Annotated in this window: 101 protein-coding genes and 4 pseudogenes (2 of these 105 running past the window's edge); 38 read left to right on the forward strand and 67 right to left on the reverse strand. The window is 70.6% G+C overall.

The genetic code is table 11. From position 1 onward, the window contains the following. Positions 1 to 269, forward strand: partial view of a LysR family transcriptional regulator gene (locus ACIBLC_RS30600; protein ID WP_399214566.1) — the 3' end only. 667 nt of this gene lie to the left of the window's left edge; only the last 269 of its 936 coding nucleotides appear in the window; its start codon lies off the left edge, out of view; it ends in the stop codon at positions 267 to 269. On the opposite strand, the gene ACIBLC_RS30605 is transcribed toward ACIBLC_RS30600, so the two are convergent. After that, positions 244 to 675, reverse strand: a complete 432-nt coding sequence (locus ACIBLC_RS30605) for a hydrolase (protein ID WP_399214567.1) — start codon at positions 673 to 675, stop codon at positions 244 to 246. The two genes, ACIBLC_RS30600 and ACIBLC_RS30605, sit on opposite strands and share 26 nt — an antisense overlap. A gap of 130 nt (positions 676 to 805) precedes the next feature. On the opposite strand from ACIBLC_RS30605, the gene ACIBLC_RS30610 reads away from it, so the two are divergent. The 3 genes from ACIBLC_RS30610 (at position 806) to ACIBLC_RS30620 (ending at position 2,940) form a co-directional block, all read left to right on the forward strand. Next, complete coding sequence (locus ACIBLC_RS30610; RefSeq protein ID WP_399214568.1) at positions 806 to 1,246, forward strand: SPW repeat protein; 441 nt, start codon at positions 806 to 808, stop codon at positions 1,244 to 1,246. 103 nt (positions 1,247 to 1,349) lie between these two features. Next, positions 1,350 to 1,889 carry a hypothetical protein gene (locus tag ACIBLC_RS30615; RefSeq protein ID WP_399214569.1) on the forward strand — a complete coding sequence of 180 codons (540 nt, stop codon included), beginning with the start codon at positions 1,350 to 1,352 and terminating at the stop codon, positions 1,887 to 1,889. A 169-nt stretch (positions 1,890 to 2,058) separates the two neighbouring features. Beyond that, a complete protein-coding gene (locus ACIBLC_RS30620; RefSeq protein ID WP_399214570.1) occupies positions 2,059 to 2,940 on the forward strand; it encodes a GNAT family N-acetyltransferase in 882 nt (293 codons plus the stop codon). A gap of 31 nt (positions 2,941 to 2,971) precedes the next feature. Here the strand turns inward: ACIBLC_RS30620 and ACIBLC_RS30625 are convergent, their stop codons facing one another. The 10 genes from ACIBLC_RS30625 to ACIBLC_RS30670 all read right to left on the reverse strand — a co-directional run bounded on the left by ACIBLC_RS30625 (position 2,972) and on the right by ACIBLC_RS30670 (position 12,882). Next, complete coding sequence (locus tag ACIBLC_RS30625) at positions 2,972 to 3,763, reverse strand: GNAT family N-acetyltransferase (RefSeq protein ID WP_399214571.1); 792 nt, start codon at positions 3,761 to 3,763, stop codon at positions 2,972 to 2,974. A 151-nt stretch (positions 3,764 to 3,914) separates the two neighbouring features. Continuing rightward, positions 3,915 to 5,237 (reverse strand): MFS transporter, encoded by a 1,323-nt coding sequence (locus ACIBLC_RS30630; protein ID WP_399214572.1) that lies wholly within the window; start codon positions 5,235 to 5,237, stop codon positions 3,915 to 3,917. A 277-nt stretch (positions 5,238 to 5,514) separates the two neighbouring features. Then, on the reverse strand, positions 5,515 to 6,465 hold the full coding sequence (locus tag ACIBLC_RS30635) for a catechol 2,3-dioxygenase (RefSeq protein WP_399214573.1): 951 nt from the start codon (positions 6,463 to 6,465) through the stop codon (positions 5,515 to 5,517). A 10-nt stretch (positions 6,466 to 6,475) separates the two neighbouring features. After that, positions 6,476 to 7,561, reverse strand: coding sequence for a 4-oxalomesaconate tautomerase (locus ACIBLC_RS30640; protein ID WP_399214574.1), 1,086 nt, complete (start codon positions 7,559 to 7,561; stop codon positions 6,476 to 6,478). Further along, on the reverse strand, positions 7,558 to 8,268 hold the full coding sequence (locus tag ACIBLC_RS30645) for a 4-carboxy-4-hydroxy-2-oxoadipate aldolase/oxaloacetate decarboxylase (RefSeq protein ID WP_399214575.1): 711 nt from the start codon (positions 8,266 to 8,268) through the stop codon (positions 7,558 to 7,560). The genes ACIBLC_RS30640 and ACIBLC_RS30645 overlap by 4 nt, the downstream gene beginning before the upstream one ends. Continuing rightward, on the reverse strand, positions 8,265 to 9,014 hold the full coding sequence (locus tag ACIBLC_RS30650; protein WP_399214576.1) for a PIG-L deacetylase family protein: 750 nt from the start codon (positions 9,012 to 9,014) through the stop codon (positions 8,265 to 8,267). The genes ACIBLC_RS30645 and ACIBLC_RS30650 overlap by 4 nt, the downstream gene beginning before the upstream one ends. 46 nt (positions 9,015 to 9,060) lie before the next feature. Further along, positions 9,061 to 9,711, reverse strand: a complete 651-nt coding sequence (locus ACIBLC_RS30655; protein WP_399214577.1) for a GntR family transcriptional regulator — start codon at positions 9,709 to 9,711, stop codon at positions 9,061 to 9,063. 168 nt (positions 9,712 to 9,879) lie between these two features. After that, the gene (locus tag ACIBLC_RS30660) at positions 9,880 to 10,842 is read right to left on the reverse strand and encodes an ABC transporter ATP-binding protein (protein WP_399214578.1); all 963 of its coding nucleotides are present in this window, start codon (positions 10,840 to 10,842) and stop codon (positions 9,880 to 9,882) included. 7 nt (positions 10,843 to 10,849) lie between these two features. Further along, entirely contained in the window at positions 10,850 to 11,914 is a 1,065-nt protein-coding gene (locus tag ACIBLC_RS30665; protein ID WP_399214579.1) for a FecCD family ABC transporter permease, read from the reverse strand. Then, positions 11,911 to 12,882, reverse strand: coding sequence for a FecCD family ABC transporter permease (locus tag ACIBLC_RS30670; protein ID WP_399214580.1), 972 nt, complete (start codon positions 12,880 to 12,882; stop codon positions 11,911 to 11,913). The genes ACIBLC_RS30665 and ACIBLC_RS30670 overlap by 4 nt, the downstream gene beginning before the upstream one ends. A 304-nt stretch (positions 12,883 to 13,186) precedes the next feature. Here ACIBLC_RS30670 and ACIBLC_RS30675 point away from each other — a divergent pair, with 304 nt between their 5' ends. From ACIBLC_RS30675 to ACIBLC_RS30710, 8 genes are read left to right on the forward strand one after another with little or no spacing between them, the layout of a single operon-like run. After that, positions 13,187 to 14,173, forward strand: a complete 987-nt coding sequence (locus tag ACIBLC_RS30675) for an ABC transporter substrate-binding protein (protein ID WP_399214581.1) — start codon at positions 13,187 to 13,189, stop codon at positions 14,171 to 14,173. Further along, positions 14,170 to 14,961 (forward strand): 2,3-dihydro-2,3-dihydroxybenzoate dehydrogenase, encoded by a 792-nt coding sequence (locus ACIBLC_RS30680; RefSeq protein WP_399214582.1) that lies wholly within the window; start codon positions 14,170 to 14,172, stop codon positions 14,959 to 14,961. Before ACIBLC_RS30675 ends, ACIBLC_RS30680 begins: the two co-directional genes overlap by 4 nt. Positions 14,962 to 15,017: 56 nt before the next feature. Then, positions 15,018 to 16,214 carry an isochorismate synthase gene (locus tag ACIBLC_RS30685; protein WP_399214583.1) on the forward strand — a complete coding sequence of 399 codons (1,197 nt, stop codon included), beginning with the start codon at positions 15,018 to 15,020 and terminating at the stop codon, positions 16,212 to 16,214. Continuing rightward, positions 16,211 to 17,875, forward strand: a complete 1,665-nt coding sequence (locus tag ACIBLC_RS30690) for a (2,3-dihydroxybenzoyl)adenylate synthase (protein ID WP_399214584.1) — start codon at positions 16,211 to 16,213, stop codon at positions 17,873 to 17,875. The genes ACIBLC_RS30685 and ACIBLC_RS30690 overlap by 4 nt, the downstream gene beginning before the upstream one ends. Positions 17,876 to 17,891: 16 nt before the next feature. Further along, positions 17,892 to 18,524: an isochorismatase family protein gene (locus ACIBLC_RS30695; RefSeq protein ID WP_399214585.1), complete on the forward strand. Its 633-nt coding sequence runs from the start codon at positions 17,892 to 17,894 to the stop codon at positions 18,522 to 18,524. A 5-nt stretch (positions 18,525 to 18,529) separates the two neighbouring features. Beyond that, the gene (locus ACIBLC_RS30700) at positions 18,530 to 18,760 is read left to right on the forward strand and encodes a phosphopantetheine-binding protein (RefSeq protein ID WP_399214586.1); all 231 of its coding nucleotides are present in this window, start codon (positions 18,530 to 18,532) and stop codon (positions 18,758 to 18,760) included. After that, a complete protein-coding gene (locus tag ACIBLC_RS30705; RefSeq protein WP_399214587.1) occupies positions 18,757 to 22,731 on the forward strand; it encodes an amino acid adenylation domain-containing protein in 3,975 nt (1,324 codons plus the stop codon). The genes ACIBLC_RS30700 and ACIBLC_RS30705 overlap by 4 nt, the downstream gene beginning before the upstream one ends. Beyond that, positions 22,728 to 22,913: an MbtH family NRPS accessory protein gene (locus ACIBLC_RS30710; protein ID WP_399214588.1), complete on the forward strand. Its 186-nt coding sequence runs from the start codon at positions 22,728 to 22,730 to the stop codon at positions 22,911 to 22,913. Before ACIBLC_RS30705 ends, ACIBLC_RS30710 begins: the two co-directional genes overlap by 4 nt. A 41-nt stretch (positions 22,914 to 22,954) precedes the next feature. Here ACIBLC_RS30710 and fes read toward each other — a convergent pair whose 3' ends face one another. After that, a complete protein-coding gene (gene fes / locus ACIBLC_RS30715; RefSeq protein WP_399214589.1) occupies positions 22,955 to 24,214 on the reverse strand; it encodes an enterochelin esterase in 1,260 nt (419 codons plus the stop codon). Positions 24,215 to 24,462: 248 nt separating this feature from the next. On the opposite strand from fes, the gene ACIBLC_RS30720 reads away from it, so the two are divergent. The 3 genes from ACIBLC_RS30720 to ACIBLC_RS30730 all read left to right on the forward strand — a co-directional run bounded on the left by ACIBLC_RS30720 (position 24,463) and on the right by ACIBLC_RS30730 (position 28,511). Next, positions 24,463 to 26,271 carry a hypothetical protein gene (locus tag ACIBLC_RS30720; protein WP_399214590.1) on the forward strand — a complete coding sequence of 603 codons (1,809 nt, stop codon included), beginning with the start codon at positions 24,463 to 24,465 and terminating at the stop codon, positions 26,269 to 26,271. Positions 26,272 to 26,342: 71 nt separating this feature from the next. Continuing rightward, positions 26,343 to 27,395: a YncE family protein gene (locus ACIBLC_RS30725; protein WP_399214591.1), complete on the forward strand. Its 1,053-nt coding sequence runs from the start codon at positions 26,343 to 26,345 to the stop codon at positions 27,393 to 27,395. 159 nt (positions 27,396 to 27,554) lie between these two features. Further along, positions 27,555 to 28,511, forward strand: coding sequence for an alpha/beta hydrolase fold domain-containing protein (locus ACIBLC_RS30730; protein ID WP_399214592.1), 957 nt, complete (start codon positions 27,555 to 27,557; stop codon positions 28,509 to 28,511). A 179-nt stretch (positions 28,512 to 28,690) separates the two neighbouring features. Here ACIBLC_RS30730 and ACIBLC_RS30735 read toward each other — a convergent pair whose 3' ends face one another. From ACIBLC_RS30735 to ACIBLC_RS30755, 5 genes are all read right to left on the reverse strand, one after another. Continuing rightward, positions 28,691 to 29,773, reverse strand: a complete 1,083-nt coding sequence (locus tag ACIBLC_RS30735; RefSeq protein WP_399214593.1) for an Ldh family oxidoreductase — start codon at positions 29,771 to 29,773, stop codon at positions 28,691 to 28,693. A 20-nt stretch (positions 29,774 to 29,793) separates the two neighbouring features. Beyond that, positions 29,794 to 31,506, reverse strand: coding sequence for a thiamine pyrophosphate-dependent enzyme (locus tag ACIBLC_RS30740; protein ID WP_399214594.1), 1,713 nt, complete (start codon positions 31,504 to 31,506; stop codon positions 29,794 to 29,796). A 13-nt stretch (positions 31,507 to 31,519) separates the two neighbouring features. Beyond that, on the reverse strand, positions 31,520 to 32,380 hold the full coding sequence (locus ACIBLC_RS30745; protein WP_266470371.1) for an amidohydrolase: 861 nt from the start codon (positions 32,378 to 32,380) through the stop codon (positions 31,520 to 31,522). A gap of 132 nt (positions 32,381 to 32,512) precedes the next feature. Further along, complete coding sequence (gene lhgO, locus ACIBLC_RS30750) at positions 32,513 to 33,721, reverse strand: L-2-hydroxyglutarate oxidase (protein ID WP_399214595.1); 1,209 nt, start codon at positions 33,719 to 33,721, stop codon at positions 32,513 to 32,515. Positions 33,722 to 33,723: 2 nt separating this feature from the next. Then, entirely contained in the window at positions 33,724 to 35,172 is a 1,449-nt protein-coding gene (locus tag ACIBLC_RS30755) for an aldehyde dehydrogenase family protein (protein WP_399214596.1), read from the reverse strand. 239 nt (positions 35,173 to 35,411) lie between these two features. Here ACIBLC_RS30755 and ACIBLC_RS30760 point away from each other — a divergent pair, with 239 nt between their 5' ends. Then, positions 35,412 to 35,699 carry a putative quinol monooxygenase gene (locus ACIBLC_RS30760; protein WP_399214597.1) on the forward strand — a complete coding sequence of 96 codons (288 nt, stop codon included), beginning with the start codon at positions 35,412 to 35,414 and terminating at the stop codon, positions 35,697 to 35,699. 48 nt (positions 35,700 to 35,747) lie between these two features. Here ACIBLC_RS30760 and ACIBLC_RS30765 read toward each other — a convergent pair whose 3' ends face one another. From ACIBLC_RS30765 to ACIBLC_RS30820, 12 genes are all read right to left on the reverse strand, one after another. After that, positions 35,748 to 36,788 carry a methionine synthase II (cobalamin-independent)-like protein gene (locus ACIBLC_RS30765; protein WP_399214598.1) on the reverse strand — a complete coding sequence of 347 codons (1,041 nt, stop codon included), beginning with the start codon at positions 36,786 to 36,788 and terminating at the stop codon, positions 35,748 to 35,750. A 2-nt stretch (positions 36,789 to 36,790) separates the two neighbouring features. Further along, the gene (locus tag ACIBLC_RS30770) at positions 36,791 to 37,261 is read right to left on the reverse strand and encodes a heme-binding protein (RefSeq protein ID WP_399214599.1); all 471 of its coding nucleotides are present in this window, start codon (positions 37,259 to 37,261) and stop codon (positions 36,791 to 36,793) included. Continuing rightward, positions 37,258 to 38,043: an alpha/beta fold hydrolase gene (locus ACIBLC_RS30775; protein ID WP_399214600.1), complete on the reverse strand. Its 786-nt coding sequence runs from the start codon at positions 38,041 to 38,043 to the stop codon at positions 37,258 to 37,260. Before ACIBLC_RS30775 ends, ACIBLC_RS30770 begins: the two co-directional genes overlap by 4 nt. Before the next feature lie 26 nt (positions 38,044 to 38,069). Further along, positions 38,070 to 38,441, reverse strand: a complete 372-nt coding sequence (locus ACIBLC_RS30780; protein ID WP_266470358.1) for a VOC family protein — start codon at positions 38,439 to 38,441, stop codon at positions 38,070 to 38,072. Continuing rightward, complete coding sequence (locus ACIBLC_RS30785) at positions 38,438 to 39,208, reverse strand: fumarylacetoacetate hydrolase family protein (protein ID WP_399214601.1); 771 nt, start codon at positions 39,206 to 39,208, stop codon at positions 38,438 to 38,440. Before ACIBLC_RS30785 ends, ACIBLC_RS30780 begins: the two co-directional genes overlap by 4 nt. A gap of 6 nt (positions 39,209 to 39,214) precedes the next feature. Further along, positions 39,215 to 40,663 carry an NAD-dependent succinate-semialdehyde dehydrogenase gene (locus ACIBLC_RS30790; RefSeq protein ID WP_399214602.1) on the reverse strand — a complete coding sequence of 483 codons (1,449 nt, stop codon included), beginning with the start codon at positions 40,661 to 40,663 and terminating at the stop codon, positions 39,215 to 39,217. A 73-nt stretch (positions 40,664 to 40,736) separates the two neighbouring features. Beyond that, the gene (locus tag ACIBLC_RS30795; RefSeq protein WP_399214603.1) at positions 40,737 to 41,657 is read right to left on the reverse strand and encodes a VOC family protein; all 921 of its coding nucleotides are present in this window, start codon (positions 41,655 to 41,657) and stop codon (positions 40,737 to 40,739) included. A 208-nt stretch (positions 41,658 to 41,865) separates the two neighbouring features. Continuing rightward, entirely contained in the window at positions 41,866 to 42,777 is a 912-nt protein-coding gene (locus ACIBLC_RS30800; protein WP_399214604.1) for a LysR family transcriptional regulator, read from the reverse strand. Between the two features lie 205 nt (positions 42,778 to 42,982). Then, positions 42,983 to 43,945 (reverse strand): sugar ABC transporter substrate-binding protein, encoded by a 963-nt coding sequence (locus tag ACIBLC_RS30805; protein ID WP_399214605.1) that lies wholly within the window; start codon positions 43,943 to 43,945, stop codon positions 42,983 to 42,985. Between the two features lie 175 nt (positions 43,946 to 44,120). Continuing rightward, a complete protein-coding gene (locus tag ACIBLC_RS30810; protein ID WP_399214606.1) occupies positions 44,121 to 45,143 on the reverse strand; it encodes an ABC transporter permease in 1,023 nt (340 codons plus the stop codon). Beyond that, a complete protein-coding gene (locus tag ACIBLC_RS30815; protein WP_399214607.1) occupies positions 45,140 to 46,675 on the reverse strand; it encodes a sugar ABC transporter ATP-binding protein in 1,536 nt (511 codons plus the stop codon). The genes ACIBLC_RS30810 and ACIBLC_RS30815 overlap by 4 nt, the downstream gene beginning before the upstream one ends. 38 nt (positions 46,676 to 46,713) lie before the next feature. Then, complete coding sequence (locus ACIBLC_RS30820; protein ID WP_399214676.1) at positions 46,714 to 47,277, reverse strand: carboxymuconolactone decarboxylase family protein; 564 nt, start codon at positions 47,275 to 47,277, stop codon at positions 46,714 to 46,716. 232 nt (positions 47,278 to 47,509) lie between these two features. Here ACIBLC_RS30820 and ACIBLC_RS30825 point away from each other — a divergent pair, with 232 nt between their 5' ends. Continuing rightward, positions 47,510 to 47,914: a cupin domain-containing protein gene (locus ACIBLC_RS30825; RefSeq protein WP_399214608.1), complete on the forward strand. Its 405-nt coding sequence runs from the start codon at positions 47,510 to 47,512 to the stop codon at positions 47,912 to 47,914. An 85-nt stretch (positions 47,915 to 47,999) separates the two neighbouring features. Here ACIBLC_RS30825 and ACIBLC_RS30830 read toward each other — a convergent pair whose 3' ends face one another. Continuing rightward, positions 48,000 to 50,006 carry an RICIN domain-containing protein gene (locus ACIBLC_RS30830; protein WP_399214609.1) on the reverse strand — a complete coding sequence of 669 codons (2,007 nt, stop codon included), beginning with the start codon at positions 50,004 to 50,006 and terminating at the stop codon, positions 48,000 to 48,002. Between the two features lie 236 nt (positions 50,007 to 50,242). On the opposite strand from ACIBLC_RS30830, the gene ACIBLC_RS30835 reads away from it, so the two are divergent. Continuing rightward, the gene (locus ACIBLC_RS30835; RefSeq protein WP_399214610.1) at positions 50,243 to 51,004 is read left to right on the forward strand and encodes an MBL fold metallo-hydrolase; all 762 of its coding nucleotides are present in this window, start codon (positions 50,243 to 50,245) and stop codon (positions 51,002 to 51,004) included. Here ACIBLC_RS30835 and ACIBLC_RS30840 read toward each other — a convergent pair. After that, the gene (locus ACIBLC_RS30840; RefSeq protein WP_399214611.1) at positions 50,997 to 51,407 is read right to left on the reverse strand and encodes a MerR family transcriptional regulator; all 411 of its coding nucleotides are present in this window, start codon (positions 51,405 to 51,407) and stop codon (positions 50,997 to 50,999) included. The genes ACIBLC_RS30835 and ACIBLC_RS30840 overlap by 8 nt on opposite strands. A gap of 59 nt (positions 51,408 to 51,466) precedes the next feature. Between ACIBLC_RS30840 and ACIBLC_RS30845 the strand changes: the two genes are divergently transcribed. Further along, positions 51,467 to 52,711, forward strand: a complete 1,245-nt coding sequence (locus tag ACIBLC_RS30845) for an MFS transporter (protein ID WP_399214612.1) — start codon at positions 51,467 to 51,469, stop codon at positions 52,709 to 52,711. Here ACIBLC_RS30845 and ACIBLC_RS30850 read toward each other — a convergent pair. Next, positions 52,711 to 52,977, reverse strand: a pseudogene (locus ACIBLC_RS30850) (GNAT family N-acetyltransferase); the annotation flags it as partial. The gene ACIBLC_RS30845 and the pseudogene ACIBLC_RS30850 sit on opposite strands and share 1 nt — an antisense overlap. 79 nt (positions 52,978 to 53,056) lie before the next feature. Next, a complete protein-coding gene (locus ACIBLC_RS30855; protein ID WP_399214613.1) occupies positions 53,057 to 53,752 on the reverse strand; it encodes a chaplin in 696 nt (231 codons plus the stop codon). Between the two features lie 296 nt (positions 53,753 to 54,048). Between ACIBLC_RS30855 and ACIBLC_RS30860 the strand changes: the two genes are divergently transcribed. The 4 genes from ACIBLC_RS30860 (at position 54,049) to ACIBLC_RS30875 (ending at position 58,860) form a co-directional block, all read left to right on the forward strand. After that, positions 54,049 to 55,770 (forward strand): alpha/beta fold hydrolase, encoded by a 1,722-nt coding sequence (locus tag ACIBLC_RS30860; protein ID WP_399214614.1) that lies wholly within the window; start codon positions 54,049 to 54,051, stop codon positions 55,768 to 55,770. A gap of 159 nt (positions 55,771 to 55,929) precedes the next feature. After that, complete coding sequence (locus ACIBLC_RS30865; protein WP_399214615.1) at positions 55,930 to 56,454, forward strand: DUF4232 domain-containing protein; 525 nt, start codon at positions 55,930 to 55,932, stop codon at positions 56,452 to 56,454. 224 nt (positions 56,455 to 56,678) lie between these two features. After that, positions 56,679 to 57,782: a chemotaxis protein gene (locus ACIBLC_RS30870; RefSeq protein WP_399214616.1), complete on the forward strand. Its 1,104-nt coding sequence runs from the start codon at positions 56,679 to 56,681 to the stop codon at positions 57,780 to 57,782. Positions 57,783 to 57,834: 52 nt separating this feature from the next. After that, positions 57,835 to 58,860, forward strand: a complete 1,026-nt coding sequence (locus ACIBLC_RS30875; protein ID WP_399214617.1) for a Gfo/Idh/MocA family protein — start codon at positions 57,835 to 57,837, stop codon at positions 58,858 to 58,860. Here the strand turns inward: ACIBLC_RS30875 and ACIBLC_RS30880 are convergent. Together ACIBLC_RS30880 and ACIBLC_RS30885 are read right to left on the reverse strand one after the other, a co-directional pair. Further along, a complete protein-coding gene (locus ACIBLC_RS30880) occupies positions 58,850 to 60,880 on the reverse strand; it encodes a phosphocholine-specific phospholipase C (protein WP_399214618.1) in 2,031 nt (676 codons plus the stop codon). The two genes, ACIBLC_RS30875 and ACIBLC_RS30880, sit on opposite strands and share 11 nt — an antisense overlap. A gap of 128 nt (positions 60,881 to 61,008) precedes the next feature. Beyond that, a complete protein-coding gene (locus ACIBLC_RS30885; RefSeq protein WP_399214619.1) occupies positions 61,009 to 62,079 on the reverse strand; it encodes a medium chain dehydrogenase/reductase family protein in 1,071 nt (356 codons plus the stop codon). 97 nt (positions 62,080 to 62,176) lie between these two features. Here ACIBLC_RS30885 and ACIBLC_RS30890 point away from each other — a divergent pair, with 97 nt between their 5' ends. Further along, the gene (locus tag ACIBLC_RS30890; RefSeq protein ID WP_399214620.1) at positions 62,177 to 62,863 is read left to right on the forward strand and encodes a TetR/AcrR family transcriptional regulator; all 687 of its coding nucleotides are present in this window, start codon (positions 62,177 to 62,179) and stop codon (positions 62,861 to 62,863) included. Positions 62,864 to 63,178: 315 nt separating this feature from the next. Further along, positions 63,179 to 64,603 carry a PP2C family protein-serine/threonine phosphatase gene (locus tag ACIBLC_RS30895; RefSeq protein WP_399214621.1) on the forward strand — a complete coding sequence of 475 codons (1,425 nt, stop codon included), beginning with the start codon at positions 63,179 to 63,181 and terminating at the stop codon, positions 64,601 to 64,603. 40 nt (positions 64,604 to 64,643) lie between these two features. On the opposite strand, the gene ACIBLC_RS30900 is transcribed toward ACIBLC_RS30895, so the two are convergent. Beyond that, positions 64,644 to 66,143, reverse strand: a complete 1,500-nt coding sequence (locus tag ACIBLC_RS30900) for a hypothetical protein (protein WP_399214622.1) — start codon at positions 66,141 to 66,143, stop codon at positions 64,644 to 64,646. 232 nt (positions 66,144 to 66,375) lie between these two features. Between ACIBLC_RS30900 and ACIBLC_RS30905 the strand changes: the two genes are divergently transcribed. Next, positions 66,376 to 67,521 (forward strand): aminoglycoside phosphotransferase family protein, encoded by a 1,146-nt coding sequence (locus ACIBLC_RS30905; RefSeq protein WP_399214623.1) that lies wholly within the window; start codon positions 66,376 to 66,378, stop codon positions 67,519 to 67,521. Between the two features lie 342 nt (positions 67,522 to 67,863). Further along, positions 67,864 to 69,843, forward strand: a complete 1,980-nt coding sequence (locus ACIBLC_RS30910; protein ID WP_399214624.1) for an N-acetylmuramoyl-L-alanine amidase — start codon at positions 67,864 to 67,866, stop codon at positions 69,841 to 69,843. 60 nt (positions 69,844 to 69,903) lie between these two features. Here the strand turns inward: ACIBLC_RS30910 and ACIBLC_RS30915 are convergent, their stop codons facing one another. Next, positions 69,904 to 70,401 carry a hypothetical protein gene (locus ACIBLC_RS30915; protein WP_388679794.1) on the reverse strand — a complete coding sequence of 166 codons (498 nt, stop codon included), beginning with the start codon at positions 70,399 to 70,401 and terminating at the stop codon, positions 69,904 to 69,906. Between the two features lie 82 nt (positions 70,402 to 70,483). Then, positions 70,484 to 73,375, reverse strand: coding sequence for an ATP-binding protein (locus ACIBLC_RS30920; protein ID WP_399214625.1), 2,892 nt, complete (start codon positions 73,373 to 73,375; stop codon positions 70,484 to 70,486). Between the two features lie 244 nt (positions 73,376 to 73,619). Between ACIBLC_RS30920 and ACIBLC_RS30925 the strand changes: the two genes are divergently transcribed. Further along, positions 73,620 to 73,859 carry a helix-turn-helix domain-containing protein gene (locus tag ACIBLC_RS30925; RefSeq protein ID WP_399214626.1) on the forward strand — a complete coding sequence of 80 codons (240 nt, stop codon included), beginning with the start codon at positions 73,620 to 73,622 and terminating at the stop codon, positions 73,857 to 73,859. Then, on the forward strand, positions 73,856 to 74,020 hold the full coding sequence (locus ACIBLC_RS30930; protein WP_399214627.1) for a hypothetical protein: 165 nt from the start codon (positions 73,856 to 73,858) through the stop codon (positions 74,018 to 74,020). The genes ACIBLC_RS30925 and ACIBLC_RS30930 overlap by 4 nt, the downstream gene beginning before the upstream one ends. Positions 74,021 to 74,050: 30 nt before the next feature. On the opposite strand, the gene ACIBLC_RS30935 is transcribed toward ACIBLC_RS30930, so the two are convergent. The 3 genes from ACIBLC_RS30935 to ACIBLC_RS30945 form a co-directional block, all read right to left on the reverse strand. Then, complete coding sequence (locus ACIBLC_RS30935) at positions 74,051 to 75,127, reverse strand: WxL protein peptidoglycan domain-containing protein (protein WP_399214628.1); 1,077 nt, start codon at positions 75,125 to 75,127, stop codon at positions 74,051 to 74,053. Between the two features lie 82 nt (positions 75,128 to 75,209). Beyond that, the gene (locus ACIBLC_RS30940) at positions 75,210 to 77,186 is read right to left on the reverse strand and encodes a fibronectin type III domain-containing protein (RefSeq protein ID WP_399214629.1); all 1,977 of its coding nucleotides are present in this window, start codon (positions 77,184 to 77,186) and stop codon (positions 75,210 to 75,212) included. 130 nt (positions 77,187 to 77,316) lie between these two features. Then, entirely contained in the window at positions 77,317 to 78,531 is a 1,215-nt protein-coding gene (locus tag ACIBLC_RS30945) for a HupE/UreJ family protein (protein WP_399214630.1), read from the reverse strand. A 236-nt stretch (positions 78,532 to 78,767) separates the two neighbouring features. Here ACIBLC_RS30945 and ACIBLC_RS30950 point away from each other — a divergent pair, with 236 nt between their 5' ends. Next, positions 78,768 to 79,439: a hypothetical protein gene (locus ACIBLC_RS30950; protein ID WP_399214631.1), complete on the forward strand. Its 672-nt coding sequence runs from the start codon at positions 78,768 to 78,770 to the stop codon at positions 79,437 to 79,439. 82 nt (positions 79,440 to 79,521) lie between these two features. On the opposite strand, the pseudogene ACIBLC_RS30955 reads toward ACIBLC_RS30950, so the two are convergent. Next, positions 79,522 to 80,093: pseudogene (locus tag ACIBLC_RS30955) on the reverse strand (CGNR zinc finger domain-containing protein). On the opposite strand from ACIBLC_RS30955, the gene ACIBLC_RS30960 reads away from it, so the two are divergent. Beyond that, positions 80,039 to 80,224 (forward strand): pyridoxine 5'-phosphate oxidase C-terminal domain-containing protein, encoded by a 186-nt coding sequence (locus ACIBLC_RS30960; protein WP_399214632.1) that lies wholly within the window; start codon positions 80,039 to 80,041, stop codon positions 80,222 to 80,224. The pseudogene ACIBLC_RS30955 and the gene ACIBLC_RS30960 overlap by 55 nt on opposite strands. A gap of 97 nt (positions 80,225 to 80,321) precedes the next feature. On the opposite strand, the gene ACIBLC_RS30965 is transcribed toward ACIBLC_RS30960, so the two are convergent. From ACIBLC_RS30965 to ACIBLC_RS30985, 5 genes are all read right to left on the reverse strand, one after another. Then, the gene (locus ACIBLC_RS30965; protein WP_399214633.1) at positions 80,322 to 80,564 is read right to left on the reverse strand and encodes a DUF397 domain-containing protein; all 243 of its coding nucleotides are present in this window, start codon (positions 80,562 to 80,564) and stop codon (positions 80,322 to 80,324) included. Positions 80,565 to 80,647: 83 nt separating this feature from the next. Continuing rightward, entirely contained in the window at positions 80,648 to 81,814 is a 1,167-nt protein-coding gene (locus tag ACIBLC_RS30970) for a thiolase domain-containing protein (RefSeq protein WP_399214634.1), read from the reverse strand. Beyond that, positions 81,811 to 82,860, reverse strand: a complete 1,050-nt coding sequence (locus ACIBLC_RS30975; protein ID WP_399214635.1) for a thiolase domain-containing protein — start codon at positions 82,858 to 82,860, stop codon at positions 81,811 to 81,813. Before ACIBLC_RS30975 ends, ACIBLC_RS30970 begins: the two co-directional genes overlap by 4 nt. Then, the gene (locus ACIBLC_RS30980) at positions 82,857 to 83,804 is read right to left on the reverse strand and encodes a Zn-ribbon domain-containing OB-fold protein (RefSeq protein ID WP_399214636.1); all 948 of its coding nucleotides are present in this window, start codon (positions 83,802 to 83,804) and stop codon (positions 82,857 to 82,859) included. The genes ACIBLC_RS30975 and ACIBLC_RS30980 overlap by 4 nt, the downstream gene beginning before the upstream one ends. 92 nt (positions 83,805 to 83,896) lie before the next feature. Further along, on the reverse strand, positions 83,897 to 84,697 hold the full coding sequence (locus ACIBLC_RS30985; protein ID WP_399214637.1) for a crotonase/enoyl-CoA hydratase family protein: 801 nt from the start codon (positions 84,695 to 84,697) through the stop codon (positions 83,897 to 83,899). A gap of 201 nt (positions 84,698 to 84,898) precedes the next feature. Here ACIBLC_RS30985 and ACIBLC_RS30990 point away from each other — a divergent pair, with 201 nt between their 5' ends. From ACIBLC_RS30990 to paaK, 3 genes are all read left to right on the forward strand, one after another. Then, complete coding sequence (locus tag ACIBLC_RS30990) at positions 84,899 to 86,518, forward strand: acyl-CoA synthetase (RefSeq protein ID WP_399214638.1); 1,620 nt, start codon at positions 84,899 to 84,901, stop codon at positions 86,516 to 86,518. A 57-nt stretch (positions 86,519 to 86,575) separates the two neighbouring features. Further along, entirely contained in the window at positions 86,576 to 87,118 is a 543-nt protein-coding gene (locus tag ACIBLC_RS30995; protein WP_399214639.1) for a DUF1707 domain-containing protein, read from the forward strand. A gap of 253 nt (positions 87,119 to 87,371) precedes the next feature. Continuing rightward, positions 87,372 to 88,694: a phenylacetate--CoA ligase PaaK gene (gene paaK, locus ACIBLC_RS31000; protein ID WP_399214640.1), complete on the forward strand. Its 1,323-nt coding sequence runs from the start codon at positions 87,372 to 87,374 to the stop codon at positions 88,692 to 88,694. A 51-nt stretch (positions 88,695 to 88,745) separates the two neighbouring features. On the opposite strand, the gene ACIBLC_RS31005 is transcribed toward paaK, so the two are convergent. From ACIBLC_RS31005 to ACIBLC_RS31015, 3 genes are all read right to left on the reverse strand, one after another. Beyond that, entirely contained in the window at positions 88,746 to 90,239 is a 1,494-nt protein-coding gene (locus ACIBLC_RS31005; protein WP_399214641.1) for an acyl-CoA synthetase, read from the reverse strand. Positions 90,240 to 90,272: 33 nt separating this feature from the next. Beyond that, a complete protein-coding gene (locus tag ACIBLC_RS31010; protein WP_399214642.1) occupies positions 90,273 to 90,701 on the reverse strand; it encodes a hypothetical protein in 429 nt (142 codons plus the stop codon). A 203-nt stretch (positions 90,702 to 90,904) separates the two neighbouring features. Next, positions 90,905 to 91,513 (reverse strand): TetR/AcrR family transcriptional regulator, encoded by a 609-nt coding sequence (locus tag ACIBLC_RS31015; RefSeq protein ID WP_399214643.1) that lies wholly within the window; start codon positions 91,511 to 91,513, stop codon positions 90,905 to 90,907. A gap of 160 nt (positions 91,514 to 91,673) precedes the next feature. On the opposite strand from ACIBLC_RS31015, the gene ACIBLC_RS31020 reads away from it, so the two are divergent. The 3 genes and pseudogenes from ACIBLC_RS31020 to ACIBLC_RS31030 form a co-directional block, all read left to right on the forward strand. After that, entirely contained in the window at positions 91,674 to 92,387 is a 714-nt protein-coding gene (locus ACIBLC_RS31020) for an SDR family NAD(P)-dependent oxidoreductase (protein WP_399214644.1), read from the forward strand. Positions 92,388 to 92,852: 465 nt separating this feature from the next. Next, positions 92,853 to 93,179: a hypothetical protein gene (locus tag ACIBLC_RS31025; protein ID WP_399214645.1), complete on the forward strand. Its 327-nt coding sequence runs from the start codon at positions 92,853 to 92,855 to the stop codon at positions 93,177 to 93,179. Continuing rightward, a pseudogene (locus tag ACIBLC_RS31030) lies at positions 93,170 to 93,442 on the forward strand (IS630 family transposase); the annotation flags it as partial. The gene ACIBLC_RS31025 and the pseudogene ACIBLC_RS31030, both read left to right, overlap by 10 nt. A 502-nt stretch (positions 93,443 to 93,944) precedes the next feature. Here the strand turns inward: ACIBLC_RS31030 and ACIBLC_RS31035 are convergent. The 15 genes from ACIBLC_RS31035 to ACIBLC_RS31105 form a co-directional block, all read right to left on the reverse strand. Beyond that, positions 93,945 to 96,365: a glycosyl hydrolase family 28-related protein gene (locus ACIBLC_RS31035; protein ID WP_399214646.1), complete on the reverse strand. Its 2,421-nt coding sequence runs from the start codon at positions 96,363 to 96,365 to the stop codon at positions 93,945 to 93,947. Then, positions 96,362 to 97,174: an ABC transporter permease gene (locus ACIBLC_RS31040; protein ID WP_399214647.1), complete on the reverse strand. Its 813-nt coding sequence runs from the start codon at positions 97,172 to 97,174 to the stop codon at positions 96,362 to 96,364. Before ACIBLC_RS31040 ends, ACIBLC_RS31035 begins: the two co-directional genes overlap by 4 nt. A gap of 8 nt (positions 97,175 to 97,182) precedes the next feature. Next, positions 97,183 to 97,956 (reverse strand): ABC transporter permease, encoded by a 774-nt coding sequence (locus tag ACIBLC_RS31045; RefSeq protein WP_399214648.1) that lies wholly within the window; start codon positions 97,954 to 97,956, stop codon positions 97,183 to 97,185. A gap of 2 nt (positions 97,957 to 97,958) precedes the next feature. Then, positions 97,959 to 98,885 carry an ABC transporter ATP-binding protein gene (locus tag ACIBLC_RS31050; RefSeq protein WP_399214649.1) on the reverse strand — a complete coding sequence of 309 codons (927 nt, stop codon included), beginning with the start codon at positions 98,883 to 98,885 and terminating at the stop codon, positions 97,959 to 97,961. 195 nt (positions 98,886 to 99,080) lie between these two features. Further along, positions 99,081 to 100,391 (reverse strand): hypothetical protein, encoded by a 1,311-nt coding sequence (locus tag ACIBLC_RS31055; RefSeq protein ID WP_399214650.1) that lies wholly within the window; start codon positions 100,389 to 100,391, stop codon positions 99,081 to 99,083. Continuing rightward, positions 100,384 to 101,301: an aminoacyl--tRNA ligase-related protein gene (locus ACIBLC_RS31060; RefSeq protein WP_399214651.1), complete on the reverse strand. Its 918-nt coding sequence runs from the start codon at positions 101,299 to 101,301 to the stop codon at positions 100,384 to 100,386. Before ACIBLC_RS31060 ends, ACIBLC_RS31055 begins: the two co-directional genes overlap by 8 nt. Further along, a complete protein-coding gene (locus tag ACIBLC_RS31065) occupies positions 101,298 to 101,864 on the reverse strand; it encodes a D-glycero-alpha-D-manno-heptose-1,7-bisphosphate 7-phosphatase (RefSeq protein WP_399214652.1) in 567 nt (188 codons plus the stop codon). Before ACIBLC_RS31065 ends, ACIBLC_RS31060 begins: the two co-directional genes overlap by 4 nt. A gap of 29 nt (positions 101,865 to 101,893) precedes the next feature. Then, entirely contained in the window at positions 101,894 to 103,198 is a 1,305-nt protein-coding gene (locus tag ACIBLC_RS31070) for a UDP binding domain-containing protein (protein WP_399214653.1), read from the reverse strand. Beyond that, positions 103,191 to 104,150, reverse strand: a complete 960-nt coding sequence (locus ACIBLC_RS31075; protein ID WP_399214654.1) for an NAD-dependent epimerase/dehydratase family protein — start codon at positions 104,148 to 104,150, stop codon at positions 103,191 to 103,193. Before ACIBLC_RS31075 ends, ACIBLC_RS31070 begins: the two co-directional genes overlap by 8 nt. Next, a complete protein-coding gene (locus ACIBLC_RS31080; RefSeq protein WP_399214655.1) occupies positions 104,147 to 104,755 on the reverse strand; it encodes an SIS domain-containing protein in 609 nt (202 codons plus the stop codon). Before ACIBLC_RS31080 ends, ACIBLC_RS31075 begins: the two co-directional genes overlap by 4 nt. After that, entirely contained in the window at positions 104,752 to 105,756 is a 1,005-nt protein-coding gene (locus tag ACIBLC_RS31085) for a Gfo/Idh/MocA family protein (protein WP_399214656.1), read from the reverse strand. Before ACIBLC_RS31085 ends, ACIBLC_RS31080 begins: the two co-directional genes overlap by 4 nt. Beyond that, positions 105,741 to 106,769, reverse strand: coding sequence for a hypothetical protein (locus ACIBLC_RS31090; protein WP_399214657.1), 1,029 nt, complete (start codon positions 106,767 to 106,769; stop codon positions 105,741 to 105,743). Before ACIBLC_RS31090 ends, ACIBLC_RS31085 begins: the two co-directional genes overlap by 16 nt. Continuing rightward, the gene (locus ACIBLC_RS31095; RefSeq protein WP_399214658.1) at positions 106,766 to 107,542 is read right to left on the reverse strand and encodes an NTP transferase domain-containing protein; all 777 of its coding nucleotides are present in this window, start codon (positions 107,540 to 107,542) and stop codon (positions 106,766 to 106,768) included. Before ACIBLC_RS31095 ends, ACIBLC_RS31090 begins: the two co-directional genes overlap by 4 nt. Then, positions 107,539 to 108,705 carry a DegT/DnrJ/EryC1/StrS family aminotransferase gene (locus tag ACIBLC_RS31100; protein WP_399214659.1) on the reverse strand — a complete coding sequence of 389 codons (1,167 nt, stop codon included), beginning with the start codon at positions 108,703 to 108,705 and terminating at the stop codon, positions 107,539 to 107,541. The genes ACIBLC_RS31095 and ACIBLC_RS31100 overlap by 4 nt, the downstream gene beginning before the upstream one ends. After that, on the reverse strand, positions 108,702 to 109,349 hold the full coding sequence (locus ACIBLC_RS31105; protein WP_399214660.1) for a transaldolase family protein: 648 nt from the start codon (positions 109,347 to 109,349) through the stop codon (positions 108,702 to 108,704). Before ACIBLC_RS31105 ends, ACIBLC_RS31100 begins: the two co-directional genes overlap by 4 nt. Before the next feature lie 217 nt (positions 109,350 to 109,566). On the opposite strand from ACIBLC_RS31105, the gene ACIBLC_RS31110 reads away from it, so the two are divergent. Beyond that, positions 109,567 to 110,052, forward strand: coding sequence for a nucleotidyltransferase domain-containing protein (locus tag ACIBLC_RS31110; protein ID WP_399214661.1), 486 nt, complete (start codon positions 109,567 to 109,569; stop codon positions 110,050 to 110,052). A gap of 939 nt (positions 110,053 to 110,991) precedes the next feature. On the opposite strand, the pseudogene ACIBLC_RS31115 reads toward ACIBLC_RS31110, so the two are convergent. Together ACIBLC_RS31115 and ACIBLC_RS31120 are read right to left on the reverse strand one after the other, a co-directional pair. Next, positions 110,992 to 111,284: pseudogene (locus ACIBLC_RS31115) on the reverse strand (transposase); the annotation flags it as partial. A gap of 87 nt (positions 111,285 to 111,371) precedes the next feature. Continuing rightward, positions 111,372 to 112,020: the 3' portion of an ROK family protein gene (locus ACIBLC_RS31120; protein WP_399214662.1), read on the reverse strand. It continues 281 nt past the right edge of the window; the window shows 649 of its 930 coding nt (coding positions 282-930); its start codon lies beyond the right edge, outside the window; it ends in the stop codon at positions 111,372 to 111,374.

The raw sequence follows: 112,020 nt of genomic DNA on the forward strand, positions 1-112,020 counted from the left end.
CCGACGGCGCCGAGATGGGCAAGCAGATGGTCGCCGAAGGGCTGGGCGCGACGGTCCTGCCCGACTTCAGTGTGCTGGGCGATCCGCTGGAGCGACGCGGCGCGATCACCTGCCGGCCGATCGACGAGGACTCGACGGAGGTGGTGCTGATGCTTCAGCGGCGCCGGGCGGACTCGGTACCTCGCGCGGCCGACGACCTGCACGAGGCGTTCGTACGAAGGTCCCGGGAGCTGGGTGGCCGGCTCACCCCCGGCGCGGGACCCGCTTGAAACCGAGGAGCGTGCGATAGCGGTCCCGGGCGGCGAAGTCCGCCAGGCCCCACACCGCCGGACGCCCCGCCTCGGCACTGAGGTGCAGGACCCGGCCCTCCCCCACGACCACGCCGACGTGCGCGCCCCAGGACTCGTCGGTGGCGTTGAAGAGGACCAGGTCCAGCGGCCGGGCGTTCGCCACCCGTTCGGTGAGTGCGGTGTCGGCCCACAGGTCGCTCGACCGCCACGCGGGGACCTCCATGGCGAAGTGGCGGAGCACCTCGTAGGCGAAGAGCTGGCAGTTGGCGCCCTCCGCGAGGCCCGGCCGCTCAGTGACGGCCCGGGAGCCGGGAAAGCGCCCCCCGACGTACGGCGTCGACCAGACCCGCTCGGGCAACCGCGCCAGCAGCTCACTCTCACCCATTTGCCTCCCCCACCGCCCGCTACACATAAAGAAGAAATAAGAGCACAATAGAACGAATCAGGCACTTACCGCATACCGCCACCGGAGCGGTGGGGCCGCACAGATCGAAAGAGCTCGAAGGAGACGAGTCATGGCCAACGTCTCGCACCCCAGAGGTGACATCGGCAGCCACCCCGACGTAGACGAAATGCGGGACCGGTATGCCCGCATGCTCGGCGGTCGCGATGTGGCACTCGTGGACGGGCCGGTGTTCCTGCTCGGCCTGTACTGCGCGATGTCCCCATGGATACTCCACTACACGACCAGCCAGCCCGCCCTGGTGACGCACAACCTCATCATGGGCATCGCGATAGGCCTGCTGGCCCTCGGATTCACCCTCGCACCGGAGAGGATGAACGGACTGAGCTGGGCACTCTGCGCGATGGGCGCGTGGATGATCATCTCGCCGTGGATCGTCGGCAGCAGCCCGGACACCGGGGCCGTACTCAACAGCATCATCATCGGCGCGCTGGCCGTGGCGCTGGGGGCGATCTGCGCGGTCACGGCAAGGGGCAGCACGCCTCGGGCGTAGCCGGAGGAAGGCGACAGCCGGTCACCGACCCGCGGGTCAGGGCGGGAACGCGCTCGGGGGTACACCGAGAGCCGGGCGCGCCCCGCTCTGGCACGCTTCTCGTATGGATCACACGGAGGTGCTGCTCATCGGCGGGCGCGCGGGCGTCGGCAAATCCACGGTGAGCTGGGAGGTCTCGGCACGGCTGAAGGCCGCGGAGGTCGGCCACGCGGTGATCGAGGGCGACTTCATGGGGTACGTGCATCCAGCGCCCGACGGCGACCCGCACCGTGCCGGGATCACCGAACGCAATCTCCGTGCGGTGTGGGGGAACTTCGCCGACCTCGGCCACCGGCGTCTCGTCTACACCAACACCCTGAGCGTGCTGACCGAGTCGGCGAGCCTGTTCGAGCGGGCCATCGGGACGGACGTACGGATCGTCCGCGTGCTGCTGACCGCCACCGACGACACCACCGCCCGGCGGCTCAAGGGCCGGGAGATCGGTTCCGAGCTGGAGCGGGAGCTGGCCAACAGTGCCCACAAGGCCCGGCTCCTCGACGAGCGGGTGCCCGCGGACACCGTCCGGGTGGCGACCGACGACCGCACGGTGGTGGACATCGCGCGTGAGGTCGTGGCCGCCACCGGGTGGATCCACCCTGAGTGACCCCCGGCGGGAGAGGTCGAACGTGCGCTGGGTGCACCCCGTCCCGGCGTTTCGAGTAGGTGGCAAGGACCGTGCCACCGCTGGAGCACTATTTCCCTTGCGGCTCACACACCGTGGCGGCTAGGTTCTGCGGGTTTCGCCGCACCCGTCCAGCCGCCACGGAGAACCGTTGCCACCGCACGTCACACCACTGACCGATCCCGGGACCACACCGTCGAGCCGACGCCTGGTGTGGCTGGCCTCCGACGCCGACGGAGTCCCGCTGGGCTCCGCCTTCCTGCGGCTGTTCACGAAGGACGGACAGGAGCATCTCGCGGAGCTCGAGATCGCCGTACATCCGGGTGAGCGACGGCAGGGAGTGGGCGGTCTCCTCCTGGACGCGGCCGTCGCCGCGGCGCGGAGCGAGGGACGCAGGTCACTCGTCGCGCAGGCCGAAGACGGCTCCCCCGGCGACCTCTTCCTGGCGGCGCGCGGCTTTCGCCGGGTGCTGGCGCTGACGTACGCGAGGCTGACCCTCCCCGACGTGGATCTCGCCCGGATCACCCAGATCGCACAACACCCGCACCCCGGCTACGAGTTGACCCACTGGGACGGCGCCGTGCCGCCCGGGCAGGCACGTTCCTTCGCCGACTCCCGGCGGGCCATGGACGACATGCCGATGGAGGGGACCGACTACGGGAGCGTCGTGTGGGACGTGGAGCGGGTCCTGTCGGCGGCCGAAGCCATCGCCAGGCGCGGGGAGTCGCTCCATACGGTCGCCGCGGTGGACCGCTCGGACGGCTCGATCGTGGGGTTCTCCGAACTGGTCGTGCCGGGCGACGGACGCGGTGACGGTCAGCACTACGGCACCGGTGTCCTGCCCGAGCACCGCGGGCACGGCCTCGGGCTCCGGATGAAGGCGGAGTCGATCCGGCAGGCCCGCCTGCGGCACCCCGAACTCGCGGGCCTGCTCACCGACACGGCTGACAGCAACGCGCCCATGCTCCACATCAACGACGCGCTCGGCTATCTGCCCACGCACAAGGCGGCGGAGTACCAGCTCACACTCTGAGAGCCGTACTCCGGACGCGCGGCCGGCGGTCCTACGCGGACCCGGCGCCCCGCGTGTACACGTACGGCGTCGTCGTGGTCAGCGGCTGGAAGCCCAGGCGGGCGAGGACCGGGCGGCTCTGGCTGGAGGCGTCGACCTGGACGTAGCGGTAGCCGCGGTCGGCGGCGACGCGGGCGCGGTGGGCCACCAGCGCGCGGTAGATGCCGCGCCCGCGCCAGGCCTCGACGGTGCCGCCGCCCCACAGGCCGGCGAACCGCGCCCCCGGCAGGAGCTCCATACGGGCCGCGCTGACCGGAACGTCACCGGCGAGGGCCACCACCGCGACGACCGTGTCCTCGTCGCCCGTCAACTGGGCGAGCAGTTGGCGGCGCAGCCGCGTGCCGTCCGTGCCGAATGCCTGCTCGTGCACGTCGGCCACGAGGTCCACACCCGCGCGGTCGGTGACGGGAAGCAGCCGAACGCCCTCGGGCGGCTCGGCGTCGAGCACGAGATCGCCCAGTTCGGCGATCATGAGTGTCTCCTCGGGCGCCGCGGTGAACCCGGCGTCCCGCAGCCGCTGTCCCAGGTCCTCCGGCTGGTCGTGTCCGTAGAGCTTCCACTCGAACTCGATCCCGAGGCCGGAGAAGTACCGGATCTGCTCGGCGATCTCCGCGTCCGCGGTCGTCTCGTCCAGATCCGACCAGGTCACACCGCTCCATCCCTGCTCGGTGCCCACCTGGCGCACCACCTTGCCGACGTGCTCGATCCGGGCCCCGGGGGCGTCAGGGCGTGCCCCCTCTCGCATGTCCCGGTCGAACAGGGCAAGTACCGCGACGTGATCCATGGGATCACTCCAGCACCCTGCGGCGGCCAGGGCAATGGCATATCGCGAAAGATCGTCGCAAGTCACCGGCCGCACACCCACCGTCGCGGACGCGTGTGTGGGCCGGACCCCCGCCGGGTCCGGCCCACATGTATGTCTCCCGCCCGCCCGGTCAGCCGGTCGGGGTGAGTTGCGGCGCGCTGGTTTTAGGCGTCGGCTGGACGCCGCGCAGGCCGGTCAGGCTGACGAACACCAGCGAGAAGACACCCGCGATGGAGAAGGCGACGAAGCCCGAGGTGGTCGAGCCGGTGGCGAGCAGCTGGCCGCCGAGCCAGGGACCGAAGACGGCGCCGAAGCGGCCCATGCCCGAGACCCAGCCGACCGCGGTGGCCCGGTTCTCGGCGTCGGCGCGGGCGGCCACCGTCGCGTAGATCATCGCCTGGGCACTGAAGAGGAACAGGCCGGTCAGGAAGACCACGATGTAGGTGAGGGCCAGCGGCATGTGGACGCTGAGCAGGTAGACGCCGATGGCGGTGGCGCCGAACCAGATGGCGGCGATGCGGGAGCCGCCGAACCTGTCGGTGAGCCTGCCCCCGATCAGCATGCCGACGATGCCGCCGAGGTTGATGACGATGACGAAGTTCAGCGAGGAGCCGAGGTCGTAGCCCGCGGCGCGCATCATCGACGGCAGCCACTGCGAGACGCCGTATACCAGCAGGAGGCCGCCGAAGGAGGCCAGCCAGAAGAACAGGGTCTGGACCCACAGGCCACCGCGGAAGAGGGCGGCGACCGCGCCCCAGCGCTCGCCGGCGGCCTGGCGGGCCTTGTTCCTGGCGGCCAGGTCCACGCCGTAGCGGTCGGCGAGTGCCAGGGCGTCCGTGTCGCGCCCCTTGGCCTGGAGGAAGGCCATCGACTCGGGCAGGTACTTCGCGGCCAGCGGCACACCGATGAAGAGCGGGATCACGCAGACCCAGAAGGAGGTGCGCCAGTCGCCGGTCCACTTCGCGACGAAGGCGGCGACGATGCCGCCGGCCTGGTGGGCGGTCATCAGGGAGCCGACGATCAGGGCACCGCGGCCACGGGGGGCGTACTCGGTGACCAGGGTGATCGCGCTCGGCAGCAGGCCGCCGAGACCGAGGCCGGCCAGGAAGCGGCCGAGGCTGAAGGTGTCGAGGCTGTTGGCGGAGGCGCAGAGCGCGGAGGCCAGCGAGAAGACCGCAGTGGAGACGATGATCGTCTTCTTGCGGCCGACCCAGTCGCTGACGGTGCCGGACGAGAGCGCGCCGATCAGCATGCCGAAGGTGGCGTAGGAGCCGACGTCACCGGCCTTGCCTGCGTCGATACCCAGCGCCTTGGTCTCCAGCATGTGCGGCAGCACGGAGCCGTAGATGAACATGTCGAGGCCGTCGAACAGGACGACCAGCCAGCACAGGCCCACGACCAGAAAGGCCAGCCTGGCCCCGCCGCGGGCAGGGAGAGCGGTGGAGGGAGACATCGTTGTTTCCTCTCGTCCGGGAGGCATGTCCCTGGAGGGAGTGCGGGAGGGTCGTCGCGGCTCATGCGGCGGACCCGGGTTGGTGGGAGAGACGCTAAAGATTCACCAACCCGAGTGTCAACGGTTTTGTTGACAATCTAAGAAACGATCCAGACACGGTCACCTGCCATCGGGGAACGCCAAAGGCGCAGGTAAAAGGGTACGAGCGGCACACAGTCGTGTGCCGCCCCGCCCGTTTTCCGTGGCTTGTTCTCGCCGTATGAGACGGCCGCTACCGTCAGCCGACGGGCGGTGTGCCGTGCGTGTGGAAGGACTCGATGGTCTTCAGACCCCAGGCCTGCCCCTTCGCCCGCTCCTCCTTGGTCCACGTGATCAGCGGCCAGTCGGGGGCCAGCACCAGGCGGGTGAGCGGGTTGCACAGCTCGACGCGGTTGCCGCCCGGCTCGTAGACGTACAGGAAGAACGTCTGCTGGATGGCGTGCTTGTGCGGGCCCGTCTCGATGAACACACCGGTGTCGATGGCGAGATCGGCGGCGCGCAGGATGTCCTCGCGGGTGTCGGTCGCGAACGCGATGTGGTGCAGCCGCCCGCGCGAGCCCGTCCAGTCCTCGGTGTAGACGACGTCGTACGACTTGTTGGTGAACGTCAGCCACTTCGCGGCGATCCGGCCGTCGTCGAGCCGGATCTGCTCGGTCGGCCGGGCGCCGAGGACGTGCTGGTGGAAGTCGGCGTTGGCGGCGACGTCGGCGGCGAGGTAGTTGACGTGGTCCAGGCGACGTACGCCCACGCCGTGACCCGGCTTGGCCTGGGGCTGGTTCTTCAGGCCGGGCCGGAGCTCGTCCGGGGCCTGATACCACTCGGACTCCCAGTACAGGGCGAGCTCGTGGCCGTCGGGGTCGGTGGTGACGTACAACGGGCCGATGCCCGGCTCGTCCTCGGACCAGTGGCCCTCGTGGCCGGTGCTCTCCAGCTCCTTCACCCGTCGGCGCAGGGCCTCCTCGCTGGAGACGCGCAGCGCGGTGCGCCGCATGCCGGCGGTCTCGTGGGCGGTGAGCACCAGACTGTGGTGCTCGTAGTCGTCCCAGGTCCGCAGGTAGTACGAGTCGCCGTCATGGCCATTGACCGTAAGGCCGAGGTAGTCGGTGAAGAACCTCAGACTGCCGTCCAGGTCCGGGGTGAGCAGTTCGACGTGCCCGAGATGGGCGATGTCGCCAAGGGGCGGGGCCATGTGGGCCTCCTTACGGGTGTTGTGCGGCTCCGGCCGGCCGGGCGAAGACCGTGCCGTCGAAGATCTTTCGTGCGGTGCGGACGACGGCGGTGCGTCCGGCCACGGGGACGCCGTCGGCGCCGGGCTCGATGCCGGCCTCGATGTCGAGGAATCCGGTGGGGTGCTCGATGCGCAGCCGGTCCCCTTGTGCGGGCAGGCGTGCCACGCCCTGGCCGACGCCGCCCTCGACCCGGAGTCCCGCCGCGACGCTCGCGGCGCCGAGGACGCCGATGGAGGTGTGGCAGCGCACCGGGATGAAGGTGCGGGTCATGACCGCGCCGCCGTCCAGCGGCGCCGCCAGCAGGCTGAGCTTGGGCACCGTGGTGCCTTCGACGTCACCGAGCCCCATCAGCTTTCCGGCCTCCAGCCGGATCTCCCGGAGCCGGTCGGCGAGGGCGAGGTCCTCCTCCAGGTCCTTGGGGCTCTCGTAGCCGGTGACCTTGAGGGACGAGGCGGCGATCAGGACGGTCGGCATCCCGTTGTCCACACAGGTGACCGGGGTGTCGGCGACGAGGTCACGGGCGTGGCCGGTGGGCAGCAGCGGGGCGGCGCCCTGCGGGAACTCGATCACCACCGGCGCCGCCGTCCCCGGCACGCCGGAGATCTCGGCCGTGCCGGAGTAGTCGACGCGCCCGCCGGGGGTGGGGAAGCTCGCGACCGCGAGATCCCCGGAGTTGACCATGCGGATCCGCACGGACGTCCGCCCGTCCGTCGCCGCGACCAGTCCCCGTTCGACGGCGAACGGGCCGACCCCGGAGAGCAGGTTGCCGCAGTTCTGGCGGTCGGAGACCTCGGGCCGGTCCACGCCGACCTGGAGGAACAGGTAGTCGACGTCCGCCTCGGGGCCGGCCGAGGCGGAGACCACGGCCACCTTGCTGGTCAGGGGGTGCGCCCCGCCCAGGCCGTCGATCTGACGCGGGTCGGGGCTGCCCATCACGCGAAGCAGCAGATCGTCGCGTGCGCCGGCGTCCGCGGGGAGGTCCTCGGCCAGGAAGTAGGCGCCCTTGGAGGTGCCGCCGCGCATGAGCATGCAGCGCACTTCCTCAGGGGCGGTCATGACTCCACTCCGCCCCGCACGTGTTCGTCGTAGGACCGGTAGGTCACTCCGAGACGTACGAGGGTCTCGCGCAGGCCGTAGCGGTCGAGGCCCAGTTGGCCCTCGATGAAGGCGGCACGGGTGGCGGCCTCCTTGTTCTCGCGGGCCTCGGACGCCTCGACGGTCTCGCCGGTCCGCTCGCGGGGCACGCACACCACGCCGTCGTCGTCGGCGAGGATCACGTCGCCGGGCCGGATGATCTGGCCGCCGATCACCACCGGCACGTTCACCGAACCGCCGGTCGCCTTCACGGTGCCCTGCGGGCTGACCGCGGCGGCCCAGGCCGGGAAGCCCATCTCGCGCAGCTCGGCGGTGTCGCGGATGCCCGCGTTGGTCACGACGCCGCGTACGCCGCGCTGCTTGAGCGCGGTGGCGAACAGCTCGCCGAACATGCCGTCGGTGGAGGCCGAGGTGGTGGTGACGACCAGGATGTCGCCCTCGCCGCACTGCTCGACCGCGGCGTGGATCATGAGGTTGTCGCCGGGCCAGCTGAGCACCGTGACGGCGGTGCCCGCGACCCGGGTGTCCTGCTGGACCGGGCGCAGATGCGTGCCGAGCAGGCCGGTGCGGCCCATCGCCTCGTGGACGGTGGCGACGCCGTATCCCGCGAGCGCGTCGACGTCCTTGAGCTCCGCCTTCGGCGGGTTGGTGACAATCACGCCACTCATGCCAGCTCCTTCGCGATCTGCGGGTACGGGCGCATGTACGCCTCGGCCATGGTCTTGTGTGCCAGGCCCAGGTTGGGCCCCGCGTTGCGCTTGAGCTGGACACCGCGGCGTACGGCGAGGTCGGTGTAGTACTCCCACAGGTGCTGCTGGGCGCCGAGGCACTCCATCGCCTTGCGCTTGGTCTCCCAGACCTCGGTGATGTCGAGGAGCACCTCGGGCCGGAAGCCGCTCATCTCGGGCTGGTGCGGCTCGAAGTAGAAGACCGGCGGGGCGCCGATGATCCCGCCCGGGCCGGGGTAGCCGATGGCCTGCGCGAGGACGCGGGCCTCCAGCGCCATCCGGTTGGCGGCGGGGTGGTCGCCGTTGTACGGGTCCTCGACGGGGTGGGTGAGCACGACGTCGGGCTGGGTCTCGCGGTAGACGGCCACCAGCTGGTCGGTCAGCTCGGCGGTGGCGACCAGCGGGTAGTCGCCGGCGTCGAAGAAGCGGACCTCGGCACCGAGGGTGGCAGCGGCCTTCTCGGCCTCCTCGCGGCGTATCGCCTTGATCTCCTCGAGGTTCCTGCCGTCGCGCCAGGCCTTGGCGGACTCGCCGCGCTCGCCGAAGGTCAGACACGCGATGGTGACCTTCTCGCCGCGGGAGGCGGCCAGGGCGATCGCGCCCCCGGCCCGCCACACGAAGTCTCCGGCATGCGCGGTGACGACGAGTGTCGATCGTGGGGTGGCGGGCGCGTAGCCGTGCGTCATTGCTCAACTCTCCTTGGTGGACAGGTGTGCGCCCGCCTCGGCCGCGTCAGTCGCGCAACGCGTCGATCACGCTGCTGAGGTGGGCGCGGACGGCCGCCTCGGCCGCCTGCGGGTCCCTGGCCGTGATCGCCTCGATCATGGTCAGATGCTCGCTCAGGGACTGCTGTGGCCGGCCCGGCCGCAGCGCGAGCTGGAAACGATGGCGCACCAGCTGCGCGTTGAGCCGCTCCAGCAGCCCCACGGCCACTTCCTGGCCGCTGAACTGCCTTACCCGGGCGTGCACTTCGTGATTGAGCTCGGAGTAGGTGATCGGCTCGCCGTCGGCCACGGCCTTGGTCATCGCCCTGCCCAGGTCCGCCAGTTCGGCGAGCTGATCGTCGGTGGCCGCGATGGCCGCCTTGGCCGCGCACAGCCCTTCGAGGGCCATCCGGCACTCGGTGATGGCCACCGCTTCCTCGACCGTCACCACCCGCACCCGTGATCCACGGTTGCGGATCCGCTCCACCAGTCCTTCCGACTCCAGCTCGATCAGCGCTGCCCGGACGCTGGCCCGTGTCACACCGAACAGCTCGGCGAGCTCGTTCTCCACCAGCCGCTGGGCCGGTGCCATGTCGCCGCGCAGAATCGCCTGCCGCAGCTGCGCGAGCGCGTGCTGCTTGGCCTGCTCTCCGGTGCTCGGACGGGCTTCTTTCGGCATGTGCCCTCCCTGAGTGAGTGCCTGTCGAACCTAAATCTAGTCCAACAAGATTGTCAACAATTTTGTTCTCCATGTCGCCGCTGGGCTTCGGTGACCGCCGATGGCGGCCAGCGGGAGACGCGGGTGGGGAGGGGACGCGGACGTCAGCCGTCCGCGTACCGACGGACGTCAGCCGTCCGTACGTCGGCGGGCGCGCGGTACGACGACCGGTGAGGCGTCGCCCGGGGCCCGCAGGATGTCCGCGTCCAGCGCGTAGAGCTCCTTGACCAGGGTCTCGTCGACCGTGTCGCGGGGGACGCCCTGGGCGATGACGCGGCCGTTCTTCATGGCGACGACGGTGTCGGCGTAGCGCGCGGCTGCCGCCAGGTCGTGCTGCACCATGACGACGGTGCGCCCGGCGGCGGCGACCTCGCGGACGAGTTCGAGGACGTCGACGGCGTGACCGAGGTCGAGTGCGCTGGTGGGTTCGTCGAGCAGGACGACGGGGGTGTGCTGGGCCAGGACCATCGCGAGCCAGCAGCGCTGACGCTGGCCCCCGGAGAGCCGGTCGAGGCGTTCGGCGGCGAGTTCGGTGGTTCCGGTGGCATCGAGGGCGTCGCGCACCGCCTGTTCGTCCTCGCGCGACCACTGGCGCAGCAGGCCCTGGTGGGGGTGGCGGCCGTAGCGCACGAGCCCGGCCACGGTGACGGCTTCGGGGGCGCGCGGTGACTGCGGCAGCAGGGCGACCCGGTGGGCGGCCTGCCGCCGACCGAGGCTCCAGATGTCGGCGCCGTCGACGTGCACCGTGCCGGACTCGGGCCGGTGCAGGCGGGCGATGGCGCGCAACAGGGTTGATTTTCCACAGCCGTTGGGGCCCACGATGGCGGCGACCTGTCCGGCGGGGAGGGTGAGATCAACGTCCTGGACGACGGGGCGGCCGGGGTAGCCGGCGTGCAGTGCGCGGACTTCGAGGCCGGGTGCGGTGGTAGCCGCCTCGGTCACGGTGTCGGGCGCGGTGTCGGTCGCCTCGGTCAACGTGCCGGGCACGGTCTCACTCGCGTGGGTCACCGTGCCGGTCGAGGTACCACTCGCGTCGGTCACGGCGTCGGTCACGGCACCGGTCGCCGCGTCGGTCTTCGGGAGGTCGGGCATGGAGTGGTCAGGCCTTTCCGGTGGTGCGGTCCGGGCGGAAGAGGACCCAGAGGAGGAAGGGGCCGCCGAGGACGCTGGTGACGACACCGACGGGGAGTTCGACGGGGGCGACGACACGGCCCAGCGCGTCTGCCGCCGCGATGAGGGCGGCGCCGGTCAGGGCGGAGCCGAGGACCGGGACGCGGGTGGGTCCGGCCGACCTCTGGGCGAGGATCGGGGCGGCGAGGGCGACGAAGGCGATGGGGCCGCCGACACCGACCGCGACACCGGCGAGGGCGACGGCGAGGGCGAGCGCGGCGGCGCGCATGCGTGGCAGGTCGACGCCCAGGGAGGCCGCCATGTCGTCGTCGAAGCGCAGGAGTTGGAGACGGTGCCCGGCCGCCAGGGAGAGCGGGACCAGGAAGAGCAGGGCGATCAGCAGCGGCGTACCGACGCTCCAGTCACGGCCGTTGAGGCTGCCGACCGCCCAAAGGAAGACGCCGCCCGCGGTGTTGTCGTTCTCGCGGGACATGATGAGGTCGCTCACGGCGCCGATGAACGTGGAGACGCCGATGCCGACCACCAGGACGCGGTAGCCGGCCGCGCCCGCGCCGCCCGCGCACAGGACGACGAGGACCGCGGCGGCGACGGCACCGAGCGGGCCGAGCCACCAGGCGCCGACCATGCCGGTCGCAGAGCCGGCCGCCGAGGCGACGACGGCCGCTGTGGCACCCTCGTTGACGCCGACGAGGTCGGGGGTGGCGAGCCGGTTGCCGGCGAGGGTCTGGGTGAGACAGCCCGCGATGCCGAGGGCGGCACCCACCATGAGGCCGACGAAGACGCGCGGCAGGCGGAAGTCCCGCACGATCATGACGGTCCCGGGGTCGCCGGTGCCGAGCAGCCCGGAAAGGGTCCGCGACGGGCCCATCCCGGTCGAACTCGCCAGCACCGCAAGGGCGATGAGGACGAGGAGCACGGGTACGAGGACGGCGGCGGCGAGCGCGCCGCGGCGCGGGAACAGCCACGAGAGCGTGCCTGTGCGCAGCACGGTGCTGTCGGGCGGCGTCACATCCGGACGGGTCGCCTCGCTCATGCCGACGCTCCCGCCGTGGACAGCCGCGACGAGCGGGCGATCCAGACGAGCAGCGGCCCGCCCACGAGGGCGAGCAGCACGCTGACCGGGGTCTCCCAGGGCTTGATGACCATCCTGGCGAGGATGTCGGCGAGCAGCATGACATCGGCCGCGACCAGCGCGGACAGGACGAGTTGGGCGGTCATCCTCGCTCCCGTCAGCGCTCGGGCGGCGTAGGGGGCGAGCAGTCCGAGGAAGGCGATGGGGCCTGCCACCGCGACCGCGCAGCCGACGAGCAGCGAGACGGCTCCCGCCACGACGAGGCGGATCCGGCCGGGATGGTGGCCGAGCGAGCGGGCGCTGTCGTCGCCGAGGCCGAGAGCCGACAGGGGGCGGGCACTGCCGAGCGCGACGAGCAGGCCGAGCGCGGCCAACGGCAGCAGGGGCAGCAGGTCGGCGGTCTCGACTCCGGCGAGGGAGCCGATCGTCCAGTAGCGATAGGTGTCGTACGTCGACCGGGTGCCGAGGAGGACGTACGACGTGAGGCCGTGGAAGGTGGCGCCGAGCGCGGACCCGACGAGGACGAGCCGCAGCGGGGACCCGGCGGCGCGCCCGGAGGCTGCGAGCAGCAGGACGATCGCGCTCGCGGCCATGCCGCCCAGCAGGGCCCAGACCATCAGCGCGGCGGGTGAGTGGGCGTCGAAGTACGTCAGGCCGAGAACGACGGCGAAGGCGGCGCCGGAGTTGACGCCGAGCAGTCCGGTCTCCGCGAGCGGGTTGCGGGTCGCGGCCTGGAGCAGGCAGCCGGCGATGCCGAGGCAACCGCCGACAAGTACTCCGGCGAGGGTGCGCGGGAGGCGGACATCCATGACGGCCAGTCGGAGTCGGTCGTTCGCGCGGGCGGCCGGGTCGCCGGTCAGGTAGTCCCAGGCGCCGCCCATGGAGGTGGATCCGGTACCGATGAGGAGGGACAGCAGGACGAGGGCCATGAGCAGGAGGACGAACCCCGCGGCGGCCAGGATGACGGGGCGTTCCCGCGACGTGAGCGGTTCCCGGTGGCCGGGTCGGGTTCCCCGCGGAACTCGCCGAGCCCTCCTCATTGTTGACATAAATGTTGACGTCCAATTTTTCATAAGGTTAGGCTAACCTAAGTTTCACTGCGTCGAACCCGACGGAACCGACTGCTTCCCGCCTGCCTGAAAGTGCCCAACAGCCCTACAGAGCAAGGCACATGCGACGTCGTAACCACTTCCGAGACCCCCTGTCGTCGAACACCAACGGAGACCCCAGGCCATGGCGCCGAACCCGTTCTTCCCTTCCCGTGGCATCGCCCGTCCGGTCGTGCCGGCCACGATCCTGGCCGCTTGTGCGCTGGTCGTGACCGCGTGCGGATCCCCGGAGAAAAGCGACAGCGCCGGGGCGGCGGGCGGAGCGGAAACCACCCAGGTCACCGACGCCACCGGTACCGCGGTGAAGGTGCCGGCCGCGCCCCAACGGGTCGTGACGCTCAGCGAGATGGACCTGGACTCCGCGCTCACGCTCGGCGTCGACCCGGTGGGCCTGACGGCCGGGCGCGGCCAGACGGGCGCCCCCGCATACCTCGCGGACAAGGCGAAGGACATACCCGTGGTGGGCGCGGTGACCGGCCCGGACATCGAGAAGGTCGTCCAGGCCGAGCCGGATGTGATCCTCGCCGGGCAGCTGGCCGACGAACAAGTCCTCGCGCAGCTGCGGAAGATCGCGCCCACCGTCGTGACGATCGACAGCACCAAGAGCTGGAAGAAGTCCCTCGAACTGACCGGCAAGGTGCTCGGCAGGACCAACGAGGCCGAGAAGTTCCTCGACGGCTACGACACCGAGGTCACGGCCCTGAAGAAGGACCTCGGCTCCGCGGCCGGCGCGACGGTGTCCGTGACGCGCTACTCGGCCAAGGGCTCGGCCGTCATGCAGCAGGGCGTGTTCATCAGTGACGTCCTCAAGGATCTCGGCTTCGAGCGGCCCGGCATCCAGGCCGAGCAGGGCGAGGGCCACTCCACGCCGATCAGCGAGGAGAACCTCGACCAGATCGACGGCGACTGGCTGTTCATCGGAACCCTCGACCCGGGGACCTCGGACACCGAACTGCTCGCCGCACTCGACAAGAAGGCCGCCTACAAGCAGCTCAGCGCCGTACAGGACAAGCACGCCACCGTGATCGACGGCACCAAGTGGACAAGCCTGGGCGGCGCGGAAGCGGCCGTCTCGGTGCTCGACGACATCCGGAAGGCCATGGTCAAGTGAGCGCCGGTCCCGAGCTGGCCGGACGGCTCGCCCTGGTGACCGGGGCGGGCCGGGGTATCGGCGAGGCGGTGGTCGCCGCGCTCGTCGAGCAGGGCGCCCGCGTCCTCGCCACCGACCTGGCCCCCGACGGCGTGGCGGCCCTCGCCGGCGAGTACGGCGACCAGGTCACCCCTCGCCCCCTCGACGTCACGGACGCCACCGCCGTCGAGACGCTGGTCGCCGAGGCAGAGCGGACGCTCGGACCGGTGGACATCGCCGTCAACGTCGCCGGGATCCTGCGGAGTTCGGACGTCGTGGACCTGACGGACGAGGACTGGACGGCCACCTTCGCCGTCAACACGAACGGCGTGTTCCACGTCTCGCGGTCCGTCGCCCGCCGGATGGCCGGACGCGGTCGTGGCAGCGTCGTCACCGTCGCCTCGAACGCCGCCGGAATCCCCCGCGCGGGCATGGCCGCCTACGCCGCCTCGAAGGCCGCGGCCGTCATGTTCACCAAATGCCTGGGCCTCGAGGTGGCCGCGCGGGGCGTCCGATGCAACACCGTCTCACCCGGCTCGACCCTCACCGACATGCAACGCGCGCTGTGGACCGGCTCGACCGACCAGGAGGCAGCGGTCAGGCGCGTCGTCGAAGGTGACCTCGCGTCGCACCGCACGGGCATCCCGCTCGGCAGGATCGCCGACCCGGCCGACATCGCCGACGCCGTCGTCTTCCTCGTCTCCGACCGCGCCCGTCACATCACCATGCACGACCTGTACGTCGACGGCGGCGCCACCCTCCGGGCCTGAACCGCCCGCCCCGCGCCGACCCCGGTCGTGCCACCTCTCCCCCACTGGAGACACCCATGTCTGCATCTCTGCACGAAGCCACCGCCCCCACACTGGTGTCCCCCGGCGCGGCGACCGCCCTCCTCGACGCCTACCGCCCCGGGCCCGACCGCTTCCTCGCCTCTCCCCGCCACACCCTTCTCGGTCGGGGCACCGCCGCCGAAATACCCCACGGCACAAGGCCGTTGGCGCTCCGGGTGCGTGAGGTTCTCGACGCCCGCCGCCGCGCCGGGGACCCCGATCCGATCGTCGTGGGCTCCCTGCCCTTCGCCCCCGACGCCCCGCCCTCGCTGGCCGTACCGGCGTCCGTGCGGTGGGCGCCGCCGCTGCGCGAGGACCCGCTCATCGCGCTGCCCGTGCCCGACACCGACGAACGGACCGACTGGCGGGTGACGGAGGTTCCGGCCGCCGCGGGATACGGCGAGGCGGTCGCCGGCGCGGTCCGGCGGATGCGGGCCGGGGAGTTCGACAAGGTCGTCCTCGCCCGCACCCTGGAGCTCACCTCCCCGCGCGAGCCGGATCTGCCGGCCATGCTGCGCCGGCTGGCGCGCCGGGACCCGGCCGGATACACCTTCGCCGTCCCCAGCGGACCCGGCCGCACGCTCATCGGGGCCAGTCCCGAGCTCCTGGTCGCCCGCCGGGGCGGACTCCTGAGCGCCAACCCGCTGGCCGGTTCCGCTCAGCGCAGCACCGATCTCGCCGAGGACGTCCGGCGCGCGGCCGCGTTGCTGGAGTCCCCGAAGGACCTGCACGAGCACGCCGTCGTGGTGGCCGCCGTGCGCGAGGCGCTCGCGCCGTTCTGCACCCGGCTCGACGTGCCGGACCGGCCCACCCTGGTGCGTACGGCGGCCATGTGGCACCTGTCGACCACCGTCACCGGCGAGCTGGCCGACCCGGCGGTTACCGCCCTCGACCTGGCGTCCGCGCTGCACCCCACTCCGGCGGTGTGCGGCACCCCCACCGAGGTGGCCCGCGCCGTCATCGCCGAGCTGGAACCCTTCGACCGCGGCCCCTACACCGGCATGGTCGGCTGGCAGAACGCGGACGGTGACGGCGAGTGGGTCGTCACGATCCGCTGCGCCGAGGCCGAGGGCCGCTCACTGCGGCTGTTCGCCGGGGCCGGTGTGGTGGCCGCCTCGTCGCCCGAGGCCGAAACGGCCGAGACGGGCGCCAAGTTCCGTACGTTCCTCAGTGCCGTGGGAGCCTCGCTGTGACCGGCACCGGGCCCGACCTCACGCTAAACGCCTGCACCCCAGGCGTCGACGCGCCCACCTGGCCCGCCGAGTTCGCCGAGCGCTACCGCGCGGCGGGCTACTGGCGCGGGGAGACGTTCGGCGGCATGCTGCGCGAGCGCGCCGCCGCGCATCCCGACCGGATCGCCCTCGTCGATCCGGCGCCCGGGCGGCGCACCTGGACCTACCGCCAACTGGACGAGCGCGCCGACCGGCTGGCCGCCGGGTTCGCGGCACGGGGGATCTCCAAGGGCGACCGGGTCGTCCTGCACCTCCCGAACGTCGGCGAGTTCGTCGAGGTCGTCTTCGCGCTCTTCCGCGTCGGCGCGCTGCCGGTGTACGCGCTGCCCGCACACCGCGAGAGCGAGATCGGCTACTTCTGCTCCTTCACCGAGGCCGTCGCCTGTGTGATTCCCGACCGGCACGCGGGCTTCGACCACCGCGTCCTCGCCTCGCGGGTCAAGGAGCGTACGCCGAGCCTGCGGCACGTCTTCGTCGTCGGCGATCCGGGCGAGCACACGGCCCTCGCCGAGGTGCCGTGCGATCCGTCCGAGCCGCTTCCCGGCCCTCAACCGCACGAGCTGGCCTTCCTTCAGCTCTCGGGCGGTACGACGGGCGTGCCGAAGCTCATCCCGCGCACCCACGACGACTACCTGTACTCGCTGTGGGGTTCCAACGAGATCTGCGGTGTCGACGCCGGCACCCGCTTCCTGGTGGTGCTGCCGGCCGCGCACAACTTCCCGATGAGCTCGCCCGGCTGGCTGGGCGTCCTGTATGCCGGAGGTACGGCCGTGCTGTGCCCCGCGCCCGATCCGGCGACCGCGTTTCCCCTCGTAGAGCGGGAGCGGATCACCATGACAGGGCTGGTTCCGCCCCTCGCGCTCGTGTGGACGCAAGCCGGTGCGGATACCGAACACGACTTGTCCAGCCTGGAGTTGGTGCTCGTCGGCGGTGCCAAGTACAGCGAGGAGGCGGCGCGTCGGCTGGAACCCGCGCTGGGCTGCCGGCTGATGCAGGTCTTCGGGATGGCGGAGGGCCTTGTCAACTACACCCGGCTGGGCGACGACGAGGAGACGGTCGTCGGCACGCAGGGGCTGCCGATCTCCCCGGACGACGAGATCCGGATCGTCGACGACGCCGGACTCGAGGTACCAGACGGGGAGTTCGGGCATCTGCTGACGCGCGGCCCCTACACCGTCCGCGGTTACTGGCGCGCTCCCGAACACAACTCGACGGCCTTCACCGAGGACGGCTTCTACCGCACCGGCGACATCGTGCGCCGCACCGCGAGCGGTCATCTCGTCGTCGAGGGCCGGGCGAAGGACCAGATCAACCGGGGCGGGGAGAAGGTCGCGCCGGAGGAGGTCGAGAACATCATCCTCGCCCACCCGGCCGTGCACGACGTGTCCGTCGTCGCGGTGGCCGACGAGTACCTCGGTGAACGCTCCCTCGCCTACGTGATCCTGCGCGCGGGCGCCGAGCCGCTGAAACCCGTCGCCATCAAGCGATTCGTCCGTGAGCGCGGCGTCGCCGCCTACAAGGTCCCCGATCTCGTCGAGTTCGTCGACGCCTTCCCGCAGACCGGGATCGGCAAGGTCAGCAAGAAGCAGCTGCGATCCAGCGCCGTCGCCGAGCAGCACTGAAAGGCCCAGATCTCCCATGGCACTTCCGGCCATAGCCCCCTATCCCCTGCCGACCGAGAGCGAGTTGCCCGCCAACCGCGTCTCCTGGACCGTGGACCCCGCGCGCGCCGTGCTGCTCGTCCACGACCTCCAGAACCACTTCCTCGGCGCGTTCCCGGCCGGTGAGCCGCCCCTGACCGGGATGCTCGACAACACCTCCCGGCTGCTCGACCGTGCCCGAAGCACCGGCATACCGGTCGTGTACTCGACGCAGCGGGGCGGGCAGACGCCCCGGCAGCGCGGGCTCCAGCTCGACTTCTGGGGCCCGGGTGTCGCCAACGACCCGCACGCGCTCAGCGTGCCGGACCCGGTCACGCCGCGGCCCGGCGACCGGATGCTCACCAAGTGGAAGTACAGCGCGTTCGTCCGCACCCGGCTGGAGGAGCTGCTGCGCGACGAGGAGCGTGACCAGCTGGTCGTCGTCGGCGTGTACGCGCACATCGGGGTGCTCATGACCGCGGCGGACGCGTGGATGCGGGACATCCAGGCGTTCGTCGTCGCCGACGCCGTCGCCGACTTCACCCGCGAGGACCACGACATGGCGCTGCGCTGGGCCGCGGGCCGCTGCGCGGTCGTGACCACCACCGACGCGCTTCTCAAGGAGGTCTGAGCCCGATGGCCCTCACCCTGGAGCAGATCCGCAGTGATGTCGCCGACTCCCTCGGCGAGGATCCCGTGGACATCCCCTTCGACGAGAACCTCGTGGACTACGGCCTCGACTCGGTCCGGGTCATGGCACTGCTGGAGCGCTGGCGGCGCGAGCACGGCGTCGAGGCGGCCTTCGCCGACCTGGCGGAGCAGCCGGCCATCGAGGCCTGGGCGCCACTGCTGGGGGTCGTCTCATGACGGTCCTGACGACCGGCGACGCCGGCACCGCGGTCACCGAACTGCCACTTACGGCCGCCCAGTCGGGCATGTGGTACGCGCAGGCCCTTGACCCGCTCAGCCCCGCGCAGAACACCGCGGAGTGCCTGGAGATCGACGGACCGATCGACCCGGAGCTCTTCGCCACCGCCCTGCGGCAGGTCGTCGCCGAGGCCGACTCGCTGCGCGTACGCGTCGAGGACACCCCGAACGGCCCACGCCAGTACATCGCGGACGCGGTCGAGTTGCCGCTCACCGTGCACGACCTGCGGAGCGCGCTGGACGCCCAGGAGCGGGCGCACGGTCCACGGAGGGCGCCGGACGCCCAAAAGGCGCACGACCTGCGGAGGGCGCCGGACGCCCAGGAGCAGGCCGAGGCGTGGATGCGTGCCGACCTCGCCGAGCCCTTCGACCTGGCGGTGGGGCCGCTGTTCCGGCACGCCCTGTTCCGCGTCGGCGAGCGGCGGTGGCTGTGGTATCAGCGCATCCACCACCTCGTCATGGACGGGTTCGGCTACTCACTCCTCGTCCGGCGCACCGCCGACGTCTACACGGCGCTCGCCCGGGGCGAGGAGCCGGGTCCGCGCACCTTCAGGCCGCTCGCCGACCTCGTCGCCGACGACGCCGAGTACCGCTCCTCCGGCGCCTTCGACGCCGACCGCGCGCACTGGGCCCGGGCGTTCGCCGACCGCCCCGAGGCGCCCCGCCTCGCGGGCCGCGGCGCACTGCCCTCACGCACCTTCCGCCGCCGTACGACGTATCTGCCGCCGGCGACCACGGAGCGGCTGCGCGAGCTCGCCGCCCGGTCCCGGGCGACCTGGCCGGACGTCCTGATCGCCGCGCAGGCCCTCTACACCTCCCGCGCGACCGGCCGGCCGGACGTCGTACTGGGCCTGCCGATGATGGGCCGCATGGGCTCGGTCGCGCTGCGCGTGCCCGGCATGGTGATGAACGTGCTGCCGCTGCGGCTCACCGTCTCCCCCGACGCGACCTTCGCCGAGCTGGTGCGTCAGGTGGTCCTCGGCATCCGGGAGGTGCGCCGCCACCAGCGATACCGCTACGAGGACATCCGCCGCGACCTGGGGCTGCTCGGCGAGATGCGGGGTCTGGTCGGCCCGCTCGTCAACGTCATGCCGTTCGACTACGGCGTCGACTTCGCGGGCGCGCCGACCCGGGCACGGAACCTGTCGGCCGGCCCGGTCGACGACCTGACGGTCAACATCTACGACCGCACCGACGGCCACGGACTGCGCATCGACCACGACGGCAATCCGGCCCTGTACGAGGACACCGAACTCGCCGCGCACCAGGATCGGTTCCTTCATCTCCTGGAACGGCTCGCCGACTCCGACGCGCAACTGCCGCTCGCCACCCACGGCATCGCGACGCCGGACGAACACGCCCTGGTGGTGGACGAGTTCAACCGCACGGACCGCAAGCTGCCGCCGACCACCCTCATCGGCCCCATCGAGTCACGCACGGCACGGACCCCGGACGCGACGGCGCTGATCTACGGGGACACCTCCCTCACCTACGCGGACCTCAACGCGCGCGCCAACCGGCTGGCCCGGCATCTGCAGACCCTCGGCGCCCGGCCGGGTGCGGTGGTGGCGGTCTCGGTGCCGCGCTCGGTGGAACTGGTCGTCTCCCTGCTCGCCGTGCTGAAGGCGGGCGCCGCGTATCTGCCGCTCGACCCCGACTACCCGGAGCAGCGGCTCGCCCACATGCTCCAGGACGCGGCACCGGTGTGCGCCGTCACCGACCGCGCGGGACGCCTCCCGGAGGACACCGGGACCCCGCTCGTCGTCCTGGACGGGCTGGACGTGTCCACGCACTCCTGGGTGAACCCACCGAGGGCGCTCACGCCGTCCGACCCCGCGTACGTCATCTACACCTCCGGCTCCACCGGCCGCCCCAAGGGCGTCGTCGTCTCCCACGCGGCGATCGACAACCGCCTGCGCTGGATGCAGCACGCGTACGGACTGGGTTGCGAGGACCGGGTGTTGCAGAAGACCCCGTCGTCGTTCGACGTGTCCGTCTGGGAGTTCTTCTGGCCGCTGCGCCAGGGCGCCGCGCTCGTCGTCGCCGAGCCCGGCGGCCACAAGGACCCCGGCTACCTGGCCCGGCTGATCCGCGAACAGGCCGTCACCACCTGCCACTTCGTGCCGTCGATGCTCCAGGTGTTCCTGGCGGAGGCGGACCCGGCCCAGTGCGAAAGCCTGCGCCAGGTCTTCTGCAGCGGCGAGGCACTGCCGCGCGAGACCGCGAACACCTTCGGGCACACGCTGCCGGGCGCCCGGCTGCACAACCTGTACGGGCCCACCGAGGCGGCTGTCGATGTCACCTACCACGCCTGCGCCCCGGAGGGCTCGGGTCCGGTGCCGATCGGACGGCCGGTGTGGAACACCCGCCTGTACGTTCTCGACGCGGCGCTGCAGCCCTGCCCGCCAGGGATTCCGGGCGAACTGTATCTGGCGGGAACGCAGTTGGCGGACGGCTACCTGAACCGCGGGGAGCTCACGGCGTCCCGTTTCGTGGCCGACCCGTTCGGTCCGTCCGGTACCCGGATGTACCGCACCGGCGACCTGGCACGCTGGACGGAGAAGGGTGAGGCGGAGTACCTCGGCCGCACCGACCACCAGGTGAAGCTGCGCGGCCAGCGCATCGAACTCGGCGAGATCGAGGCCTCGTTGGCGGCCCAGGACGGCGTGGACGGATCCTGCGCGCTGGTCCTCGACGACCGCCTCGTCGGCTATGTGACCGGCGGTGCCGATCCCGCGGCCGTACGGGCGTCGCTGGCGCGCGTGCTTCCGGAGCACATGGTCCCGGCGGCGGTCCTCGCCCTCGACTCCTTCCCGCTGAGCCCCAACGGCAAGCTGGACCGCCGTGCGCTCCCCGCCCCGGTCTTCGCCGGCGGTGAGGGTGCCAGGCGCCCGGCGTCCCCGCGCGAGGAGGCGCTGACGCGGCTGTTCGCGGAGGTGCTCGGGGTCGGACAGGCCGGTCCCGACGACGCGTTCTTCGACCTGGGCGGGACCTCGCTGCTGGCGGTGCGCCTGGTGGCACGCGTACGGGAGGAGTTCGGCGCCGAGCTGACGATCGGCTCGCTGTTCGAGGCGCCGACCCCCGCCGCGCTGGCCGCCCGGCTCGAAGGGGCGGGGCCGGCGTCCGGGGACGCGCTGGACGTCGTACTGCCGCTGCGCGCCGAGGGTGACCGGCCTCCGCTGTTCGCGTTCCATCCTGCGGGCGGCATGTCCTGGTGCTACGCGGGCCTGTCCGCCCGGCTCGGTCCGGACCAGCCCGTGTACGGCATCCAGGCGCGCGGACTGGTCCATGACGAGCCGCTGCCGAGCACACTCCAGGACGAGGCGGCCGACTACGCCGAGCGAATCCGCGAGGTTCAACCGCACGGCCCCTACCGGCTGCTGGGCTGGTCGGTCGGCGGAATCCTCGCGCACACCGTGGCCGTACTGCTCCAGCGGGCCGGGGAGAGGGTCGAACTCCTCGCGCTGCTCGACGCGTTCCCGGCCGAGCAGTGGCGCGAACGCCCCGCGCCCGAGGAGGGTGACGCGCTCACGGCCGTCCTGCGCATGGCGGGCTTCGACCGCACCGACGAGCGCACCAAGGACGACGTGCTCGCCACGCTGCGCCGCGCGGGCAGTCCGCTCGCCGGGCTCGGCGACCACACCCTGTCGAAGATCGTCGACATCGTGCCCAACCACGCCCGGCTGATGCGCGAGCACGAACACGAGCTTTTCGAGGGCGACTTGCTGTTCTTCACGGCCGCCGCGCCGCGTGCCGAGGACTGGCTCACCCGGGAGGCGTGGCGCGCGCACGTGACCGGCGCCGTCGTCAATCACGACCTGGACTGCTCGCACCCGCAGTTGATGCGGGACCGGCATCTCGACGACATCGCCGCGCGGATCGCGGCCCGCCTGAAGGAGCTCGACGCATGAGCCTCCACTACGGACCGTTCGATCCGGGGGCCGAGGGCCGGGGCACGCACCTCGTGCTGGAGAACGCCCGGGGGCAGTTGTCCCTGTGGCCGTCCTGGCGTGCCGTGCCCGCGGGCTGGAGCGCCGTCTTCGGCCCGGCCCGGTACGAGGTGTGCGCGGGCCGGGCGGAGGCGGGGCGGTGACGGGCACCTCGGCGCACAACGCCACGACACCCCTCGCCGGCTCACGCTCCCGACAGCAACTCCACGAGTCCGTCGGCCAGTTCGGTGCGCCAGCACAGGTAGTCGTGGCCGCCGTTGAACTCGCGGTAGGAGGCGTCGTCGTAGCCCGCGGCGGCCAGGGCGTCGCGCAGGCGGCGGGCGGCGGGGAGGGCCACCCACTCCTGCTCGCCGAAGGAGAGACGGAAGCGCACCGGAAGGCGGGGGATCTCGGCGACGCGCCCGGTCAGCCACTCCGGCTCCGGGCCGACGGGCCACCAGAACGAGCCCGACTGGGCGAGGACGTTGCCGAAGCGGTGCGGGGCGAGAAGGCCGGCGTAGGCGGCGGTGAGTCCGCCGAGGCTCTGCCCGGCGATCACCGTGCGCGCGGGGTCGTCCGTGACCGGCAGTCGCCCGGCCGCCCACGGCAGCAGCTCGTCCGCGAGGAAGGCGACGAACTCCGGGCGGCACGTCAGCTCCGCCCAGCGGGTGTCCGCGTCCACGGACTCGGGCAGCACGGCGACGAGCGGCGGGATACGGCCGTCCGCGATGAGGTTGTCGAGGAGGTGCGCGAGGCCGAGCTCCGGCTGCCAGTGCTCACCGTCGAGCAGGGCCAGGATGGGCAGGTTCGCCAACTCCCGTCGCGGCAGAGGGGGTTCGTAGAGCCAGACGCGCCGCCCACCCCCGAGGCGCGCGCTCTCCATGTTGTGCTCGGAGGTCGCGCCGCGGGCCACGCCCTGCCTCGGCGTCCAGTCCCGCGCGCTCGGGGCGCCCGGGAGTTCGACGTACGGAACCGGGTCGCCGCCCCAACGGCGAGGCAGCGTACGGGAGTTGACGGGGTCCGTGTGTCGCTGGGTGCGCAGCCATCGCCAGTACTCAGGGGTCCCCGGCTCCGGGCCCTGACCCTCGTCGACGTAGAAGTCGTACGTGCCGCGCCAGTCGTGGCGCAGGCGGAGCGTCCAGTGCCAGACGTCGGTTCCAGGGGCCCGCTCCATCAGGTTGCCCTCGGGGACGCGCGGGTCACCGAGCTTGTTGGGCAGGACCTGGACGGCACGGGTGGCGGCGGTGCCGCGCCACAGGAACGTGACGGCCACGTGGTCGGCGCTGCCCCGGGGGTCGGGCGAGACGAGCGGAGTGCCGCGCCCGCGGATCCCGGCCCAGAACTCCTCGACGCCCCCCGGTTCGGGCAACGGGCACCCCGGTTCCGGGAGTCGCGACAGTCCGTCGGTACGCGGGAGTCGGGGCGGGTGGTGCGGGGCGCCCTTGGGCGGCACGAACTCGAACATGCGGCGGGACTCCGGGTGAAGGGGGAAAAGAACTAGCGATTATTAGGGTAGCCTAACCTAGGTAATGTGACCTTTCGTCACCTTTTGCGCCCGGCTTCGCCGACCTTTCGCCCCGGCCTCGCGGCTCTCGTCGGCCCTTGATGCCCGACGTCCCCGCCCTCGTCGGCCCTTGATGCCCGGCATCGCCCGATCTCTCGCGATCGAGTGCCCACCACTCCTTTCACGTCAGCCACCAGGAGCAATCCACCATGACCTCCGAGAGACCCTCCACCCCGACACCCGGCGCCACGCCGCAGGTTCGCGCCACCCGAGCCCGGATCGGCCGCATGGCCGCGCTCACCGCCGGGGCGACGCTCGGGCTCGGTGCGCTGGCCGTGCCGTTCGTCACCGCGGGTTCGGACGGGGTGGACAGCACTCCCACCGTGGCACTCGCGGCAGACACCGCGGCTCCCGCCGTCACGCTGGGATCCACCTCCGTGAAGCCCGGCGGCGATGTGTCGTTCACGGCCACCGGCTTCCCGGCCGGGGGAACCCTGAGTATCAAGTTCGACGACAAGACCCTGCTCAAGCAACTCACGATCGGCGACGACGGCAGCGTCTCGGGGAGCGTGACGGTACCGGCCGACGCGACCGTCGGCGGCGAACACTGGCTCCGTTTCCTGGCGCCGCAGACGAGCATCCGCAGCGAGAACCTGACGGTGACCGGCGACACCACGACGCCGACGCCTACGCCTACTCCCACACCGACACCCACCCCCACCCCGACTCCCACACCGACGCCGACTCGGACGACGGCCCCCGCGGTGAAGCTCACCAGCGGTGCGAAGGTCGCGGCGGGCGGCAAGGTCTCCTTCGCCCTCTCCGGTTTCACCAAGGGCCAGACCGTCACGGTAAAGCTCGACGACAGCGAGATGCTCGGCCAGTGGACGTCTGCCGTGGGCTCCGACGGCACCTTCTCGGGCACGGTCACCGTCCCCGCCTCCACCACGGCCGGGGCCCACTGGCTGCGCGTACTCGCCCCGAACCCCGCGACGAGCCTCAGGGCCGACATCACGGTCACCTCCGGCAGCGGCGGGTCGGACACCGGCGGAAGCACGGGCGGCGGGTCCGGCACCAGCGGCGGTTCGAGCGGCAGTTCCAGCGGCGGGTCCGACACCAGTGGCGGTTCGGGATCGACCGGCGGCTCCGGCAGCACGACCGGTGCGTCCGCGACGATCACCGCGGGGTCCACTGTCGCCGCGGGCGGCAAGGTCTCCTTCGAGGTGACGGGCTTCCCGGCCGGCGAACAGCTCACCGTGAAGCTGGACGACAGCGAGATCATCGGGCAGTGGTCCGGCGGAATCGGCGCGGACGGCTCGTTCTCCGGCAGCGTCACCGTCCCGGCGGTCACCGCCAAGGGTGCGCACTGGCTGCGCTTTCTCGCTCCGAACCCGGCGACCAGCCTCAAGGCCGACTTCACCGTGACCTCCGGTTCCGACGCGGCCACCTCGACCGGCGGGTCCGGCACGAGTGCCGGCGCCTCGGCCACGCCGGTGCCGGCCGCGTCGGGCGACCCGGCCGGCGCCTCCAACTCGGCAGGCGCCAAGGCCGAGATCACCGCCAGCCAGGTGGAGCCCGGCGGCGAACTCCACTTCAAGGTGACGAAGTTCCCCGCGGGCGAGACCGTCACCATCAAGCTCGACGACGACGCCATCCTCGGCCAGTGGCAGGCGGATTCGACGGGCTCGTACGAGGGTGACGTGGCCGTCCCCGCCGGCACCACCACGGGCGCGCACTGGCTGCGGTTCCTCGCCCCCAACCCGCCCACCACGCTGAAGGTCGAGTTCACGGTGACCGGACCGGGCGCCACGGCGGACTCGGCCGGCGGCCGGACGTCGGCCACCGCGGCACCGGAGGCCCTACCGGACACGGCCGCCGCCGCGTCGGTCCAGAGCTCCGTGTCGGTCGCGACGATCGCCTGGTCGGCGACGGCCGCCGCCATCGGCGGCGCCGCCGGAGCCGCGGGCACCACGGTGTTCGTCCTGCGTCGCCGCCCCCAGCGGGCGACCGGGAACTGACGCCCCCACAGACCCCCCACATCCATCCAACTCGCCCTTGAGGCGTATCCCACCGAGGAGTTCGACACCGCATGACCTCATTCACCCGCACCATCCGTCGTACCGCCGCGGTAGCCGTGGCACTCGCCGCGGGCAGCGCGGCCCTGACCGGCACCGCGACCGCCAAGGGCGGCGCCGCGACCGGCTCGGCGGTCACCTCCGCGCCGCTCGTGAAAGGCCTCTACCAGTCGGCGTACTCCGAGCGGAACGACGCCCTGTGGGTCACCACCGCCGTGGGCCGGCCGCCGGTCACCGGCTCCAGCCTGCTGAAGGTCGACCCGGACACCCTCGCCGTCGAGGCGACGTACACCCCGCCGGTCACCGACCCGGCCACCGGCGCCCTCGAAGCGGTCTACGGCGTCGCCGTCGACGACGAGCACAACACCGTCTGGACGACGAACACCCGCAACAACACCGTCGCCGTCTACAGCCAGCGGACCGGCGCGCACCTCGCCACGCTGCCGGACGTGGCGCACGCCCGCGAGATCGTCGTGGACGAGCGGCACAACACCGTGTGGGCGAGCGCGTTCGGCTCCGGCACCCTGGTCGCCTACGACAGCAGGACCTTCGAGGAGAAGGAGCGCGTCACGGTCGCGGGCTCCACCCCGACGGGCCTCGTTGTGAACGAGAAGACCGGCACGGTGTACGCCGCCGACCTGGCCGGCGACCAGATCATCGAGGTCTCCCCGCGCTCCGAGACCCCGCGGCTGATCCCCACGGGTGACGGCCCGATCTCGGTCTCGCTGTCCAGGAACGGCCGTACCGCGTACACCGCCGACCAGACGGCGGGAACCCTCTCGGTCGTCGACCTCAAGGAGGGGGCCGTCACCAGGTCCGTCGCCACCGGTGCGGGCGCCCTGTCCGTGGCCACCGACGAGCGCTCGGGCGATGTCCTGGTCGTCAACCGCACGGCCGCGAACGTCACGGTGGTCGACCCGCGCGCCGGAGCCGTCGTGGAGACCGTCGCCACCGGCGCCAACCCCAACCATGTCGAGGTCGCCGACGGCACCGCGTACGTGGTGGACAAGTCGGGCTCGGGCCCGGCGGGCGAAGACCTGGTGACCCGCGTCAGCCTCGGTCACTGAGAAACGGCCGGGTGTTCCGTACCTCGCGTTCGCCGCGACGGACGGGGCACCCGGCCCCCGTCGCGCACGGCGCCACCAGCGACCGTCCGTGCTAGCATCACCGCACTCGATTATCAGGAATCCTGTTAATCGGCGAGACGGCTCGACGATCGGAACCGTATGTCCCTCCTCGCCCGGCCGGCCGTGGCCGCCTTCGCCGCCAAGTCGATCCAGCGCCTCGCCCGGGCGGCGAGCCGACGTTCCGAGGGCCGCGGCTCCGCGGCTTCCTTTCACCGCCGCTTCCCCGAATTCACGCGCGACGTCAGCGAGTTGACGGTCCCTACGTCGATCGCCCCGGCCCCGGTCGTGGTCTACAGGCCCGCGACCGCGCCCAAGGGCGCGCTGCCGCCGGTGCATGTCAACTTCCATGGCGGCGGCTTCGTGATACCGCTGACGGAGATCGACGATCCGTTGTGCCGGTGCCTGGCGGCCGAGGCGGGTGTGGTCGTGATCAACGTGGACTACGTCGTCGCTCCGCAGCACCGGTTTCCCGCCCCGCCCCGGCAGGCGTACGAGGTGGTCAAGTGGATCGCCTCGCACGGTGAGGAGCACGGCTGGGACGGCGGCCGGCTCACCGTGGGCGGCCAGAGTGCCGGCGGCGGCCTCGCCGCGGCCGTCGCCCGCCTGGCTCTCGAGGAGGACGGGCCCTCGATCGCGCTCCAGGTCCTGCACTACCCACCGCTCGACCTGGCGACCGGCGTCAGGAACAAACGCGCCGCCATCGCCAAGCCGATGCTGCGCCCCTGGATGGGAGAGATCTTCGACAGCGCGTACATTCCGGATCCGCGCGAGCGCGCCGACCGGCTGGCGTCGCCCGCCCATCCGTCGGACACCGCGAGCCTCAAGGGCATCGCTCCGGCCCTGGTGGTCACCGCGGAGTACGACCTCCTCAAGGCGGAGGGCGAGCAGTACGCCGACCGGCTGCGTGAGGCGGGCGCGCTGGTCGAGCACCACGACGTGCCCAAGGCCGACCACGGCTACGACGGCACGGACGACGTGAAGGCCCGGGAGGTCTACGCACTGATCGCACGACATGTGCGGCAGGCTGGCAACTCCGGTACGCGCGAGGCTGGTTGAAACACGGTCCGCGGGACCGGGGCCAGCCCTTCCGCACCGGCGACACCACAGTGCCCGACACCCTTGTGGGCGCCGGGCCTGTTGCCGGCCAGGACCTGGCGGCCGGGGCGACCGCCGCACAACGGACGCCCCTGCCACCGGTCCCTCCATCCCCCTTCGTGGAGCCTGCGGTTGCCCAGCTAGTGGGCTTCGGGCGGTGTGACGCCCAACTTCGCGGCGCTCTCCGTCAGTTCGCGCCACACTTTCGGCGCCACGGGTACGCCCTTGTCGGCGCGCTCCACGGCCAGGGCCGCGCTGCGCTCGCCGGGGTAGAACACACCTGCCGCGTCGTCGGCCGCGGGCAGCCCCTTGAGGGTGCTCAGCGTGGCGTCGACGGCCGCGCCGAAACCGTCCGTGTCGTTGCCGAAAGCCGCCGGGTCGATGGCGATCAGCAGGGCGTTCTGGCGGTGCTTGCGGCCCTGGGGATCGTCCGAGTGGAAGGCGGCGAAGATCGGGGCTCCGACGAGCACGCTGGTGAGCAGCTCGAAGGCGAGTGACATGCCGGAACCTTTGACGCCGCCCAACGGCAGTGGCATGACCGCCAGTTCGGGGTCGGTCGTGGGGGTGCCGTCCGCGGTGGCGGCCGCACCCTCGGGCAGCGGGGTGCCGCTCGCCTTGGCCTGGCGGATCTTGCCGAGGGCGATGGTGGCGGTGGCCATGTCGAGCAGCAGCGGCGCGTGATCCGACGAGGGAGACGTCGGCACAGCGATGGCGAGCGGGCTGGTGGCCACGGCGGCGCCCTTGACTCCGGTGTAGCCCATGTTGGGCATCCCGGCCACGAACCCGATCCCGACCAGGCCTTGTTCGGCGATCTTCGAGACGTAGTAGCCGATGGCGCCGGTGTGGACGGTGTGGCGCACGCCGACGGTGGCGATGCCGGTCGTCCTGGCCCGGGTCACCGCCTCTTCCGCCGCGGCGGTGAGCGCCACCGGGCCGGGTGCGCGGTCGGCGTCGAGGACGGCGGCGGCCGGGGTGCTGGACTCCAGCCTGATGTCGGGCTTGGCGTTGGCCACGCCCTTGGCGAGCAGCTCCAGGTAGGCGGGGATGCGTGCGGTGCCGTGGGAGTCGACGCCGCGCTGGGCGGCCCAGACGAACACCTCGGCGGTGGTGCGGGCGTGCTCGGGGCTGAGGCCACCCTTCTCGAGGAGCGCGGCGCCGAAGGTGCGCAGGTCCTCGGCGGGCACAAGGACCTTGCCGGGCTTGGGAGTCGGTGTGTCGGTCATGGGTGCGGGTGCCTCCTGGATCAGCGGGTGACGAGGACGTCGACGACGGCGGTGGTGCCCTCCGCCACGGCCTTGAGCGCGCGCTCCAGCGCGGGGGCGAGCGCGTCCGGCGTGTCGACGGTCTCGGTGTGCATGCCGAACGGCTCGGCGAACTGCGCGAGCCTGGGCAGCCGGTGCAGGTCGGTGCCTAGCCACTCGCCGGTCTCGGCCGCCGCGCCCTCGGGGTAGAACCTGCGGTGGTTGAGGTTCATCGACTTGTAGACGCGGTTGTTGAAGATCACGATCAGCAGGGGCAGTTCGTACGCGGCCGAGGCGTCGTACGACTGGATGACCGGGTTGTACGCGAACGCGCCGTCGCCGATGGTGAGCACCACGGGCCGTTCCCCGGCGGCGAGTTTGACGCCGAGGGCGACGGCGATGCCCTGTCCGAGTCCGCCCTGCACGTAGAAGTAGGAGTCGGGCTCGGAGGTCTGGACGTGGCGCTTGACGACACGGCTGTGCGTGATGGTCTCGTCGACCACGATCGCGTCCCGCCCGTCGAGGAGTCCGCGGAGCGTCGCGGCGACGAGCACCGGGTCGATGCCGTCCGTCTGTGCCGCCGCCTTCGACTCGGCCGCGGCGATCGCGGCCTGCTCGTCGGCGTGCCGCTCCTCCTGCGCCACGCGCCGCGCGGTCACGGCGGCCACGTCGAGATCCTTGGCCCGCTTGGTGAGCTGCCGCAGGGTGTTGGCGACGTTGCCCTCCAAGTACCTGTCCGCGAAGAGGACTTGGTAGACGACGTGCGGGCGCTGCGGCACCTCGTCGATGACGACGATGGTCGCCTTCGAGGGGCGGCGCGAAGGCGGATAGAAGGGAGCACGGCAGTTGACGAGCAGGATCAGGTCCGCCTCGTCCATCCAGGGACCGATGTCGCTGCCGGCGTGCAGCGGATGGTCGCGTGGGAAGTTGCCGCACACCGCGGAGTCCGGCTCGACGACCGGGATGTTCCAGGCCTCGGCGAAGGCGAGGAGCGACTCGAAACCGCCCGCCTCACGGCCGGCCGTCTCCGTCACGATCACGGGGTTCCCGGCCTCGCGGATCAGCTGGGCGACGGGGTCGACCTCTTCGGGCGAGCTGTGCGTGGAGCCCGGCGGGACGACGGTCCTGGCCTCGCGGCCGTCCCACTCCTCCAGCAGGATCTCCAGCGGGATGTTGAGGTACGCCGGACCCGCGGGGGCCCGCCAAGCCAGTTCCGCCGCCCGCGTGATCATGGTCGGCAGGGTGTGGACGCTGGCGGCCTCGTTGGACCACTTGGTGAACGGCTGGGCGATCTGGTGCGGGCCGCCCACGATCGACAGGTTGCGGTACCACTGCCCGCCGGGGTCCTGGCCCGGGCCGTCGCCGTACGTGGTCGACTCCGAGGAGGCGACCACCATGGGGACGCCCGCGAGGAGCGCGCCGTGGACCGCCATCGAGCCCTGGAGCAGGCCGGGGGCCGCGTGCAGCAGCACCCCCTGCGGGCGGCGCTCGACGAGGCCGTAGCCGGTGGCCATGCCGACGGCGACGGTCTCGTGGGTGAGGTCCAGATAGCGCGGCGCGGGCTCGCCGTCCCGGTGGCGCCGGGCCAGGGACTCCCAGACCGGGGCCCATTCGGACCCCGACGAGCAGAAGATGTAGTCGGCGCCGACGGCGTTGAGGGCGGAGACGACAGCATCACCGCCGTCGGCGCCTGGTGTGTTCTTGATGTCCGTCATCTCAGGTGTTTCCTCAGCCCTCGATCGGCCAGTCGAGGACCTCGCTGATGCCGCGGCCCATGATCCACTCAAGCTCTTCGGGCGTGAAGTCGTAGTGCTTGGTGAACTGCTCGACGGTGTCGGTGTACGTGATGCCGTGACCCAGCAGGCGCGTGATGTCGGTGCCGTAGAAGCAGCGCTCCGGGCCCATCTTGTCGACCATCTCGCGCACGTACTGCTCGATGTTCTTGTTGGGGAAGGGCTGCGTCGAGTAGCCGGGGAGGGCCGAGACCTTGACGTAGATGTTGGGGTGCTTGGCCAGGTCGGCGGTCTCCGCGACCCAGTAGCCGATCGCGTCGTCGACGCAGCGGGCCATGATGCCCATGTGGTCGATGATGATCTTCAGGCCGGGGTGCTTGGCGGCGATCTGACCGAGCTCACGCTTCCAGATCGGAGCGTGCACCATGGTGGGGACGGCGAGTTCCTCGGCGACCGGCCAGTACCAGTCGTTGGTGCCGTCGATCATCCAGTTGCGGTCCTGCGGGCGGTGGAAGGTGAGCCGGGTGCCCTTGATGTGCGGGTTCTGCGCGAAGTCCTTGAGCATCGCGGTGCCCTCGACCTCGTTGTCCTGCGGGACGCGGGCCATGATGCCGAAGCGGTCGGGGTGCGCCTCGCAGGCTTCGAGCGCGTAGTCGATGCGGTTGCCCTCCCACGAGGGGGGCAGGATCAGCGCCCGGTTGATGCCGGCCTCGTCCATGAGCTCGAGGGCCTCCTCGTAGGAGAAGGCTTCCTCGCGGTGGCCGTTGAGGCGGATGCGCTCACGCGCGCCCGGGACCCAGGGGCGGTCCGGGGTCTCTTCCTTCCAGATGTGGATCTGGGTGTCGACAACGAACATGTCTTCGGCCGTTTCTCTTCGACGGGGATGGCGGGGTGGTGCGGGTGGAACGCTAGGCGGGCGCGCGGCCTTTGCAGAGACCTGGGGATGCAAGCAGTTGTTGCGCGAAAGTCGGCTGTACGCAGGGCATTCTCAGTTTGCGGAGACGTCCGCGAAGAGGCCGTCGACGAGGTGTTCCGCGATCGCCATGGACGCCGTGGCGGCAGGCGAGGGCGCGTTGCGGACGGCGGTGATCCGGCCCACGCGGTGGATGCGGAAGTCGTCCACGAGCGTGCCGTCCGGGTCCAGTGCCTGGGCGCGTACACCGGCACCGCCGCGGACCACGTCGGAGACGCCGACCCCGGGGACGTACAGCTCGGCGTCCTTCATGAAGGCCGACATGGACAGCGAGCCGCGGTACTCCCTGATGCCCGTCCGCCAGTGCTGGGCGGCCATCCGCCAGGAGCCGGGGTAGGCCGCGAGTCCCGCGAGGTCCCTGAGTGAGACGCGGCTGCGCCGGTACCCCTCCCTGGCCAGTGCCAGGACGGCGTTCGGGCCGACCTCGACGGAACCGTCGACGCGTGGCGTGAAGTGGACGCCGAGGAAGGGGTAACGCGGGTCCGGGACCGGGTAGATGAGCCCGCGCACCAGGTCCGTCCGCTCCGGTTTGAGCAGCATGTACTCGCCCCGGAAGGGGATGATCCTCGGCTCCTTCCTGTCCTGGGCGAGTCTGGCGACGGAGTCCGAGTGGAGGCCCGCGCAGAGGACCAGCCGGTCGACGCGCACCCGGTCCTGGGCGGAGGCCACCTCGATGCCGCCCGGCACGTCGGTGAGGGAGGTGACCGGGAAGCCGAGCCGCACCTCGCCGCCCGCTGCCTCGATGTCCTTGGCGAACTCCCGGGCGATCGCCGGGTAGTCGGTGATCGCGGTGCGCGGGGAGTGCAGGGCCGCGATGCCCCCGGCGTTGGGCTCCAGCTCCCCGATCTCCTCCTTGGAGACCTTCCTCAGCTCGGGCACGTGGTTGTTCCTGGCCCGCTCGTAGAGGCTCTCCATCCGGCCCAGCTCGTCCTCGCGCACCGCCACGACCAGCTTGCCGATCTCGGCGTAGGGCAGCCCGCGCTCCTGGCAGTACTCGCGCAGTATCGATACGCCTCGCACGCACAGGTCCGCCTTGAGGCTGCCCGGCGCGTAGTAGATCCCCGCGTGCACCACGCCCGAGTTGTGCCCGGTCTGGTGGACGGCGACCTGCGGCTCCTTCTCCAGCACCACGACGCGGGTGCCGGGGCGGCGCAGGGCGATCTCGCGGCCGGTGGCCAGGCCCAGGATGCCGGCGCCGACGATGCCGATCGTCTCGTCAGCCATCGTCAGCCGCCGAAGTGGACGGCGACGGTCTTGACCCGGGTGTAGAAGCGCAGGGCCTCCTCGCCCTGCTCCTTGAACGGCGATCCGGAGTCGCGGAAGCCGCCGAAGGGGTGGTGGACGTCCCAGCCGGAGGTCGTGGTGTTCACCGCTACCTGGCCGCACTCGGCCTCGTCGGCGAAGCGGTAGGCGGCGCCCAGGTTCTGGGTGAACACGGCGGCGGCGAGACCGAAGTCGGAGTCGTTGACCGCCGCGATCGCCTCCTCGAAGGAGTCCACCGGGCGCAGCACGACCACGGGGCCGAACACCTCCTCGTGCCAGATGTCCGCCTCCGGGGTCACGTCACCCAGCACGGTCGGATTGACGTAGCAGCCGTGGCGCAGCGCCTCGTCCTTCGGCTGGTCGCCGCCGGCGAGGACGGTGGCGCCCTGCTTGACGGCGCGCTCGATGTCGGCCAGGACGCCGTCGCGCTGCCGGGCGCTCACCAGCGGTCCCATGGTGGTGCCGTCCGCGAGTCCTGGACCGACGCGCAGCGCGGCGGCCTCGGCGAGCAGCAGGCCGGTGAACTCCTCGTACACGGGCCGCTCGACGATCACCCGGCTGGTGGCGGTGCAGCGCTGCCCGGCCTGCGCGAAGCCGGCGGCGGCGACGGCCTTGGCGGCTGCCGTGAGGTCGGCGTCGGCGAGGACGACGGTGGCGTTCTTGCCGCCGAGTTCGCCCTGGAAGCGGACGTTGCGGGCGGCGAGCCGGGCGCGCAGTCCCTCGCCGACCTCGTTGCTGCCGGTGAAGGTGAGCGCGGTCAGGCGCGGGTCGGAGATCAGCGCCTCGGAGATCTGCGCGCCGCGCCCGGTGACCACGTTGAGGACGCCCGCCGGCAGGCCCGCGTCGTGCAGGGCGCGGGCGAAGTGCAGGGCGGCCTGCGGGGTGTCGGTGGCCGGCTTGAGGAGGGCGGCGTTGCCGGCCGCGAGGGTGGGTGCGAGCTTGCGGGCCGGCGTGATCAGCGGGTCGTTCCACGGGGTGATCGCCAGGACGATGCCGATCGGTTCGCGCTGGAAGCTGGTGCGGGTGTCGGGTCGTACGTCGTGCAGGAGGGTGCCGTAGCCCTGCCGGGCGATGCCCGCGTAGTACTCCAGGAAGTCGGCGGCCTTGATCGTCTCGCCGGTGGCCTCGGCGCGGGTCTTGCCCATCTCGGTGGCGAGGTCCTCGGCGATCTCCGTGACGCGCTCGCGCAGCAGCCGTGCGGCCTCCGTCATGATCCGGGCGCGCTCGAAGGGGCTGGTGCGCTTCCACACCGCGAAGCCCCGCTCGGCGTGGTCGTAGGCGCGGGTGACGTCGGCGGCGCTCAGTGCGGGGACGCGGGCGACGGGGGTGCGCAGGTCGGAGGGGTCGTGGACGTCGATCCACTCGCCGGTCGCCAACCACTCTCCACCGGAGAGGGTTTCCAGGGTTCGCATTGAAGATCACTTCCTTCGTCCGCCGCGGTGCGGGTTCCGCGGTCTGCACAGCGAGCGGCCATTCGGGCCGAATGCGACAACACACCATGTCGGGGCGGTGCCACCAGCCCTGCGGCGGCAGTCATTGCTTGCGCCGCACGCGGGTCGGCGTGCGGGTGATCCGTGCTGGAATCGGCAGGCCGGACGGCCTCTGCGACGCCGTCCGCACCCGAGCCGTAAGAGCCGTAAGGAGAGAACAGATGGCCTACGCAGTCGTCGCCCACTACCGGTGCGATCCCACCGACGAGGCCACGGTGCGCGCCGCGCTGCTCAGGATGCGCGAGCACACGCGGAGCGAACCGGCGAACCTGGCGTACGAGGTGCACGCGGAGGCCGACCGGGCGGGCGGTTTCGTGCTGTACGAGCAGTACACCGACCGCGCCGGTTTCGACGCGCACACGGCGGCCGACCACTTCGCCGAGCTGATCGTCGAGACCGTACGGCCGCTGCTGACCGAGCGGACGGTGACCTTCGCCGAGGTGCTCTGAGGGCCCTGACGGCCGGGAAGCGCTTCGGCGTTTCCCGGCCGCCGCGTCTCAGAACTCGTTGCCCCAGCAGTAGCGGGCCAGGGTCTCCACCAGGACCAGCTTGAGGCGCTGCTCCTCGGCGCTCAGCAGCGGTCGCACGGCCAGATCGGCGAAGCCGCGTGACGGCGATATCGCCATGTCCTCCAGCTCCTTGATCTCGGCGGCCGCGTCGATACGGGCCATCACCGCGTCGATGCCCTCCAGCTCGGGCACGGTCGCGTCCACCACACCCAGGCACGCGTCGCGGTCCTCGGGCAGCGCCCTGAGCAGGTCCGTCTCGGCCTCGGTGCCCTTGTCGTAGGGCAGGATCCACCGGTCGGCGGGGACCTCCCCGTACAGCCGCTCGGCCCTGGCACGGTCGACCGCGGCGGGGGCCTCCCAGCCGGGGCAGACGCCCACACGTACGCCTTCGGGGCGCGCGTCCAGCCGTACCGCCAGAGCCTCGACGGCCAGTGCGTCCTCGAAGGTGAGCGCGCCGAGCGCGGCGGGCTCGGTGGCGGTGTGGGCGAGCAGGAGCGGGTTGTTGAGCTGGATCAGGCGGACGCCCCGGGAGACCAGCAGTCCGATCTCGGCGCTGATGATCTCCGCCAGGGCCTCGCCGAGTTCGCGGGCCGAGGAGGGGCCGCCGGAGCCGGCGAGCTCGGGCGTGAAGGTGGTGGCGGCCAGGTACGCCGGGGAGGGCAGGGAGACCTTCGGGGCGATCCAGGTCAGGTCGGCCAACCGGGTCGCCGAGTCCGCGGCCAGGGTGTGGTTGGCCTTGGGCAGGGTCTCCGCGACCCAGCGGGGGAAGCCGTCCACCGACTCGCCCTGCGCACGCCGGAATCCGGAGACCGCGTCGAAGACCGCGCCGCGGAAGTCCTCGTGGAGGAAGTCGCCATCGGTGACGACCGTGGAGCGCACCTTGCGCTGGAGGGCCACCACGTCCTTGACCGCCTCGGCCTCGGCCGCGCGCAGGACCTCGGAGTCGCCCTTCGCCCGCGCGGCGAGCAACTCGGCGGGGCGGACCAGGCTGCCGTGGTGGTCGATGCGGTAGTTGAAGGTATCCGCCATGATCAGTTGTCCTTTCCTGCCGGCTTGCCCGCGACGCCCCAGGCGGCGAACTCCAGCTCGTAGCCGAGGGATTCGAGGACCTCGTCGGCGACCTGCTGGTCCTCGTCCGCGGTGCCCCCCGCGATGCCGAGGCCGCCGATGATCTCGCCGTCCTTCTTGATCGTCATGCTGCCCTCGGTCGCCATGATCGGCATTGCGGCACCCGGCAGTTGGGACAGCTGTGAGAAGAAGACCGGCTGGTTCTCCTGCCACTTCTTCAGCATCTTGCCGGGCCGCTGCATCACGGCGGCGGTGTACGCCTTGGCGCGCGCGATGTCCGGGGTGAGCGGGCGTGCCCCGTCCGAGCGGCGGACGCTGACGACGAAGCCGCCATCGTCCACCACGGCGACGCTCACCGCTTTCCCGAGCGACCGGGCGCACTTCAGGGCGGCGTCGATGATCTCTTCGGCGGCGTCGAGGGTGAGGCTGCTCATGCGGCTTCCTTCTGTGCGGTGAGGGTGCGGCGCAGGCGGGCGACGGCCGCGTTGTACCGCTCCGGTGTCTCCCAATACATGGAGTGCGGGGCGTCCGGGACGATTTCCAGGTGCGAGCCGGGCGTCAGCTCGTGGGCGCGGGTCACGGTCTTCACGCTGAGCACCGCGTCCTTCTCGCCCGCCAGGAACGCGACCTTGACGCCGGAGGCCTCGATGTCCGCCAGGGACGGGCCGTTGGTGTCAAGGTTGCGCAGGTCGGCCATCTTCGCGACGTTGAAGGTGCCCATCTGCTGGAAGAGGAAGGTGAGGTCGGCCCGCTCCCGCTGGAACCGCTTGGTGAGCAGGCGGTCGATGACGGGGAGCTTGACGGCCTCGGCCCGGTCGGCCGCGGCGAGTTCCTTGAGTTCGGGGTGGCTGATCCCGCCGAGGGAGTGGCCGAGGACGACCGAACCGACCCGCTCGGGACGGAGCAGGCCCGCGCGCAGGGCGGCCACCGAGCCGATGGACTGGCCCACCAGCATGGCGTCGGTCAGGTCCTCGGCGTCCAGGACGGCGACCACGTCGCCGGGGAAGTCCTGGCCGTCGAACTCCGGCATGGACGAGTCGGACTTGCCGAAGCCGCGCAGGTCCACGGTGACGACCGTGAACTCCTCGCGCAGCGCGGCCACTTGCTGCCACCAGGCGGCGTGGTGCCCGCCGCTGCCGTGCACGAACAGGATCGCCGGACCGCTGCCGTGGCGCTCGTAGTAGATGGAGGTGCCGTCGGAGTCGGCGAGAGGCATGGGGATGAACTCCTAGCAAAGGGCGGTCAGTTGGGGCGCTTGCCGTGCCAGACCAGCTCGATCATGGTGTGGTCGGGGTCGTGGATGTAGCAGAACTTGGACTGGTTCTCGGGGCGCTCGATCGGGCGGGTGTGTCGGATGCCCAGCTCCTTCAGGTGGGCGAGGAAGTCGTCCCAGTCGTCGACCTCGACGGCGAAGTGATAGGGCGCCATGCGCTCCATCTCCTCGACGGGGGTGAAGTGCAGGTCGAAGTTGCCGCGGGTCATCAGCACCACTTTGGTGTTGGACTTGGGCATGATCCGCTTCAGCCCGAAGACCTTCGTGTACCACTCGGCGGTGCGGTCGGGGTCGGTGGTGGGGAAGTTGACGTGGTGGATGTAGCGGGGTGCGTTGCTCATGCGTGGTTCCCTTCTGGATGTACGGGGTTGGAGAGCACGCCGATTCCGGTGATCTCGACGTCGACGGTGTCGCCCGCCTCGAGCCCGCAGGTGGACTCGGCGCCCATCCACAGCACGTCGCCCGGGTGCATCGTGATGTGCTTGGTGATCTCGACGATGTGGTCGTAGGGATCGAAGACCATGTCACCGGTCGGGAACGCGGCGCGGACCTCGCCGTTGACGCGGAGCGTGGTCGTCTGCGCCAGGGCGTCGACGTCGGTCTCGATCCAGGGGCCCATGGGCTTGAACGTGTCGCTGTTCTTGCTGCGCCAGAACGTGCGGTCCTGGTGCTGCCAGGTGCGGGCGCTGATGTCGTTGCCGATCGTCCAGCCGAAGACGGACTTGCGCGCCTCCTCGTGGGTGGCGTGCCGCAGGGTGCGGCCGATGACCGCGACGAGTTCGGGCTCGGCCTCGAAGCGGCCCGTCACCCCGGTCGGCTTCACGATGGGCGAAAGGTGTCCGGTGAGCGCGTTGTTGGCCCGGTAGCCCACCTCGGGGCGGAGGGGAACCTCCCCGCCGGCGTGCTCGATGTGCCGCGGGTAGTTGAAGCCGACCGCGTAGAACACGGGCGGGACGACGACGGGCAGCCAGGTCGCGGTGGCGCGGGGCACGGTGCCGATGACGGTGGGGTCGCCGTCGAGCGGGGACTCGGACAGCAGCTCGATGTCCTCCTCCCCCACGCGGCCCCAGACCGCTCGTCCGCCGACCGAGACTCGGGTGTATCGCATGGCGTCTCAGCCCGCCAGCAGGTGGGAGACACGCTTGGTGACCAGGTAGGCGTCCAGCGCCTCGGGCCCGCCCTCCCTGCCGTAGCCGCTCTCCTTGACGCCGCCGGAGGGGGCCTCGCTGACGGAGCCGCCGCAGTGGTTGAGGGAGAGGATGCCGGCCTCCAGGTCGCGCACCAGGCGCTCGGCGGTGGCGGCGGACTCGGTGAAGCCGTAGGCGGCGAGGCCGTAGGGCAGCGCGTTCGCGGTGGCGAGCGCCTCGTCGAGGTCGCTGAAGGGGACGATGGGCGCGATGGGTCCGAACGGCTCCTCGTGCAGCACGGCCGCGTCCGCCGGTACGTCGGTCAGGACGGTCGGCGCGAAGAAGTAGCCCGCCCGGTCCAGCCGTTCACCGCCGGTGCGGACGGTGGCTCCGCGGCCGACGGCGTCGGCGGTCAGCCGCTGGATCGCCTGGAGCCGGCGTTCGTTGGCGAGCGGCCCCATGGTGGTGCCCTCCGCCAGGCCGTCGCCGACGACGACCGCCTCGGCGGCCTTCACGAACTCGGCGGTGAAGTCCTCGACGAGGCTCTCGTGGACCAGGAAGCGACTGGGCGAGGTGCACACCTGACCGGCGTTGGCGAACTTCGCCTGCGCGGCGCGGCGCGCGGCCCGCGCCGGGTCGGCGTCCGCGCACACGATCACCGGGGCGTGACCGCCCAGTTCCATCAGCGAGGGCTTCATGACCTCCCCGGCCGCGGCGGCGAGCAGCTTGCCGACGGGGACCGAGCCGGTGAAGGCGACCAGGCGGACGACCGGGGAGGCGATCAAGTGGGCGGACACCTGCGCCGGTTCGCCGAAGACGAGGTTGAGGACACCGGCGGGTAGACCGGCGTCCTCGAAGCAGCGGACCAGGGCCGCGGCGGTGGCCGGGGTCTCCTCGGATGCCTTGATGATGATCGAGCAGCCGGCCGAGAGCGCGGAGGAGATCTTCCGCATCGGCCCGCCCGCGGGGAAGTTCCAGGGGACGAAGGCGGCGACGGGTCCCAAGGGTTCGCGGCGTACGGACAGCAGGGTGCCGGGCGCGGAGGGGATGATCCGGCCGTAGGCGCGGCGGGCGTCGTCGGCGTGCCAGCGCAGGGTGTCGGCGACCCGGGCGGCCTCCCCGGCCGCCTCCGCGAGGGGCTTGCCCTGCTCCAGGGTCATCATGCGGCCGACCTCCACGCTGCGCTCCTCGAGCAGGTCGGCGGCGGCGTGCAGGATGGCGGTGCGCTTGACGATCGGCGTGTCGCGCCAGGTCCTGAAGCCTTCGGCGGCGGAGTCGAGGGCGCGGTCCAGATCGGCGGTGGTGGCGAGCGGTACTTCCCCGATCGTCTCCTCGGTGGCCGGATTCACGATCGGGGCGGTGCGTCCGGTGCCGCCTTGGCACCACTCGCCCGCTGTGTACATGCGGACGGCGGGGTAGCCGTGGTCGGTGGTCATCAGTGGGTGCCCTCTCAGGCCGGCGGACGAAGCGGAAGGGGTCTGGCTCAGAAGACGGGGAAGGGGTCTGGGTTCAGGAGACGGGGTTGTCCTGCTGGTCACGGTTCGTGCGCAGGGCCCAGATGTGGTGGGGCGGCGTGGTCTCGTGGACGCGGGTCTCGTAGGTGTCGTCGACCCGGTCCATGTCGGCGGCGTACTCGACCCGGCCGCCGCAGGGGGCGTGCACGAACCGGAAGACGTTCGAACCGACGGTGTGGCGGCCGAGCTTGCGCGCCTCGCGCCAGCCCTGGTCGATCATGTGGTTGCCGCCCTCGATGACATCGTCGAAGCCGGGGACCTCGTAGGCGATGTGGTTGACGCCCGCCTTGTCGGGGCGGTGGCACAGCAGCATCGTGTGCTGGTCCTCGTCACCCGGCGCCTGCATGAAGACGCCCATGGGCTCGACCACGTCGGTCGGACGGAACCCGAGAAGGTCCACGTAGAAACCGACGGCCTCCTCCCGGCCGTCCTTCGGGATGTTGAGCGCCACGTGGCACATCCGCAGGGGACGCACCCGGGTGATCGACTCCAGCGCGGTGTTCCAGCGGTTGACGCTGCCCAGCGCGTTGGCGGGACGTGGGGTGACGGGTGCGGACTTCGGCCGGGCCAGGGTCAGACCGACGCCGAACCCGGTCTCGTCCACGGTGTGGAACACGCCAGCGGCGTCCTCGCGGACCGTGCGCTCACGCCCGACCGAGGCCACCAGACGCTCCAGCTCCGCCGGGGTGTCGAGGCCCCACACCACCTCACGCAGGGTGGGACCGCCTTCGACCGCCGGGGGCAGCAGTGGGCCCGGATCGGTGTCCAGGTGGAGCGTCTGGCCGGTGAGCGTCTCGAACACCGCGTACTCGTCGGTCCTCTCCACCTGGAACAGTCCGAAGTCGTCGAAGAACCGGACGCATTCAGCGAGGTCGCCGATGCTGTAGGTGACCGATTCGATTCTCTGGATTCCCATGGATTCCTCGCTTCGTCGCAGGACAGACCTGCGGGACTCGTACGGTCACCTACTCCCGACGATCGTAGAATTTCGGCGGAGAGGGTCTCAACAGCCTGGTCGCACAGGCATCGCAAACGTTTCTTGCACACCCGGTCGTTTGGTGCGGCAAGGGCCGGGCAGGGTCAGATCACTTACCGGACCGGATCACTGCCGGCAGCGGGTCAGGTCACTTGTCGATCACCGGAATGGGGTTGTTGGAGAACCACTCGGTGAGGAAGTCGAGAAATACGGTGATTTTCCTCGGAGTTGCCTGACCGGGGCCGTAAATCGCGTAGAGGGGACGGTCGGGTACGGCGAGTTCGGGGAGCAGGACCTTGAGCGCGCCGGAGATGAGGTCGTCGTAGGCCGGGCGCTGTGGCAGCAGGGCGATTCCCCGGCCGTGCACGGCGGCTTTCTGCAGGGCCAGGTAGGAGTTCGACGAGAACGCCACATTGCGGATCTTGTGCAGTGTGGAGGCGTGCCCGTGGCCGATGCGCCACACGGGGTCGTTCACGTGCACGAGGCACTCGTGGAGCGCGAGGCCGTTGGGCTCGGTGAGCTCGCCCTCCCGGTCCAAGTATTCCTTCGACGCGCACAGCACGAAGGGCAGCGAGGCGATCTTCTTGAGTCGGACACTGGAGTCGCGCAGGTCCCGGGTGTGGAAGGCGACGTCGAATCCGCTGTCCAGGAAGTCGTAGGTCCGGTCGGACATTCCGCCGAGTTCGAATCGCACATGGATTTTGGGGTGCGCGGCGGAGAATGCGGCGATGGCGTCGCCGAGATCCAGGCTACCTATCCACTTGGGGCAGATGATGCTGAGTGTGCCCTCCGCGCGGTCGTGGAGATGGGCGATTCCCGCGTCCTCGGCCTCGATCTCGTCGAGTATGCGGGCGGCGAATTCGGCGTACCGCTGACCGGGCTCGGTGAGGCTCACGGAACGGGCGGTGCGATTGACCAGCCGGACACCCACCTGCCGTTCCAGTTCCGCGACGTGCCGTGACACCAGCGAGCCGGAGGAGCCCAGCTTCTTGGCGGCTCCGCTGAAGCTGCCGACCTGCGCGACGGTGACGAAGCTGTGCATGAGGAGCAAGCGATCCATGATTCCTCCGGAGACCCCCTCCCGTCAGCCCGGGACAGGAGAGGGAGGGTGCGTGGGTTCGCCCGACGCCGGAATCTCCTTGATGGGGTCCCCCACTCACGGCAGTCCGTGAGTGAGGGGTGGCTCTACCAGAACATTGCGGCGCGACGAGTACTGCGGCTCGGACGCGGTGAGACAGGCACCGTTTTCCCGGTGGGGCCCGCGCTTACTTGGGGCAGTACTGGGGTGCTTCGCTCAGGTTGTCCTTGGTGACCAAGACAAGAGGAATGTTGGCAATCTTGTCAACCGTCTTGTCCTTGTCCAGCAGCCCGATCGTGTTCTTGACCGCGGTCTGGCCGATCGTCATCGCCGAGTTGGCCACGGTGGCGGAGAACTCTCCGCTCTTGACGGCGGCCACCCCCTCCTCGGTGCCGTTCACGGTCACGATCTTGACGTCCTCGGCTCCCGCGGCGTCGAACGCCTTGCGCACGGCGAAGGCCATCTCCTCGTTGGCGACGAAGGCGTAGTCCAGGCCGGGATTGGCCTGGATCATGTTCTCGGCGACCTCCTGGGCCTTGACCGGGTTGAACATGCCGGGCTGGTTGGCGACCACCTCGGCGTTGGCCGGCAGGCCGTCCTTGAAGCCGCCCACGAGCAGGTCGGACGCGGCTCCGGGGGCCCCGGCGACGATCCCGACGCTCACGTCCTTGCCCGCGGCGTCCTGCTCGATCCAGCCGGCGTCCAGGCCGCCGACCTTCTTGAGGTCGACGACCGCGGCACCGAGAACACTCGACATGTCGGAGGTGGCCACGGAGGTCAGATAGATCGGGATGCCGGCGGACTTGGCCTTGGCTATGTCGCCCTCGAGGGCGTCGACGTTCACGGTCTGGACGATCAGCGCGTCCACGTTCCGGGCGATCATGTCCTCGATGTTGGACAGCTCGGTCCCGGCGTCCTGCTTCGAGTTGGCCGAGTACACCTTGGCGTCGTCCGTCTTGGCCTGCGCCTCCACGGCCTTCAGCAGACAGCTGTGGAAGTTGGTGTTGGCGCCGTTGACGAAACCGAGGGTGACCGAGCCGCCGGCAGCGCCCCCGCTGTCGTTCTCCGAGCCGCATCCGGAGAGGATGAGCGCGGCTGCGCCGACGAGCGAGGCCGCGGCGGCGCGGCGGTGGCGGGCGGTGGGCTTCATGGGGTTGGCCTTTCCTGCATCGTTGAAGAGAAGGTGTGACGGGTGTGGGGGCGCGCGAGAACTGCGTGGGGATGCGCGAAAAAGGTGTGCGCTCCGGTCGGGGCGGAGCTGATGACCCGACTCGCGTGGACGGCCGGACGCGGTCCTGGTGGCCGGCGTCGACGGCCTCCGGTTGCTAGTGGCCCGGCTCAGACTTGCGCTGGAACTCGTTGACGATGGCGGCGACGAGCAGCACCCCGCCGGTCACGACGTACTGGTAGTAGCTGTTGACCTCGAGCAGGTTGAGGGCGTTGGCGACGACGCCGAGCAGTACCGCGCCCAGCGCGGTGCCCACGACGGTGCCGCGTCCTCCGGCCAGCGAGGTGCCGCCGATGACCACCGCGGCGACGGCCGTGAGCTGGGTCTGCAGGCCGCCGGTGTTCGGGGCGGCGGCGCCGAGCCGGGAGAGCAGCATCAGTCCGGCCAGTCCCGCGAGGGCTCCGGCGAGTGCGTAGAGGGCGAGCTTGCGTCCGGGGACGTTGATGCCGCTCAGCCGGGCCACGTGTTCGTTGCCGCCCATCGCGAAGGCGTCGCGGCCGAAGGTGGTGAACCGCATGACCAGGCCGATCGCCACGAGCACCAGCAGGGCGACGATCAGCAGGTACGGGATGCCCAGGAACTTGGAGTTGCCGAGCGCCGACATCCTGTCGCCGATGGTGACGCTCTCACCGTTGAGGACCAGCAGGGCGACGCCGTCGAGGAGCATGGCGGACGCGAGGGTGGCGACGAAGGGGGCTACCCGGGTATAGGTCACCACCAGACCGTTGACCAGGCCTATCGCGGTGGCGAGCAGGAGGCTGAGGATCACCGTGACCGACGTGGACTGACCGCTGTGCAGCAGGGTCGCGGCCACCGACACGGTGACCGCCGCGTTGCTGCCCATGGAGAAGTCCATGCCGCCGGCGGTCATCAGCAGGGTCAGCCCGCCCGCGATGACGGCGGTCACGCTGATCTGCCGCAGTACGTTGATCAGGTTCTGGGAGGTGGTGAAGGAGTCCGCCTGGAGGGCGGTGAACAGCGCCACCAGGACGAGGACGACGATCAGTCCGCCGTGCGGGACGCGCAGCAGGGCCTGCGGTGCCAGGCGGGACGCGGTGCGCTGGGGCGCGGGCGGGTCGGCCACGGCGTCCGGGGAGGCGGAGGGGGTCTTGAGGCTCACTGGGGTTGACCTCCGAGGGCGGTGGCGACGAGTTCGTCGCGGGTGATGGCGGTGATGTCGTGTTCGGCGACCGTGCGGCCCGCGCTGACGACGACGACACGGTCGGCGAGGCGCATGACCTCCTCGGCGGAGGAGGAGGCGAGCAGTACGGCCACACCGCGTGAGGCGAGGTCGTCGACCAGGGTGTGGATGTCGGCCATGGCCGCGACGTCCACTCCGTTGGTGGGGTCCTCCAGGAAGCAGGCGACCGGATCGGTCTCCAGCCATTTGCCGAGCAGGACCTTCTGCTGGTTGCCGCCGGACAGCGCGCCCACCGGCGGGTTTCCGCTGAGGGCGACCACTCCGTAGCTGTCGCGGCGCGGTGCGGCCCGGCGGGCGAGTTCACCGCGGCGGTGCAGTCGGCGCCGGGTGAAGCGGTCGTCGGCCAGCATCAGGTTCTCGTCCAGGGTCATCCCGGCGACGAGGCCCAGGCTGCGGCGGTCACCGGTGACGCAGCGCAGTCCGCTGGCGAGGGAGGCGGGGACCCGGCCGAAGGGCACGGACCTGCCGTCCACGTGCAGTTCGCCGGTGTCCGGCCGTTGCCGTCCGGACAACAGGTCGAACAGCTTGGACTGCGCGTCGCCCGCGGGTCCGAGGACGGCGACGATCTCGCCCTTGCGCACCTCGACGGTGAAGTCCTCGATGGCCCGGCCGTGGCTCAGACCGCGTACGACGAGGCCTGCTTCGTGCTTCGGGGCGGGGCGCTCGGGACGCCGCGAGACCACGTCCCGGCCGACCATGCTCCGTACGAGCCCGGCCTGGTCCATCTCGGCGGCGGGCGCGCTGCGTACCACTTCCCCGTCGCGCAGGACCGTGAGCCGGTCGGCGACGGCCATGACCTCGTCGATGTAGTGCGAGATGTAGACGACGGCGACGCCGTCGTCGCGCAGGGTCCGCACCAGGTCGCGGATCTGGCCCGCGGCCTCGGCACTCAGACAGGCGGTCGGCTCGTCGAGGATCAGGATCCGGCCGCCTCGGCGGACCTCGCGGGCCACCTCGACCATGGTCTGTTCGGCGACGGTGAGCGAGGCTGCGGTCCGCGCGACGTCGATGTCGATGCCGAGTCCGGACAGCGCCCTCCGCGCCTCGTCCCTGACCGCTTTCCAGTGGACGGTGCCGCGCCGGGTGGGCAGGTCGCCCAGCATCACGTTCTCCGCGACGGTCAGTCCCATGGCCAGTTCGCGGCGCTGCGGGACGCAGGCGATGCCGAGCTTGCGGGCCTTGCGCACGGTCAGTCCCGACTGTGCCTGCCCGTTGACCTCGATGGTGCCGCCGTCGGCCTGGTGGACCCCGGAGAGGATCTGCACCAGCGTCGACTTGCCCGCTCCGTTCATGCCCATCAGCGCGTGGATCTCGCCGGGGTAGAGGTCGAGGTCGACGCCTTTGAGCGCGGCCGCCCCGCCGAAGTTCTTGGAGACGCCTCGTACGCGGATCACCGCCTCGGGTGCCGTGTCGGCACCGCCGGTGGGCTTGGCCGGTGTCCTGGGGGTCACGGCGATACCTCCCTGCGTGTCCCGGGTCGTCGGGGCTGTCACGGCCGCGGCCGGTCGCCGGCGGAGACCACACGCCCGTAGCCGCGGATGTCCGGGAACGGGGGTTCCTTGTCGGCCTGGAGGTCGACCTGGAAGGTGTTGAGGCACATGCCGAGCATGGTGAAGTTGCCGAGCGCGCCGATGGTGTCGACCAGGCCCTTGGAACCGAAGTGCCCGAGCGCGCGGGCGAAGGTCTCGTCGGAGACGAAGTGGTCGTCCAGGATCTCGCGGCAGAACTGGTAGAAGGCCTGGTCGGCGTCGCTGTCGAAGACCGCCTCGCGCTTTTCGGCGACGGCCTCGACCGCGGCTTCCGGGATGCCGGCCTCGATCGCCTGGTGCACATGCGCGTTCCAGGAGTACTGCGCGTCCCAGTTCCTGGCGGCCATCAGCAGGGTGAGTTCGCGCAGGTGCTTGGGGAGGCTGCAGTCGAAGCGGGCGAAGGCCCCGAGGGACTCGGCGCGTTCGCACATCTCCGGGCTGTGCAGCCAGACCCGGAACGGGCCGCGTACGGCGCCGCGCCGGCCGGCGATGCGGGCGGCCAGTTCCCGCTGGCGCGGATCCATGTCGTCATCGGTGAGAACGGGGAGCCTCATGTGGCCGATACCTGCCTTTTCTTTCCGGCGTGTTTCAGGCACGTACTGGGAAGCCGTGCGACGCCGCCGACGGTACAGCCGGGTTCGAGAAGCTCACCCACCTCGGAATGCAAGGTAAAACTGCACGGTGGAGGGCACCCATTCGCGGGGCCGGGACCTAACGTCATTCGACGCATCACCGTGAAGTGGAGAGGACCCCCGAGTGAGCACCATCATCAAGACCGCGTCCGTGCCCCTGCTCGACCGAGGCGGTTCCGTCGTGACGACGCCGCTGATCACCACGACGTCGGCGGACGGGGAGAACCGGATCACCAGCGGGATGAGTGTGTATCCGGTGGGTTCGGGGGCGCCGATGCACTCGCACAACTGCGACGAGCACGTGACGATCCTCGAAGGCGAGGCGGAGGTCGTGGTCGACGGTGAGGTGACGAAGCTGGAGCGGTTCGACACCACCTACGTTCCGTCACCGATTCCTCATCTCTTCAGGAATGTCGGTGACAGTCCTCTGCGCATTCTGTGGGTCTACACGTCGGGGACGGTGACACGTACGTTCACCGAGACGGGCGTGACGGTGGAGCACCTCTCGGCCCAGGACCAGATGGCCTGACGCAATTTGGCCTGCGTGTGGCCCAGTTGGGGGTGGCCTCCAAGGGAGAACCACCCCCGCGCGCCCAACCGAGTTCAGCCGCCGCTCAGTTGCGGGTCCACTGCTGGTTCGCTCCCCCGTTGCACGCCCACAGGTCGATCAGCGTGCCGTTCGCCGTGCCGTTGCCGAGCGCGTCCAGGCACAGCCCCGAGACGTTGTTGGTGATGGTGCCGTTGGAGTTGACGGTCCACTTCTGGTTGGTGCCGCCGTGGCAGTCCCAGATGACGACCCGGGTGCCGTTTGCGGTGCCGCTGTCGTAGGCGTCGAGGCACTTGTTGCCGTAGACGACGAGCTCGCCGCGCGAGGTGTACGTGAACGTCTGGTTCTGGCCTCCGCCGCAGTCCCAGAGTTCGGCCTGGGTGTTGTTGCCGATGGAGCTCTTGAAGAAGTCGAGGCAGCGCCCGGAGCCGGTGCCGACGATCGCCGTGCCGTTGGTTCCCGGGATGGCACGGACGGCCACGGCGTCGATGTCGGGCGCGGTGCCCGATGGCCCGAAGACGAGCGTGTTCGACCCCTTCGCCAGGTGGGCCAGCACGGAGACCGTCCGGTACGTGGTCGACGACCCGGTGGGCGGAAGGGCGAGCGTCTGCGTGTACTGGTCGTTGACCCGGAAGGTCGCCTTGCGGGCCGTGGAACCGGAGTTGGCGTAACTGATGTCGATCAGCCTCGTGCCCGCACCGGCCGCGGTGACCCCGGTGAACGTCGGTGTCGTGGCCGAGGTGGTGTCCTCGTACGTCGTCCCGGAGCCCTCCGTGCCCGAGACGGTGAGCAGGACGGCCTCCCCCGCGGGCACGGAAGCGGTGTAACTCGTGGCGTACGAGCCGGCGTTGGACGCGGACCACACGTTACGCACCGCGGCCGACGCCGTGGTGAGCCCCAAGTCCTGCCAGCGGGCGGTGATGTTGGCCGCCGCGGACGTACGGTTCAGCAGCAGGACCGCGCGCTTGCCCGTGCCGGCTAGGATCTTGCTGTAGACCTGCAGACCCGTGCTGTCCTCGGCGACCTCGACGCCTTGGAGTCCGCGCGCGTCCTGGTCGATCGCGATGACCTCGGAGTTGGTGAGGATCGAGGCGGTCGACGCGCTCATGGTGGCGAGGTTGTTGCCCGCGAGCAGTGGCGCGCCGGCGATCGCCCACAGTCCCATGTGGGTACGGTTCTGCGCGGCGCTCAGACCGGTCATGCCGATCGTCATCATGTCGGGGTCGTTGTAGTAGCCGGTGTGCTGGGCGGCGGGATGCAGGGACTTGTCGAAGTTCGCCAGGATGCTGGACATGGACGGGTTGCTGGGCCAGAACACGATGTCGGTGCTGGTGCGCCACATGTCACCGGTGCCCGCGGCCCAGTTCCAGGGGTTGCCCGTGCCCCACTCGCACAGCGACAGCACCAGCGAGCGCCCGGTCACCGCGGTCGCGGCGACGTTGGCGTCGCGGATCGCCTTGTACGTCGTCTCCTGGTCGAGGCCCTCGGCGTCGCCGCCGCACCAGTCGATCTTGACGAAGTCGAACCCCCAGTTCTGGAAGGCCTGGAGGTCCTGCTGGTTGTGGCCCTCCATACCGGTGTTGGGCGCGGCGGGCACGGTGTCCGGAGTCGGGTAGTAGTACCCGCAGCCGTTCTTCCCGGCGTCGGTGTAGATGCCGGCCTTCAGGCCCTTGCTGTGGATGTAGTCGGCGATGGCCTTCATCCCGCCGGGCCACTGTTCGGTGTCGACGGTGATGTCGCCGGCGCTGTCGCGGGTGCCCACCCACCAGCCCTCGTCGATGTTGACGTATTTGTAGCCCGCGGCGGCCATTCCCGAGGAGACGAGGGCATCCGCCTGGGCCTTGATCGTGTCGTAGTCGATGACGCTCGCGAAGCTGTTCCAGGAGGCCCAGCCCATCGGGGCGGGGCTGACGCCGATCTGGTTGGTGCTGACGGCCACCGGTTCGGTCGCGAGAGGTGCGGCCGAGCGGCCGAGGCCGGCCAGCCCGGCGACGGTGAGGCACAGGACGGCGCACTGAACGACGGCGCGTCTCAGGAGGCGCCTGAGCAACGACGTGTTCGAAATAGTGGACATGCGGCTCTCCCTTGAGCGGTTTGTTCGCAGACTCGAACAAAAGTCAACGAGACTCGCCATATGGCAGCGCCTTGTCAGCGGCACGTCAAGTCCCTTGACCGCAAAGGCCGTTCACGTTTCGCCAACACCCGCGGTGGAGCGGTCGGGATGCGGCCGGGACGCTTTCGGGCACGCGCGATACCTTCGCCCTGCACGGCCGCGCTCGGCCGGGAAAGATCTCGATGTCGGGGAGAGTCATGCGTGACGGGACGGCGGACGAGAAGATCGTCGAGGTGGCTTCCGGGGTCCACCTGGTCCACGGCAGCAACACGAACTGGGTGATCCTCACCGAGGGTGACGGCGTCACCCTGGTCGACACGGGCTATCCCGGCGACCGGCAGGCCGTCCTGGCCTCACTGGACGCTCTCGGCCACTCCCCCGAGGCCGTCACGGGCGTGCTCATCACGCACGCGCACAACGACCACCTGGGTTCGGCCGAGTACTTCAGCGGCACCTTCGGTACGCCCGTGTATCTGCACGAGGCCGAACTGCCGCACGCGCGCCGGGAGTTCCTGCACCAGGTGAGCGTCGGGCAGGTGATGCGCCAGGCCTGGCGTCCCGGCGTACTGCCGTGGGCACTGCGCGCTCTCAGGTCGGGCGGCAAGGCGGACGTCCGCATGACCAGGCCCGAGCCGTTCCCCAGAGAGGGCGCGCTCGATCTGCCCGGCCGTCCGGTTCCGGTGCACACGCCGGGCCATACGGCGGGGCACTGCGTCTTTCATCTCCCGGACGCCGGAGTCACGATTTCCGGAGACGCGCTGGTCAGCGGCCATCCCACGTCCCGGCTACGGGGTCCGCAGCTCCTGCCGGCGATGTTCGACGGCGAACGCGAGCAGGCCCGCGCCTCGCTGGCGCACATCGAGGCCCTCGCCGCGGACGTCCTGCTCCCCGGGCACGGTCCCGTGCACCGCGGTTCCGTGCCCGAGGCCGCACGACGCGCGCGGGAGTCGGCTAGCTGACGCCCTCCGGCCGGGCGGAACCGGCCATGCCCTGCTGCCGGTCGGAGCTGACCGCCTCCAGGTAGGCCCGGAGCGCGTCCCGGTTGCGGCTCAGGCAGTCGATGCGGCTCTGGATGCGGTCGATCTCGTCGCTCAGCAGCACGGCGGTCTCCGGCGTCAGGCACGCGGGGTGGAGATGGATCTCGCCGGGCGCGGACAGAAACGGCAGGATGGCGCGGATGATCTCGGTGGTGAGTCCGGAGTCGAGCAGTCCGCGGATCTGCTGGACACACTGGACGGCCTCGACGCCGTACTCCCGATAGCCGTTCTCGCCCCGCGCGGGGTTCAGCAGGTTCTGTTCCTCGTAGTACCGCAGCATCCGGGTGGGGACACCGGTCCGTCGCGACAGTTCACCGATCTTCATGGCTCCCCCTGATGAACGCACTTGCCTTCACACTGATGTGAAGGTTTCAGCATGGTCCCATGACCGTCGCCCCGCCCGCCGGCAGCACCGCCGCGCCTGCCGCCAGGCTCCCCCTGTCAGGCCTGATGGCGCTGTCCGCAGCCGCCTTCACCGCCGTCATGACCGAGCTTCTGCCCGCCGGTCTGCTGCCGCGGATGGCAGCGGACCTGCGCGTCTCCGAGGGGCGGGTCGGTTTCCTGGTGACCGGTTACGCGCTCGCCTCCTTCCTCGCCGCCGTGCCGCTGACCGCCGCGTCGCGCGGTCTGCCACGCCGCCCGGTGCTGCTCGGCGCCCTCGTGGGCTTCGCCTGCTGCAACGCGGTGACCGCGCTGTCGTCCGCGTACGCGCTCACCTTCGTGGCCCGGCTCACCGCAGGGGTCATGGGCGGCCTGCTGTGGGCGATGCTCGTCGGGTACGCGGCCCGCATGGTCCCCGCCGAGCAGCGCGGCCGAGCCATCGCGATCGTCCTGGCGGGGATCACGCTCGCCCTGTCGCTGGGTGTCCCGGCGGGCACCGCGCTGGCCGACGCGCTCGGCTGGCGCGCGGTCTTCGCCCTGCTGACGGTGGTCGCCGTGCTGCTCGCGGTCTGGGTCCGATGGCGGGTTCCGGGCTTCCCCGGTGAGGCGGCGGGCGCGTGCGTGCCACTGCGCCGGGTGGCCGCCCTGCCCGGGATCGCGACCGTCCTGTCGGTCACTCTGCTGCTGCTCCTCGGCCACCAGGTGATGTACACGTACGTCGCCCCGTTCGCGGAGCATGCGGGATTCGGCCACACCGGTCCGGTCCTGCTGATGTTCGGGGTGGCCACCGTGGCCGGGATCTGGGTCACCGGCGTACTGGTCGACAGGTACCTGCGACGAACTCTGCTGACGGCGCTCGCCACCATCGCGTGCGCGCTGCTCGCCCTGGGGCTGTACGCGAGGAGCCCCGCCGTGCTCCTCGTCTCGGTGGCCCTGTGGGGCGCCGCTTTCGGCGGGGCGCCGACCCTGATCCAGACCGCCCTGGTCGACGCCTGCGGACCCGTCAACGCCGATGTGGCCACCTCGCTCCAGACCACGGTCTACAACGCGGGCATCGCCGCGGGTTCGCTCACCGGCGGGCTCGTCCTGGAGGGCGCGGGCGCCGGGCCGCTGCCCTGGGCCGCGCTGCCGCTGATCGCGGCCGCGCTGGCCGTCGTGGCGCTGGGGCACGGCCGGGCCTTTCCCGTACGGCGCCCCACAGAGGACCGCTTCAAGTCCCCCGCCACCTCCAACAGCTCACGCTCCTGACCGAGTTCGAGGGTGGTGACTCCGTACACGCGCTCGCCCGCGAACGGCCTGACCGGACCCGTGTACATACGGGCCGTGTCGAAGGAGGGGGTGCGGCCGAATTCCTCGGCGAGGGCGACTCCGGCCGCGTTCGTCCCCGGGACGTCGATGCCGACCTCCCGCCCGGCGGCCTCACCGCTCAGCGCGGCGAACAGCGCCCGCGCGTCCTCGGCTGTGACGGCGGTGGCGGTGGCGGCGAACAGCGGGCCGACGCGCAGGGCGTCACGGAAGGATCCCCGCGAGGTCCATCCCTGCGGGCCCGTTCCTGGTACGGCTTTTCGGCGTCGGCCCGCAGGGACGGCGGGATCACCGGGCGGCGACCGCCCGGGACCGCCGGTACAGAACCGCCCCGCCCAGGAGCAGCGCGGCGCTCGCGCCGATCGCGGGCAGCGCCTGGTCCGCGCCGGTCTCGGCGAGGGAGGCCATGTGCCGCGGCGGGGTCCGGTGAGCCGGCTTCCCCGCAGGCGTGTGCGCCTTGGCAGGCGGGACGGGCGGCTTCGGCGCGGGCGCGGCCGGGCGGCCGGGACGGCCCTCGGAGACGTTCGCGGACTCGTTGCCGACGACCGCGTTGCCGATGCCGACGACGTTCACGGAGTTGCCCGTGACGTTGACGGGGAGATCGAGAGGCAGCCGCACACCGTTGCCGGAGAGCACACCTGGCGAATCCCGTCCGCCGCCGTGCGCGACGGCACCACCCTTCGAACCGCCGGGCGCCTCGGCCCCGCTTCCGCCCCTACCGCCGGGCGTCTCGGCCCGGCCGCCGCCCTCGTTGGCACAGCTGTTGCCCGCCGCCGGGTTCAGCAGCCCGACGACGTTCACGGTGTTCCCGCACACGTTCACCGGAACGTGCACCGGGAGCTGGACGGTGTTGCCGGAGATCAGACCGGGCGAACCCGCCGCGGTGCCGTCCGCCTCGGAGTCGGCGTGCGCCGGCATGGTCACGGCCATCGCGCCCGAGGCGGCGACTGCGGCGATCAATCCATTTCGGGTAACCCGTTTCATAGGGTCCCTGCCTTCCAGACATGGTCGCGGGCGGTCGCCCGCATGCCATAAAACGCGTAAGAACCATCCGAGTTATGGCTTATCGGCCTTTCACCCCATCGAGCGTCCTGGTTATCGAACTGGTGGCGCGGCTCGTACGACCGGTATCGGCGCTCGCGAAACACGTGGACCACGCGCCCGCGCCCTTCGGACGCGCAGGGTAAGTCACCGCGCCCCGTTCCGCTCGCCCAGAGGCGACCCCCGGGACCCGCCCTTATCGTGAGCGAGGGGGCAGCCGGGCGTACCTGGAGGCATGCATGCTGTCCGTGCACCAACGCTGCGCGTTCGCCGGAGCGACGACCGTGACGCTGGCCCTGCTGGCGGCCGGAACGCCCTCGGTGGCGACGGCCGCCGACGAACCCGACCTGTCCCGCTTCTACGGCCAACGGATCAAGTGGTCCGCGTGCAGGGGATACGAGACGCCCGAGGACATGCAGTGCGGAAAGGTGACCGTCCCGCTGGACTACGCGAACCCGGGTGACGGAACACTCGACGTGGCGCTGGCCCGCTATCGCGCGACGGGCAGATCACGGGGCTCGGTGCTGCTGAACTTCGGCGGTCCCGGCGGTGCGGGGATACCTCAACTGGCCGTCGGGGGCAAGGAGTTCATGGGCCTGACGAACGGCTACGACGTGGTCACCTTCGACCCCAGAGGCGTCGGCCAGTCCTCGCCCGTCAGCTGCGGCGACGCCGCCGAGGAGGCGTACGGCATGACGGACGGCGCCGCCGAGGGTGGCGATCCGCGGGCCGCCCTCGACGCGTTGCGGAAGGCGGCCGACGAATGCACCAAGCACTCGGGGCCCGTGCTGCGCCACATAGGCACGGTCAACGCCTCCCGGGACATGGACGTGATGCGCCAGGCTCTCGGTGACAAGAAGCTCAACTACCTCGGTTTCTCCTACGGAACGCGGCTGGGCGCGGTGTACGCGGCCCAGTTCCCCAAGCGGACGGGCCGGTTGGTCCTCGACGGCGTGGACACACTCACCGAGTCGATGTCCGAGCAGGGGCTCGTGGGCGCCGAAGGGCAGCAGACCGCGCTGGAGGACTTCCTCGCCTGGTGCACCAAGGACCTCGCCTGTCCGTTCGGGCAGGATGTGCGAAGCGCCCGTACGCAGGTCGTCCAGCTCGTCGGCTCACTGGACGAGGACCCGGTTCCGGCCGACTTCGGTCAGGAGTTCTCCGGCCAGGACCTGGTGGGCGCCATCAGCCAGGCGCTCTACAGCCGCCAGATGTGGCCCACCCTGGAGCAGGCCCTCAACTCCCTGCTCCAGGACGGCGACGCCCGCTGGCTCACCCAACTGTCGGGGGGCGCGGCCTTCCCCGGCACCGGCGTGCGGGCGAAGCCGGGGCTCCCGCCCGTTGTGGGTGCCGAGCCGGAGGGTTCACCCGTCGTGGAAGCCAAGCCGAAGGGTTCACCCGACGTAGGAGCCAGGCCTGACGGTTCACCCGCTGTGGCCACCCGGCGGGACGACGAGCTGACCGTGACGGCCGAACCGGACGGCGGCCTGGTCGACCCGGTGGACGTCCCCATCGACAACCTCCCGGCAGCCCTGATGGCGATCAACTGCGCGGACGACCCAGACCGGCCCAGCGCCGACCAGGTCGCCGAGGAGATCGAGCGGCTCCGCACCGAGTACGCGCAGGTGTCCCCGGTCTTCGGCGAGTACCGGCTCACCCAGGTACTGATGTGTTACGGCCGCCCCAAGGGCACCGACTACATACGCGAGAAGGTGCGTGACGTCGACACCGGCAAGATGCTCCTCATCGGCACCCGCGGCGACCCCGCGACTCCCTACCGCTGGACCATGGAGACCGCGGAGCGTCTCGGCTCCTCGGCCGTCGTGCTGGACAACAAGGGCGACGGGCACACCGGGTACGCGTCCTCCAGGTGCGTGCACCAGAAGGTCGACGACTTCCTGCTGTACGGCTCCCTGCCGGACAGCGGCAGCTCCTGCGGGCCGCCGGACTCCGAGGAGTGAACAGGGGTCGCGGACACCGGAGAAATGCAACAGCCACGTAACACGGACAAGTCGGCTACAACCTCGTCAACTCCCCGGTTGTCACACTGGGCAGGCGTCGCCTCGACCGGGCACGCCGCACGACCCGTACACATGCCCAACACAGGGGGAACACCACCGATGCGTATCCGACCCGTCCTCGCCCTCGCGACCGCTGCCGCGGCGCTCCTCGTCGCCGCGCCCCAGGGCTCGGCCGCCACTCCTCAGAGCTCGGCCGCCACCAAGGTCGCCGCCTGCCCGGAGAAGACCCTGACCCTGGCGGCGCGGCAGTCCGCGAACCCCACCGTCGTGCACATCAGCGTCACCAACCACTCCAAGCGGACCTGCACCGTCGACCGCATCCCGACCGTCACCTTCGGGGACCTCGACGGCGCGGCCCTGCCGGTGCCGGCCGGGGACAGCGGTCCCTACCGGATCGGCGCGGGCAGGACCGCGTACGCGGCCGTCCGTACGATCGGCGACCTGGCAGACCCCGAGGCGCGCCGGGTGGACTCGGTCACCGTGTCCGCCGACCCGGCGCGGTTCGGCCGCACCTTCAGCGCGCGGGAGCTGGGCGCGGGTGACGCGGTCCTCGTGTGGGAGCCGGTGACGACGTGGTGGAAGCCGTCGGTGGCCGCCGCGGACAAGGCGCTCGGGCTCAAGTAGACGCTCGGCAGTCGCCAGGACACGCACGAGGTCCGGGAGCGGAGGCCGTGCGGCACACCCGCCGCCCAGTCCGCGCCCCGGGCCTCGCGTATCGCGTCCCGTGTCCCGTGCGTCATGGCCCGCGCCTCGCATCCTCCGTCCCGCGCCCCAATCTGGCGGCGACGACCTCCCAACGCCCGAATGCACCAAATGCCCGATAGGCGAATTGGTTCTATCGTGCAGGTATGGAGCACGCACTCAGTCCCGCGACCCTGACCGAACTGCGCAGGCCCCGGCCTTACCCCGCGGTCTCCGTGCTGACGCCGACCCACCGCCGCGAACCCGACAACGCCCAGGATCCGGTCCGGCTGCGCAATGTGGTCGCCGAGGCCAAGAAACAGCTGGAGGCCGATCCGTCGGTCAGCCGTGAACGCCGGCTGGACCTCGTCGAGCAGCTCGACCGGGCCCTCGCCGAGGTCGATCTGGCGCATGCCGAGGACGGCCTCGTGATCTTCGCGGCCCCGGGTGAACACCAGGTCTGGTCGCTGGCGCGCACCGTGCCGGAGCGTGTGGTCCTGTCGGACACCTTCCTGACCCGCAACCTCGTCGCCGCGCAGGCCTCCGAGCGGCCCTTCTGGGTGCTCTCGGTCTCGGCGGACCGCATCACGCTGTGGAACGGCGGCGCCGAACGTGTCGTCGAGGAGCACGCCGGCGGCTTCCCGCTCACGCGGAGCCTGGAGGACCCGGACGCCGAGCGGCAGGAACGCGTCGGCGACCTGCCCAGCACCTTCCGCGACGAGCAGACCCGGCACTTCCTGCGTGACGCAGACACCGCCGCGAGCGCCGTCCTGCGCGAGCATCCGCGACCGCTGTACGTCACCGGTGAGACCTCCGCCCTCTCTCTCCTCGACGAGATCGGCACCGTCACCGGCACCAAGAAGGCCGCGCACATCCCGCACGGCGGCCTCGCGCACGGCACGCCCGACGCGGTGTGGCAGGCGGTGGGTCCGCTGATCAGCGCCGAGGCGAGGAAGGACGTCGACGCGGTGGCCCGCGAACTCGAAACGGCCCGTGGCCGCAAGGCGTTCGCCGCCGGGGTCGACGAGGTGTGGCAGAGCGCGGCCGAGGGCCGGGTCCAACTGCTCGCCGTCGAGGAGAACTTCCGCGTGACGGTACGCGACGACGGCGGCGACCATCTCGTCCCGGCCGAGAGCGGTGACCTGGACGCCCGCGAGGACATCGTCGACGAGATCGTCGAACAGTGTCTGGAGACCGGTGCCGAGGTGCGCTTCGTCCCCGACGGCACTCTCGCAGACGCGCAAGGGATCGCGGGGGTGCTGCGTTACTGATCTCCCCGGCCGACAATGATCCTCGGTTGTCGGCGGGAGAGGTGCGGGGCACGTGAGCGAACTACTGGGTGTGGCGGTCCTCGGTGCGGGACACATGGGTGCCGATCACGTACGGCGCATCGACCGGGCGGTGAGCGGCGCCAGGGTCGCCGCGGTCGCGGATCCCGACATCGAGCGGGTGAAGGATGTCGTGGCCGGGATCGACGACGTGTCGGTGCACGCGGAGGCGATGGCCGCGCTCGACGCACCCGGCGTACAGGCCGTGCTGATCGCGTCCCCCGGTCCCGCGCACGAGGAGGCGCTGCTCGCGGCCTTCGCGCGAGGTCTGCCGGTGCTGTGCGAGAAGCCGATGGTTCCGGAGTCGGCCGGGGCGTTGCGGGTCGTGGAGGCCGAGGCGCGGCTCGGCAGGCGGCTGACGCAGGTCGGGTTCATGCGCCGGTACGACGCCGAGTACCAGCGTCTGAAGTCCCTGCTGGACTCCGGCCGCCTCGGGCGTCCGCTGATGCTCCATTGCACGCACCGCAACATGTCCTCGCCGGCCCACTTCACCACCGCGATGCTGGTCAACAGCTCCGTGTCGCACGAGATCGACGCGGCGCGCTGGCTCCTCGACCAGGAGCTCACGGCCGTGACCGTGCTCCGTCCGCGCCCGTCCTCGAACGCCCCGGAGGGTCTCCTCGACCCCCAGCTCGTGCTGTTCGAGACGGCGGGCGGCGCGCTGGTCGACGTGGAGATCTTCGTCAACTCCGGCTTCGGCTACCAGGTGCGGTGCGAGGCGGTCTGCGAGAGCGGGAGCGCACGGATCGGGGACGAGCACACGATGGTCGTGACGACCGCGGGCTCCGCGCGCGAGGAAGTGGCTCAGGACTATCTCGTACGGTTCGCGGACGCCTACGACCGTGAGGTGCGGGCCTGGGTGAACGCGACCCGCGAGGGTCGGGTCACCGGGCCGAGTGCCTGGGACGGGTACGCGGCTTCCGTCGTCGCCGAGGCGGGAGTCAGGGCGCAGGAGAGCGGCGGCCGGGTGACCGTCGAACTCGTCCCGCGCCCGGAGCTCTACGCGCGCGTCACCCGCTGACGCTCGCCGCGCCCGTCTCGAGGTGCCCGGTGAACCGGCGCGACCAGGTGGCGTCGGAGTCGACGGTGACCGTGAAGTCGTACCAACCGCCCTGGTGGGCGACCGCGTTGAAGTGGTCCTCCGCCGAACCGCCGGCCGCGACGGTGTATGTCCAGGGTCCGTCGGTGCGGTACTGGTTCGAGGTGATGGTGAACTTCACGGCGGCGGCTGACGAGTTGGTCATCCTGAAGTAGATCGCGGTCTTACCGGTGCCGGGCTCGGTGGCGTAACGGGTGCTCACCTCCGCGGACTTGCCCGCCTTCGACGCGTCGCCCTTGAAGCGGCGCAGGAAGCGGTTCGGGCCGGCCATCGAGATGTCGTACTTCCCGGCGCCGTAACCGGTGCCGATGTCGAAGTAGTCGGAGGCGGTGCCGCCCGCGTCCACGGTGTACTGCCAGGGCGTGGTGTCGCGGTAGGCGTTGGGGTGGATGGAGAAGTGCGCGGCGCTCTTGGCCGGGGTGCCCTGGTTGGCCATCGCGAACCAGGCGAGGATCTTGCCGCCGGTGCCGAACTCCAGGCGGTCCAGGTAGCCGTTCGGCTGGTACGGGAGGGCGCGGGCGGGGCGGGTGCCGGACTCCTGCACGGGCAGCGCGTTGGTCGTGGGGACCGGGTTGGGCAGCGGGCCGCAGGTGCCCAACCCGATGACGCCGGTCGCGGGCAGCGAGGCGGCGCCGTACACGGGGTGCGCGAAGTCGAAGACGCCGGTCAGATCGCCGGTGACCCTGCGTCGCCAGGCGCTGATGTTCGGGCAGGCGGCGGGTTTGCCGAGCGCGCCCGTCCAGGTCTCGAGGAAGCGCAGGACGGAGGTGTGGTCGAAGACCTCCGAGGAGACCCAACCGCCTCGCGTCCAGGGTGAGATGACCAGCATGGGGACGCGGTAACCGAGACCGTACGGAACGCCGTTGAGGAACTCCCCCACCGTGCCCGCGGGCGGCGCCGGGGGCGGCACGTGGTCGAAGAAGCCGTCGTTCTCGTCGTAGTTGAGGAACAGGACGGTCGAGTCGAAGACCTCCGGATCGGCGGCGAGGGCGCGGTAGACGAGGTCGACGAAGTGGGCGCCGTCACCGGGCGGGGCGTACGGGTGCTCGGAGAACGCCTCGTTGGCGACCACCCAGGAGACCTGGGGCAGCGTGCCCGCGAGGACGTCGGCCCTGATGGCGGCGGCGATGTCGTCGGGGGTCGAGCCGGTGACCGCGGGTACGGAGGCCATGCCGCGGTCGTGGAGCGGGTCGCCCGCCTCGGCGTCGGCGAACTTCTTGAAGTACGCGCAGCCGTTGTCACCGTAGTTGTCCTGGGCGTTCTGGTAGACCTTCCAGCTCACTCCGGCCGCTTGCAGTGCCTCGGCGTAGTTCTGCCAGGTCAGCCCGGACTCGTCGCCGCCGTCGTAGCTGCTGCCGTCGACCTTGCCGCTCCACAGGTACGTTCGGTTGGGCCCGGTGGCGCTGAGCGTGGAGCAGAAGTAGGCGTCGCAGATGGTGTAGTTGTCGGCCAGCGCGTAGTGGAACGGGATGTCGGTCCGGTCGAGGTAGCCCATCGTGCGGACGTTGCCGACGCCCGAGACCCAGTTGTCGAGCCGCCCCTTGTTCCACGCGGAGTGCTGGGACGTCCACGAGTGCGGGAGGTCTCCGTTGCACTGCGCGAGGGTCTCGCCGTCCGTTCCGCCCGCGTCGGGCGTGGAGCTGAGCTTCCAGGGATACTGCCTGCCGCTTCCGTTCGGCTGGTTGAAGACGGAGTAGCCGCCGGACAACGTGATGCCGCTGCGGTCGGCGAACCCCCGGACGCCCTTGAGACGGCCGAAGTAGTGGTCGAAGCTGCGGTTCTCCTGCATCAGGACGACGACATGGCGCACGTCCGAGATCGTGCCGGTCACCGTCGCCGCGGTGCTCGCGGCGGCGGCCGGCCGCGAACCGATGCCTGTCGCGGCGCCTGCCGCGACGCTTGCGCCGAGCCCCACGAAGCCTCTTCGGCTGATCGGTGTCATTCGCCCGCCCTTGTCACTGGATGGCCCCTGCGGCACACCGCGCGCAAGCGTGCACGCGGTGATCGTCAAGGTCCCTGCCCGGCCGGTTAGGCGGGGGTGAACAGCGGTCGAACCTCCGGGCGGTCCGCTCAGCCGTGGTTGTCGGGTACGAGGATCACCTTGCCGGTGATGGTGCCGGACTCGGCGAGCCGCATGGCCTCCGCCGCCCGGCTGACCGGGATACGGGCCGCGACCTGCGCGGTGATGGAGCCGTCGACGAGCAGGGCGAAGACGCGCCCGAGGTCGGTGCGCAGCCGGGCCTGGAAGGCGGCCGAACGGCGCTTGCCCGCCCAGATGTTGTAGAAGTGCGTCCGCCGGCCGTTGGGCAGCAGCTTCCAGAGGAAGAGCCGTCCGATGAGTTTGAGGACGGGCAGCTTCGAGGAACCGGCGGCGTCCCGGGTGGCGGCGCTGCCGTACGAGACGAGCGTGCCGCCCCTGGCGAGCAGCCGGAAGGAGTCGACGAGCCCGTCACCGCCGACGTGGTCGAAGACGGCGTCGACGCCGCCGGGCGCCAACTCGCGCACCCTGGCGGGCAGATCGGTGTCGCGGTAGTCGAGCGGCGTCGCTCCGAGCGCGCGCACCGCGTCGTGGTGGCGCGGCGAGGCGGTGCCGATGACACGGATCCCCGCGTGGGTGGCCAGCTGCACCAGGGTCGAGCCCACGCCTCCGTTCGCGCCGTGCACCAGCACCGTCTGACCGGCCCCGGTCTTGGCTGTGCGGTGCAGCATCTGCCAGGCGGTGATGCCGTTGACGACCACCGTCTCGGCGTCCGCGGGGTCCAGCGTGCCGGGGACCTCGACCAGGGCGGCGGCCGGTACGACCACCTGGTCGGCCCAGCCGCCGACCTTGGTCAGCGCGGCGAAGCGGCGGCCGGTCAGCGTCGCGTCCACTCCCTCGCCGACCCGGATGACGACGCCCACCAGGTCGTAGCCGGGGACGAAGGGGAACGGCGGCTGGTCGTAGTACTTGCCGCGGCGCATCTGCTGTTCCGCGAACGACACCCCGGATGCCTCCATGGCGAGGACGACCTCGCCCGTGCCGGGCCGTGGTGCCGGACGGGTGCGGATCTCGAGGCCGGACGGCTCCACGACACCGGGGAGGACGACTTCGGTCACCAGGTCGGCGGCGGTCTTGTTGTCCATGAGGTCGGACCCTTTCATTCGTAATAGCTTCACGTGTTCGTGATAGGTTCTAACGAAAGCTTGCTCCTCTATATTCAGTAAGTCAAGAACCACCGACAGCGCGGACGAAGAGGCGATGACGATGACCACAGAGAGCGGGACGAAGCCCGGCCCGCGCGACCGCTTCCGGGCGCAGGTACGCCAGGAGGTCAAGACGGCGGCGCTGCGACAGCTGGCCGAAGGCGGCCCGGAGGCCCTGTCGCTCAACGCCATCGCCAAGCAGGTGGGCATGACGGGCCCGGCTCTCTACCGCTATTTCGCCAACCGGGACAGCCTGCTCACCGAGCTGGTCATCGATGCCTACGGGGACCTGGCGAGCGCCCTCGCCGACGCGGCCGACAAGAACGCGAAGGACGCGGTCGTCCGCCTGACCGCGGTCGCCCACGCCTACCGGGCCTGGGCGCTGGCCGAGCCGCACCGCTACCGGCTGCTGTTCCGCGCACCCCTGGCAGGCTACGACGCCCAGTCCACGAGTCTCGTCGAGGCATCGCAGCCGCTCATGGCCGTCACACTGGAGGTGGTGAGCGCTCTCGCGAAGCCGGACGCCGCGGCTCCCGAGGGCTCCGAAGCCCAGTTCCAGAAGTGGATGGAGCGCCATGGATTCGAGGACGTCACCGCCGCGGTCGCCGCTCGCACCACGATCCTCTGGGCACGCCTGCACGGTCTGGTGACCCTGGAGATCGAGGCCAACTTCTCCTCGATGGGCATCGACCCGACCCACCTCTACGAAGCCGACGTGCGGGACTTCGTACGCTCGCTCTGACGCCGGACACACAGGTGGGCCTTTGACGCCGGACAGATGGAGGGACTAGCACAAACGACCCTCGAACAGGAGAATGAACAATGCGCGCGGGCAGTCCCGGATGCCGTCAAGTCACGTACGTTGCCTACGACTTGACCCCGCCCGACGCGTACGGAACATGACTGGGGCAACCACTCCATGGGGACTGTGGCATATGCCAGAAGCACCACCGGATCGTGTGTTGCCAAATCACTTACAGCGCGTCCTGGGCTGTGCGAGAGTCGTAACGGTCCTTCCGACAGCCTTGGTCGTACCGTCCCCGCATCGGAGTACGTCATGCCCTCCCATCTCTCTGCGGACCGCTCAGCCGCCCAGCCGCCCCAGCGCGGCGCGGTCGACGCGCTCATTACGCAGACGCGACGGCTGCGTGGCGAAGTGGACGCCGTACGACGTGAGGCGCCTGCCGACGAAGAGGACCCGCAGGGACGCTGGCAGCGCGCGCTGTGCAATCTGGCGCTCCATCAACTCAACGACCTCGACGAGCACCTGGCCCAGCTGCGGGACGGACCACCTCCCGCGCCCGTCCAGCCCGCGGCCCTCCCCGCCGTCCGAGCCGTGCCGGTCACACCCCGGCGCGGCTCGCTGCTCAGCCGGGTCGGCAGTGCCGAATGGAATCTGCTGACGGACGAGGCCAGTTGGTCGGGGGAGCTCTACCGGATCCTGGGACGCGACCCGGCCGCTCCGCCGCTCACCCTCGACGAGCTGCCCTCGCTGGTGCACGACGACGACCGGCCCATGCTGACCACGATGGTCACGGACTGCCTCATCGACGCCAAGCCCATCGACGGGGAGTTCCGCATCCAGCGCCCCGACGGCGGAGTGCGGAACGTGCACATGATGGGCGAGCCCGTGCTCGACGCCGACGGCAGTACCGTCTCCATGTGGGCTGTGCTGCGCGACGTCAGCGAGCTGCGCCGCAGCCAGCGGACGGTGAGCGAGACCCGTGACTCGCTCCAGCGCCAGCGGCACAGCGCGCAGACCGAGCACCGGCTCGCGGTAGAACTGCAAGAGGCGGTGCTTCCGCCGTGGCGCGGGTCCCTGCGGTTCCCGCGCCGAGGTCCCGAGACTCTCGATCTCGCCGCCCACTGCCTGCCGTCGTCGAGCGGCGCACTGGTCGGCGGTGACTGGTACGACGCGCTGGAACTGCCAAACGGCGAAACGCTGTTGAGCGTCGGCGACCTCACAGGCCACGGAGTCTCCGTGACCTCGGGCATGGCGATGCTGATCGGCGCCCTGCGCGGGATGGCCGTGACCGGCACCCAGCCGGGTCAACTCCTCTCCTGGCTCAACCAGTTGCTGGACGCCTCCGTCCAACCGGTCCTCGGCAGCACCGTCTGCTGCCGCTACCGGCCCGACACCCGCACCCTCACCTGGGCACAGGCAGGACACCCCGCCCCGCTGCTGTTCCGCAACGGGACGGGGCGCGTGCTCGCGGCACCGGAAGGCGTGCTGCTCGGCGCGACCTCGGGTGCCGCCTACGGGCAGGCCGAGGAGACACTCGAAGCCGGCGACCTGCTGATCCTGCGCACGGACGGACTGGTCCCCGGCGGAGCGGCTGCCGCGCCGAGGCTGCTCGCCCTGGCCCCACGCTTCGGCGGGGCCCGCACGGCCCAGGAGTGTGTACGGACGGTTGTCGAGGAATTCGGCGAGGCCGAGCGCGAGGACGATGCCTGCGTGCTCGTGGCCAGGGTCGGCCCCTGACGGATCGGACCTACCCCGCTGGACTTATCCCCCGAGGGGCCTACGCCCGCGCGCTGTTGCCACCCTTCGGCTTGAACGTGCCCTTGGGCAGAGCGAGTTCGATCTCCTCGCGCAGCTCGTGGATCTTCGGGTAGCTGGAGTACTGCCCGGTGAGCCGGTACATCTCGCGCAACCGGTCCCAGGTGCGGTGCGAGGAGTTGGTCCCCATCGACGTCAAGGCGAGCCGCGCGTACCGGTCGGCCTGTTCGGGGTCGTCGGCGATGAAACATGCGGACGCCAGGGAGATGTGGTCGAAGATCTGCGACCTCTCCCGGCCCGTCCCGCGCAGCTTGAGGGCCTCCTTCGCGTGGCGCTGCGCGGTGCCGGCCGCGGCCGGCTCGTGTTCGGCGAGGGTGCGATAGGCGAGTGCCTGCATGCCGTGCATGTCGGCCTCGTCGAACATCTGCATCCAGCTCGGCGGAGGCACGTCACCCCGGTCGGAGACGAACAGGTCCTCCGCCTCGCCGAGGGTGCGCCGCATGGCCTGGCCCTTGCCCAGGGAAGCCTGCGCCCAGGCCTCGATGGTGTAGAGCATGGCCCGGGCGCGGGGCAACACCTCTTCGCCGGAACCGGACTTGGCGAGCTTCATCAGGTCGAGTGCGTCGTCGGGCCGGCCCAGATGCACCATCTGGCGAGCCGCCCGCGACAGCGCCTCCCCGGCACGCGGCCGGTCGCCGCCCTCACGTGCCGCGTGGGCGGCGATGACGAAGTACTTCTGTGCCGTGGGCTCCAGGCCGATGTCGTGCGACATCCAGCCGGCGAGGACGGCGAGATTGGCGGCGACGCCCCACAGGCGCCGTTGCAGATGGTCGGGGTGCCGGTAGGAGAGCATGCCTCCCACTTCGTTGAGCTGGCCCACCACAGCCTTGCGTTGCAACCCGCCACCGCGGGCCGCGTCCCAGGCGCGGAACACCTCGACCGAGCGCTCCAGCTCCTCGATCTCCTGGGACCCGATGGGGGCGGCCTCGTAGCGGTCGAACCCGGCGGGGTCGGCGTGCAGGGGATCGTCGAGTTCAGGGGCGTCGGCCGCGAGGGCCGGATCGGTGTGCAGCCACTCGTGCATGGCAGAACTGAGTGCGGAGCCCGCGGCAAGCGCGGCACCCGCGCCCACCAAGCCGCGTCGGTTGAGCATGAGGTCCATTCCCGTGAATTCGGTGAGGACCGCGGCAGTCCGCTCGGGCGCCCACGGCATGCCGTCGGGATGTTCCACACTCCCGCCGCTCTGCCTCTTCCCCACGCGCCCGTGCCGGACCAGACCGAGATCCTCGATGGTCACGACACGACCGAGACGCTCGGTGAAAAGAGCCGCCAGCACCCGTGGTACCGGATCGCGCGGGATCTCTCCCGTGTCGATCCACCGCCGCACCCGTGAGGTGTCGGTCGCCAGTTGGGGGTGGCCCATGGCCGCCGCCTGCCGGTTGACCATTCTCGCGAGTTCGCCCTTGGACCAGCCGGCCAGGCCGAACAGGTCCGACAGACGAGTGTTGGGTTGTCCGTTCACGTCAAGCCCCCAGGTTCTCGGCTGAGTTGACAGTAACCGCCTGTCAGTTGCTGAGCGACTATTCGCCAGGGTTCGCCAGGGTGCGCCAGATGGTGTGCCACTGGGCGTCCGGTGTCAGGTAGGAACGCGCCACCCCGACCCGGTTGCCCCAGGACATTCCCCAGGGTGCACCAGGGCGGCCGGGCCGGGCAGCGCGGCATCTTGCAGGCACACGAAGGGATCTGTTTCGCCCATGTACACAGCATCGTCCTCCGTGTCCGCCCCGCCCCGGTCGCTGCACCCCCGCCCGGCGGGCAGCGGCCCCTACCTCGACCCCGCGCGTCCGGCGGCGGGCCCCGTGCTCGGCGCCGGCAGGTCGCGGCGCGTCCCGGGGCTCGGCACCCAACCGCTCAGCGGGAGACTCGACCTGTCCGGCCCTCAGGGCGCGCAGCTGCGGACGGCGCTCGCGTCGGTGCACCGGATCTGCCCGGAGTTCGCCCCGGTCCAGGTACTGCGCCGCAGCGGACGCTCCGTGCTCCTGGTCGGCACGACCGGACGCAGCACGGCAGTCGCGAAGTGTTTACTGGACCACTCCCCCTTGTGGGCGGAGCGGGTCCGCCATGAGATAGCTGCCTACCGCTCGTTCGTGCGGCACCGGCCGCCGGTCCGGGTGCCCCGGCTGATCGCCGCCGACCCGGACAACTGCACCCTCGTGATCGAGCGGATGCCCGGCCGGGTGGCCGCGCTCCAGCGGCATCCGGCCGAGGTTCCGCCTCGCGCGGACATCCGGGCGGCACTGGGTGCCATCTGTCGGCTGAACGCGTGGCGGCCTCCGGTGGGGACCTTCAACACGCCGCTGGACTACGCGGAGCGGATCTCCCGCTTCCATGAGCTGGGTCTGCTCACGGACCGGGACATGGGCGATCTGCAGAAGCTGGTGCACGGCATCGCGCACTCGGGCGGCCGCCAGGGCGGCATGGGCCAGTTCTGCCACGGCGACGCCCTCCTGTCGAACATCCTTCTCTCACCGGCCGGTCCAGTGCTGGTGGACTGGGAGCACGCGGGCTGGTATCTGCCGGGGTACGACCTCGCGACCCTGTGGGCGGTCCTCGGTGACGCTCCGGTGGCGCGGCGGCAGATCAGCCAGCTCGCGCAGTCGGCGGGACCGGCGGCGCGTGACGCCTTCCTGGTGAACCTGATGCTCGTCCTGACCCGGGAGATCCGTACCTACGAGACAGCCGTGCAGCGCTCGCTGCACGACGCGACCCCGGCGGCACCGGGACCTGCCCACCCGGGTGCCGCGCCGTCCGGCGAGGAACAGCGGCTGCTGCTGAGGCGGCTGCACGACGACTGCCAGATGGCCCGCAAGGCCGTTCGAGCGGCGGTCGGCACTCGCTGACGGGGACGGTGGTCCGCGGTCGCGCCCTGGACAGGGGCGCACCGCGGACCTTCGTCGTGTCCGGCCTTCACCGCATCCGGGCGCCGTCGCATCCGGCTGTCGTCATGCCGCGCCCCGGGCCGAGCGGAGCCGGACCCTACGTCCAGCACCTGGGCCAATGGTCCACTCCACTGACGCCACGCAGGCGGGACGGCCACCCGCCACGAAACCCCGTTCATCCCTCGCTGACATGGGAAATCGCCTTCCACTGGGCATGATTGACGGATCGTCGGGGACCCGATACCACTGACGAACGTTCAGTCCCGCCCGCCCCACCGCGCTCGACCGTCCCAGGAGGCTGCTTTGCGAGGACCCGCCACCGACCTCAGGACCACCACCGGGCACAGACGCGTGCGCAGAACCGCGGGCACCATCGCCTCGGCGGCACTGCTGCTGCCGCTGCTCGGCGCGGCCCCCGCCGACAGTGCCTCGCCCGCCTCCTCGGCACAGTTGCAGAGCGCCTTCGCCGGTGCGGCCGCCGAGTACCACGTGCCGCAGAGTGTGCTCCTGGCCGTCTCCTATCTCCAGTCCCGCTGGGACTCGCACGGCGGAGCGCCGAGCGTCACCGGCGGATACGGCCCGATGCACCTGACCGACGCGCGTACGGCGATCGCCGGGGCACCGCACCACAGCGAGGGCACGGAGGACGCCCGCGGCGACAGCTCGCGCGCGCCCCTGCACACCACCGCCTCGGTGCCGGAGAACTCCGAACTCCCCGCCCGCCTCAAGACCTTGACGAAGGCGGCCGAGCTCACCAGCCTCCCCGCGGACCGGCTGCGTACGGACGCGGCCGCCAATGTGGCGGGCGGCGCCGCACTCCTCGCCGACGCGCAACGAGACCTCGGCGAGCCGCTGAGCGCGGATGCCGCCGACTGGTACGGAGCGGTGGCGCGCTTCTCGGGCGCGGACGACAGCGCGACGGCGGCGACGTACGCCGATGACGTCTACGACGTGATCCGCGGCGGCGAACAGCGCACCACGGACGCCGGTCAGCAGGTCCGGCTGGCGGCTCAGCCCGCACTGAGCCCGGACACCGCGTCGCTCGGGCGAGCCGGTCTGCGTACGGTCTCCGCGGCCGGCACCGAGTGCCCGTCGACCGTTTCCTGCGAGTGGATCCCGGCGCCGTACGAGGAGTTCGGCGAGGGTGACTACGGCAATCACGACCTCGGCGACCGGCCCGCCTCACAGAAGATCAAGTACATCGTCATCCATGACACGGAGGGCGCCTGGGACGGTGTCCTTAACCTGGTCCAGGACCCGACCTACGTGTCGTGGAACTACAGCCTCCGCTCGACCGACGGTCACATCGCCCAGCACGTGAAGGCCAAGGACGTGGCCTGGCACGCGGGCAACTGGTACATCAACGCCAAGTCCGTGGGCCTGGAGCACGAGGGATTCCTCGCCTCGCCGGACGCGTGGTACTCGGAGGCGATGTACCGGTCCTCGGCCCGGCTGGTGGTCTACCTTGCCAAGAAGTACGGCATTCCGCTGGACCGGCAGCACATCCTCGGCCACGACAACGTCCCGGGCACGACGACCGCGACCATCCCCGGCATGCACACGGACCCGGGCCCGTACTGGGACTGGCAGCACTACTTCACCCTGCTCGGCCACCCCTTCCGCGGCACGGCGAAGGCCGGCGGCGGGCTGGTGACCGTACTCCCGGACTTCGCCGCGAACCGGCCCGCCTACACGGGCTGCGTCACCAAGGGCGAGCCCTGCGCCGTGCACGGTTCCAGCGAGGTACGGCTGTACAGCGCGGCCGACGAGAACTCGCCCCTGATCAAGGACATCGGTCTGCGGCCGGACGGCAGCGGCTCGACGACCGACGTGAACGACATCGGTTCACGGGTCTCCACCGGGCAGCGGTACGCGGTGGCCGGCCGTGACGGCGACTGGACGGCGATCTGGTACCTGGGCCAGAAGGCCTGGTTCAAGAACCCGCGGAAGCAGCCCACGGCGGTGAGCGCGGCCGGGCTCGTGGTCACGCCCAGGTCGGGCCGTACGGACATTCCCGTCTACGGTCGCGCGTACCCGGAGAAGGAGGCGTACCCGGCGGGGATCCCTGTCCAGACGGTCTCACCTCTGTCGTACAAGCTGCTCGCGGGCCAGGAGTACGCGGTGGGTGACCGGGTGCCGGGCGAGTACTACTACGCTCCGACGTTCGACACCGCGCCGCACAAGGTCGTGATCGGCAAGGACATGTACTACGAGATCCAGTTCGGGCACCGGGTGGCGTTCGTACGGGCCGCCGACGTACGGGTGCTGCCGTCGGCTCTGTAGTGATGGTGGGGCCGGCTCCGGCCGGCCCCACGCCCTCGACGGGAAGCCGGCGGCGGGTACTCAGCCCTGCTGGAACAGCTCCGCCGGCAGCGGCTTGAGCAGGGTGTACAGGTCGTCGGTGATGGGGCGGTCCCAGGCGGCGATGGTGACCAGCACCTTGTCGCTGCGGTCGAACTGCACACAGGAGATGCGGGTCTCGGAGAGCTTGAGACGGCGCACGATCAGAAGGTTGTCACCCTGCATCACCGGCATGTCCTCGGTGCCGACGACGGTGACCTCCTCGTCGTTCTCCAGCGCGAGCAGCAGCTGGGCGACCTCGAAGGGGACCTCTCCCTCGGGTACGTCCCGGGCCGGGGAGCCCTCCGGCAGATTGCCGATGATCATCGCGGGGCCCCGGCCGCCGAACAGGTCGTAGCGCAGGAAGACGCCCTGGCAGCTGCCGTCGGGAGCGGGCAGCAGGCCGGCGCCGAGGTTGCCCGGCCAGTCGCCCGGGTCCATGGCCAGGACATCGAAGTCGGGCCCGGCGGGAGTGGCACTGCGGCGGCGGAGGAAGGACATGCCGCAATGGTACGTGCACGGCCGTGAACCGGGCCCCGCGGGCGCCCCTGTGACCGCCCTCGGGACGGCTGTTCCTCCCGACCTATTGGGCCGCCCGTTCCTCCAGCGCGGAACCGAGCCCCGTACGCTCCGTTCCCACCTTCCGGTAGACCGCCGACAGCAGTCGCACGACGGTCCGCTTGTCGGTGTGCAGCTCCTCGGCGATCTCGGCCGGAGTGCGGCCCCGCACCGTCAGCGCGGCCGCGGTGCGCTCACGGACGGTGAGTGCGTCCGTCTCGGCGCGGTGCGGCCGGCGCGGCCCGAGCCCGGCGGCGGCCAGCTCGTCGCGGGCCTCGTCGACGCGCCCGTCGGCACCGCACTGCACGGCCGCGTCGAGTCCGCGGTAGAGGTGTTCGGCGGCTTCCTCGGGGCGTCCGGCGCGACGGAGCTCGGTGCCGAGCGCGATCAGCGCGCAGGCGAGTTCGTAGGCGGCCGGGGAAGTCTCCAGGTGGCCGACGGACTCCTCGATGAGTTCGACGCGGGCCGAGCCGGCGGAGACCTCCGCCGCCACCCGCAGTGCCTGTCCGACCGCAGAGGGGGCGCCGAACTGGCGGGCGCGGTCGACCGCTTCGCGTGCCGTGCCGATGGCGCGTTCCGGGGTGTCGTGGCTCTCGGCCCGGGCGAGGTGCAGCTGCCAGGGACACCAGGCGGGGTTGCGAATGCCGCGCGGGTCGAGGCGGCGCCCCGCCGCGGACAGTTCGGTGACCGCGTCCTTGGTCAGACCGCGGGCGAGGAGCAGTTCGCCGTACACGGTCTGGACGTCCGGGAAGGTCACGGCGGCGGGGAAGGGCGGGCCGAACGAGTAGTCCTCGGCGGTCCGCGCCGCCTCGGCGACCCGGCCGCGGGCGAGCAGGATCTCGATGAGGACACCGACGGAATACCAGTGCACGGGAGTGGCGGCCCCGACGCGCTCCGCGAGCCTGAGGCCTGCCCGGGCGAAGTCCTCGGCCTCGGTGAGACGACCGCGCCGGAAGCGTACGTACGCGAGCAGGGTGTAGCCGAAGGAGAGGTGGGCGCCGTGCCAGCCCTGGGATTCGAAGTCGGCGATCCCGGTGGCGAAGAGTTCCTCGGTGCGGACCGGCCGGTCCGCGTACATGAAGGTGAGGGCGACCAGGACGGGCACCTCGAAGCCGCGGCCGGCCTCGGCCCAGCCGAGTCCTCCGGTGAGGGCGCGTTCTGCGTGCTGGAGGGCGACGTGGGCGGGTTCGCCGCGCAGCGTGGCGTCCCAGGCGCGCAGGCCGATGACGTAGCGCTCGGTGAGGTCGCGGCCGGTCAGCCGGTCGGCGAGGCGGGCCAGTCGGCGGGAGCGGGCGGGCGAGTCGGGTTCGTCGGCGCGGAAGGCGTCCCACATGAACTGTTCGGACTGCATGCGCAGCCGTACCCGGGCGTCGCCGGTCAGGGAAATCTCGTGGGCGAGCGTCTCGGAGGATTCGGCTAGGCGGTCGCTGTGGGCGAGGACCTGGGAGAGGCGGTAGACGATGTTGCGGCGCAACTCCGGGTCGGCGATGGGTTCTTCGAGGGCGGCACGCAAGTGGTTGACCGTGGTCGACGGCTCGGTGAGCAGGGAGGCGCAGCCCAGTTCGTACAGGACGGCGGCGCGTTCCTCGAAGGGCGGCGGTTCGCGCAGCGCGCGGGCGAGATAGCGGCGGGCGGCGTCGGGGGCGCCCGCGCGCAGGTTCTCGCGGGCGGCGGCGCGCAGTTGCTGGACGATCCAGTCGTCGCCGTCGGGGTGGGTCTCCATGAGGTGCCGTGCGGCGGCCGACGGGCCGAGCCCCTCGTCGACCACGCACCAGGCGGCCTGGCCGTGCAGCGCCACGCGGATGCCGCCGGGGATCGCGCGGTAGACCGCGGTGGCGATGAGCGGGTGCACGAACTCCAGGGTGTCGACTCCGGTGAGGACGCGGGCGCCGCGCAGGGCGTCGGCCGCGTCGGCGGCCTCCTCGGTGCCGAGTCCGGCGACGGCGGCGGCGAGCGTCGGTTGGATCTCGGTGCCGAGGACCGCGCAGGCCCAGGCGAACCGCACGGTCGACGTGCCAAGGCGTTCCAGGCGGGCGATCAGGCCGCTGCCCTTGACGGCGGCGGCCAGGTCGCGCAGCAGATACGCTCCCCCCTCGGTCGGGGTCAGCCCCCGGTCGCGTACCTTCGCGGTCAGCTCGACCGCCTCGAACGGGTTGCCCGCGGTGACCGCCCAGCATTCGCGGCAGAACGCGTCGTCGGCCCGGCTGCCGAGGTCCTCCCGTACGAGGCGGGCGACGGCCACGGCGCTGAGTGGTTCGAGACCGATGGGGCGCTGGCCCGCGCGGCCGGGCAGTTTCCTGAACGCCTCGGCGTGGTCGGGGAGTTCCTCGGGCCGGTAGGCGACGACGAGCAGCAGCGGCAGTTCCTCCGCGCGCGGCGCGAAAGCGGCGAGCCAGCTCAGTGATTCCGGGTCGGCCCAGTGCGCGTCGTCCAGGACGAGCACCATCGGGGCGCGCCGCACGGCGAGGTGAGTGAGCACCCAGTCGAGTCCGTCGCGCAGGCCCTGCTGGTCGGGCGGGGCGCCTTCGGCGGGCGCGCAGAGCCCGAGTGCCGGGCCGACGATCGTGTACCAACTCCCGAGCGAGGAGCGGATCTCGGACTCGGCGGCACCGGCGAGCTGTGGTTGCAGCAGCTGCCGGGCGACGTGGAAGGCGACGCTCTGTTCCTGGTCGCCGCCGCGTGCGGAGAGCACGGTGCAGCCTTTGGCCGCGGCGCGGCGGCGGATCTCGGCGAGGAGTGTCGTCTTGCCCAGTCCGGCGCGTGCGGCGAAGGCGAGGAGGGCGCCGCGGGGACGCCCCGGTGCTTCGGAGCCGTCTCCGCGCAGTCCGGTGAGTTCGCCCAACGCCTCTTCGGCCGCGGCGAGTTCACTCTCCCTCTCGAAAAGCGTCCTGCTGTTCCGTGCGTTGCGCTGCCCCATGCTGTACCCCCTGTCACGGTGCGCACCGGCGCGGGGAGCAGGTGCGCTCCGTGACCAACAGGCAGCTCAGCGTACGCCGGAAGCACTCCGGAGGATGCCGTTCGACCACTGTTCCCCACCAAACGACTCATGTCGTCCTGGGCGCGGACCGGCCGTACAGCCGATGGTGGAGTGTCGGAACGGAGCGGCGACAATGGTCGCGCCGGGCACGACCGGTCCGGCGTGACCAGGGACGGGGTAGCGGGTGTCGCCACGGTCGGCGGAGGCCAACGAGGAGTTGAGGGCACAGTCGCGGGAGAGGATGCTCGCGGCGGCCCTGGAGGTCTTCGCCGAGAAGGGCTACCACGAGGCCACCATCTCGGAGATCACCGCGCGGACCGGTGTCTCCCGTGGACTGCTCACGTACTACTTCCCCGGCAAGCGCGCGGGGCCGAGGAACCCGCGGTGGAGGAGGTCCCGCTGCGCAGCGTCCTGGCAGGCGTGATCTTCAAGAACGTCGTCTACGGCGACCAGTACCCGGCGGAGACGATCCGCCGTCGTCTGTACGCCCTCTACGCTCTTCCCGCGCCGGAGGCCGGTCTGCCGTTGCCCTCCGGCCCGCCCCGGACGGATCGGATGCGGGCCGCGCGGGCACCCGGCGGCTGAACACGCCGTCGACAGGCGGGAGGTGCGGGCTCAGGCCCGCTGCTCGGCGCGGTCCTGCAGGGCCTGCTCGACGGCGTCACGGACGCGGGCGTCCTCGCGCTGTTTACGGCGGGCGCGGTTGCGGCGGCGGAGGAGGTACACGGCCGCGCCGGCTGCGAGCAGGACGACGACCAGCAGAACGAGGGTCCAGGGCACGGCCCAGCCGGTGGTCGTGGCCCGGACGAACTTGAGGGAGGTGGTCGAGCCGGCGGCGTCGGTGATGGCGGGGGTGACGGTCGCCTCGGCCGTGAGGCGGATGGCGGGAGTGACGTCGTCCACGGGGACCACGACATTCCAGCGCTCGCCGGGGAGCAGCTCCGGTACGGCGGCGATGCGGCCGGCCCGGGTGTTCAGCGTTCCGAAGGGGCCGCTGAGGGTGACCTGCTGGGCTCCGGAGAGCAGGGCGTTGCCGGTGTTGTGGAGCGTGTAGGTGACGGTGGCGTCGCCCTGGCCGAAGGGGTTGGCGGTGCCGTGGTAGTCGACGTGCAGGTTCTCGATGGCGAGTGTGGGCTTCAGAGCGCCGCTGACGCGCAGCTTGATCCGGATGCCGAGGCGTCGGTCGACGGCGATGCCCTCGGTGTCGTCGGACTGTTTGAGCGACGTGAGGATGCCGCCGACGTAGTCACCGGGGGTGGCGTTGCGCGGGACGGTGACGGCGAAGGGGATTTCGGCCGTCCTGCCGGGGGCGATCCGGACGCTGTCCTTGGTGGCGCGGACCCAGGCGCCGATGCCGACGGACTTCTTCTCCGGTGTGAGGAGGTCGAGTTGGCCCTTCTCCGTGGTGTAGCCGTCGGAGGCGTAGAGCGCGAGACGGAGTGGACTCCCGCTGTGGTTGGCGACGACCATGGCGTCCTTGACCTGACCGCCGGGGTTGACGCCGTAGCTGAAGCTGGACCGGTCGTCCCCGAACCCGTTCGCGGCGGTCCTGACCGTCCAGGTCACGTCGCCGTCGGCCGCCTGGGCGGGGCCGGTGGACGTGCCGGTGAGTACGAGGGCCGCCAGCAGCGCCAGGACGACGGAACGCAGCAGGTCGGGGACGGTACGGCGGCGGGATGGGGATGTGCGCATCAGGGGGTTCTCCTGGAAGGGGCGGGGCAGGCGGAGCGGCCGAGTGGCTGCCCCGCCTGCCCCGCGGGTGGAGCGGGTTGGGTCAGCTGCTCAGTGCGGTGATCGTGAGGGTGGCGCGGTAGCCGCCCTTCTGGACGGAGTCAGGGATCTTGAGGTCCAGGTCCGCGCCCAGCTTCGCCTTGCCGCGGGCGTGACCCTGCTCGGCGGAGCTGAGGCCGCGCGAGACGGAGAGGCCCTTGCCCTGGTCGTCGTAGCCCGAGGCCACGGAGACACCGGCCTGGGCACCGGCTCCCTGGTCGAGGACGTACGGCGTCCAGCCGAGGTAGGAGCCGGGGAACGTCTTGTCGGCGTCCTTGAAGTCGCTCACGTTGGCCGACACCGACCACGGGGAGAGCGTGCGGCGGGAGTCCGTGACGAGGATCGGGTTGATCTTGCCGGAGGCGGTGAAGTGGTCGCCGTCCTCCTCCTTGGCGGTACCGAGGTCCACCAGACCGTTGTAGCCGTCGATGGTCCAGCCGAACTCACCCGGAGCCGCGTCGGGCACGTTGACCTGGAGGGACTGGCCGTCTCCGTTGTACGGGTGGACGCTCACCTTGTCGACCACCGAGCCGACGGGCTGCTCGGCGGTGGTGTTGTTGCACCAGTCGCCGTGCTCGACCTCGGAGTTGGGGGCCGCGCAGGTGCCGCTGCGGATGTTCTCCACGACGAGCTTCTCGTCGCGCACCTGCACCTTGACGTAACTGCGGACGTGCTCCTGGTTCTGCACCGAGTTGTACCAGTAGCTGTCCGGGTTCAGCGGGTCCGCGCCGTTGCCGGCACCGCTGGTCCCGCTGTTGTCGGGCGCGGTGATGTCGTAGTACTTGGACCCCGAGGAGGAGTTGGCGGTGACGTACAGGACGCCGCCGGGGCCGGGGTAGACGTCAGCGGCACCGGGCTGCTCGTCCTTGTCGGCCTTCGCACCGTTCTTGATGAGGTAGCTACGGGAGTAGCTGTGGTCATGGCCCTGCAGGACGAGGTCCACGCCGAGCTTGGAGAAGGTGGTCGGGAAGTCGACGCGGCGCACCTTGTTGTCGCCGTCCTTGGCGTGGGAGGCCGGGGAGTAGATCGAGTGGTGGTAGACGAGCACCTTCCACTTGGCCTCGGAGCCATGCTGGTTGATGACGTCCGTGACGTACTTGGTGTGCGCCTCGTCGCCGCCGCCACCCTGGGTGCTGGTGTAGCTGTTGCTGTTGAGGTCGATGAACAGCACATCCTTGTAGATGTACCAGTAGTCGCCGCCAGAGGTGTTGGAGGCCGGGTTGCCGTTCGAGTAGTACGCGCCCGAGCGGTCCGTGTTCGGCGTGGAGAAGTGCTGCTCGTACGCCTTGCCGCCGACGTCATGGTTGCCGATGGTGGCGGCGAACGGGTACTGGCGCAGCTGGTCGGGGGCGAGGAACGCGTTCCACTGGGACTCTGTGTTGGCGGTCTCGACCTGGTCGCCGCCGGAGACGAGGAGTTCGGCGTTCTGGTTCGCCCGGGTGGCGACGTCGAGGGTGTCCTGCCAGCCGGCCTGGTCCTTCGCGACGTCTCCGGAGGAGCCGATCTGCGGGTCGCCCAGGAAGAGGAAGTCGTACTCGCCCTCGAAGTCCTGCGTCTTGAACGAGTAGGCGGTCGACCAGTTGCCCTCGCTGCCGACGCGGTAGGAGTAGGTGGTGTTCTCCTTGAGGCCGGTGATGGTGGCGTGGCGGTTGTAGCCGCCGCTGGTGGCGATGTTGGCGCCGCCCAGGGCGTCGAACGTGGCGGCGTCGGCGGGGAATTCGCCGGCGGTCAGCTGTGCGGTGGGGGCGACCTGGATCTTCTGGGTGGTGTCGGCCGAGGAGTACCAGCTGACGGTGCGCTGGGTCTCGTTGGCGCCGACACCGAGGACGATGCCGGTGAGGGTGGCGGAGTCGGCGGCGACCGCTGGGGACGCCAGTCCACCGCCGAAGGCCAGGAGCAGGCCCACGGATGCCGCGACGGCGATACTGCCCGCGCGGCGTCGCACAGGCCTGCCTGCCGGTGCGAAGAGCTTTGTTCTCATGAAGTGTCGTTTCTTCTGTGCACACGGTGTGTGCGTGCAATGGAGATCGTCAAGCTTTCGGTCCCAGGTAAACCCCGCATAAATGCGACCTCGGGGTCTGCTGAACATCCAGGAGGTGCCGCGCGGTTGCTCACAGCCCGAAAGTGCGCTGCACGAACCAGACCAGCCCCATGACGGCGACGCCCGCGCAGATCGCGCCGGTCGCCCACAGGCCCGCCCGGCGGGAACGGCGCCGCAGCAGGAGCAACAGCGGGAACACCAGGGCGATGATGGCCAACTGCACCGTTTCGATACCGACGTTGAAGACGAGCAGGGACCACAGCAGGGTCCACGACCATGCCGCGTCGATACCGAGGGCACCGGCGAAGCCCAGGCCGTGGACCAGGCCGAAGCAGAAGACGACACCCAGGCGAGTCCACCCGGCACGGTCCAGCGCGAAGTGACCGCCCTCCGGGACCGACAGGTCGGAGACGTGGACGCCACGCGTACGGATGCGCCACAGGTGCCAGCCGGCGACCACGGCGATGGACAGCGCGATGACGGGTTCCACGACGCGCCCCGGTACGTCCACCACGCCGAGGGCAGCGAGCAGGAACGTCACCGAGTGGGCCAGGGTGAAGCTGGTGGCCGCCAGGACGATTTCGCGCGGTCGCCGTGATCCGGCGATGAGCGCGAGCAGGAACAGGATGTGGTCGACGCCGGTCAGCAGGTGTTCGGCGCCCAGTCGGAAGAACTCCCAGAAGCGCTCGGTCCAGGCCTGGCCGAGGGAGAAGGACGGGTGGGCGGCGTCGAGGGCGGCGCTGCCGCTGTGGCCGTCGACCGTGTACGTGACGATGGTCTTGCTGCCTTTGACGTACTCCTCGGCGTCCGGGAAGAGGCCGCTGCGGATTTCGTGGTCGCCGTCGCCGCGTCCCGCACAGGTCCAGTCGAGTGTCAGCAGGGCGTAGGGCACGCCCTCTTCCCGGCCCATCCGGAACCCACCGGCCTGCTCGGCTCGGCAGGCGCCCTCGTCGGCGGAGACCGTGAAGCGCCGGGTGACGTAGTCGACGACCGTGGCGCGGTGGGTGTTGAGGGCCGCGGCCTCGGCGTCGGTGTCCCCGGCGTCGAACGCCTCGGTTCCGGCGCGGAAGAGAGGGTCCTCGTGTCCGGCGTCGGCGGCGGACACCACCAGGAGGTCGTACTCGAGTCTGAGCTCGGTCCGCAGTCGGTCGTCACCGCCACCGGTGGCGTGAACGTACACGGTTGAGGTGAAGCCGTGGGCGGCGGAGGGCTGGGCGAGGCCGAGCAGGACGACGAACACCGCCGCGGCGAGAACGACCAGTGGGCGGCGAACATGGTGTGACATGGGGCTCCTTGGGGTTGCCCGTGCACCGTGCTGGTCCGGGGTGAACCCAGGTCGGCCGTTCGGCGAACCATGTGAAAACAAACGTTCGATCGAGGCCGCGCGGCTGGAGATGTCCGAAAGCGGGAGCGCAGGATGGTGGGCACACCACCCCGCGTCAGCCTCACCAGCCACTTCCGCGAGCCCGCCACCGGCACCACACCGTGCCGGGGCGGGCCGTGTCACGGAGGACGATCGTCTTGCGCCGCCCGCTCCTGGCCGCCGCCGCCCTGACCGCGGCCGCCGCCCTCGTCACCGGCTGCGGTCGCGGTGACGCCTGGTCACAGCCGCACCCGCGGCCCTCCGCCGTCGGCGAGCTGGGCCGGGGATTCATCGCTCCGGCCGCTTCGCCCGCGCCGGAGGCGACCATCACCCCGCGGCCCGGTTCGTGGTCCGCGGTGCGGCCTTCCGACGACTTCCGGGTCGTCCTGCTGACCGCGGGCGATGACCGGCCGACGAAGACCCTCGTGACCGCGGTGCGGGAATGGGCCGATCACGAGCGGGTCGACCTGCGCACGGAGACCGTGTCCGACGTCTCCGACATGATCCCCGCCGTCGACAGGGCGATCGGCATGCGGCCGGATCTCGTCGTCAGCGCGGGCAACGACCTGATCGACGCGCTGGCGACGGTCACACCGAACCATCTCTCCCAGCAGTTCCTGGTGGTGGGAGCGGAGTTGGCCGAACCCACCCACAACGTGACCTCGGTCGACTGGTCCGGAGCGTCCTTCCGCGGCGAGGGACTCGGGATGTCCTCGGCCTACGACCCCGCGTCGTTCACCGCGGCACGTTGTGCCGCCGCGGTCCGGGCGGGTACGGCCGCGGTCCTCTCGGGGTGGACGGGGATCGTGGTGTGGGTGGACGACTTCTAGCGCCGGACTCCTCGAACGGCGTGGACGTGTCGGCGCGTTGGCCGTCGGGTCGGCGATGCGTTTCGACGGTGCGGGTAGGCCCTCAGGCGGACTTCTTGTGGCGCTCGTGGTGCCGGGCGACGCGCGCGCGGTTCACGCAGGATGCCTTGCACCACTCCTGACGTCGGTGTTCCTTGAGGAAGTAGCGCACGCAGCGCGGCGCGTGGCAGGCGCGCAGGCGCTGCCGGTCGGGGCCCGTGAGGAAGGCGATCGTGGCGGCGGCGAGCGTCGCGGTGAGCTCCGGCCGGCCGGCGGCTTCTGCCGTACGACGGGGTCGGTGCCGTCGGTCCGGGCGAGGACGGGCACCGTCAGGACGCGGGCGGTCGCCGCGTTGAGCCGCGCCAGGGCCTCGGGGACGGGCAGCAGCCTCGCCGCGTCGGCGGGGCTCGGCTGGACGCACGGCTGACGTTCCACTGGCCGCGACTCGCCCGGCAGATCAGGCTGCGCGGAGTCGTCGAACCGAGAGCGCCGAGGCCGGCGCGGCGGACTTCCTGGGGCGCGGCGCCGGGGTCCGCGCGGAGGCGCTCCTGGGCCGCCGGTCGCGCCCCTCGCCGATCTCAATGAGCGCGACACGGCGGTCAAGGAGTCCCTGGCCCGGCTCCGGGCCTGGTGCACCCGGCTGGACCCCGCACTCGCTGCGCCCCGAGTCCGTGGAGTTCCGGCAGGGCGACAAGGAGCGCCGGCACACGCGGCTCGCCCACCTGCGGGACGGCTCCGGCTGGACCAAGCGGTTGCTCTGGCCGTGAGCCGACCGGTTCCCAGGGACACGGCACATGTGCCGACCGGCTCTCGGCGCCGGGAGATCCGCCTCCGGCGCGGATCCATCTCCGTCCGGGCACCGGCTCAGGTCAGGTCGAACTCGCCCTCCCGTGCCCCCGACACGAACGCGCCCCACTCCGCCGGGGTGAAGATCAGGGAAGGGCTTTCGGGCCGGCCGCTGTTGCGCATCGCGATGAAGCCCTCGACAAAAGCGATCTGGACGTCTCCCCGCCCTTGGCTGCTCGAATGCCAGTCGGCCCTGCTGAGGTCCAGCTCCGGCTTGTCCCAGCCCGCGAGCGGGTGCTGGTCAATGGTGCTTTCGGCCACGTCCGTGCTCCTCCCGGTTCGTCGTCCGCGGCCAGCCTAGCGATCGGTTCGGGCGGCGGACAGGCCACGTGAGGGGGACGGTTTCAGGAGGCGGGCGGCGCGGCCCCGACCAGCCACATCGAGAAGAACTGAGATCCGCCGCCGTACGCGTGCCCCAGCACCCTGCGCGCGCCGTCGACCTGGTGATCTCCCGCCTGCCCGCGCACCTGGAGCGCCGCCTCGGCGAACCGGATCATGCCGGAGGCGCCGATCGGATTGGCGGAGAGCACCCCGCCCGACATGTTGACGGGCAGGTCACCGTCGAGCTCCGTCACCCCGGACTCGGTCAGCTTCCAGCCCTCGCCCTCCTCGGCGAAACCCAGGTTCTCCAGCCACATCGGCTCGTACCAGGAGAACGGTACGTACATCTCGACGGCGTCGATGTCCCGGCGCGGGTCGGCGATCCCGGCCTGCCGGTACACGTCGGCCGCGCAGTCCTTGCCCGCCTGCGGCGACACGAAGTCCTTGCCCGCGAAGAGAGTCGGCTCACTGCGCATCGCGCCGCCGTGCAGCCACGCGGGCGGCCGGGGCGAACGGGCCGCCCCCGCACGGTCGGTGAGGATCATCGCGCAGGCGCCGTCCGAGGACGGGCAGGTCTCCGAGTACCTGATCGGGTCCCAGAGCATGGGCGAGGCCTGGACCTTCTCCAGGGTGATGTCGTGCTCGTGGAGATGCGCGTACGGGTTCTTGAGCGCGTTGCGGCGGTCCTTGTACGCGACCAGCGAGCCGACCGTGTCGGGCGCGCCCGTGCGCCGCATGTACGCCCGTATGTGCGGCGCGAAGAAGCCGCCCGCGCCGGCCAGCAGCGGCTGGGTGAAGGGGATCGGCAGCGACAGGCCCCACATGGCGTTCGACTCGGACTGCTTCTCGAAGGCCAGGGTCAGGACGGTGCCGTGGACGCGCCCGGCGATGAGGTTGGTGGCGACGAGTGCGGTCGAGCCGCCGACCGAGCCCGCCGTGTGCACCCGGAGCATCGGTTTGCCGACCGCGCCGAGCGCGTCGGCGAGATACAGCTCCGGCATCATGACGCCCTCGAAGAAGTCGGGCGCCTTGCCGATGACGACCGCGTCGATATCGGCCCAGGTCAACTCGGCGTCTGCCAAAGCCCGTTGGGCGGCCTCTCGGACCAGTCCCGCGATCGACACGTCGCGCCGGGCGGCCACGTGCTTGGTCTGGCCGATGCCTACGACGGCCACGGGCTCCTTGCTCATCGGGCATCTCCTTCGAGTACGGCGACCAGGTTCTGCTGGAGGCACGGGCCCGAAGTGGCGTGGGCCAGCGCCCGGTCGGACTCGCCGCGGTGGATACGGGCGGCGGCCTCACCGATGCGGATGAGCCCTGCCGCCATCACCGGGTTGGCGGCGAGCGCTCCGCCGGACGGGTTGACGTTCACCTCGTCCCCGAGGCGCAGCGCCTTGCGCAGGACGACCTCCTGGGAGGTGAACGGCGCGTGCAACTCGGCGGTGTCCACCGGGCGTTCGAAGACACCGGCCCGCTCGGCGGCCAGCCGGGTGGACGGCGAGTCGGTCAGGTCGCGCACACCGAGGCTGTGGGCCTCGATGCGGTGGTCGATGCCCCGGATCCAGGCGGGCCGCGCGCACAGTTCGCGGGCCCGCTCCCCCGCCGCGAGGATCACCGCGGCGGCTCCGTCGCCGATGGGCGGGCAGTCGCCGGTACGCAGCGGACGTACGACGTACTCTCCCTGGGCCACCGAACCGCTGAGCTGGGCATGGGAGTTGGCGGATGCCGACGCCCGGCTGCGAGTGGCGACCGCGGCGAGCGCGGGTTCGTCGGCCTCACCGACGTCGATGAGCGCCTGCGCCTGTAGCGCCGCGAGCGCGACGGAGTCGGGCCACAGCGGGGCCAGGTAGTACGGATCGAGCTGCCGGGTCAGGACGTCGCGCACGGAGCCGGGCGACGACTTGCCGTACCCGTACACGAGCGCGGTGTCGGCGTCGCCGCTCAGCAGCTTCGTCCAGGCCTCGTACAGTGCCCACGCGCCGTCCATCTCCACGTGCGACTCGGAGATCGGCGGCCAGGCACCGACCCCGTCGAGCGCCATGGTGAAGGAGAAGGCGCGGCCCGCCAGGTAGTCCGAGGAGCCGGAGCAGGTGAACCCGATGTCGCTGGTCCTCAGCCCTGTCTGGTCGAGGACGTCGTGCAGGACGGGGATGAGCATCTCCACCTCGGAGTGCTCGTCGCTGGTGCGCCGGTGGTCGGTCTGTGCGAAGGCGACCACGGCAATCTCACGCGTCACAGCAGCTCCTTGTACAGGTCGTAGTCCGCGTCCGGTTCGCCGGTCGGCCGGTAGTGGTCGGGGTAGCTGCCGCCTTCCGTCCACACCGGTTCGACGCGCAGGCCCATGCGCACCTGGTCGTAGGGGATGCCGCCGATCCGGCCGTGCAGCGCGAGGTCGGCGCCGTCAAGGGCGATGTGCGCGTAGACGTAGGGCACTTCGATGTCGAGGTTCTTCGCCTTGATGTTCACGATGCAGTACGTCGTGACGGTGCCGCCGGGGCCCACTTCCACCTGTTCCGAGGTCGCGACCCCGCAGGTGGGGCAGGCGCCCCTGGGCGGGACGTACACCTTGCGGCAGGACGGGCAGCGTTCGCCGACGGTCCGCCGCTCGGCGAGGGCGCCGATGTAGGCCGACTGGGCGCGGCCCGGCGAGTAGACGTAGTCGAGGCGGGCGGGGGCGACGATGCCGGTCACCATGTCCTCGAAGCGGCCGTCGTGCCCGGTCGCTTCGCTCTGCCCAGGGTCGCCGTCGTCGGGCTCGAAGCAGGCGATGTCGGTGATGGCGCCGGAGCGTTCCCCGGCCCAGCGGACCCGGACGCGCATTCCCGTGTGCACGGCGTCGGGGCCGGGGGCGTCGAGGGCGTGCAGGATGCCGGTGTCGGCGCCGTCGAGCCGGACCAGGACCCAGGCGAAGGGAGTGTCGAGGGGCTGGCCACGGCGGGGGGCCTGGTTCCAGGCCCAGGTGGTGACGGTGCCGGTGGGGGCGACCTGGAAGAGGTCGCGGATCTCCTCGGCGGTGACCGGGTCGTACTCGACGGGCGGTACGAGCGTCCGGCCGTCGCCGGTGCGCACGCCGAGCACGACGCGCTCGCGCAGGCCGGTCAGGAAGGCGCTCTGGACGGGGCCGAGCGAGCGGGTGAAGGGGAACTCGAGGACGAGGGGGGCTTTGAGGACTTCGGGCATCCCAGCTGTCTCCTTCGGAGGTCAGACGCGCCGGTGGTCGGGGGTCGGGCGGCACCGGTGGGTCAGAGGCCGGTCTCGCCCGTGGACGGAGGTCAGGCGCGCCGGTAGACGGGCGGGCGCTTCTCGGCGAAGGCGCGGGAGCCCTCCTTGGCGTCGGCGGTGTCGAAGACCGGCCAGCCGCGGGTCAGTTCGGCGGCGAGTCCGTCGGTCTCGGTCATCTCGGCGGTCTCGTACACGGAGGCCTTGATCGCCTCGACGGCCAACGGGCCGCAGGCGTTGACCTGTTCGGCGATCGCGAGGGCCTTGTCGAGGGCGGTCCCGTCGGGGACGACATGCCCGATCAGACCGATGTCGGCGGCTTCCCGCGCCGAGTAGGGGCGGCCGGTGAGCAGCATTTCGAGAGCGTGGGTGCGCGGGATCTGCCGCTGGAGGCGCACGGTGGAACCGCCGATGGGGAACAGTCCGCGCCGCACCTCGAAGAGCCCGAAGGTCGCTGACCGGCCGGCGACGCGGATGTCGGTGCCCTGGAGGATCTCGGTGCCGCCCGCCACGCAGTGCCCTTCGACGGCGGCGATCACCGGCTTGCGGGGGCGGTGATGGCGGAGCATCGCCTTCCAGTGCAGATCCGGGTCCGCCTTCAGCCGGTCCCGGTACTCCTCGCCCTCCATGCCCTTTCCGGCCAGCGCCTTGAGGTCCATCCCGGCGCAGAAGGCGCCGCCCGCGCCGGTGAGCACGATCGAGCGGATCTCGCTGTCCTCGTCGGCCTCGAGCCAGCCGTCGTGGAGACCGACCAGCATCGGCAGCGACAGCGCGTTCCTGGCCTCGGGCCTGTTGAGCGTGAGCACCAGTGTGGCGCCTTCGCGCTGCACGGTGAGGTGTTCCGTCCCACCCATGGGCTTCCTCCCGTCTCGGACCGTTCCGGATGCGAGAACAGGTTGCAGTAGGCGCGATGCCAGTACAAGAGTTTTCTGACAGGTAGTCAGATTTCTTGTGCGCGGACCCTTCACAGTTGTGGGCGCCTTTGCTCTGATGACCGTCGAACCGATGGCGTCGAGCCGCTGGGCGGTCACGGTCGTCCGAGGTCAGGAGGAGCGGTGGAGTACAACCTTGCCGACCTGTTCGAGTCGGTCGTCGACGTGGTCCCCGACCGCGAGGCGCTCGTGTACATCGACCATCCCGGTACGGGTGCGGAGCGCCGGCTGACGTACGCGCAGCTGGACGCGGCGGCGAACCGTGTCGCGCACCACCTCATCGACAGCGGCATCCGCCCCGGGGAACACCTCGGGCTGCACCTCTACAACGGCATCGAGTACCTGCAGACCGTGCTCGGCTGCCTGAAGGCGCGGGTCGTCCCGGTCAACGTCAACTACCGATACGTGGAAGAGGAGTTGGCCTACCTCTACCAGGACGCGGATCTGGTGGCCCTGGTCTTCGACGCGGAGTTCAGCGGGCGCGTGGCGGCGGCGCTGCCGCGGGCTCCGGGCCTGCGCCATCTCGTCAGGGTGGGAGAGCCCGCGTCGGACGCCGTCGCACCGCCCGCCGTCGACTTCGCCGACGCCGAGACGGCCGCGTCCCCCGAGCGGGGGTTCCCGCGGCGCTCCGCGGACGACCAGTTCATCATCTACACCGGCGGCACGACCGGGTTGCCCAAGGGTGTGATGTGGCGTCAGGAAGACCTTTTCTTCTCCGGGTTGGGCGGTGGCGCGCCGACGGGCGAGCCGGTCGGACGTCCGGAGGAACTGGCCGAGCGCGTCGCGGCCGGAGGTGCGGGGATCACCTTCTTCCCCACTCCCCCGCTGATGCACGGCACTTCGACGCTCACAGCCTTCATCGGCTTCAACTTCGGCCAACGCATCGTCATCCACCGCAAGTTCGTGCCGGAGGAAGTGCTGCGGACGATCGAGAAGGAACGGGTCACCAGCGTGTCACTGGTCGGCGACGCGATGCTGCGGCCGCTGATCGACGCGCTCAACGGTCCCATGAAGGGCACCGACTGCTCCTCCATGTTCAGCGTGTCCTCGTCCGGCGCGATCATGTCGGAGACGGTGCGCGAGCAGTTCCAGGCTCTCGTCCCGAACGTGATGCTGCTCAATAACTTCGGCTCGTCGGAGTCCGGCTTCAACGGTACGGCGACAGCGGACTCGGGACCGGCGCGCGGCTTCCGGCTGCGGGTCAACTCCCGTACTCAGGTGGTGGATCCGGCCACCCACGAACCGATCGCCGTGGGCGAACCCGGCCGCATCGCACAGCGCGGCCACGTGCCCCTCGGCTACTACAACGACCCGAAGAAGAGCGCCGAGACCTTCTTCCAGCGGGGCGGCGAGCGCTGGGTGCTCCTCGGCGACATGGCCACCGTCGACGAGGAGGGCATCGTCACCGTCCTCGGCCGCGGCTCCCAGTGCATCAACACCGGGGGCGAGAAGGTCTATCCGGAAGAGGTCGAGCAGGCCCTCAAGTCCCATCCCGACGTCTACGACGCCCTGGTCGCCGGGGTACCGGACGAGAAGTGGGGAAACCACGTGGCGGCGGTGGTCCAGCTCCGTCGCGGCGCGGACCAGCCGTCCCTGGACGACATCCAGAGCCACTGCCGCTCCCACCTCGCCGGCTACAAGATCCCCCGCCAGCTCGTCATCACGGACACCATCCAGCGGTCGCCGAGCGGGAAGGCGGACTACCGGTGGGCCCGGTCGGTGGCGACGGAAGCGGCTCCCTGAGGGCTCCCGGCGCACCGGGCACGCCTCCGTCCCGCCGACCCGCACTAGAGTGAAAACGTGACCTCCTTGCCGGAAAAGCCACCGCCCCTCATCAGTGATGACGACCGGGACAGGGCCGTGCGGCGCGTGCAGGAGGGATACGCCGAGGGGCTCCTCTCGCACGAGGAGATGGACGAACGTCTGCACCAGGTGCTGACCGCGAGGACACGCGGTGAGCTGGTGCCGGCTCTGACCTCGCTCCCGGCGGAGCCCGCGGAGAGCACGGCCACGATCGGCGCCGCCGGCGGACGGATCCAGCGGCGCGGCGCGTGGCGGGTGCCTCGGAACCTCAAGGTCGAGTCCGCGTTCGGAAGGGTGCACCTCGACCTGTCCCGGGCGGTCATCGAGCATCCGGTGGTCGACATCGAGTTGCGGCTCGGCACCGGCAGGGCCCGGATCACGGTTCCCCGCGACGCGACCGTCGAGGTCGGGGAACTGCACACCGGTTGGAAGGACTGGCGCTACAAGGTCCCGCGTCGTTCCGGCTCCGGCGGCCCGACGATCCGGATCTCGGGGACCATGGGGTTCGGACGGCTGAAGATCCGCCACGCACGCCGATGACGGCGAGGGTGCGTGCGCCGGTCCACCACTGACAGGCGCACGGCCCAGGCGGTCACAAGGGGCGGAAACGCCCGCCACCTGTCCACGGGCGCCGCCACCCGCGAGTACTCGCGAAGTCGCCACCCTCGAGGACTCGCGAAAATGTGCGCGCCGACCACTTGCCCCAGACCGAGCGGCCTGAATTACTGATCCCGAACAGCACGACCGAATGATCGGTCGCCCGAATTGACGCGGCTGGTGAGGGAGAAGTCCGATGGCGGATTCCATGGACTCCACAGGCTCCACGGACTCGAAGCGCCTGCTCGACCCGGGCGAGCTGCTCGACGCGGAGGGCCTGCGGGCGCTCCAGCTGGAGCGTCTGCGGTCCTCGCTGCGGCACGCGTACGAGAACGTGCCGTTCTATCGGGCGTCCTTCGACAAGGCCGGCGTACGCCCCGACGACTGCCGCACGCTCGCCGACCTGGCGCGGTTCCCGTTCACCGTGAAGGCGGACCTGCGCGAGAACTATCCGTACGGGATGTTCGCCGTCCCCCAGGACCGGATCCGGCGGATTCACGCGTCGAGCGGCACCACCGGGCGTCCCACCGTCGTCGGATACACGGAGGGCGACCTGTCCATGTGGGCCGACATGGTGGCCCGTTCGATCCGGGCGGCGGGTGGACGGCCCGGCGACAAGGTTCACGTGGCCTACGGCTACGGCCTGTTCACCGGCGGGCTCGGCGCACACTACGGCGCCGAACGGCTCGGCTGTACGGTGATCCCCGCGTCCGGCGGCATGACGGCACGTCAGGTCCAGCTGATCCAGGATCTGAAGCCCGGGATCATCATGGTGACCCCTTCGTACATGCTGACGCTGCTCGACGAGTTCGAGCGGCAGGGCGTGGACCCGCGGGGGACGTCGCTGCGGGTCGGTGTCTTCGGGGCCGAGCCGTGGACGCAGGAGATGCGGCGGGAGATCGAGGAGCGGTTCGCGATCGACGCGGTGGACATCTACGGGCTGTCGGAGGTGATCGGCCCGGGCGTCGCGCAGGAGTGCGTGGAGACCAAGGACGGTCTGCACATCTGGGAGGACCACTTCTTCCCCGAGGTCGTCGACCCGATCACCGGCGAGGTGCTGCCGGACGGCGAGGAGGGCGAGTTGGTGTTCACCTCGCTCACCAAGGAGGCGATGCCCGTCATCCGTTACCGGACACGGGACCTGACGCGGCTGCTGCCCGGCACGGCGCGTGTCTTCCGCCGGATGGAGAAGATCACCGGCCGCAGCGACGACATGGTGATCCTGCGCGGGGTCAATCTCTTCCCGACGCAGATCGAGGAGATCGTGCTGCGTACGCCGGGAGTCGCCCCCCACTTCCAGCTCCGGCTCACCCGCGAGGGCCGCCTCGACGCGCTCACCGTACGGGCCGAGGCGCGCGCCGGCGCGACACCCGAGGTCCGTGAGGCGGCCGCGCACGCCATCGTGGCGGCCGTGAAGGACGGCATCGGGGTGTCGGTCGCGGTCGAGATCGTCGAACCGGAGTCGCTGGAACGGTCGGTGGGGAAGATCAGGCGGATCGTGGATCTGCGGGAGCGGTAGAGCCGGGGCTCCGAGGCACATCGTCGGCCTGTACCCACGGGAACACGGCCCTCAGGCGAACCGCTCCCGCAGCTCCCGCTTCAGGATCTTCCCGCTCGCGTTGCGCGGCAGCTCGGCCACGAACAGCACCCGCTTGGGCGCCTTGAAGTGAGCGAGCTTCTCCCTTGCGTACGTGAGGAGTTCGGTCTCGGTGACCTCGCCCCGGGGCACGACGACGGCGGTGACGGCCTCGATCCAGCGCTCGTCGGGGAGGCCGATCACCGCCACCTCGGCGACCCCGTCATGGGTGTAGAGGGCGTCCTCGACCTGGCGTGAAGCGACCAGTACGCCACCGGAGTTGATGACGTCCTTCACCCGGTCGACGACGGTGAAGAATCCGTGGGCGTCCCGCACGGCGAGGTCCCCGGAGTGGAACCAGCCGCCGCGGAAGGCCTCGGCCGTCTCCTCGGGCTTGTCCCAGTAGCCCTCGCACAACTGCGGTGAGCGGTAGACCACTTCGCCCCGCGTCCCGTCGGGCACCTCCTCGCCGTTCTCGTCGACGACCTTCGCGTCCACGAACAGCACCGGCCGGCCGCAGGAGTCCAGCCGTCCCTTGTGCTCGTCGGGCCCGAGGACGGTGGCCAGCGGGCCGATCTCGCTCTGGCCGAAGCAGTTGTAGAAGGCCAGCTTCGGGAGCCGCTCGCGCAGCCGCTCCAGGACGGGCACCGGCATGATCGACGCGCCGTAGTACGCCTTGCGCAGTCCGCTCAGGTCGCGGTCCGCGAAGTCGGGGCGGTTCGACAGGCCGATCCACACGGTGGGCGGGGCGAACAGGCTGTCCGCGCGGCCGGCCTCGATCAGGTCGAGGATCCGGTCCGCGTCGGGCCCGTCGAGGATGACGTTCGTCGCGCCGACCGCGATGTACGGCAGCAGGAACACGTGCATCTGCGCGGAGTGGTAGAGCGGCAGCGCGTGCACGGGGCGGTCCCCGGCGCTCAGATCGAGGGCGGTGATCGCGCTCAGGTACTCGTGCACCAGGGCGCGGTGCGTCATCATCGCGCCCTTGGGGAGCGCGGTGGTGCCCGACGTGTAGAGCAACTGCACGAGCGTCTCGGTCCGCGGCTCGGCAGCCTCGTACACGGGCGAGGCGTCCAGCCGCGCGAGCAGTGAGTCGTCGGCGTCCCGCAGCGCCATCGTCCGTACGCCGTCCGGAAGCCGCGCGGCGAGGCCGGGGTCGGTCAGGACCAGGGAGCTGCCGGACTGTTCGACGATGTACGCGAGGTCCTCGCCCGTCAGGTTCTGGTTGACCGGCACGTGCACGAGTCCCGCGCGGGCGCAGGCCAGGAAGCCGATCAGGTACGCGTCCGAGTTGTGGCCGTACGCGCCGACGCGGTCGCCGGGGGCGAGCCCCTGGTCCAACAGCACGCTCGCCGCGCGGGAGACCGCCTCGTCGAGTTCCCCGTAGGTCCAGGTGCGTTCGCGGTACTCGACCGCGACGCGGGCCGGGACGCGCCGGGCGCTGCGTCGCAGGACTCCGTCAACCGTGCTGCCGTGTTCAGGCGTCATGACACGTGATCCTCGATCCGCGGAACAGGGAGGTCAAGTCACCGCACTGGTGAAGGACTGGGTGGTGCCGCCGGGGTGGAGCGTCGTGGTGCGCTTGTCGTTGTTGTCGTAGTCGAAGTCGGTCTTCTTGCCGGCCGGGTCGGTCAGGTAGTCCAGGCGGCCGGACTTGTCCCAGGTGTAGTCCGTCTTGCCGGTCGGGTCCGTGTAGTGGTCGACGTCCCCGCCCGGCGTGTACGCGAGCGCTGCCTGCGCGCCGCTCTGCAGCGTGCGCACGCTCTCACGGTTGAGCTCGTCATAGTCCCGGCCGGTGGTGCCGGAGGTGTCGGTGCGGGACTTCAGGTTGCCGTCACCGTCGTACGAATAGGTGACCGTGAGGTTCGTCGATGACACCGTCCTTGCCCGGTCCCGGGTGTCATACGTGTACACGGTCTTGATGCCGCGGCCGTCGGTGGCGGTCTCCACGCGGCCCAACGCGTCGTAGGTGTACGTCGTCGCGCCCAGCGGCGCGGGTGGAATAGGCGAAGCGCCAGGTGGGCCACCCGGCCGACGCTGCACTGGTCTCGTTTCGCATAACGCCGGTGTGGCCCACTGGGAGATCCGGATCTGGACCCGGTCTGCGGCAGCGGGTGTGCTCGGTTTCCGGGCTGGTTACCAGCCGCGGCAGGTCAGCCGCGCACCGCAGCCAGGCACTCGTCGTACAGGTCCATTATTTCGCCCTTGCCGTCGTTGGCGACCCACGTGATCGATGCGGCATCCAGGCACCCGAACGCCGTCGCGATCACCGCGCGGGTCTTCGCGCCCTCGTTGCCGGTAGCCGCGTCCATACGGGTCTCGATGAGCGGCAGCAGGTCCTCCTGGAACCGCAGTCGCTTTTCGAGCCAACCGGCACGCAGCGAGGCGGTGTTGTGCAGGAGACGGAACCGCTCCAGGGCCTGCTCGCGGCTGTCATGCAGGGTCAGTACGGCAGCCACCCCTGCGCGCAGGGCCTCCCAGACGCCGACGTCGGCCGGCAGTTCGCCGATCGTGTCTGCCAGGACCTGCCCAAAGCGGTCCTGGTCGCCGCCGAGAAGGTCCTCCTTGGTGCCGAAGTAGCGGAAGAGGGTGCGCTGGGAAACGCCGGCCTCTCGGGCGATCTGGGCGATGGTCGTCTCGTCGTAGCCCTGCTCGATGAACAGGCGCAGGGCCGTCTCGAGGATCTCTCGGGAGGCCATCTGTCGTGTCCGGTCCCACAACGTGGGCGGAGTCCTCGTCGCTGCCTTGGCGTCCTGCTGCATACCCACCAGATTACCCGGCACTGCCAAGACGGCATACGCATCCCATGTGACAGTCACCGCCAATCTGGCATACGCTGCCAGCAATAGTGCGCGGCGCCATCCACTGCCCCACGGACAGAGCCGCTCACCCCCTGCCCAGAAGTACGCAAAGGAGCGCATCATGCCTGCACCCACAGCTCTGATCACCGGTGGAACCAGCGGCATCGGCAAGGCGACCGCCGAACTGCTCCACTCCCGCGGCTACCGCGTCATGGTCACCGGCCTCGGCAATGTCGCCAACGCCGGACTTCCCGAAGACGTCACGGCTGTCCGGGCCGACGCACGGTCCCTGCCGGACATCGACCAGGCGATGGAGCAGGTGCGCCGGCAACTCGGCTCCCTCGACCTGCTCTTCCTCAACGCGGGCATCTCCCGCCCCGGCCCGATCGAATCAACCGATGAAGACGCCTTCGACGCCCTGTTCGACATCAACGTCAAGGGAAACTTCTTCACCCTGCAAAAGGCGCTGCCGCTCCTCAACGAGGGCTCCTCGGTCGTGTTCACCGTGGGCGCCGCCGAAGGGCTCGGGGCCGCGATGACAGCCGCCAAGGGCGCTCTGCTGCCCCTCATGCGGTCCCTCGCACTCGAACTCGCCCCCCGCCGCATCCGCGTCAACGCGGTCAGCCCTGGACTGATCAACACCCCTGCCTACAGCAAGATGGGTGTCTCCCAGGAAATGATCGACTCCTGGGCCCGGGACGTCCCGCTCGGCCGCGTCGGCGCTCCCGCCGACATCGCCGAAGCCGTAGCCTTCCTCGCCTCGGACGCCGCCGGCTACATCACCGGCGACAACCTCACCATCTCCGGCGGTATCGGTGTTCACTCCAACGCCTGACGAGTAATTTGGCTCTGAGCTGGAAGGCTCACCGGGTCCGATGCCCAGTCCGTGGCCCGGGCGAGCCGACGGCCCGTTCGGGAAGCCGGCCCCGCCACTTCGTTCTCCACCACGGATGGATGGCCCGCCCTCTTCCATGCCCGTGTGCTCCGCCGTGCCCTTGGAACTGACCGCTGCCGAGCGCCACCGGCCGGCTCAAGAAGATGGCCTACGGCCACAAGACCCCGTACCAGGCACGCCAGCGGGCGACGATCGTGCTCCTGGCAACACGAGGCCGCAGCAACGCCCGGATCGCCGCCGAAACCCACCTGCACGTGGACACCGTGCCCGCTGGCGCGGCCGATTAACGGCCGGCCGATTGCCCGCCCTGGCCGACCGCAAGCGGTCGGGGCGGCCTCCGACATCCCCGCGCTGCAGATCGCCGAAGTCAAAGCACTGGCCTGCCAGTTACCGGCCGAGACAGGCGTGCCGCTGTCGCGCTGGTCGTGCCCGGAACTGGCTATCGAGCTGACCGCGCGTGGAATCGCCGACAGCATCTCGTCGTCCACGGTGCGTCGCCGGCCGGCCCAGGACGCGCTCAAACCCTGGCAGTACCGCTCCGGGATCTTCATCACCGACCCGGACTTCCGCGCCAAAGCCCAGCGGGTGCTGGACCTGTACGCCCGCACCTGGCAGGGCGAGCCCCTGGGCACGGACGAATACGTCATCAGCGCCGACGAGAAGACCTCCATCCAGGCCCGCTGCCACTGCCATCCCACCCTGCCACCGGGCGGGCCCGAGCAATGCGGGTGAACCACATCTACGGGCGCGGCGGCGCGCTGGCCTACCTGGCCGCCTACGACGTCCACGCCGCGCAGGTATCCGGCCGCTGCGAGCCGACCACCGGCATCGACCCGTTCATGAGCCTGGTCGCCCAGGTCATGAGCCAGGAGCCCTACGCGAGCGCGAAGCGAGTGTTCCGGGTCGTCGACAACGGCTCCTCCCACCGCGGCAAGAAAGCCGCGGACCGACTGTCGGCCGCCTTCCCGAACACGATCCTGGTCCACACCCCGGTGCACGCCTCCTGGCTGAACCAGATCGAGATCTTCTCCGTCGTGCAGCGCAAGGTCGTCTCACCCAGCGACTTCACCGACCTGGCCCAGGTCGGGGGCAGGCTCCGAGCATTCGAAGACCGCTACAACGCCACGGCACAGCCGCTCCAGTGGAGGTTCACCACCTCCGACCTGGACGATCTACTGGCACAGCTCGACCGACACACACCCGCCGACCGACACCAGGAATCCTCCGCTGCCCTGGCAGGCCAACGCCGCAGCCAGCCCGCCGAAGCTGGTCGTCACGTACGACTACCGGCCGCGTACCGGCACCAAGCAAGAAGCCGGCCCGCAGCCACGGTGAACTCACGGGTGACCCTTGTCAGGCCAGACGGCGGGACCCAATGACGTGCGGACAACGGCGCTCCTCGGTGATCGGAAGTCTTGGCGGACCACCTGACCAACGCGGCCCTGTTGCCCACGTTCCGATCTGACGCCGAACCTCCTTGCCACCAGCGGAAATACACTAACTACCTGGCATTGGGTCAAGGCCCCACGACTCTTCGCAGTCGGGGGTGTCATCTGCCGCGTACACCTCGAAGGCGGAGAGGGCCGCCCCGGCCCATGCGGTGTTGTCGGTGACCTGTAGGCGGACGAACCGGGCCGTGCGAGTGAGCGGGAGAACGACGGCATTACGCCGCTCCGGAACGAATCGGCAGGATATGGCGGGGGTGGCGGGTACGAGATCGGTCTCCGCGAGGCCGGTGTGGACTACCAACGTCTCGGTACGTTCATCCCAACTCTGCGGCGTTCTCAGGACGATGCGCGCGAGAGGTACGGGCTCACCGAGGTCCACTTGGAGCCATTGCGGAAACCCCGTGCCGTCACTCTGCCACCACGTCCTTTCGGTGCCGTCGACGGTGGATTCGGGCGGGAAGCCTCCCATCGCCGTACTCGCCTTGACTCGTCGCCCGAGAGCTCTGTCCGCAGCCGGGTCGAAGCCGACACCGGTCAGGTCGATGTGGAGCGGACTACGGGGTGCGTTCGAGTGCACGGTGAGTACCCCGGTACGCCGGCCGGCACGAGAGGGAGTGAATCCCACGGTGAGGACGGCGCTTGCTCCGGGACCGACCGTGGCCGGGGTTGGCGAGGCGGCGGTGAAGTCTCCGGTGAGTTCGACGTGTTGGACGAGGACCTGCCGGGGACCGGGATTGTGGAGTTCCAGGCGTTGAGGAGCGCTCACGCTGAGCGGTGTGGTCGCTCCGAAGTCGAGGCGGGTGACAGACGCGTGGAGGGCGCCGTCCGGCGGCAGATCGGGCAACTCCTCGTCCCAGCCCTCGTTGCCCGCGCCGCGGAGGAGATCGAATCCCGGAGCGGCGCGGTGCAGGCCGGTGACGCCCAGCCCGACGGCTTTGACGTCGGTGAAGCGGGCGGATCCGGTCGCCTGCAGTTGGACCGCGCAGGTGCCCGCGCCTTCGATGGTCATGCCGTCCACGTCCACGCCGTCGATCAGGCCACCGCTCAACTGCACAGCCGCGTAAGCGCTATTGGTCAGGGTGTTCCCGCGTACGCTCACGTCACCCGTCATCGGCGCGTCGTCGGCCAGTAGCCACAAGGCGCCCACTCCCGCGCGGTATTGAGGATGGTAGGAGCCCGTTCGGATCAGGGAGTTTCCCTCGACGAGGGTTTTTCCCGCGACGGGCACAGCGCCATAGCGGTTGGCGATGTGGATCCCGCCCCCCTCCGCGACCGAGTCGGCCAGCAGGTTTCCCGTGATCCGGTTGTCGTGACCTCCGTAGACGGCGATGTGATTGGCCAGCATCGGCAGCACGATGGTGTTCGCGTGCACCGTGTTGTGGTGGGTCGCCAGCCCGTCGGACCACAAGGCGATGGCGTCATCACCGGTGTTGCGTATGTGGCAGCCGGTGATGGTGACCTCCGAGACTCCGCGGTGCAGATTGATGCCGTCGGCAGTCGTGTTCATGATCCGCACGTTCCGGATGGTCAGGTCCTCGAAGGGGCCGTCCAACCACATGCCGCACTTGGTGTGGGCGATCCACACGTCCTCGATGGTGGAACCTCCGCCCAACGCGCCCCCGATTCCGTTGTGTTGTGCTGCGTCGTCGCGCTCGGTGACGTCACCGAAGATCGCGAGTCCGGACACGTGCACGCCGGTGCTGGGGCGTGGCGCCGGGTGCCCGTACAGACCTACGCCGGCGCCCCGAAGTTCGGTGTACCAGGGTCCGGCGCCGCGGATCGTGACACGGTCCAGGACGATGTGGTCGGTCACCGTGTAGACGCCGCGGGGCAGCCAGACGGCGCGCTCGGTCCCGGTGGCCGCCTCGACAGCGGTCCGGACGGCCGAGGTCGAGTCGGCCGTACCCGTCGGGTCCGCACCGAAGTCGAGCACGGACAGGGCGTCCCGCGGCGGGGATACCGGTCCGCCCGCCTCCTCGAAGCAGGCGATGTCGACGGTGACCGGCACCTCCATCTCGGCCACGGGCCGCAGAGTGACGCGAGTGCCCGGAGGGCAGGTCCGGCCGAGGAGTACGTGCACGTCGTCGTAGAGGTGGTGTGCGCGACCGGCTGCCGGGTCGTTGGTGAACGGATACGCGCCGTAGTACCAGGAGTGGCGGGAGCTCAGGGTCAGCCGATGGCATTCCTCCCCGTCGATGTGCAGGACCAGCCGTTCGGTGCGGCCACCGCCCGTGGGAGCGTCGGGCAGCGAGTAGCGCAGGGTCAGCGCGTCGGCGGGAGCCACCAGGTGGAACTCGACGTACTCGTCCGGACCCGAGAGCCGTACGACGGCTCGGGCCACCGATTCGTCGACCAGGCGGGCATGGGGTCCGGAGGCGTCGACGCGTGTGCCGTTGGTCCGGGCGTCCGCAGCCCGGTACTGGGCCGGGCCCTTCTCCGCTCCCGCGGTGCGGGCGGGGGTCGCGGTCATGCGCGCAGGATCCTCTCCACTCGGTGGCCGGCAAGGAGTAGTCCGGCCGCCATCAGGACGAGCAGGTAGACGCTGGGGAGTGCCGTGGCCCAGCCGATCGTGTCGAGCGACAGGCCCCGGACCAGGTCGACGGCCTGGGCCAGGGGCGTGCACTGAGCGAGGAGGCCGAGTGCCGCGGGGTAGCCGTCGGTCGGCGTGAACGTGCCGGAGAAGACGAACATGCTGAAGGTCACCAGGTTGACGCGGTCGAAGTCGTGCGTACCCCGCAGGAACGTGGACAGGGCAAGACCCATCGCGGAGAACGCGGCACTCACCAGGAGGGCGGCGACGAACAACGCCGGCAGACGGGCGGGTTGGACCAGGTCCAGAGCGCACATGAAGGCCAGGAACGACACGGCGTGCACGGCACTCGTGGCGACGTTCCACAGCATCTCGCCGCAGACGATCGCGAGCGAGGAGACAGGAGTACAGGCCGTGGCGTCGTGGAGCCTCGTCATCCTGAGCCTGGTGAAGAAGGTGAACGTCGACTCCGACACGGCACCGTTCATGAGGGAGGACGCGAGCATCGCCGGGGCCACGAACGTGGCGTAGCTGACCGGGTGGCCGTAGACGTTCAGATCGCCGACCAGGGTGCCGACGCCGACGCCGATCGCGCCGAGAAAGAAGACGGGTTCGAAGAGGCCGGACAGCAGGACCCACAGGTATGACGCATGGCGGGCCGCCTCGACGTTGCGCAGGAACACCGCCCAGACATGGGCCGGCCGGACGGTTTCCGTCCGGCTGAGCACCGCAGCCGTGGATACAGGCACAGACCCTCCTAGTCCGAGAGGCGTCGAGAGAAGGCGCGGCGGGCGAGAGTGAGTCCGGCGACGGCCCAGGCGGACAGACAGAGCAGGTCGACGACCGCGTCCTGTGCGCTGCCGGAACCGAGCAGCAGCATGCGGGACAGGTCTGCGGCGTGCGCCAGGGGCAGGGCCAGGACCACGGCATGGGGCAGCGCCGGCAGGACGTCGAGCGGGAAGTAGATGCCGCTGAACATGGCCATGGGAACGATGCCGATACGGAACAGGACGTCGAACATGCCGGCGCTCCGCACGGTGGCGCTGAACGCCATGACCGGAGCGGCGATCGAGAGGGCGAACAGCGGCAGAAGCGGGACGACTGCGAGGGCGGTCCACCGGTGCCCGACGCCGAAGAGCTCGATGACGATCAGGAAACTGAGGCCGCCGAGGGTGGCACGCCCGACGACCGTGGCCAGATGCCCCGTCATGATGTCCGTCGGCCTGGCCGGTGTGAGCCGCATGGCGTGGTAGATACGGCTCCACTCGAAGCCGCCGAAGACCGCCCAGGCGGACTCCGCGGCGCCGATCTGGACGACGGAGGTGGCCAGAAGTCCGGCACCGACGAAGGCGAAGTAGGAGACGCCGGGTTGGGGCTCGTCACCGACGTACCGGCCCACAGACCAGCCTATGCCGGTGAGCAGGCACACTGGCAGCAGGAACGAGTTGAACACCGAGTCGAGCCAGGTGCGGCGGTAGCTGGTGAACAGGTGAGCGGTGACGGCGACAGCTCGGGAATCGATCAGGGCCACGGTCAGTCCACCAGGGTTCGGCCGGTGAGGTGCAGGAAGACGTCTTCGAGTCCGCCCCGGCGGACCAGAATACTGCGGACTTCGATGCCGTTCCGGTGGATTGCTGAGGCCGCGGCCTCCCCGTCGTCGGCGTAGATGAGTGCTCGGTCGGGCAGCATCTCGACCCGCAGTCCCAGTCGGTTCAGTTCGTCCATGGGCGCGTCGGCCTGTCGAAGGCGCAGTTCGACGACCTCTTTGGTGCAGTACTGAGCGATCAGCCCGCTGGGTGTACCGGTCGCGACGACCCGGCCACTGTCCACGACGACAAGCCAGTCGCAGAGCTGCTCGGCCTCGTCCATGTAGTGCGTGGTGAGTATCTGGGTGATGCCCCGTCGGCGAAGCTGGTCAAGGCGCTCCCAGAGGAGATGGCGGGCCTGGGGGTCGAGGCCTGTGGTGGGCTCGTCCAGGAGGATCAGCTCCGGATCGTTGATCATGGCGCGGGCGATGCTCAGACGCCGCTTCATACCGCCGGACAGCGAATCGACGCGATGGCCGGCCCGGTCCTCCAGACGGACGAACGCCAGCAGTTCGGCGGCGCGTGTGGCGGCTGTCGCACGCGGGATCCGGTAGTAGCGCGCGAAGACGGTGAGGTTCTGCAGCAGGCTCAGTTCGGGGTCGAGTGTGTCCTGTTGGGGACAGACTCCGATCCTCGCGCGTATCGCGGGTCCGTCGGCGATCGCGTCCATGCCGAATATGCGCAGCGTGCCCTCCGTCGGCTTGGAGATACAGCTGATCATGCGCATCGTGGAGGACTTTCCGGCCCCGTTCGGTCCGAGCAGGCCGAAGACCTGGCCCTGCCGGACCTCGAATTCAACGCCGTCCAGCGCGGTGAGGTCCCCATAGCGCTTCACCAGTGCGTTGGCGTGGACGAGCGGTTCCTGGGCCGGCATGTGTCGTGGTTCCTCTCGCTGTCTTCGTGGCTGTGGGCAGCAGCCTGAGCTGACCCAATCCTGTGCGGGTCCGGCACGGAACAGAGGTGCTTTGCGGCCGGTGTACCGCAGGGGGATCGGCCAGTCGGACGAACCCTCGCGGCCCACGTGCCATCGGTGTCGGGCCGGCGAGGAGGCACGTCCGCTTCCCGGTTCTCATACCGGCGCCTCGCTGCGGAGCGGAGCGCCGACCAACGACAGGTGCCGGTCGAGCATGGCCTGGAAGGAGCGCCGCCAGTTCGTGCGGAAGTCGTGTTCCTGGCGGGCTCGTGCCAACGCCGCCTGACTGAGGTCCACCCTCTCCTTCGCGGTCAGCTCGGTCACGGCTGTGAGCATCGCGGTCGCGTCAGCGGTTTCCCGGCCGGCCGCCACCAGGCCGCTGACACCGGGTTCGACGAGTTCCGGGTAGACGCCGGTGGGCAGTACGGCGACGACCAGGCCCTTCCCGTTGTTCATCAAGGCGGCCTCCACAGGGGTGACGGAGGCCGCTTCCCGCTCGGACAGGAAGGCCGCGGACAGGGTTCTGGGCCACTGGCAGAGGGCGGTGAGGACTCGGTCGTCCTGGCCGGGGAGGAGCACAGCCGGTGATCCGGTGTGCCGGACGTGCTCCTCCAGATCGGCGTAGGGCCGTGGGTTGAGGATCACAGGAACCAGCCGGTCCCCGGTCAGGCGAGCGGCGTCCACCAGCTTGTGGAAGCCCTTCTCCGCCACCCCCCGGCCCCAACTGACGACCAGGTCACGGTCCGTGGGGATTCCGAGCTCGCGCAGGAGTGCGGGGTCCGGCGGGCCCGGCCGGAACTTGGCGTCGTCGGTGGGCACGCCGGCACGGGCGTAGAGGGTTTTGTCGTCCGGGATGCCGTAGACCTGCTGGTACTGGTGGCGCATCCAGTGGGACTCCCAGCCGATGGACACGCGCGGGTCCGATCGGGCCAGGTGGCCCAGCACCGAGTCGGCGTAGGTCTCGGGCAACTCGGCGTCGCCGTCGGGGCGTAGGACGGGGTTGTGGGTCATGTGCACGTAGCTCGCCGCGAGGCCGAACTGGTCGGCGGCCCGGACGACGAAGCGTGCGGCCATGGCGAACATGCTCATCCCGGAGATGACGAGGAGGGAGTCCGCCTCGCGCCCCACCGTGAGAGCGACCTGCCCGGCCGCCGAGCCGAGGGCCATGCAGTGCTCGAAGTGGTCCACCTCCCAGCTATGGGCTCGCGGGTCGGCCAACGGGTGATAGCGCACGGCGCCGTGGTGGACGTATCGGTCCAGGGCCTGGGCGAAGCGCTTCTCGTCCAGGCCCGCGCAGTTGGCACGTTCGGCCACGTGCCACTCCACCTGGACCCCGCGTTCGTCGGTGATCGCGGCGACGTCGTCACGGGAGTCGAGGATGTTGTGGATGTAGCGGGCCACGCCGCCGTCGACCTGTCGGAAGCCTTCGTTGGTCAGGAGCAGAACCGCCAGCCGGTGGTCAGGCATCGAGCTCCTTGAGGGCGGCGTCGAACCCGTGCTGGTAGAGGTAGGCCACGACGAGCCGGTTGAGGCCGATGCCGCAGCAGCCGCTCCACAACTCCTGGCCTTCCGCGGTGATGTGGAAGCTCTCGGTCTGGTGGGTGCCCTCGGCGGAGCAGCCGGAGATCTCCCGCAGGTCGAATCGCTCGTCGAAGTGGTCGGCCCAGCCCGGGCGGGCCCGGTCGGGGCGGTTGCTGCTGAGCGGGACCTCGATGTCCTGCACGGGCACCTCGTCGGCGGTCTCCGCGTCGTCCTGCGCCTCGACGAGGGAGGGTATTTCCATGCAGCCCTCGGCGGCGACGACCTGCCAGCTCAGTCCCCAGCCGGAGAGGAGGTCCGTCAGGGTCTGGCGTACCTGGCCGCGGGTGGCGCGGACCTGCTCACGGGTGCCGAAGAAGACGTGCTCGACGCGGAGGAACTCGCGCGCCTTGATGGGGCCGTCCAGGTCCGCGGAGTATTCGTTGCGCCAGGTCCAGCCGCCGAGGGTCTCCACGATGCGCAGCGGCAGTTCGTCCAGCGACAGCTGCCGGCCGCGCATGAGGTGGTAGAGGCTGATGCACTGGACCGGGTCGAGGACCTGGTCGCCGTTCACGCCTGCCGGCACGAGGAGTTCGGGCGCGTACTGGCTCAGCCTGAAGTCGTCCAGTGCCTGACGCGGAATCAGGCGCGGGAACAGCCACTCCTCGAAGTCGTTGGCGTAGGCACGATCGAGTATCTCGCTCTGCAGGCGTCGCAGCACCCGGACCCACGGGGCGCGGTAGACGTACTGGCCTTCCGCGAAGTTCTCGATCCACTTTCGGTCCAGCGCTTCGGCCACGACATCGCCGCCGTGCAGGTCGCCGAACTCCGACATGTCGAGAATGGTGCCGAGCTTCATCGGGCTGACTCCTTGGGTGAAGGGGTTCCGTTTATGTGCCGGGCGGTTCGGGAGCGGCGGTGGCGCAGCACGGTGTGGGCGGCCTCCAGGAGATCGGAGGCGTAGTGCACTCCGGTCATCGTGCTGGCCCGCGGCGGGGTGCGTGGAGTGAGCAGGACTGCCGTGCATCCGGCGTTCAGAGCGGCTTGCGCGTCGGTGGGACGGTCCCCGACGAGGTAACTGGACGCGAGGTCCACCGACAGGTCGACGGCTGCCTGGCGCAGCAAAGCGCTGGAGGGCTTGCGGCACCGGCAGCGGTGCCGCGCGCTGTGCGAGCACACGTAGACGCCGTCGAGCCGGCCGAGTCGGCGGTGCATCCGGTCGAGTGCGGAGCGGTCGAGCAGTCCGCGGGACAGGTCGGGCTGGTTCGTGAAGAGGGCGATCAGGGCGCCGGCCGCGCGCAGTTGGGTGAAGCACTCCTGGATGCCGGGCAGGGCGGTCCATTCCTGTGCGTGCCGCGGGGAGGTGCGCCGTCCCCTCCGTAGGACATGGGTGTTGAGCGTGCCGTCCCGGTCGAAGAACACACACCATCCCCGGCCCCGTGCGGCAGCGGTCAGCTGTTCCACAGATCCACCGACCTCCACCCGTGCGGGGTCGGTACGCGGCTGCGGCGCTCCGCTCCGGTGAGCCGCAGCAGCAGTGCGTGCCGCGGGGTGACGCTCTCGAAGAACGCCGGGTCGGTGAAGGCAGGATGCTCCACGGTCAGCACCACGCAGTCGGCGTCGGCCGCCGCCTCGGTGAACGTGGTGCGGCGCTGTACGTCCGGGAGGTCGGCGGTCTCGGCGATCGGATCGTAGGCGGTGACCCTGGCGCCCTGCGCGTGCAGTTCGTCGGCCAACCGCAGGGCCGCGGAGTCGCGGAGCGTGGACACCCCGGGTTTGTAGGTCAGGCCGAGCAGGCAGACCGTCCGCTCGGCCACGCCTTCGAGGTGTTTGTCCAGGGCTGCCAGCGGAGCCAGCGCGTGGACGGCGTTGGCATGGGCCACGGCGCGGAAGAGGCCGTCACGGCCGATGGGTTCACCGTGTTCCACCAGGGCGCGCACGTCACGGTGCAGGGTGGCGCCCGCGTACGGTTCTCCGGGTCGCAGCGGGGCCCCGGCGGCGACTCGTTCGTCGGCGCGGACGCCGTCGAGGACCGTCACCGGATCGGCGCCGAGATGACCGGCGACGGTCCCCAGGTCGTTGGCGAGGGTGATGCACAGGGCGAGGTAGGTGTTGGTGCCGTGTTTGACCAGCTCCGCCTCGACCAGCCGCATGTGCAGTTCGTCGCGGGAGCCGAGACGGTCGAGCAAGTCGCGCACGGCTTCGGGCAGATGGGGAGAGTTGAAGCCCACGACGGTCCGAGCGGGGTGGAGGAAGTCGGAGACCGCTCGGCCCAGGCGCAGGTTCTCGGGAATGTGGATCAGGTCGGGACTGTCCGCCGGCAGGGCGGCGTCGGCGAGGGCGGCGTCGCAGGTGCCCGCGCGGAGCTGGCTCGCGACGACCACCGGCCCGCGGCGCCGGTGGTCTCCCAGCAGTTGGCGCAGTGCGGCGACGGGCCGGGGGTCGGTGACGGTGCCGTCGGCGGCGGTTCCGGTGTCGTGGACGACAAGGCTCATGTCGGCGTGCCGCAGGACCTCGGCGACCTGCGCCTCGTCGAGCACCGGTCGCAGGGTGCCCTTCTCACGCGCGGCGGCGAGGATTCGCGCGACCTCGGGTTCGTCGCCGCAGCGGTGCCCACGGGCGAGGGTGTCGAAGGCTGCCCGGTCCGGCGTTTCGAGGGCGTCGGGCCGTAAGTGGACCGTGTAGCCGAGCCGTGTCAGCCCGGCGGCGGTCACCGACGCCAGGTGCCAGTCGCCGACCAGGAGGACGTCAGGCATGTCCGGCTTCACCTATCTGGCGGCGTACCGCCTCACGGATGGCTTCCTCGGACTCCCGCGAGCTGCGCCATCCCATGGAGTGGGCCTTGGACAGGTCGAACTCCACCACCGGAACGTCGCCGGGCCAGCCGCGCTTGCCGCCGCCGTACTCGATCTCCGCGTCCAGGCCGAGTTCTTCCAGCACGATCGCGGCGATCCTGGCGACGGTGACGGTCTCGGTCGAGCCGAGGTTGGCGACGAGGATGTCGGTCTTCGCCGCGGCGGCCAGGTCCACGATGCCGCGGGCGCAGTCCTCGGCGAGGAAGTAGTTCTTGCGCTGATGTCCGTCGCCCAGGATGTGGAGCCGACTCGGCTCCTCGCGCAGCTTGTTGAGGAAGTCGTAGATGACTCCGTGGTTCATGCGTCCGCCGACCACGTTGCCGAAGCGGAAGATGCCCGCCCGGAAGCCGTAGAGGTGGCAGTAGGAGGAGATCAGCGCTTCGGCGCCGAGCTTGGCCGCGCCGTAGACGGAGATGGGCAGCATGGGGCCGTGGTGCTCGGCTGTGGGGCGCTGCGCGAGCTCGCCGTAGACGGTCGAGGAGGAGGAGAAGACGATCTGTCTCACGTCGGCCCGCCGCATGGCCTCAAGGACGGAGCGGGTTCCCAGGACCGACTGTTGGATGTCGACCCAGTTGTCCTCAAGACCGACACGCATGTCGACGCTGGCGGCCAGGTGGATGACCTGGTCCACGCCGTCCGACATCACCTCGGCCAACTGGTCGGTTTCCAGGACGTCCAGTTCGTGGACGACGACGGTGCCGTCCCGCTCATGCGGTTCGACCCAACTGCGGGTCGTGTTGGAGAAGTTGTCGACCACCACGACGGGTGTGCTGTCCGCGGCGACCAGGTGGTCGACGACATGGCTTCCGATGAAACCGGCGCCGCCGGTCACCAGGGTGCGAGGTCGGGTCATCGCTTTTCTCCATCGGTGAGGGCGAGGCAGAGGGCGTGCGCGACGAGAAGGTGCACGGACTCGATACCGGGCGTGGCGAGCGGCTCGCGGTCCAGCGGGACGTTTATGTGCACGTCGGCCAGGTCGGCGGTGGCTCCCCCGTCGAAGCCGGTCACGGCGATCACCGCGGCGCCTTGTTTGCGGGCGAAGGCGGCCAGCTCCACCAGACCGCGTGAGACGGAGCCGTCCCGGGCGCCGCCGTGCACGGAGAAGAGCACGACGGCGTCGCGGGCGTCGGCGTGGCTGGGCAGCCATGGTTCAGCCAGGTGGGCCAGGGCAAGGCCGGGGTCGTCGTCATTGGTCCACGCCGTGTGGCAGGCGATGTTGTCCAGCAGGGCGACGGCGCGCAGATGCGGCTCGTGGGGGGTGCGGGTGAACTTGGTCAGGTCGGCGGCGAAGTGGGAGGCGGTGGAGCTGGATCCGCCGATCCCGGCGGTCAGGACGACACCGCGAGTGGCACGGCAGCCGGCGAGCACCCCTACGGCCGCGGTGAGCGCGTCCGTGTCCAGGCCGGCCGTGACGGTGGCGGCCGCGTCGCGGAGAGCTGTGATGCTGGACAGGCTCATGGTGTCTCCTTCGTGACGGGGGTCCAGCGGCCGGCGTGGGTGGAGCGGTAGGCGGCCTCGACGACGGCGAGGGCACGTCGGCCGGCCGGATCAGGGGGCGGCGTGGGGTTCTGGGCGCTCAGCTGCCGGAAGTGGGCCCATTCCGCTGCCCAGGACCGGTCGGCGCCGCGGAACCGTGTGATCTGCGCGCCGAACGGCCCGTCGTCGCGGCGTTCGACCGTCAGGGTCTGCTCGCCGTAGGAACCGGTCAGTCCGTCGATCCGTACGGTGGCCTGTTCGAAGGTGACTTCGAAGAGGAAGCGGTTGTGCCACTGGCTCAGGCTGCTGCGGACCATGGCGACCTGGCCGGCGGCCGATCGCAGCATGACGTGGGCGTCGTCCTCGATGCCGGTCGGCAGACCGAACGAGTGCTGGGTGTGAGCGATCACGTCGTCGATCGGCCACAGCAGGCCGTCGATCAGGTCGATCAGGTGGATGCCCTGTTCCATGAGCTGCCCGCCCGCCACAACACCCGGATCGGCGCGCCATTCGTCGGAGTAGCCCTCGCGGATCCCGTAGCCGTACACGCCCAGGGCTGAGAGAGGGCTGCCGTATGCCTCATCGGCCACGATCCGGGCCAGCGCACGGACGGCGGGGTGGAAGCGGTGGTTGAACCCGCAGTGCAGGACCCTTCCGTGGTCGAGTGCCGCGGCCTCCATCCGGGCCGCCTCCTCGCTGCCGCGGGCAAGAGGCTTTTCGCACAGGACGTGCTTTCCGGCGGTGAGAGCCGCGACGGTCGCCGCGAGGTGCGAGTCTGGTGGCGTCGCGACGATGACCGCGTCCAGTCCGGGCTGCGCGAGAAGTTGATCCCAGTCGTCGAACACACGGGTCCTGACCGACTGGGGACGGGTCCATGTCCCTTTCAGTTCGGGTGCGGCGATACCGACCAACTCGTCGTCCGACTCCAGTGCCGAGATGCGCCGCCCGCACTGCAGCCCGGCACCGATCACGCCGACGCGCATGTGTCCCCCTCGCGTCGGCCGGGTTCCGCCGTCGACCGGGTGCTGTCCAGGCCCTGTTGGGAGATCTGCAAGGGGACGTGTGTGAGTCCGAGGCCGTCCAGGAAGGCCCGGGCGCGATCGACGCGAGAGGGGTCGGCCGCGATGAGCATGTGCCCTCCGCCTCCGGCGCCGATCAGTTTGAAACCGGCTATTCCCTCGGTGTCCCGGGCCTGCCCGATCCGTCGGCACACGGGGTGGTCGGCGGCTGGATTGGCGGCGATCTTCCGGGCCCAGTGCGCCCGCAGGGCCGCGCCGACCACGGCGATGTCACCGCTCAGGAAGGCTTCCTCGGTGAGCGCGGCGGCGGCTGTCGCCCGACGGTGGTGTTCGGGGGTGACTTCTGGGGCCCGGGACAGGACACGGGAGGCGTCGCGGGTGCCGGGGACTCGGTAGAGCAGCAGGCCGTTGTCGATGAGCCGGGCCATCGCGGAGCACAGGGCGGGACTGGGGTTGGCGGTGACGGACCCGTCGGGTTCGAAGCGGAGGCGCTGCGCGCCGCCCAGTGCGGCTGCCCAGGCGTCCTGTTGTCCGATCGTGCGGCCGAGGACTTCACGTTCGAGCCGGAACGCGAGGGAAGCGGCCCTGTGCGGCGGCAGAGCCCGGTCGCTCCAGCGAGCGAGCGCGTCGACGAGGGCGACGGAGTAGGCGCCGGAACCACCGAGGCCCGAACCGGGCGGAACCAGGGAGCCCACGGCGATGCTGGGCAGACTCTTCAGCCCGAGGACGACCGCCGCGGCCGCGGGATACGGGTGCCGCGCACTGTCGGCGGGCGGCAGGAGGTAGCGCCAAGGGGCACCTGTCGCGTTCAGCTCGGCCAGCGCGCGGTCCGGCCGGTCGGCGACGCTGACGTGAACACGAAGCGGCAGGGCGGCAGCTACGACGGTGGTGGGGCCGTGGCGGTAGTACTCGGGTAGGTCGGTGCCCCCGCCGGCGATGCTGATGCGCATCGGAGCGGAGCTGCGTACCGTCGTCATCGGCGCTGTCTCTCGGCTCGGGAGGGCGTGGAGCACGGCCCGCTGGGAAGGTCGGCCAGGGTGGCGCAGGCGTGCCGCCAGCGGTCCGGGGTGCCGATCTCGACGATCGGCTCGTCGCAGATCCAGTGGGCAAGCACGCGCTGGGCGGCGAGGGCCCCGAAGAACGGACTGTCGCTGTCGCCGGGATGGGACTCCAAGGCGTCACGGCGAAGGAACCGGACCCCGCGGTCGATGTACGGCGCGGCGGTTGTCCTGTCGTAGCGATCGATCCACGGACCGTCGAGGCTGATGTTGCCCGGGTCGTGTGAGCGGCTCTCGGGGGCGACCGACATGACGGCCTGTGCCTGTTGCCGACGCAGGGTGCCGCTGAGGGATTGCCACAAGTCCCTTCTGTCAGGCGGAAGGACGTCGCCGAGAACGAGGAGGAACTCCTCGTCGAGGCGGGACAACGCTTCGCGCAACGCCCCGACGGGTCCGGCGGGCGCGGCTTCCACGAGGGTCTCCACGTGAAGAGGCGTCTCGCTTCCGGGAAGTGGGACGGATGGCAACTCTCCCTGGTGAGGCGGCTGCCAGGCGTCGGCCAACTCCCCTACGGAGCGGGCGTCGTGCCCCGCCAGGAGCAGAACCCGGTCGACAGGCGGCCGTACGGCCCGGTCCAGTACGTGACTCAGGAAGGGACGGCCGGCGACGGGAACCATGCACTTCTGCACGCCACCGCTCACCGCGGCCATCCGGGTTCCCAGCCCGCCACAGAGAACGACCAACTGGGTCATCGCGCACCGGCAGTGCGCCGAAGTTCGTCCGTCAGGGCCGCGATGACGGAGTCCACATCCTCGTTCGTCATCGCCGGGAAGATCGGGAGCGACAGAAGTCTTCGGTAGGCGGCGTCGGCAACGGGGAAGTCCGCCGCGGCGGAAGGCAGTTCGGCACGGTAGTAGCTGAACTGGTGCAGCGGCCTGAAGTGGACGCTGGTTCCGATGCCGCGGCGGCGGAGCCGGTCCGCTACGTCGTCACGATCGATGCCCGCGGGTAACTGGACGGCGTAGAGATACCACGACGAGCTGTCCAGTGCGGTGTCGGCGAACGGCAGCAGCAGGCCGGACAGGGAGGCGAGACCTTTCGCGTAGCGCTCCCCGATCGCACGACGGCGTTCGCGCAGCGCGTCGCAGCGGTCCAACTGGCAGCGCAGTAGCGCCGCGGCCACGTCCGGCATGTTGTATTTCATGCCGGCCGCGACCACGTCGTAGTGGGGCGACCGGCCCGAGTGATGCCGCGCGAACGCGTCGCGGTCGATGCCGTGGGCGCTCAGTGTGCGGGCTCTTGCCGCCAAGTCCGCGCGATGGCAGACCAGAAGGCCGCCTTCGGCGCTGGTGAGTGGCTTCGTCACGAAGAACGAGAACGCCGTGGCGTCGGCAAGCCGGCCGGGCGTCACCGCGTCACGTTCGGCGGGCAGAGCGTGGGCCGAGTCCTCGATGAGAGCCAGGCCGTGCTCGTCGCAGAGGTGCCGCAGTGCCCGCATGTCGGCCATGCGGCCGGCGAAGTGAACGGCCATCACCGCGCGCGTGCGCCTGGTGAGGTGCTGTCGTACCTGTTCCAGATCGATGGTGAGCCGGTGCGGCTCGACGTCGACCAGCACAGGGGTGGCGCCCGCGTGCACCACCGTGGCGGCGGATGCCGTGAAGGTCGTCGTGGGCACGATGACCTCGTCGCCCGGGCCCACCCCGAGCGCCAGCAGTGCGAGATGCAGTGCAGCGGTACCGGAGTTGAGCAGCAGGGAGTGCTCGACGCCGAGGTAGCGGCTGAAACGGCTCTCGGTGTCCCGCGCGACGGAGCCCGTGCCGATCCATCCGCTGCGCAGCACGTCGGTGACGGCGGATATCTCCTCTTCACCGATGAGAGGGGCCGCGAACGGTACCTGCGCCGGGACCTCGGTCATGCGACGAGTCCCTCCGCATCCGCGGCGAACTGACCGGCCATCTCCACGCTGCGCGGATGGTCGATCCACTGCTCCAGGACGGCCGGGGGCACCGTCACGATGTCGCAGGGGGTGTCGAGCGCCGCGGTGACGTCGGCGGGCTCGCGGACGCTTCCGATGACCAGGCGCGTACCGGTGCTGGTCAGAGCACGACGGGTGGCCACCGCACGGACCGCCTGGGCGGGGTCCTCCCCCGCGTCGCGCGTGCGGCACCAGAGAAGGCTCAGATACTCGGGTTGCAGCATCAGCGCCGCGTACAGCTCGGCTCGCGAGGTGCAGACGGTGACGTTCACCTTGACCCCGGCGTCACGCACGCGACGAATGAGTCCCGCCCGGCACCGTCCCGTAGAGGTCACGAAGGGGATCTTCACCCGCACTCGCGGATCGAGGCTGGCCAACGCCATCGCCTGCTGGTAGGCCTCCGCGTCCGCTTCGGACAGGACCTGCGCATGCACTTCGGAGGATCCACTCGCGAGGATGCGCTTCACGGTCGAGGACACCGAGGTGGCGCCGGCCTTCGCCAGGAGGGTCGAGTTGGTGGTCACGCCATGGATGAGTCCGGTCGGTAACCAGTCGGTGCAGTGCTCGGCGGTGGCTGAGTCCAAGTACAGCAAGTTATCCACCTTGTTAGGTCGGATGAGCTGACTAGACGAGCAAACTAATGACAGAACTTCGAAAATTCAAGACTGTCTGCGTCGAGCCCTATCGGTCGGGCCGATTTCCGACGCTTGGACCACACCAGCACGTCGTGCATACGTTCACTCTTTGCATGGATTCGTAGGCATCTTGCGAACGGTTCGGCTTCCTGGTTGGGTTGGCTTGGTGAACATCGCTGATCTCTTCGACCTGCTGGACATCCTGGAGTCCGCCGACGCTTCGTACTGGGTTGCCGGCGGGTGGGGAGTTGACGTCCTCGTGGGCCGTCAGACGCGTCCGCACCGGGACGTGGACCTCGCCTTGGACGCCACGAGCGAGACCGCGACAGTCGACGCGCTGGAGGCGTTCGGGTACCGGGTGGAGACGGAACAGCGTCCTACGCGCGTGGAACTCGCGGCTCCCGGACGGCGCTGGGTGGATCTGCACCCGGTCGTCTTCGACGCTGAAGGAGTAGGGCGACAGGCCGACCTCGACGGCGGCTTCTTCCTGTATCCCGACGGGGCCTTCACCGTCGGTACGCTCCAGGGACGGACCGTCCCGTGCCTGTCGGCCTCGAAACAACTCGCCTTCCGCAGCGGATACACGCTCAGGGACGTCGACCATCACGACATCGCGCTTCTCGAAAGCCTGAACGTCCAAAGCGACCGGTGACACCGGCGGTCGCGGAAGCTGCACATCAGGAGAACTGGCCGAAAACGCACAGGATCCACAGCGGGAAGGACCCAGGCCACGCCACGGCTTCTCCGACCGTCAGCGCATCCTGGGCCCCGGTGGCACCACCGGACTTCAACCCACAGATCCCCGGCCCGGCTCCGGCGTCACACGGACGCCACCGGCTCTCACCGTCCCGGTCCCGACCGCGAACGGGAAATGCGGGCGGCCTACGAGCAACTGGCCCAAGCCGGGCTGGGGCAACCGGCCAGCGAGGCGTGGACACAGGGAGCGGCAGCTCTGCAGCATCTGCACCACGAGCGGGCCGGCGCGCCGGGCTGGGTGCTCTGTGTAGAGGCCGGGCGCCCTCCGGGTGTCGTCACCGCACCCGTCTGGCAGGCGATCCTCGACGCCGGCCGGCACGCACCGGGTCCCGACCCGCTCGCGGCCACCGGCCTCCCCCGCCCGCCCGGGGCCACGGACACACCGTGGGTGATCGCTGCCGGCACCCGCAGTGTGGACCTCGGCGGAGGGTGGGTCATGGGGCGCAGGCCGCCTCACATGTTCAGAGCGCGGCGTGTGGCAGTGGCAGCCACTACCCCGCTTCGCCCTCGACCAGGGCCACTCGGCCGAGATCGGGACCACCGGGCAGACACCTGCGCTGCGTCTGCGTGACCTGGTGAACCTGTCCTGAGCCACCCGGGGGAGCGCCGGAGATCAGCAAACCCCGGCGCACGCTGCTCGAACAGCGGCTTCCGCACAGCGCGTTGGCCGGCGCGGTGACGATCCTGTCCGCGCGCCGGGGCGCAATCCTGCCCGCCGCACGCTGGGAACGGGCCCCTTCGGCAACTCGCCCCACTCCCTCAACTACACCTGCACGATCCCCGGCCCCGACGGGGGCCCAGCCTTGACCGCTTCCGTCATGCTCGTTCTGCCCACCCCGATGCAGTCCACCACGGTCTTCGCCCGGGTCCCGTTGCGGCTGTCGCCGTTGTTCTTCCCGGCCGGATCGTGCTTCTCGTAGCCGACGTGGTCGGTGATCTCGCCCTCCAGGGCGGACTCGAGCACCCGCTTGGTGAGCTGTTGCAACAGCCCGCCCTCGCCAATCAGTTGCAGCCCTTCGTTGCGGGCCCGGTCAACCAGCATCGCAACGGGTGCTCGTCCGACACTGCACTCGACTGTGCCTGAACCACCTGTTGGGCCTGCTCGTTCTCCACGGCGGCCTTCGTCATCGGACGCATCTCCTTGATCATCAGATCCGCCGTTGATTGGACACTCCCGGCTGGGCACTGACGTCGACGAGCCGGAAGCAGGGCAACCTACAGCAGCGGTACGGCTCCGTCGGTGACGGCTCGGGCAAGGAGGACCGCGCCCTGGAGGGAGGAAAGGCCACCCAGGCGCGCCGGAGCGACTGGTGGGGCAGGGCGGCCTGGACGCGAGAGGGATGTCAGGTGGGTTGCTACGCGGTCGACCAGGTTGTCGATGCCTGCCGCGAATCCGCCTCCGATCACAGCGAGGCTGGGGTGGAGCAGTTCGGTGACCCCCATGATGGCAGTGGCCAGGGCCCGGCAGGTGCCGTCGATCGCGGCTGTAGCCCACGGGCGGGCGGTACGGAGTGCTTCGCGCAGCTCTTCGTAGGTGACCGGCTCGCCGTGGAGCTCGCCGGCCCGGGCCAGGGTGGCCGGCCCCGAAGCTATCGCCTGGAGGCAGCCCCGGCGGCCGCAGACACACACGGGGCCGCCCAACTCGACGACCAGATGGCCCAGTTCGAAGGAGCCGCGGCCCGGGCCGGGGCACAGGCGGCCGCCCAGGACCAGGCCGCCGCCGATGCCGGTACCGACGCCGACGTAGAGCAGATTGGCGCAGTCGGCCACTGCGGCCTCGGCGAGGGCGGCCACGTCGCCGTCGTCCGCCCATGCGACGGCCGCTCCGGGCACGAGGGCGCGTAGCGCGGGGCCCAGGGCGAGG

Source organism: Streptomyces sp. NPDC050535 (genome assembly GCF_044457665.1).
GTDB lineage: Bacteria > Actinomycetota > Actinomycetes > Streptomycetales > Streptomycetaceae > Streptomyces.

Excerpts from the sequence above, each read along its gene's own strand:
- ACIBLC_RS30605 (WP_399214567.1), bottom strand. The coding sequence starts at position 675 with ATGGGTGAGAGTGAGCTGCTGGCGCGGTTGCCCGAGCGGGTCTGGTCG.
- ACIBLC_RS30610 (WP_399214568.1), top strand. The coding sequence starts at position 806 with ATGGCCAACGTCTCGCACCCCAGAGGTGACATCGGCAGCCACCCCGAC.
- ACIBLC_RS30615 (WP_399214569.1), top strand. The coding sequence starts at position 1,350 with ATGGATCACACGGAGGTGCTGCTCATCGGCGGGCGCGCGGGCGTCGGC.
- ACIBLC_RS30625 (WP_399214571.1), bottom strand. The coding sequence starts at position 3,763 with ATGGATCACGTCGCGGTACTTGCCCTGTTCGACCGGGACATGCGAGAG.
- ACIBLC_RS30630 (WP_399214572.1), bottom strand. The coding sequence starts at position 5,237 with ATGTCTCCCTCCACCGCTCTCCCTGCCCGCGGCGGGGCCAGGCTGGCC.
- ACIBLC_RS30635 (WP_399214573.1), bottom strand. The coding sequence starts at position 6,465 with ATGGCCCCGCCCCTTGGCGACATCGCCCATCTCGGGCACGTCGAACTG.
- ACIBLC_RS30640 (WP_399214574.1), bottom strand. The coding sequence starts at position 7,561 with ATGACCGCCCCTGAGGAAGTGCGCTGCATGCTCATGCGCGGCGGCACC.
- ACIBLC_RS30645 (WP_399214575.1), bottom strand. The coding sequence starts at position 8,268 with ATGAGTGGCGTGATTGTCACCAACCCGCCGAAGGCGGAGCTCAAGGAC.
- ACIBLC_RS30650 (WP_399214576.1), bottom strand. The coding sequence starts at position 9,014 with ATGACGCACGGCTACGCGCCCGCCACCCCACGATCGACACTCGTCGTC.
- ACIBLC_RS30655 (WP_399214577.1), bottom strand. The coding sequence starts at position 9,711 with ATGCCGAAAGAAGCCCGTCCGAGCACCGGAGAGCAGGCCAAGCAGCAC.
- ACIBLC_RS30660 (WP_399214578.1), bottom strand. The coding sequence starts at position 10,842 with ATGCCCGACCTCCCGAAGACCGACGCGGCGACCGGTGCCGTGACCGAC.
- ACIBLC_RS30665 (WP_399214579.1), bottom strand. The coding sequence starts at position 11,914 with ATGAGCGAGGCGACCCGTCCGGATGTGACGCCGCCCGACAGCACCGTG.
- ACIBLC_RS30670 (WP_399214580.1), bottom strand. The coding sequence starts at position 12,882 with ATGGCCCTCGTCCTGCTGTCCCTCCTCATCGGTACCGGATCCACCTCC.
- ACIBLC_RS30675 (WP_399214581.1), top strand. The coding sequence starts at position 13,187 with ATGGCGCCGAACCCGTTCTTCCCTTCCCGTGGCATCGCCCGTCCGGTC.
- ACIBLC_RS30685 (WP_399214583.1), top strand. The coding sequence starts at position 15,018 with ATGTCTGCATCTCTGCACGAAGCCACCGCCCCCACACTGGTGTCCCCC.
- ACIBLC_RS30695 (WP_399214585.1), top strand. The coding sequence starts at position 17,892 with ATGGCACTTCCGGCCATAGCCCCCTATCCCCTGCCGACCGAGAGCGAG.
- ACIBLC_RS30700 (WP_399214586.1), top strand. The coding sequence starts at position 18,530 with ATGGCCCTCACCCTGGAGCAGATCCGCAGTGATGTCGCCGACTCCCTC.
- ACIBLC_RS30705 (WP_399214587.1), top strand. The coding sequence starts at position 18,757 with ATGACGGTCCTGACGACCGGCGACGCCGGCACCGCGGTCACCGAACTG.
- ACIBLC_RS30710 (WP_399214588.1), top strand. The coding sequence starts at position 22,728 with ATGAGCCTCCACTACGGACCGTTCGATCCGGGGGCCGAGGGCCGGGGC.
- fes (WP_399214589.1), bottom strand. The coding sequence starts at position 24,214 with ATGTTCGAGTTCGTGCCGCCCAAGGGCGCCCCGCACCACCCGCCCCGA.
- ACIBLC_RS30720 (WP_399214590.1), top strand. The coding sequence starts at position 24,463 with ATGACCTCCGAGAGACCCTCCACCCCGACACCCGGCGCCACGCCGCAG.
- ACIBLC_RS30725 (WP_399214591.1), top strand. The coding sequence starts at position 26,343 with ATGACCTCATTCACCCGCACCATCCGTCGTACCGCCGCGGTAGCCGTG.
- ACIBLC_RS30730 (WP_399214592.1), top strand. The coding sequence starts at position 27,555 with ATGTCCCTCCTCGCCCGGCCGGCCGTGGCCGCCTTCGCCGCCAAGTCG.
- ACIBLC_RS30735 (WP_399214593.1), bottom strand. The coding sequence starts at position 29,773 with ATGACCGACACACCGACTCCCAAGCCCGGCAAGGTCCTTGTGCCCGCC.
- ACIBLC_RS30740 (WP_399214594.1), bottom strand. The coding sequence starts at position 31,506 with ATGACGGACATCAAGAACACACCAGGCGCCGACGGCGGTGATGCTGTC.
- ACIBLC_RS30745 (WP_266470371.1), bottom strand. The coding sequence starts at position 32,380 with ATGTTCGTTGTCGACACCCAGATCCACATCTGGAAGGAAGAGACCCCG.
- lhgO (WP_399214595.1), bottom strand. The coding sequence starts at position 33,721 with ATGGCTGACGAGACGATCGGCATCGTCGGCGCCGGCATCCTGGGCCTG.
- ACIBLC_RS30755 (WP_399214596.1), bottom strand. The coding sequence starts at position 35,172 with ATGCGAACCCTGGAAACCCTCTCCGGTGGAGAGTGGTTGGCGACCGGC.
- ACIBLC_RS30760 (WP_399214597.1), top strand. The coding sequence starts at position 35,412 with ATGGCCTACGCAGTCGTCGCCCACTACCGGTGCGATCCCACCGACGAG.
- ACIBLC_RS30765 (WP_399214598.1), bottom strand. The coding sequence starts at position 36,788 with ATGGCGGATACCTTCAACTACCGCATCGACCACCACGGCAGCCTGGTC.
- ACIBLC_RS30770 (WP_399214599.1), bottom strand. The coding sequence starts at position 37,261 with ATGAGCAGCCTCACCCTCGACGCCGCCGAAGAGATCATCGACGCCGCC.
- ACIBLC_RS30775 (WP_399214600.1), bottom strand. The coding sequence starts at position 38,043 with ATGCCTCTCGCCGACTCCGACGGCACCTCCATCTACTACGAGCGCCAC.
- ACIBLC_RS30780 (WP_266470358.1), bottom strand. The coding sequence starts at position 38,441 with ATGAGCAACGCACCCCGCTACATCCACCACGTCAACTTCCCCACCACC.
- ACIBLC_RS30785 (WP_399214601.1), bottom strand. The coding sequence starts at position 39,208 with ATGCGATACACCCGAGTCTCGGTCGGCGGACGAGCGGTCTGGGGCCGC.
- ACIBLC_RS30790 (WP_399214602.1), bottom strand. The coding sequence starts at position 40,663 with ATGACCACCGACCACGGCTACCCCGCCGTCCGCATGTACACAGCGGGC.
- ACIBLC_RS30795 (WP_399214603.1), bottom strand. The coding sequence starts at position 41,657 with ATGGGAATCCAGAGAATCGAATCGGTCACCTACAGCATCGGCGACCTC.
- ACIBLC_RS30800 (WP_399214604.1), bottom strand. The coding sequence starts at position 42,777 with ATGGATCGCTTGCTCCTCATGCACAGCTTCGTCACCGTCGCGCAGGTC.
- ACIBLC_RS30805 (WP_399214605.1), bottom strand. The coding sequence starts at position 43,945 with ATGAAGCCCACCGCCCGCCACCGCCGCGCCGCCGCGGCCTCGCTCGTC.
- ACIBLC_RS30820 (WP_399214676.1), bottom strand. The coding sequence starts at position 47,277 with ATGGATCCGCGCCAGCGGGAACTGGCCGCCCGCATCGCCGGCCGGCGC.
- ACIBLC_RS30830 (WP_399214609.1), bottom strand. The coding sequence starts at position 50,006 with ATGTCCACTATTTCGAACACGTCGTTGCTCAGGCGCCTCCTGAGACGC.
- ACIBLC_RS30835 (WP_399214610.1), top strand. The coding sequence starts at position 50,243 with ATGCGTGACGGGACGGCGGACGAGAAGATCGTCGAGGTGGCTTCCGGG.
- ACIBLC_RS30840 (WP_399214611.1), bottom strand. The coding sequence starts at position 51,407 with ATGAAGATCGGTGAACTGTCGCGACGGACCGGTGTCCCCACCCGGATG.
- ACIBLC_RS30845 (WP_399214612.1), top strand. The coding sequence starts at position 51,467 with ATGACCGTCGCCCCGCCCGCCGGCAGCACCGCCGCGCCTGCCGCCAGG.
- ACIBLC_RS30855 (WP_399214613.1), bottom strand. The coding sequence starts at position 53,752 with ATGAAACGGGTTACCCGAAATGGATTGATCGCCGCAGTCGCCGCCTCG.
- ACIBLC_RS30860 (WP_399214614.1), top strand. The coding sequence starts at position 54,049 with ATGCTGTCCGTGCACCAACGCTGCGCGTTCGCCGGAGCGACGACCGTG.
- ACIBLC_RS30865 (WP_399214615.1), top strand. The coding sequence starts at position 55,930 with ATGCGTATCCGACCCGTCCTCGCCCTCGCGACCGCTGCCGCGGCGCTC.
- ACIBLC_RS30870 (WP_399214616.1), top strand. The coding sequence starts at position 56,679 with ATGGAGCACGCACTCAGTCCCGCGACCCTGACCGAACTGCGCAGGCCC.
- ACIBLC_RS30880 (WP_399214618.1), bottom strand. The coding sequence starts at position 60,880 with ATGACACCGATCAGCCGAAGAGGCTTCGTGGGGCTCGGCGCAAGCGTC.
- ACIBLC_RS30885 (WP_399214619.1), bottom strand. The coding sequence starts at position 62,079 with ATGAAAGGGTCCGACCTCATGGACAACAAGACCGCCGCCGACCTGGTG.
- ACIBLC_RS30890 (WP_399214620.1), top strand. The coding sequence starts at position 62,177 with ATGACGATGACCACAGAGAGCGGGACGAAGCCCGGCCCGCGCGACCGC.
- ACIBLC_RS30895 (WP_399214621.1), top strand. The coding sequence starts at position 63,179 with ATGCCCTCCCATCTCTCTGCGGACCGCTCAGCCGCCCAGCCGCCCCAG.
- ACIBLC_RS30905 (WP_399214623.1), top strand. The coding sequence starts at position 66,376 with ATGTACACAGCATCGTCCTCCGTGTCCGCCCCGCCCCGGTCGCTGCAC.
- ACIBLC_RS30915 (WP_388679794.1), bottom strand. The coding sequence starts at position 70,401 with ATGTCCTTCCTCCGCCGCCGCAGTGCCACTCCCGCCGGGCCCGACTTC.
- ACIBLC_RS30920 (WP_399214625.1), bottom strand. The coding sequence starts at position 73,375 with ATGGGGCAGCGCAACGCACGGAACAGCAGGACGCTTTTCGAGAGGGAG.
- ACIBLC_RS30935 (WP_399214628.1), bottom strand. The coding sequence starts at position 75,127 with ATGCGCACATCCCCATCCCGCCGCCGTACCGTCCCCGACCTGCTGCGT.
- ACIBLC_RS30940 (WP_399214629.1), bottom strand. The coding sequence starts at position 77,186 with ATGAGAACAAAGCTCTTCGCACCGGCAGGCAGGCCTGTGCGACGCCGC.
- ACIBLC_RS30945 (WP_399214630.1), bottom strand. The coding sequence starts at position 78,531 with ATGTCACACCATGTTCGCCGCCCACTGGTCGTTCTCGCCGCGGCGGTG.
- ACIBLC_RS30960 (WP_399214632.1), top strand. The coding sequence starts at position 80,039 with ATGAGCGCGACACGGCGGTCAAGGAGTCCCTGGCCCGGCTCCGGGCCT.
- ACIBLC_RS30970 (WP_399214634.1), bottom strand. The coding sequence starts at position 81,814 with ATGAGCAAGGAGCCCGTGGCCGTCGTAGGCATCGGCCAGACCAAGCAC.
- ACIBLC_RS30980 (WP_399214636.1), bottom strand. The coding sequence starts at position 83,804 with ATGCCCGAAGTCCTCAAAGCCCCCCTCGTCCTCGAGTTCCCCTTCACC.
- ACIBLC_RS30985 (WP_399214637.1), bottom strand. The coding sequence starts at position 84,697 with ATGGGTGGGACGGAACACCTCACCGTGCAGCGCGAAGGCGCCACACTG.
- paaK (WP_399214640.1), top strand. The coding sequence starts at position 87,372 with ATGGCGGATTCCATGGACTCCACAGGCTCCACGGACTCGAAGCGCCTG.
- ACIBLC_RS31005 (WP_399214641.1), bottom strand. The coding sequence starts at position 90,239 with ATGACGCCTGAACACGGCAGCACGGTTGACGGAGTCCTGCGACGCAGC.
- ACIBLC_RS31015 (WP_399214643.1), bottom strand. The coding sequence starts at position 91,513 with ATGCAGCAGGACGCCAAGGCAGCGACGAGGACTCCGCCCACGTTGTGG.
- ACIBLC_RS31020 (WP_399214644.1), top strand. The coding sequence starts at position 91,674 with ATGCCTGCACCCACAGCTCTGATCACCGGTGGAACCAGCGGCATCGGC.
- ACIBLC_RS31035 (WP_399214646.1), bottom strand. The coding sequence starts at position 96,365 with ATGACCGCGACCCCCGCCCGCACCGCGGGAGCGGAGAAGGGCCCGGCC.
- ACIBLC_RS31050 (WP_399214649.1), bottom strand. The coding sequence starts at position 98,885 with ATGCCGGCCCAGGAACCGCTCGTCCACGCCAACGCACTGGTGAAGCGC.
- ACIBLC_RS31055 (WP_399214650.1), bottom strand. The coding sequence starts at position 100,391 with ATGCCTGACCACCGGCTGGCGGTTCTGCTCCTGACCAACGAAGGCTTC.
- ACIBLC_RS31060 (WP_399214651.1), bottom strand. The coding sequence starts at position 101,301 with ATGAAGCTCGGCACCATTCTCGACATGTCGGAGTTCGGCGACCTGCAC.
- ACIBLC_RS31070 (WP_399214653.1), bottom strand. The coding sequence starts at position 103,198 with ATGCCTGACGTCCTCCTGGTCGGCGACTGGCACCTGGCGTCGGTGACC.
- ACIBLC_RS31075 (WP_399214654.1), bottom strand. The coding sequence starts at position 104,150 with ATGACCCGACCTCGCACCCTGGTGACCGGCGGCGCCGGTTTCATCGGA.
- ACIBLC_RS31080 (WP_399214655.1), bottom strand. The coding sequence starts at position 104,755 with ATGAGCCTGTCCAGCATCACAGCTCTCCGCGACGCGGCCGCCACCGTC.
- ACIBLC_RS31085 (WP_399214656.1), bottom strand. The coding sequence starts at position 105,756 with ATGCGCGTCGGCGTGATCGGTGCCGGGCTGCAGTGCGGGCGGCGCATC.
- ACIBLC_RS31090 (WP_399214657.1), bottom strand. The coding sequence starts at position 106,769 with ATGACGACGGTACGCAGCTCCGCTCCGATGCGCATCAGCATCGCCGGC.
- ACIBLC_RS31095 (WP_399214658.1), bottom strand. The coding sequence starts at position 107,542 with ATGACCCAGTTGGTCGTTCTCTGTGGCGGGCTGGGAACCCGGATGGCC.
- ACIBLC_RS31100 (WP_399214659.1), bottom strand. The coding sequence starts at position 108,705 with ATGACCGAGGTCCCGGCGCAGGTACCGTTCGCGGCCCCTCTCATCGGT.